The 112,550-nt window shown below is 69.4% G+C and carries 109 protein-coding genes, 3 tRNA genes and 1 pseudogene (2 of these 113 only partly in view); 59 read left to right on the top strand and 54 right to left on the bottom strand.

Features of this window, described 5'->3' with window-relative positions:
- Positions 1-355 carry the 5' portion of a rhomboid family intramembrane serine protease gene (locus tag ACEXQC_RS08450; protein ID WP_374820417.1) on the bottom strand. 527 nt of this gene lie to the left of the window's left edge, so the window shows 355 of its 882 coding nt (coding positions 1-355); its start codon is at positions 353-355; its stop codon lies off the left edge, out of view.
- 45 nt (positions 356-400) lie between these two features.
- Positions 401-940 (bottom strand): peptidylprolyl isomerase, encoded by a 540-nt coding sequence (locus tag ACEXQC_RS08455; RefSeq protein ID WP_374820419.1) that lies wholly within the window; start codon positions 938-940, stop codon positions 401-403.
- 140 nt (positions 941-1,080) lie between these two features.
- Here ACEXQC_RS08455 and ACEXQC_RS08460 point away from each other — a divergent pair, with 140 nt between their 5' ends.
- Entirely contained in the window at positions 1,081-1,632 is a 552-nt protein-coding gene (locus ACEXQC_RS08460; protein WP_374820421.1) for a hypothetical protein, read from the top strand.
- 64 nt (positions 1,633-1,696) lie between these two features.
- On the opposite strand, the gene ACEXQC_RS08465 is transcribed toward ACEXQC_RS08460, so the two are convergent.
- From ACEXQC_RS08465 to dnaA, 10 genes are all read right to left on the bottom strand, one after another.
- A tRNA-Ala gene (locus ACEXQC_RS08465) sits at positions 1,697-1,769 on the bottom strand.
- 27 nt (positions 1,770-1,796) lie between these two features.
- Positions 1,797-1,873 (bottom strand) — tRNA-Ile (locus tag ACEXQC_RS08470).
- 53 nt (positions 1,874-1,926) lie between these two features.
- Positions 1,927-2,334 (bottom strand): DUF3566 domain-containing protein, encoded by a 408-nt coding sequence (locus tag ACEXQC_RS08475; protein WP_259525605.1) that lies wholly within the window; start codon positions 2,332-2,334, stop codon positions 1,927-1,929.
- Entirely contained in the window at positions 2,327-4,846 is a 2,520-nt protein-coding gene (gene gyrA, locus ACEXQC_RS08480) for a DNA gyrase subunit A (protein ID WP_374820424.1), read from the bottom strand. Before gyrA ends, ACEXQC_RS08475 begins: the two co-directional genes overlap by 8 nt.
- A 32-nt stretch (positions 4,847-4,878) precedes the next feature.
- Positions 4,879-6,852: a DNA topoisomerase (ATP-hydrolyzing) subunit B gene (gyrB, locus tag ACEXQC_RS08485; protein ID WP_374820426.1), complete on the bottom strand. Its 1,974-nt coding sequence runs from the start codon at positions 6,850-6,852 to the stop codon at positions 4,879-4,881.
- A gap of 135 nt (positions 6,853-6,987) precedes the next feature.
- Entirely contained in the window at positions 6,988-7,476 is a 489-nt protein-coding gene (locus ACEXQC_RS08490; RefSeq protein ID WP_374820428.1) for a DciA family protein, read from the bottom strand.
- Positions 7,473-8,648, bottom strand: a complete 1,176-nt coding sequence (recF, locus tag ACEXQC_RS08495; protein ID WP_374820430.1) for a DNA replication/repair protein RecF — start codon at positions 8,646-8,648, stop codon at positions 7,473-7,475. Before recF ends, ACEXQC_RS08490 begins: the two co-directional genes overlap by 4 nt.
- Before the next feature lie 12 nt (positions 8,649-8,660).
- Complete coding sequence (gene gnd / locus ACEXQC_RS08500) at positions 8,661-9,548, bottom strand: phosphogluconate dehydrogenase (NAD(+)-dependent, decarboxylating) (RefSeq protein ID WP_374820432.1); 888 nt, start codon at positions 9,546-9,548, stop codon at positions 8,661-8,663.
- Between the two features lie 20 nt (positions 9,549-9,568).
- Positions 9,569-10,714: a DNA polymerase III subunit beta gene (gene dnaN, locus ACEXQC_RS08505; protein ID WP_374820434.1), complete on the bottom strand. Its 1,146-nt coding sequence runs from the start codon at positions 10,712-10,714 to the stop codon at positions 9,569-9,571.
- 366 nt (positions 10,715-11,080) lie between these two features.
- The gene (gene dnaA, locus ACEXQC_RS08510) at positions 11,081-12,667 is read right to left on the bottom strand and encodes a chromosomal replication initiator protein DnaA (protein ID WP_374820436.1); all 1,587 of its coding nucleotides are present in this window, start codon (positions 12,665-12,667) and stop codon (positions 11,081-11,083) included.
- Positions 12,668-12,929: 262 nt separating this feature from the next.
- Here dnaA and rpmH point away from each other — a divergent pair, with 262 nt between their 5' ends.
- The 8 genes from rpmH to ACEXQC_RS08550 all read left to right on the top strand — a co-directional run bounded on the left by rpmH (position 12,930) and on the right by ACEXQC_RS08550 (position 18,179).
- The gene (gene rpmH, locus ACEXQC_RS08515) at positions 12,930-13,067 is read left to right on the top strand and encodes a 50S ribosomal protein L34 (protein WP_055823896.1); all 138 of its coding nucleotides are present in this window, start codon (positions 12,930-12,932) and stop codon (positions 13,065-13,067) included.
- A 16-nt stretch (positions 13,068-13,083) separates the two neighbouring features.
- Positions 13,084-13,428: a ribonuclease P protein component gene (gene rnpA / locus ACEXQC_RS08520; RefSeq protein WP_374820439.1), complete on the top strand. Its 345-nt coding sequence runs from the start codon at positions 13,084-13,086 to the stop codon at positions 13,426-13,428.
- Positions 13,428-13,775 carry a membrane protein insertion efficiency factor YidD gene (yidD, locus tag ACEXQC_RS08525; RefSeq protein WP_374822012.1) on the top strand — a complete coding sequence of 116 codons (348 nt, stop codon included), beginning with the start codon at positions 13,428-13,430 and terminating at the stop codon, positions 13,773-13,775. Before rnpA ends, yidD begins: the two co-directional genes overlap by 1 nt.
- Before the next feature lie 14 nt (positions 13,776-13,789).
- Positions 13,790-14,752: a membrane protein insertase YidC gene (gene yidC, locus ACEXQC_RS08530; protein ID WP_374822014.1), complete on the top strand. Its 963-nt coding sequence runs from the start codon at positions 13,790-13,792 to the stop codon at positions 14,750-14,752.
- A 110-nt stretch (positions 14,753-14,862) separates the two neighbouring features.
- Positions 14,863-15,390, top strand: coding sequence for a Jag family protein (locus ACEXQC_RS08535; RefSeq protein WP_374822017.1), 528 nt, complete (start codon positions 14,863-14,865; stop codon positions 15,388-15,390).
- 122 nt (positions 15,391-15,512) lie between these two features.
- Complete coding sequence (gene rsmG, locus ACEXQC_RS08540) at positions 15,513-16,088, top strand: 16S rRNA (guanine(527)-N(7))-methyltransferase RsmG (protein WP_374822020.1); 576 nt, start codon at positions 15,513-15,515, stop codon at positions 16,086-16,088.
- Positions 16,089-16,186: 98 nt separating this feature from the next.
- On the top strand, positions 16,187-17,137 hold the full coding sequence (locus ACEXQC_RS08545; protein ID WP_374820441.1) for a ParA family protein: 951 nt from the start codon (positions 16,187-16,189) through the stop codon (positions 17,135-17,137).
- Positions 17,127-18,179: a ParB/RepB/Spo0J family partition protein gene (locus ACEXQC_RS08550; RefSeq protein ID WP_374820443.1), complete on the top strand. Its 1,053-nt coding sequence runs from the start codon at positions 17,127-17,129 to the stop codon at positions 18,177-18,179. Before ACEXQC_RS08545 ends, ACEXQC_RS08550 begins: the two co-directional genes overlap by 11 nt.
- Before the next feature lie 113 nt (positions 18,180-18,292).
- Here the strand turns inward: ACEXQC_RS08550 and ACEXQC_RS08555 are convergent, their stop codons facing one another.
- The 6 genes from ACEXQC_RS08555 to ACEXQC_RS08580 form a co-directional block, all read right to left on the bottom strand.
- Positions 18,293-19,279, bottom strand: coding sequence for a D-alanine--D-alanine ligase family protein (locus ACEXQC_RS08555; protein ID WP_374820445.1), 987 nt, complete (start codon positions 19,277-19,279; stop codon positions 18,293-18,295).
- Between the two features lie 11 nt (positions 19,280-19,290).
- The gene (locus ACEXQC_RS08560) at positions 19,291-20,616 is read right to left on the bottom strand and encodes an aminotransferase-like domain-containing protein (protein ID WP_374820447.1); all 1,326 of its coding nucleotides are present in this window, start codon (positions 20,614-20,616) and stop codon (positions 19,291-19,293) included.
- Positions 20,617-20,713: 97 nt separating this feature from the next.
- A complete protein-coding gene (gene trxA / locus ACEXQC_RS08565; RefSeq protein WP_374820449.1) occupies positions 20,714-21,037 on the bottom strand; it encodes a thioredoxin in 324 nt (107 codons plus the stop codon).
- Between the two features lie 46 nt (positions 21,038-21,083).
- On the bottom strand, positions 21,084-22,073 hold the full coding sequence (trxB, locus tag ACEXQC_RS08570; protein ID WP_374820451.1) for a thioredoxin-disulfide reductase: 990 nt from the start codon (positions 22,071-22,073) through the stop codon (positions 21,084-21,086).
- A 120-nt stretch (positions 22,074-22,193) separates the two neighbouring features.
- Positions 22,194-23,834, bottom strand: coding sequence for a murein biosynthesis integral membrane protein MurJ (gene murJ, locus ACEXQC_RS08575; RefSeq protein WP_374820453.1), 1,641 nt, complete (start codon positions 23,832-23,834; stop codon positions 22,194-22,196).
- Positions 23,827-26,139: a DUF6049 family protein gene (locus tag ACEXQC_RS08580; protein WP_374820455.1), complete on the bottom strand. Its 2,313-nt coding sequence runs from the start codon at positions 26,137-26,139 to the stop codon at positions 23,827-23,829. The genes murJ and ACEXQC_RS08580 overlap by 8 nt, the downstream gene beginning before the upstream one ends.
- A 111-nt stretch (positions 26,140-26,250) precedes the next feature.
- On the opposite strand from ACEXQC_RS08580, the gene ACEXQC_RS08585 reads away from it, so the two are divergent.
- Positions 26,251-27,696: a CCA tRNA nucleotidyltransferase gene (locus ACEXQC_RS08585; protein ID WP_374820457.1), complete on the top strand. Its 1,446-nt coding sequence runs from the start codon at positions 26,251-26,253 to the stop codon at positions 27,694-27,696.
- Here ACEXQC_RS08585 and ACEXQC_RS08590 read toward each other — a convergent pair.
- The 3 genes from ACEXQC_RS08590 to ACEXQC_RS08600 all read right to left on the bottom strand — a co-directional run bounded on the left by ACEXQC_RS08590 (position 27,689) and on the right by ACEXQC_RS08600 (position 30,868).
- Positions 27,689-28,768 (bottom strand): inositol-3-phosphate synthase, encoded by a 1,080-nt coding sequence (locus ACEXQC_RS08590; RefSeq protein ID WP_374820459.1) that lies wholly within the window; start codon positions 28,766-28,768, stop codon positions 27,689-27,691. The genes ACEXQC_RS08585 and ACEXQC_RS08590 overlap by 8 nt on opposite strands.
- Positions 28,769-28,846: 78 nt before the next feature.
- A complete protein-coding gene (locus tag ACEXQC_RS08595; RefSeq protein WP_374820460.1) occupies positions 28,847-29,635 on the bottom strand; it encodes a PIG-L family deacetylase in 789 nt (262 codons plus the stop codon).
- Positions 29,636-29,644: 9 nt separating this feature from the next.
- Positions 29,645-30,868 (bottom strand): glycosyltransferase, encoded by a 1,224-nt coding sequence (locus ACEXQC_RS08600; protein WP_374820461.1) that lies wholly within the window; start codon positions 30,866-30,868, stop codon positions 29,645-29,647.
- Positions 30,869-31,051: 183 nt separating this feature from the next.
- Here ACEXQC_RS08600 and rpsF point away from each other — a divergent pair.
- The 6 genes and pseudogenes from rpsF to ACEXQC_RS08630 all read left to right on the top strand — a co-directional run.
- Positions 31,052-31,396, top strand: a pseudogene (gene rpsF / locus ACEXQC_RS08605) (30S ribosomal protein S6); the annotation flags it as partial.
- Positions 31,397-31,543: 147 nt separating this feature from the next.
- Positions 31,544-32,098, top strand: coding sequence for a single-stranded DNA-binding protein (locus ACEXQC_RS08610; protein ID WP_374820463.1), 555 nt, complete (start codon positions 31,544-31,546; stop codon positions 32,096-32,098).
- A 32-nt stretch (positions 32,099-32,130) separates the two neighbouring features.
- Positions 32,131-32,394: a 30S ribosomal protein S18 gene (rpsR, locus tag ACEXQC_RS08615; protein ID WP_022895757.1), complete on the top strand. Its 264-nt coding sequence runs from the start codon at positions 32,131-32,133 to the stop codon at positions 32,392-32,394.
- Positions 32,395-32,405: 11 nt separating this feature from the next.
- The gene (gene rplI / locus ACEXQC_RS08620) at positions 32,406-32,858 is read left to right on the top strand and encodes a 50S ribosomal protein L9 (RefSeq protein WP_374820466.1); all 453 of its coding nucleotides are present in this window, start codon (positions 32,406-32,408) and stop codon (positions 32,856-32,858) included.
- A gap of 358 nt (positions 32,859-33,216) precedes the next feature.
- Positions 33,217-34,656: a replicative DNA helicase gene (dnaB, locus tag ACEXQC_RS08625; RefSeq protein WP_374820468.1), complete on the top strand. Its 1,440-nt coding sequence runs from the start codon at positions 33,217-33,219 to the stop codon at positions 34,654-34,656.
- A 75-nt stretch (positions 34,657-34,731) separates the two neighbouring features.
- Positions 34,732-34,962, top strand: coding sequence for a hypothetical protein (locus ACEXQC_RS08630; protein WP_374820470.1), 231 nt, complete (start codon positions 34,732-34,734; stop codon positions 34,960-34,962).
- A gap of 9 nt (positions 34,963-34,971) precedes the next feature.
- On the opposite strand, the gene ACEXQC_RS08635 is transcribed toward ACEXQC_RS08630, so the two are convergent.
- Positions 34,972-37,266, bottom strand: a complete 2,295-nt coding sequence (locus ACEXQC_RS08635; protein WP_374820472.1) for a cell wall-binding repeat-containing protein — start codon at positions 37,264-37,266, stop codon at positions 34,972-34,974.
- A 50-nt stretch (positions 37,267-37,316) separates the two neighbouring features.
- Positions 37,317-37,871 carry a MarR family winged helix-turn-helix transcriptional regulator gene (locus tag ACEXQC_RS08640; RefSeq protein ID WP_374820474.1) on the bottom strand — a complete coding sequence of 185 codons (555 nt, stop codon included), beginning with the start codon at positions 37,869-37,871 and terminating at the stop codon, positions 37,317-37,319.
- Between the two features lie 88 nt (positions 37,872-37,959).
- On the opposite strand from ACEXQC_RS08640, the gene ACEXQC_RS08645 reads away from it, so the two are divergent.
- Genes ACEXQC_RS08645 through ACEXQC_RS08655 form a run of 3 tightly spaced genes read left to right on the top strand, consistent with a single transcriptional unit; the run spans position 37,960 to position 41,027 of the window.
- Complete coding sequence (locus ACEXQC_RS08645; protein WP_374820476.1) at positions 37,960-40,143, top strand: MMPL family transporter; 2,184 nt, start codon at positions 37,960-37,962, stop codon at positions 40,141-40,143.
- Between the two features lie 39 nt (positions 40,144-40,182).
- The gene (locus tag ACEXQC_RS08650) at positions 40,183-40,779 is read left to right on the top strand and encodes a hypothetical protein (RefSeq protein WP_374820478.1); all 597 of its coding nucleotides are present in this window, start codon (positions 40,183-40,185) and stop codon (positions 40,777-40,779) included.
- Positions 40,776-41,027 (top strand): hypothetical protein, encoded by a 252-nt coding sequence (locus tag ACEXQC_RS08655; protein WP_374820480.1) that lies wholly within the window; start codon positions 40,776-40,778, stop codon positions 41,025-41,027. The genes ACEXQC_RS08650 and ACEXQC_RS08655 overlap by 4 nt, the downstream gene beginning before the upstream one ends.
- An 18-nt stretch (positions 41,028-41,045) precedes the next feature.
- Here the strand turns inward: ACEXQC_RS08655 and purB are convergent, their stop codons facing one another.
- From purB to ACEXQC_RS08670, 3 genes are read right to left on the bottom strand one after another with little or no spacing between them, the layout of a single operon-like run.
- Entirely contained in the window at positions 41,046-42,443 is a 1,398-nt protein-coding gene (gene purB / locus ACEXQC_RS08660) for an adenylosuccinate lyase (protein WP_374820482.1), read from the bottom strand.
- 42 nt (positions 42,444-42,485) lie between these two features.
- Entirely contained in the window at positions 42,486-43,013 is a 528-nt protein-coding gene (locus tag ACEXQC_RS08665; RefSeq protein WP_374820484.1) for a low molecular weight protein-tyrosine-phosphatase, read from the bottom strand.
- Positions 43,014-43,029: 16 nt separating this feature from the next.
- Positions 43,030-43,434 carry a phage holin family protein gene (locus ACEXQC_RS08670; RefSeq protein ID WP_374820486.1) on the bottom strand — a complete coding sequence of 135 codons (405 nt, stop codon included), beginning with the start codon at positions 43,432-43,434 and terminating at the stop codon, positions 43,030-43,032.
- Between the two features lie 80 nt (positions 43,435-43,514).
- On the opposite strand from ACEXQC_RS08670, the gene ACEXQC_RS08675 reads away from it, so the two are divergent.
- The 4 genes from ACEXQC_RS08675 to ACEXQC_RS08690 are packed head-to-tail and all read left to right on the top strand — an operon-like array spanning position 43,515 to position 48,149.
- Positions 43,515-44,588, top strand: a complete 1,074-nt coding sequence (locus ACEXQC_RS08675) for a histidinol-phosphate transaminase (protein ID WP_374820488.1) — start codon at positions 43,515-43,517, stop codon at positions 44,586-44,588.
- Positions 44,585-45,721 carry a thiamine pyrophosphate-dependent enzyme gene (locus tag ACEXQC_RS08680; protein WP_374820489.1) on the top strand — a complete coding sequence of 379 codons (1,137 nt, stop codon included), beginning with the start codon at positions 44,585-44,587 and terminating at the stop codon, positions 45,719-45,721. The genes ACEXQC_RS08675 and ACEXQC_RS08680 overlap by 4 nt, the downstream gene beginning before the upstream one ends.
- The gene (locus ACEXQC_RS08685) at positions 45,718-46,716 is read left to right on the top strand and encodes an alpha-ketoacid dehydrogenase subunit beta (RefSeq protein WP_374820491.1); all 999 of its coding nucleotides are present in this window, start codon (positions 45,718-45,720) and stop codon (positions 46,714-46,716) included. Before ACEXQC_RS08680 ends, ACEXQC_RS08685 begins: the two co-directional genes overlap by 4 nt.
- A gap of 17 nt (positions 46,717-46,733) precedes the next feature.
- Entirely contained in the window at positions 46,734-48,149 is a 1,416-nt protein-coding gene (locus ACEXQC_RS08690; RefSeq protein ID WP_374820493.1) for a dihydrolipoamide acetyltransferase family protein, read from the top strand.
- Between the two features lie 43 nt (positions 48,150-48,192).
- Here the strand turns inward: ACEXQC_RS08690 and ACEXQC_RS08695 are convergent, their stop codons facing one another.
- Positions 48,193-48,843 carry a hypothetical protein gene (locus ACEXQC_RS08695; protein WP_374820495.1) on the bottom strand — a complete coding sequence of 217 codons (651 nt, stop codon included), beginning with the start codon at positions 48,841-48,843 and terminating at the stop codon, positions 48,193-48,195.
- A 76-nt stretch (positions 48,844-48,919) separates the two neighbouring features.
- Between ACEXQC_RS08695 and ACEXQC_RS08700 the strand changes: the two genes are divergently transcribed.
- The 11 genes from ACEXQC_RS08700 to ACEXQC_RS08750 all read left to right on the top strand — a co-directional run bounded on the left by ACEXQC_RS08700 (position 48,920) and on the right by ACEXQC_RS08750 (position 57,275).
- Entirely contained in the window at positions 48,920-49,972 is a 1,053-nt protein-coding gene (locus ACEXQC_RS08700) for a metal ABC transporter substrate-binding protein (protein ID WP_374820497.1), read from the top strand.
- A gap of 4 nt (positions 49,973-49,976) precedes the next feature.
- Positions 49,977-50,723 carry a metal ABC transporter ATP-binding protein gene (locus tag ACEXQC_RS08705; RefSeq protein WP_374820498.1) on the top strand — a complete coding sequence of 249 codons (747 nt, stop codon included), beginning with the start codon at positions 49,977-49,979 and terminating at the stop codon, positions 50,721-50,723.
- Positions 50,724-50,725: 2 nt separating this feature from the next.
- Positions 50,726-51,595, top strand: coding sequence for a metal ABC transporter permease (locus ACEXQC_RS08710; protein WP_374820500.1), 870 nt, complete (start codon positions 50,726-50,728; stop codon positions 51,593-51,595).
- A complete protein-coding gene (locus ACEXQC_RS08715) occupies positions 51,595-52,425 on the top strand; it encodes a metal ABC transporter permease (RefSeq protein ID WP_374820502.1) in 831 nt (276 codons plus the stop codon). Before ACEXQC_RS08710 ends, ACEXQC_RS08715 begins: the two co-directional genes overlap by 1 nt.
- On the top strand, positions 52,422-52,823 hold the full coding sequence (locus ACEXQC_RS08720) for a Fur family transcriptional regulator (protein WP_374820504.1): 402 nt from the start codon (positions 52,422-52,424) through the stop codon (positions 52,821-52,823). Before ACEXQC_RS08715 ends, ACEXQC_RS08720 begins: the two co-directional genes overlap by 4 nt.
- Positions 52,824-52,985: 162 nt before the next feature.
- Positions 52,986-53,222, top strand: coding sequence for a 50S ribosomal protein L28 (rpmB, locus tag ACEXQC_RS08725; RefSeq protein WP_374820506.1), 237 nt, complete (start codon positions 52,986-52,988; stop codon positions 53,220-53,222).
- A complete protein-coding gene (gene rpmG / locus ACEXQC_RS08730; protein ID WP_022897487.1) occupies positions 53,222-53,389 on the top strand; it encodes a 50S ribosomal protein L33 in 168 nt (55 codons plus the stop codon). The genes rpmB and rpmG overlap by 1 nt, the downstream gene beginning before the upstream one ends.
- A 4-nt stretch (positions 53,390-53,393) precedes the next feature.
- A complete protein-coding gene (rpsN, locus tag ACEXQC_RS08735) occupies positions 53,394-53,699 on the top strand; it encodes a 30S ribosomal protein S14 (protein ID WP_022897486.1) in 306 nt (101 codons plus the stop codon).
- Positions 53,700-53,802: 103 nt separating this feature from the next.
- The gene (locus ACEXQC_RS08740) at positions 53,803-54,090 is read left to right on the top strand and encodes an HU family DNA-binding protein (RefSeq protein WP_022897485.1); all 288 of its coding nucleotides are present in this window, start codon (positions 53,803-53,805) and stop codon (positions 54,088-54,090) included.
- A 120-nt stretch (positions 54,091-54,210) separates the two neighbouring features.
- Positions 54,211-56,178, top strand: coding sequence for a bifunctional copper resistance protein CopD/cytochrome c oxidase assembly protein (locus ACEXQC_RS08745; RefSeq protein ID WP_374820510.1), 1,968 nt, complete (start codon positions 54,211-54,213; stop codon positions 56,176-56,178).
- Positions 56,175-57,275 carry a zinc-binding metallopeptidase family protein gene (locus ACEXQC_RS08750; RefSeq protein WP_374820512.1) on the top strand — a complete coding sequence of 367 codons (1,101 nt, stop codon included), beginning with the start codon at positions 56,175-56,177 and terminating at the stop codon, positions 57,273-57,275. The genes ACEXQC_RS08745 and ACEXQC_RS08750 overlap by 4 nt, the downstream gene beginning before the upstream one ends.
- On the opposite strand, the gene ACEXQC_RS08755 is transcribed toward ACEXQC_RS08750, so the two are convergent.
- The gene (locus ACEXQC_RS08755) at positions 57,272-58,312 is read right to left on the bottom strand and encodes a hypothetical protein (RefSeq protein WP_374820514.1); all 1,041 of its coding nucleotides are present in this window, start codon (positions 58,310-58,312) and stop codon (positions 57,272-57,274) included. The two genes, ACEXQC_RS08750 and ACEXQC_RS08755, sit on opposite strands and share 4 nt — an antisense overlap.
- Positions 58,313-58,369: 57 nt before the next feature.
- Here ACEXQC_RS08755 and ACEXQC_RS08760 point away from each other — a divergent pair, with 57 nt between their 5' ends.
- The 3 genes from ACEXQC_RS08760 to ACEXQC_RS08770 all read left to right on the top strand — a co-directional run bounded on the left by ACEXQC_RS08760 (position 58,370) and on the right by ACEXQC_RS08770 (position 64,757).
- Positions 58,370-59,650, top strand: coding sequence for an ATP-dependent DNA helicase (locus ACEXQC_RS08760; RefSeq protein WP_374820516.1), 1,281 nt, complete (start codon positions 58,370-58,372; stop codon positions 59,648-59,650).
- A gap of 68 nt (positions 59,651-59,718) precedes the next feature.
- A complete protein-coding gene (locus ACEXQC_RS08765; protein WP_374820518.1) occupies positions 59,719-62,748 on the top strand; it encodes an MMPL family transporter in 3,030 nt (1,009 codons plus the stop codon).
- Positions 62,745-64,757: a YhgE/Pip family protein gene (locus tag ACEXQC_RS08770; protein ID WP_374820520.1), complete on the top strand. Its 2,013-nt coding sequence runs from the start codon at positions 62,745-62,747 to the stop codon at positions 64,755-64,757. The genes ACEXQC_RS08765 and ACEXQC_RS08770 overlap by 4 nt, the downstream gene beginning before the upstream one ends.
- 32 nt (positions 64,758-64,789) lie before the next feature.
- Here the strand turns inward: ACEXQC_RS08770 and ACEXQC_RS08775 are convergent, their stop codons facing one another.
- The 7 genes from ACEXQC_RS08775 to ACEXQC_RS08805 form a co-directional block, all read right to left on the bottom strand.
- Entirely contained in the window at positions 64,790-65,449 is a 660-nt protein-coding gene (locus ACEXQC_RS08775; protein ID WP_374820522.1) for a biliverdin-producing heme oxygenase, read from the bottom strand.
- A 75-nt stretch (positions 65,450-65,524) separates the two neighbouring features.
- Positions 65,525-65,827 (bottom strand): DUF2470 domain-containing protein, encoded by a 303-nt coding sequence (locus ACEXQC_RS08780; protein WP_374820524.1) that lies wholly within the window; start codon positions 65,825-65,827, stop codon positions 65,525-65,527.
- A gap of 11 nt (positions 65,828-65,838) precedes the next feature.
- Positions 65,839-66,537, bottom strand: a complete 699-nt coding sequence (locus ACEXQC_RS08785) for a dienelactone hydrolase family protein (RefSeq protein WP_374820526.1) — start codon at positions 66,535-66,537, stop codon at positions 65,839-65,841.
- Positions 66,537-67,628, bottom strand: coding sequence for an MBL fold metallo-hydrolase (locus ACEXQC_RS08790; protein WP_374820528.1), 1,092 nt, complete (start codon positions 67,626-67,628; stop codon positions 66,537-66,539). Before ACEXQC_RS08790 ends, ACEXQC_RS08785 begins: the two co-directional genes overlap by 1 nt.
- Positions 67,625-68,584: a nucleoside hydrolase gene (locus tag ACEXQC_RS08795; protein WP_374820529.1), complete on the bottom strand. Its 960-nt coding sequence runs from the start codon at positions 68,582-68,584 to the stop codon at positions 67,625-67,627. Before ACEXQC_RS08795 ends, ACEXQC_RS08790 begins: the two co-directional genes overlap by 4 nt.
- Positions 68,581-68,994 (bottom strand): DoxX family protein, encoded by a 414-nt coding sequence (locus ACEXQC_RS08800; RefSeq protein WP_374820531.1) that lies wholly within the window; start codon positions 68,992-68,994, stop codon positions 68,581-68,583. Before ACEXQC_RS08800 ends, ACEXQC_RS08795 begins: the two co-directional genes overlap by 4 nt.
- Before the next feature lie 18 nt (positions 68,995-69,012).
- Positions 69,013-69,086 (bottom strand) — tRNA-Gly (locus tag ACEXQC_RS08805).
- A 64-nt stretch (positions 69,087-69,150) separates the two neighbouring features.
- On the opposite strand from ACEXQC_RS08805, the gene dcd reads away from it, so the two are divergent.
- A complete protein-coding gene (dcd, locus tag ACEXQC_RS08810) occupies positions 69,151-69,756 on the top strand; it encodes a dCTP deaminase (protein ID WP_374820533.1) in 606 nt (201 codons plus the stop codon).
- A gap of 6 nt (positions 69,757-69,762) precedes the next feature.
- Here dcd and ACEXQC_RS08815 read toward each other — a convergent pair whose 3' ends face one another.
- Both ACEXQC_RS08815 and idi read right to left on the bottom strand, forming a co-directional pair.
- Complete coding sequence (locus tag ACEXQC_RS08815) at positions 69,763-71,196, bottom strand: alanine--tRNA ligase-related protein (RefSeq protein WP_374820535.1); 1,434 nt, start codon at positions 71,194-71,196, stop codon at positions 69,763-69,765.
- A gap of 53 nt (positions 71,197-71,249) precedes the next feature.
- On the bottom strand, positions 71,250-71,792 hold the full coding sequence (idi, locus tag ACEXQC_RS08820) for an isopentenyl-diphosphate Delta-isomerase (protein WP_374820537.1): 543 nt from the start codon (positions 71,790-71,792) through the stop codon (positions 71,250-71,252).
- Positions 71,793-71,838: 46 nt separating this feature from the next.
- Here idi and ACEXQC_RS08825 point away from each other — a divergent pair, with 46 nt between their 5' ends.
- Genes ACEXQC_RS08825 through ACEXQC_RS08850 form a run of 6 tightly spaced genes read left to right on the top strand, consistent with a single transcriptional unit; the run spans position 71,839 to position 77,273 of the window.
- The gene (locus tag ACEXQC_RS08825) at positions 71,839-72,909 is read left to right on the top strand and encodes a polyprenyl synthetase family protein (protein WP_374820539.1); all 1,071 of its coding nucleotides are present in this window, start codon (positions 71,839-71,841) and stop codon (positions 72,907-72,909) included.
- A gap of 10 nt (positions 72,910-72,919) precedes the next feature.
- Entirely contained in the window at positions 72,920-73,867 is a 948-nt protein-coding gene (locus ACEXQC_RS08830; protein WP_374820541.1) for a phytoene/squalene synthase family protein, read from the top strand.
- Positions 73,864-75,714 (top strand): phytoene desaturase family protein, encoded by a 1,851-nt coding sequence (gene crtI, locus ACEXQC_RS08835; protein ID WP_374820543.1) that lies wholly within the window; start codon positions 73,864-73,866, stop codon positions 75,712-75,714. The genes ACEXQC_RS08830 and crtI overlap by 4 nt, the downstream gene beginning before the upstream one ends.
- 4 nt (positions 75,715-75,718) lie before the next feature.
- Positions 75,719-76,042: a lycopene cyclase domain-containing protein gene (locus ACEXQC_RS08840; protein WP_374820545.1), complete on the top strand. Its 324-nt coding sequence runs from the start codon at positions 75,719-75,721 to the stop codon at positions 76,040-76,042.
- Complete coding sequence (locus tag ACEXQC_RS08845; RefSeq protein ID WP_374820546.1) at positions 76,039-76,419, top strand: lycopene cyclase domain-containing protein; 381 nt, start codon at positions 76,039-76,041, stop codon at positions 76,417-76,419. The genes ACEXQC_RS08840 and ACEXQC_RS08845 overlap by 4 nt, the downstream gene beginning before the upstream one ends.
- Positions 76,416-77,273 (top strand): prenyltransferase, encoded by an 858-nt coding sequence (locus ACEXQC_RS08850; RefSeq protein ID WP_374820548.1) that lies wholly within the window; start codon positions 76,416-76,418, stop codon positions 77,271-77,273. The genes ACEXQC_RS08845 and ACEXQC_RS08850 overlap by 4 nt, the downstream gene beginning before the upstream one ends.
- Before the next feature lie 57 nt (positions 77,274-77,330).
- On the opposite strand, the gene ACEXQC_RS08855 is transcribed toward ACEXQC_RS08850, so the two are convergent.
- From ACEXQC_RS08855 to ACEXQC_RS08870, 4 genes are all read right to left on the bottom strand, one after another.
- Positions 77,331-77,780, bottom strand: coding sequence for a hypothetical protein (locus ACEXQC_RS08855; RefSeq protein ID WP_374820550.1), 450 nt, complete (start codon positions 77,778-77,780; stop codon positions 77,331-77,333).
- 136 nt (positions 77,781-77,916) lie between these two features.
- Positions 77,917-79,890, bottom strand: a complete 1,974-nt coding sequence (locus ACEXQC_RS08860; protein WP_374820552.1) for a chaplin family protein — start codon at positions 79,888-79,890, stop codon at positions 77,917-77,919.
- Between the two features lie 122 nt (positions 79,891-80,012).
- Complete coding sequence (locus ACEXQC_RS08865; protein ID WP_374820554.1) at positions 80,013-81,182, bottom strand: hypothetical protein; 1,170 nt, start codon at positions 81,180-81,182, stop codon at positions 80,013-80,015.
- Positions 81,183-81,422: 240 nt separating this feature from the next.
- Positions 81,423-82,397: a sigma-70 family RNA polymerase sigma factor gene (locus ACEXQC_RS08870; RefSeq protein WP_374820556.1), complete on the bottom strand. Its 975-nt coding sequence runs from the start codon at positions 82,395-82,397 to the stop codon at positions 81,423-81,425.
- 250 nt (positions 82,398-82,647) lie between these two features.
- Here ACEXQC_RS08870 and ACEXQC_RS08875 point away from each other — a divergent pair, with 250 nt between their 5' ends.
- From ACEXQC_RS08875 to ACEXQC_RS08885, 3 genes are all read left to right on the top strand, one after another.
- Positions 82,648-83,364, top strand: coding sequence for a hypothetical protein (locus ACEXQC_RS08875; protein WP_374820558.1), 717 nt, complete (start codon positions 82,648-82,650; stop codon positions 83,362-83,364).
- A 90-nt stretch (positions 83,365-83,454) separates the two neighbouring features.
- The gene (locus tag ACEXQC_RS08880) at positions 83,455-84,225 is read left to right on the top strand and encodes a YcnI family copper-binding membrane protein (protein WP_374820560.1); all 771 of its coding nucleotides are present in this window, start codon (positions 83,455-83,457) and stop codon (positions 84,223-84,225) included.
- Positions 84,226-84,230: 5 nt separating this feature from the next.
- On the top strand, positions 84,231-84,893 hold the full coding sequence (locus tag ACEXQC_RS08885; RefSeq protein WP_374820563.1) for a copper resistance CopC family protein: 663 nt from the start codon (positions 84,231-84,233) through the stop codon (positions 84,891-84,893).
- A gap of 77 nt (positions 84,894-84,970) precedes the next feature.
- Here ACEXQC_RS08885 and ACEXQC_RS08890 read toward each other — a convergent pair whose 3' ends face one another.
- Complete coding sequence (locus tag ACEXQC_RS08890; RefSeq protein ID WP_374820566.1) at positions 84,971-86,413, bottom strand: MFS transporter; 1,443 nt, start codon at positions 86,411-86,413, stop codon at positions 84,971-84,973.
- 97 nt (positions 86,414-86,510) lie between these two features.
- Between ACEXQC_RS08890 and ACEXQC_RS08895 the strand changes: the two genes are divergently transcribed.
- The 7 genes from ACEXQC_RS08895 (at position 86,511) to ACEXQC_RS08925 (ending at position 93,374) form a co-directional block, all read left to right on the top strand.
- Positions 86,511-87,644 carry a S1C family serine protease gene (locus ACEXQC_RS08895; RefSeq protein WP_374820569.1) on the top strand — a complete coding sequence of 378 codons (1,134 nt, stop codon included), beginning with the start codon at positions 86,511-86,513 and terminating at the stop codon, positions 87,642-87,644.
- Positions 87,645-87,785: 141 nt separating this feature from the next.
- Positions 87,786-89,657, top strand: a complete 1,872-nt coding sequence (gene dnaK / locus ACEXQC_RS08900) for a molecular chaperone DnaK (protein ID WP_374820571.1) — start codon at positions 87,786-87,788, stop codon at positions 89,655-89,657.
- Positions 89,658-89,660: 3 nt separating this feature from the next.
- Positions 89,661-90,242 (top strand): nucleotide exchange factor GrpE, encoded by a 582-nt coding sequence (locus ACEXQC_RS08905; protein WP_374820574.1) that lies wholly within the window; start codon positions 89,661-89,663, stop codon positions 90,240-90,242.
- Complete coding sequence (locus tag ACEXQC_RS08910) at positions 90,235-91,230, top strand: DnaJ C-terminal domain-containing protein (RefSeq protein ID WP_374820577.1); 996 nt, start codon at positions 90,235-90,237, stop codon at positions 91,228-91,230. The genes ACEXQC_RS08905 and ACEXQC_RS08910 overlap by 8 nt, the downstream gene beginning before the upstream one ends.
- A 4-nt stretch (positions 91,231-91,234) precedes the next feature.
- Positions 91,235-91,660: a heat shock protein transcriptional repressor HspR gene (locus ACEXQC_RS08915; RefSeq protein ID WP_374820580.1), complete on the top strand. Its 426-nt coding sequence runs from the start codon at positions 91,235-91,237 to the stop codon at positions 91,658-91,660.
- A gap of 42 nt (positions 91,661-91,702) precedes the next feature.
- Positions 91,703-92,182, top strand: a complete 480-nt coding sequence (locus ACEXQC_RS08920) for a hypothetical protein (RefSeq protein WP_374820582.1) — start codon at positions 91,703-91,705, stop codon at positions 92,180-92,182.
- 31 nt (positions 92,183-92,213) lie between these two features.
- The gene (locus ACEXQC_RS08925; RefSeq protein WP_374820585.1) at positions 92,214-93,374 is read left to right on the top strand and encodes a class I SAM-dependent methyltransferase; all 1,161 of its coding nucleotides are present in this window, start codon (positions 92,214-92,216) and stop codon (positions 93,372-93,374) included.
- On the opposite strand, the gene mptB is transcribed toward ACEXQC_RS08925, so the two are convergent.
- On the bottom strand, positions 93,346-94,923 hold the full coding sequence (mptB, locus tag ACEXQC_RS08930) for a polyprenol phosphomannose-dependent alpha 1,6 mannosyltransferase MptB (protein ID WP_374820587.1): 1,578 nt from the start codon (positions 94,921-94,923) through the stop codon (positions 93,346-93,348). The two genes, ACEXQC_RS08925 and mptB, sit on opposite strands and share 29 nt — an antisense overlap.
- 125 nt (positions 94,924-95,048) lie before the next feature.
- Between mptB and ACEXQC_RS08935 the strand changes: the two genes are divergently transcribed.
- Together ACEXQC_RS08935 and ACEXQC_RS08940 are read left to right on the top strand one after the other, a co-directional pair.
- The gene (locus tag ACEXQC_RS08935; RefSeq protein ID WP_374820590.1) at positions 95,049-97,202 is read left to right on the top strand and encodes an ATP-dependent Clp protease ATP-binding subunit; all 2,154 of its coding nucleotides are present in this window, start codon (positions 95,049-95,051) and stop codon (positions 97,200-97,202) included.
- 144 nt (positions 97,203-97,346) lie between these two features.
- Complete coding sequence (locus ACEXQC_RS08940) at positions 97,347-99,236, top strand: cell wall-binding repeat-containing protein (RefSeq protein WP_374820593.1); 1,890 nt, start codon at positions 97,347-97,349, stop codon at positions 99,234-99,236.
- Positions 99,237-99,383: 147 nt separating this feature from the next.
- Here ACEXQC_RS08940 and ACEXQC_RS08945 read toward each other — a convergent pair whose 3' ends face one another.
- From ACEXQC_RS08945 to ACEXQC_RS08960, 4 genes are all read right to left on the bottom strand, one after another.
- On the bottom strand, positions 99,384-99,986 hold the full coding sequence (locus ACEXQC_RS08945; RefSeq protein ID WP_374820596.1) for a nitroreductase family protein: 603 nt from the start codon (positions 99,984-99,986) through the stop codon (positions 99,384-99,386).
- 58 nt (positions 99,987-100,044) lie between these two features.
- Positions 100,045-101,421, bottom strand: a complete 1,377-nt coding sequence (locus ACEXQC_RS08950) for a heparan-alpha-glucosaminide N-acetyltransferase domain-containing protein (RefSeq protein WP_374820598.1) — start codon at positions 101,419-101,421, stop codon at positions 100,045-100,047.
- Between the two features lie 74 nt (positions 101,422-101,495).
- Positions 101,496-102,215, bottom strand: coding sequence for a DedA family protein (locus tag ACEXQC_RS08955; protein WP_374820601.1), 720 nt, complete (start codon positions 102,213-102,215; stop codon positions 101,496-101,498).
- 107 nt (positions 102,216-102,322) lie between these two features.
- Entirely contained in the window at positions 102,323-102,646 is a 324-nt protein-coding gene (locus tag ACEXQC_RS08960; protein ID WP_374820604.1) for a metal-sensitive transcriptional regulator, read from the bottom strand.
- A 14-nt stretch (positions 102,647-102,660) separates the two neighbouring features.
- On the opposite strand from ACEXQC_RS08960, the gene ACEXQC_RS08965 reads away from it, so the two are divergent.
- Positions 102,661-103,209, top strand: a complete 549-nt coding sequence (locus ACEXQC_RS08965; protein WP_374820607.1) for a hypothetical protein — start codon at positions 102,661-102,663, stop codon at positions 103,207-103,209.
- Between the two features lie 58 nt (positions 103,210-103,267).
- On the opposite strand, the gene ACEXQC_RS08970 is transcribed toward ACEXQC_RS08965, so the two are convergent.
- The 3 genes from ACEXQC_RS08970 to ACEXQC_RS08980 are packed head-to-tail and all read right to left on the bottom strand — an operon-like array spanning position 103,268 to position 106,383.
- On the bottom strand, positions 103,268-104,326 hold the full coding sequence (locus tag ACEXQC_RS08970) for a threonine aldolase family protein (RefSeq protein WP_374820610.1): 1,059 nt from the start codon (positions 104,324-104,326) through the stop codon (positions 103,268-103,270).
- A gap of 12 nt (positions 104,327-104,338) precedes the next feature.
- The gene (locus tag ACEXQC_RS08975) at positions 104,339-105,490 is read right to left on the bottom strand and encodes an ABC transporter permease (RefSeq protein WP_374820613.1); all 1,152 of its coding nucleotides are present in this window, start codon (positions 105,488-105,490) and stop codon (positions 104,339-104,341) included.
- Positions 105,487-106,383: an ABC transporter ATP-binding protein gene (locus tag ACEXQC_RS08980; RefSeq protein ID WP_374820615.1), complete on the bottom strand. Its 897-nt coding sequence runs from the start codon at positions 106,381-106,383 to the stop codon at positions 105,487-105,489. Before ACEXQC_RS08980 ends, ACEXQC_RS08975 begins: the two co-directional genes overlap by 4 nt.
- A 193-nt stretch (positions 106,384-106,576) precedes the next feature.
- Between ACEXQC_RS08980 and ACEXQC_RS08985 the strand changes: the two genes are divergently transcribed.
- Positions 106,577-106,714: a hypothetical protein gene (locus ACEXQC_RS08985; RefSeq protein ID WP_374820617.1), complete on the top strand. Its 138-nt coding sequence runs from the start codon at positions 106,577-106,579 to the stop codon at positions 106,712-106,714.
- Positions 106,715-106,760: 46 nt separating this feature from the next.
- Here the strand turns inward: ACEXQC_RS08985 and ACEXQC_RS08990 are convergent, their stop codons facing one another.
- The 4 genes from ACEXQC_RS08990 to ACEXQC_RS09005 all read right to left on the bottom strand — a co-directional run bounded on the left by ACEXQC_RS08990 (position 106,761) and on the right by ACEXQC_RS09005 (position 111,400).
- The gene (locus ACEXQC_RS08990) at positions 106,761-107,534 is read right to left on the bottom strand and encodes a response regulator (protein ID WP_374820620.1); all 774 of its coding nucleotides are present in this window, start codon (positions 107,532-107,534) and stop codon (positions 106,761-106,763) included.
- A complete protein-coding gene (locus tag ACEXQC_RS08995; RefSeq protein ID WP_374820623.1) occupies positions 107,531-108,961 on the bottom strand; it encodes a sensor histidine kinase in 1,431 nt (476 codons plus the stop codon). Before ACEXQC_RS08995 ends, ACEXQC_RS08990 begins: the two co-directional genes overlap by 4 nt.
- Before the next feature lie 136 nt (positions 108,962-109,097).
- A complete protein-coding gene (locus ACEXQC_RS09000) occupies positions 109,098-109,919 on the bottom strand; it encodes an SDR family NAD(P)-dependent oxidoreductase (RefSeq protein WP_374820626.1) in 822 nt (273 codons plus the stop codon).
- Positions 109,920-109,945: 26 nt separating this feature from the next.
- Positions 109,946-111,400: a DUF6421 family protein gene (locus ACEXQC_RS09005; RefSeq protein WP_374820629.1), complete on the bottom strand. Its 1,455-nt coding sequence runs from the start codon at positions 111,398-111,400 to the stop codon at positions 109,946-109,948.
- Positions 111,401-111,562: 162 nt separating this feature from the next.
- Here ACEXQC_RS09005 and ACEXQC_RS09010 point away from each other — a divergent pair, with 162 nt between their 5' ends.
- On the top strand, positions 111,563-112,550 hold the start of the coding sequence (locus tag ACEXQC_RS09010; RefSeq protein ID WP_374820631.1) for an acyltransferase family protein. The gene runs 1,103 nt beyond the window's last position; only the first 988 of its 2,091 coding nucleotides appear in the window; the start codon lies at positions 111,563-111,565; its stop codon lies beyond the right edge, outside the window.

Raw genomic sequence — 112,550 nt, forward strand, 5'->3', positions numbered from 1 at the left:
CACCGGGCAGCGGCATCACGTAGAGCGGAGCGAACTGCAGGGCGGAGGTGACCGTGCCGCCGATGACGGGCAGCGACTGCAGCACGAACACCACGAAGCAGAGCGCGATGATCGAGTACGTCACCACGGGCGCCTCGGCACCCGTGAGGTTGCGGAGGAATGCCGGGCGACCGCGCTTGACCTTGGGGGCCTCGCGCCGGTCGCGCGCGGCGCACTCGACGCAATGCACTCCCACGGCCGCCTGCACCGAGCACTCGGGGCACACGGTGCGACCGCACCGCTGGCACAGGATGTAGCTCTGGCGGCCAGGGTGGCGGTAGCAGAAGTTGTCGGAGGATCCCGGCGCAGTCGTCATGGGCGGATCAGCGAGGTGGGTGCGTGATCAGGTGGCGCCGGAGCGTCAGACCGCCTCGATGGTGACGCTCTCGAGCACGACCTCGTCGAGCGGACGGTCGTAGGCGTCGGTGGCGATGCCGGCGAGCTTGTCGACGATGCGCTTGGAGGCGTCGTCGGCCACGGCGCCGAAGATGGTGTGCTTGCCCTGCAGCCACGTGGTGGGGCCGACGGTGATGAAGAACTGCGAACCGTTGGTGCCCTTGCCACCCTGCACGCCGGCGTTGGCCATGGCGAGGATGTAGGGCTCGGTGAAGTCGAGTTCGGGGTTGATCTCGTCGTCGAACTTGAAGCCGGGGCCGCCGGTGCCGTTGCCCAGGGGGTCGCCGCCCTGGATCATGAAGCCGGGGATGATGCGGTGGAAGACGCTGCCGTCGTAGAGGGCCGCGGTGGTGGGCTTGCCGCTCTTCGGGTCGGTCCACTCGAGTTCACCCGTGGCGAGGCCGACGAAGTTCTTGACGGTCTTGGGGGCGTGGTGACCGTAGAGGTTCACCACGATCGGGCCGTGGTTGGTGGTGAGTGTGGCGACATGCGTGTGTACGGGCATGGTCTCGATTCTGTCACACCGCCCATGCCCTTCCAGTGAAGGTCCAGGGTATGTGGAGTGGATGGTCAGTGCCATGAACTACTCCCCCGGGGTGATGCGTGCCAAGATGAAGTCATCCGTGCTCTCGATGGAGGTTTCCTATGAGTCTTTCCCGCAAGCGCCGCAAAGCGCTCAAGCGACTGAGGGGGACGGCAGAAGGCCTGTGGGCTGACCAGCAAGATGTGGTCGACCGCGCCAACGCCATCCTCCGTGAGGCCGCCAAGCAGGCGAGCTTCCTCACCGACGAAGAGGTCAGGCCTCGCGTCAAGTCCGCTGTCGGCTCGGTCGCTCCGACCGTCAGCCGCAAGGTGGCCGAGGTGAAGGTGGCCGGCGAGACCGTCAAGCGCCAGTTCACCACCGACGTGCTGCCCGCTCTGGCCGGCACCATCGGCTCCGCCGCCGCCGTGCTGCAGTCGAAGAACAACCCCGAGCTGCTCAAGCAGGCCGGCAAGAAGGCCGGCAAGGCCGCCAAGGCCCTGCAGAAGCAGGCTCCCCGCTCCACGGGCTCGAAGGTGGGCCTCGCGTTCGTCATCAGCCTCGGTGTGGTGACCGCCGCGGGCGTGGGCTACGCGCTCTGGCAGACCCTCCGCGCCGACGACGAGCTGTGGATCGCCGACGAAGACCCCGAGCCCGAGACCAACCCCGAGAGCTGATCTCGCCGCTCGAACGAAGAAGCCCCGCACCAGTAGGTGCGGGGCTTCTTTCATGTGGATCGGGTGGAGCCTGGGAGAATCGAACTCCCGACATCCTGCTTGCAAAGCAGGCGCTCTACCAACTGAGCTAAGGCCCCGGGAGGTGAACTCCTGGGCAGTAATCGTGGTGGGGTTACAAGGACTTGAACCTTGGACCTCTTCGTTATCAGCGAAGCGCTCTAACCGCCTGAGCTATAACCCCGTTTTTTGACCAGAGTCGAGACTACCGTACGGAAGCCCCGTTCTGCCAATCGGCTACTTGTTGGTGAAGCCGAGCATGATGCCGCCGGTGATCCGCACGGCCAAGTTGTAGAGCGCAGCGCCGATCGCGCCCAGGGCGGTGATGACGATGACGTTGAGCACGCCCACGACCACCGAGAAGCCCATCACCTGCGGGAGCGACGCGAAGTCGAACAGGTCGAAGTTGTTGGCGCCCGCGATGTCCTGCAGCAGCGTGTTGACCGAGTCGAACACACCCGTCTGGTTGAGCACCGACCACACGAGGAAGCTGGCGACCACGGTCACGATGCCGAGGATGATCGCGAGGAGGAAGGAGATCTTCAGCACCGACCAGAAGTCGATGTACACGAGCTTGAGTCGAACCTGCTTCGTGGTGGCGACGCGCGCCGTCTTCTTCGCGAATTTGTCGCCGAGGTTACTCATCCGTCGTTACGTCCTCTCCAGGAGCGGCACTCTCTTCGAGCTCGGCCACCAGGTTGCGTTCGGTGTTCTTCGCCACCGCGATGATGCGATCGTCGTCCGCGAAGCGAGCGAAGACCACGCCCATCGTGTCGCGTCCCTTGGCCGGTACTTCGGCCACGGCAGAGCGTACCACCTTGCCGCTGGCAAGAACCACAAGCACCTCGTCGTCCTCGCCGACGATGAGCGAGCCGATCAGATCGCCCCGCGCATCCTGCAGCTTGGCGACCTTGATGCCGAGTCCGCCACGCCCCTGCACGCGGTATTCCTCCACCGAGGTGCGCTTGGCATAGCCGCCTTCGGTCACCACGAACACGAAGCCCTCGTCCGAGACCACGTTGGCGCCCTGCAGCGCGTCGTCGTCGCGGAACTTCATGCCGATGACACCCGAGGTGGCCCGACCCATGGGTCGGAGCGCCTCGTCGGTGGCCGTGAAGCGGATGGACATGCCCTTCTTGGAGACCAGCAGGAGGTCGCTGTCCTCCTCCACGAGCAGGGCGGAGACGAGCGCGTCGTCGTCGCGCAGGTTGATGGCGATGATGCCGCCGGAGCGGTTCGTGTCGTACTCGGTGAGCGCGGTCTTCTTGAGCAGGCCGTCGCGGGTGGCCAGCACGAGGTACCTGGCCACCTGGTAGTCGCGGATGTCGAGGATCTGCGTGATCTGCTCGTCGGGTGCGAGCGCGAGCAGATTGGCCACGTGCTGGCCCTTCGCGTCGCGACCGGCCTCCTGCAGCTCGTAGGCCTTGGCGCGGTAGACGCGGCCCCTGTCGGTGAAGAACAGCAGCCAGTGGTGCGTGGTGGTCACGAAGAAGTGCTCCACCACGTCGTCGGCACGCAGCTGCGCGCCCTTCACGCCCTTGCCGCCCCTGTGCTGGCTGCGGTAGTTGTCGCTCCGCGTGCGCTTGACGTAGCCGCCGCGCGTGACGGTGACCACCATCTCCTCCTCGGGGATGAGGTCTTCCATGTTCATGTCGCCGTCGAAGCCGAACATGATCTCGGTGCGCCGGTCGTCGCCGAACTTGTCGGCGATCTCGCTGAGCTCCTCGATGATGATCTCGCGCTGACGCGTGGGCGAGGCGAGGATGGCGTTGTACTCGTCGATCTTCAGCTGGAGCTCTTCGGCCTCCTGCTGGATCTTCTGGCGCTCGAGGGCGGCCAGGCGGCGCAGCTGCAGCTCGAGGATGGCGCGGGACTGCAGCTCGTCGATCGAGAGCAGCTCCATGAGGCCGTCGCGGGCCTCCTCCACGGTGGGCGAGCGGCGGATGAGCGCGATGACCTCGTCGAGCGCATCGAGGGCGGCGAGGTAGCCGCGCAGGATGTGCATGCGGGCCTCGGCCTCGCGCAGGCGGAACTGCGTACGCCGCACGATGACGTCGATCTGGTGCGCGACCCACTCGGTGATGAAGCCGTCGAGCGGGAGGGTGCGCGGGATGCCGTCGACGATCGCGAGCATGTTGGCGCCGAAGTTGTCCTGCAGCTGCGTGTGCTTGTAGAGGTTGTTGAGCACGACCTTCGCCACGGCGTCGCGCTTGAGCACGATCACGAGGCGCTGGCCGGTGCGGCCGGACGTCTCGTCGCGGATGTCGGCGATGCCGGCGAGCTTGCCGTCCTTCACGAGGTCGGCGATCTTGATGGCGAGGTTGTCGGGGTTCACCTGGTACGGCAGCTCGGTGACCACGAGGCACGTGCGGCCCTGCAGCTCCTCGACGTTCACGACGGCGCGCATGGTGATGGAGCCGCGGCCGGTGCGGTACGCATCCTGGATGCCCTTGGTGCCGAGCACCTGGGCGCCGGTGGGGAAGTCGGGGCCCTTGATGCGCTCCATGAGCGCCTCGAGGAGCTCTTCGCGGTCCGCATCCGGGTGCTCGAGGAACCAGATGGCTCCGGAGGCGACCTCGCGCAGGTTGTGCGGCGGGATGTTGGTGGCCATGCCCACCGCGATGCCCACCGAGCCGTTGACCAGCAGGTTGGGGAAGCGCGCGGGCAGCACGACGGGCTCGAGGGTGCGGCCGTCGTAGTTGTCCTGGAAGTCGACGGTCTCTTCCTGGATGTCGCGCACCATCTCGAGCGCGAGCGGGGCCATCTTGGTCTCGGTGTACCGGGGGGCTGCGGCGCCGTCGTTGCCGGCGGAACCGAAGTTGCCCTGGCCGAGGGCCAGCGGGTAGCGCAGGCTCCAGGGCTGGATGAGTCGCACGAGCGCGTCGTAGATGGAGGAGTCGCCGTGCGGGTGGAACTGGCCCATGACCTCGCCGACCACGCGGGCCGACTTCGAGAACGCGCGGTCGGGGCGGTAGCCGCCGTCGTACATCGCGTAGATCACGCGGCGGTGCACGGGCTTGAGCCCGTCGCGCACGTCGGGGAGGGCGCGCCCCACGATCACGCTCATGGCGTAGTCGAGGTAGGAGCGCTGCATCTCGAGCTGCAGGTCGACCTGCTCGATGCGGTCGTGCGTGGGGGGAGTCGGTTCGTCTGTCATGGGTCAGGTATCAGTCTCTGTAGGAGCGAGGCTCAGATGTCGAGGAAGCGAACGTCTTTGGCGTTCTTCTGGATGAAGTTGCGGCGCGATTCGACGTCCTCACCCATGAGGGTGGAGAAGATCTCGTCGGCGGCGGCCGCGTCGTCCAGGGTGATCTGGCGCAGGGTCCTCGTGTCGGGGTCCATCGTGGTGTCCCAGAGCTCGCGGTAGTCCATCTCGCCGAGACCCTTGTAGCGCTGGATCCCGTTGTCCTTCGGGATGCGCTTGCCCGCGGCCTGGCCGTCGACGAGCAGCGCGTCGCGCTCGGCGTCGGAGTAGACGTACTCGTGCGGGGAGTTCGACCACTTGAGGCGGTAGAGCGGCGGCATGGCGAGGTACACGTAGCCGAGCTCGATGAGCGGCCGCATGTAGCGGAACACGAGGGTGAGCAGCAGCGTCGTGATGTGCTGGCCGTCGACGTCGGCGTCGGCCATGAGCACGATCTTGTGGTACCTGGCCTTCTCGGGGTTGAAGTCCTCCCCGATGCCGGCGCCGAAGGCCGTGATCATGGCCTGCACCTCGGCGTTGCCGAGAGCGCGGTCGAGCCTGGCCTTCTCCACGTTGAGGATCTTGCCGCGGAGCGGGAGGATCGCCTGGGTCTCGGGGTTCCGGCCCTGGATGGCGGAGCCGCCGGCCGAGTCGCCCTCCACGATGAAGATCTCGCTCCTGGCGGGGTCGCGGCTCGAGCAGTCCTTGAGCTTGCCCGGCATGCCGCCGCCCTCGAGCAGGCCCTTGCGCCTGGTCTGCTCGCGCGCCTTGCGGGCGGCGAGACGGGCCTGGGATGCCTGGATCGCCTTGCGGATGATGTCGCGCGCCTGCGCGGGGTTGCGCTCGAACCAGTCGGTGAGCTCGGTGCCCACGACCCGCTGCACGAACGCCTTCGCCTCGGTGTTGCCGAGCTTGGTCTTCGTCTGACCCTCGAACTGCGGTTCGGCGAGCTTGATCGAGATCACCGCGGTGAGACCCTCGCGCACGTCGTCGCCGGAGAGGTTGTCATCCTTCTCCTTGATGATGCCCTTCTCGCGCGCGTACTTGTTGACGAGAGTGGTGAGTGCGGCGCGGAAGCCCTCTTCGTGGGTGCCGCCCTCGTGCGTGTTGATGGTGTTGGCGTAGGTGTGGACGCTCTCGGTGTAGCCCGTGGTCCACTGCATCGCCACCTCGAGTGCGATCCTGCGCTCGGTGTCCTCCTGCTCGAACGAGATGATCTCGTCGTTCACGAGGTCGGCCTTCTTCGAGCGGTTGAGGTAGGCCACGTAGTCCTTGAGGCCGTTCTCGTAGAGGTAGGTGACCGTGGTCTCCTCCTCTTCTCCCGTGTCGCCGCCGCGCTCGTCGGTGAGCTTGATGGCGAGGCCCTTGTTGAGGAAGGCCATCTGCTGGAACCGGGCGCGGAGGGTCTCGTAGTCGAACTCGACGGTCTCGAAGATCTCCTTGTTCGGCCAGAAGGTGATGCGGGTGCCGCGCTCGGTGGTCGACTCCCCCTTCTCCAGGGGGGCCTGGGGCACACCGATCTTGTAGCTCTGGCGGTAGACGCTGCCCTGGCGGCGCACCTCCACGTCGAGCTCGCTGCTCAGAGCGTTGACGACGGAGGATCCCACACCGTGCAGACCACCCGAGACGGCGTAGCCGCCACCGCCGAACTTGCCGCCGGCGTGCAGGATCGTGAGCACGACCTCGACGGTCGACTTCTTCTCGATGGGGTGGATGTCGACGGGGATGCCTCGACCGTCGTCGGTGACGGTGATCCCTCCGTCGCGGCGCATGACGATCTCGATGTGCGTGGCGTAGCCCGCGAGCGCCTCGTCGACGGAGTTGTCGACGATCTCGTACACAAGGTGGTGCAGTCCTCTGGGGCCCGTCGATCCGATGTACATACCCGGGCGCTTGCGCACCGCTTCGAGACCTTCAAGAACCTGGATCTGGTCCGCGCCGTACTCGTTGTCAGGGTGGACCTTGTCCGATTCAGACATATGAAATGTGCTCCTTGGTGTCGTGCCCACCGGCCTGGCAAGACGACCCTTAATTCTATCAAACCCGGGGGGCGATTCGACGCTCATATGCCCCGCTGTGGACTTTATTTCAGGCCCGTGACCACATTTGCCCTGCTAACCGTAGGTATCGCGAGGACCACGCCCTGGAATCGATCTGGAGCCCCGTTTCCAGGAAGGAGCGTGGGGGGCTTCGAAGCGGATGGACTCGATGCCCGCCTCGGGGAACCGCTGAGCGATCGTCGTCATGATCAGCACTCGCATGTGGCGGAGCTGCGTGGCCCACGCGGTGGAGTCGCACTGCACCGTGAGCACCGAGTCGGTGATGCCCGTCGGGGTCGAGTGCTCTGCGGTCTCGGGGCCCGCGATCTCGGACCAGGCGAGCAGCAGATCCGACTTCGCGAGCGACGAGGTCCAACCCAGCTCGGACTCGAGGTTCGACATGACGTCGCCGAGCCCCTTCGGATCGCGGCCGAGGCCGTACGGCACACTCGCCTCGTCGTCTCCCCTGGCGCGCGACTTCTTCTGCCGCCACCTCGCCGCTCGCGATGACGGGTCGCCGAACGCCGCCTTGAGGCGGAGGTAGACGTCCTGCGATTCGGTCATGAGAGGGTCTCGACGATCGTTCCGGCTTCGATCCGCACGGTGTGGGCGGTGAGCACCTCGGGCACGTCTTCGAGCACGGCGGCCGTGATGAGCACCTGCTGGTAGTCCTTCACCGCATCCGCGAGCCTCCCCCGGCGCCGTTGGTCGAGTTCGGCGAACACGTCGTCGAGGATCACGATCGGGTCGCCTGTCGACGAGTCGGCGCGCAGCAGCTCGGCCGAGGCGAGTTTGAGCGCGAGGGCGAACGACCACGATTCACCGTGGCTCGCGTAGCCCTTGGCCGGCAGGCCGTTGAGACGCAGCAGCAGGTCGTCGCGGTGCGGGCCCACCAGGGTGATGCCCCGGTCGCGCTCGGCGCGGGCGACGCGTTCGAGGGCGGCGCGGAAGGCCTCGGCGAGCTCCGAGCGGCCGATCGCGAGGCGCGGACCGGCCTCCGCGGTGGCATCCGGATCGTCATCGGTCTCGGGATGCGCGGCGAGGATGCTCAGCACCGGATCGAGAGCGGGCTCCTGGTCCGAGCCGGCCACCGTCTGGTAGGCCGAGCGCACGAACGGTTCGAGAGCGGCCACGAGCGCGAGCCGTTCGGCCATGATCTCGGCGCCGAGCTCGACCAGTCGCTCGTTCCACAGCTCGAGGGTCGAGAGCTTCTCGGTCTTGAGACCCGAGGCCCTGGCCGACTTGAGCAGGGCGTTCCGCTGCTTCAGCACCCGCTCGTAGTCGGCGAAGACCCCGAACAGTCGCGGCGACCGGGCACCGAGGAGCGCGTCGAGGAACCGGCGCCTCGTCGACGGCTCTCCGCGCACGAGGGCGAGATCCTCCGGCGCGAACAGCACCGTCGAGACGTAACGAGGCAGCTCGCGGGGCTTCACCGCCGAGCGGTTCACCTGGGCGCGGTTCGCGGCCGAGCGGTTGAGCTGCAGCTCCACGAGCAGCTCGCGGCCCTCGTGCTCGAGCCTCGCCCGCACGATGGCCGCATCCTGGCCCGCCCGGATCAGCGCCTGGTCTGTCGAGACCCGGTGCGATCCGAGCGTGGCGAGGTAGCCGAGCGACTCCACCAGATTGGTCTTGCCCTGTCCGTTCCGCCCCACGAAGAGGTTGGCCCCGGGTTCGAGGGCGACCTCGGCCACCGCGTAGTTGCGGAAGTCGGTGAGGCTGAGGTGACGGACGATCAAGCGGAGAGGAGGTCAGTCCAGCTCTTTGACCGCGTGGCCGCCGAACTGGTTGCGGAGGGCGGCGACGGCCTTCATGGAGGGCGAGTCGTCTTGACGCGAGACGAAGCGGGCGAAGATCGACGCGCTGATGGCGGGCATCGGCACGGCGTTCTCGATGGCCTCCTCGAGGGTCCATCGGCCTTCGCCGGAATCCTCGACGTAGCCCTGGATGTCGTGGAACTCGGGGTCGGCCTCGAGAGCGCGCACGAGCAGCTCGAGCAGCCAGGAGCGCACGACCGTGCCGCGCTGCCAGGCCTTGAACGTGCCGGTGACATCCTTGATGATGTCCTTCTTCGCGTCGAGCAGCTCGTAGCCCTCCGCGTAGGACTGCATGATGCCGTACTCGATGCCGTTGTGCACCATCTTCGCGTAGTGGCCGGCGCCGACCTCGCCCACGTGCACGAAGCCCTCGGCGCGGGGACCCTCTGGACGCAGTGCGTCGAAGACGGGCATGGCGCGCTCCACGTTCTCCGCGGTGCCGCCCACCATGAGGCCGTAGCCGTTCTCGAGGCCCCAGACGCCGCCCGAGACGCCGACGTCCATGAACTGGATGCCCTTGGGGGCGAGCAGCTCGGAGTGCTTGAAGTCCTCGGTGAACTTGGAGTTGCCGCCGTCGATGATGAGGTCGCCCTCGTCGAGCACGGCGGAGAGATCGTGGATGACGCTGTCGGTGATCTCACCCGCCGGCACCATGACCCACACGATGCGGGGAGCGGGAAGCGCCGCCGCGAGGGCTGCGAGATCGGCGACGTCGCTCACGGCGGGGTTGGTGTCGTAGCCCACCACGTCGATCCCGGCCTTCTTCAGGCGGGAGCGCATGTTGTTGCCCATCTTGCCCAGGCCGATGAGTCCGATGTTCATGACGTCTCCTTGAGGTGTTGTCAACGCAGCAGCAGGTTGGGCTGCAGCAGGTACTTGTAGTCGTCCGACCCCGGCTGATCCTTCGACGACTGGCTGGTGATGAGCACCGGACCGGGCTTGTTGGGATTGTCGGTCTTGGTGAACGAGATGCGCACGAACTCCGAGTGCACGGCGCTCAGGCCGTCGAGCAGGAACTGCGGCTTGAGCGACACCACGGTGTCGGTGCCGGTGAGCAGCGCGTCGATCGACTCGGAGGCCTGGGCCTGCTCGGAGCCGATGGCCTCGAGGGTCACTCCGTCGATCGTGAACGTGAAGCGCAGCGCGGCCTCGCGCTCGAGCACGAGGCTCACGCGCTTGGTGGCCTCGATGAGGTCTGCGGTGTTGATGACGGCGTAGTTGTCGACGCTCTCGGGGAACAGGCGCTTCACCGGGGGGAAGTTGCCCTTGATGAGCAGGGTCGTGACGGTCTTCTTGTCGCTCTTGAAGGCGATCAGCTCGCGGTCGTCGGTGTTGGTGATGGCCACCGAGATGGTTCCCGCGTTGCCGAAGGTCTTGCCGACCTCCTGCAGGGTGCGTGCCGGCACGAGGGCGGTGGCGCTCGTGGTGCCGGAGTCGTTCGAGTCCCAGTCGATGTTGCGCACGGCCACGCGGTAGCGGTCGGTGGCCACGAGCGAGATGCTGTTCTCGGTGACCTCGAGCTGCACACCCGTGATGACGGGGGTCACGTCGTCGCGCGAGGCGGCGACCGCGACCTGCGCCACGGCGGCGGCGAACTGGTCCGCCGGCAGCAGACCCGACTCGGCTCCCACCTTCGGGAGGGTCGGGTACTCCTCGACCGGCATGCTCAGGAGGGTGAACCGCGCGGAGCCGCAGCTCACCACGATGCGGCCGTCTTCGGTGCTGAAGCGCACGGGGGCGTTGGGCAGGCGGTTCGCGATGTCGGAGAGCAGCCGGCCGGAGACGAGGATGACACCCGGCTCCTCGATGTCGGCGGCGATCTGCGTCTGCGCCGAGACCTCGTAGTCGAACGACGAGAGGGTGAGACCGTCGTCGGTCGCCTGGATCAGCACACCGCTCAGGATCGGCAGGGTCGTGCGCTGGGGCAGGAGCTTGACGGCGAACGACACCGCTTCGCTGAAGACGTCTCGGTTTACTTGGAACTTCACGAAGTCACCTCTGTCGGCATTGGAGACCATGGGGTCGGTTCATGCTATCGGGTGCGGCGTGCTCGCTCCGATGTGTCATTTTCGACAAGGTTGTCGGATGTCATTCTTAAATGGATTAATTCATTAACGTTCTTAACCGCTGTGGATATGTGGATAAGTCTGTTTAAACCGCGCGGTCTGTGAGAACTACAACCGTGTGACTTGTTGGCGGCGTGTGAATGCTCTGTTGACGGCGACCTCGAGGCGCTGAACGAGAAATGAACCATTCCACACGCGGAGGCGACAGTTCAACATTAAAGAGCCGGTTCTCCACATCGTTTGCACAATCTGTGGATAACCGGCTCCGGAACCGCTCAGGCGTGGGGATCAGGCGCTCTTGTAGCGCTGGTTGTGCTTGATCCGGTTCGAGATCTCGGTGACCTGGTTGTAGATCGAGCGCTTCTCGGTCATGAGCTTGCCGATCTTGTTGTTGGCGTACATCACCGTGGTGTGGTCGCGCCCGCCGAACAGCTGGCCGATCTTCGGCAGCGACAGGCTCGTCATCTCGCGGCACAGGTACATGGCGATCTGGCGGGCCGTGGCGATGGCCTGCGAGCGGCTCGATCCGTAGAGATCGTCGACCGAGAGCTTGAAGTACTCCGCGGTGTGATTGATGATGTCGACCGGCGCGATGATGTTGTCGTCATCGAGGGTGATGAGGTCCTTCAGCACCGTCTGCACGAGCGCCATGTCGACCGGTGTGCGGTTGAGGCTCGCGAACGCGGTGACGCGGATGAGGGTGCCCTCGAGCTCGCGCACGTTGCTCGAGACCTTCGTGGCCATGAACTCGAGGATGTCGTCGGGCACCCGGAGCCGCTCGCTCTGCGCCTTCTTGCGGAGGATGGCGATGCGGGTCTCGAGGTCGGGGGTCTGCACGTCGGTGATGAGGCCCCACTCGAAGCGGGTGCGCATGCGATCCTCGAAGCCCGTGAGGTGCTTCGGCGGCAGGTCGGAGGTGATGACGACCTGCTTGTTGTGGTCGTGCAGCGTGTTGAAGGTGTGGAAGAACGCCTCCTGCGTCTCCGCCTTGCCCTGCAGGAACTGGATGTCGTCGATCAGCAGCAGGTCGATGTCTCGGTAGCGGGAGTGGAAGGCCGCCCCGCGGTTGTTGGCGATCGAGTTGATGAAGTCGTTGGTGAACTCCTCCGAGCTCACGTAGCGCACGCGCACCCCGGGATAGAGGCTCATGGCGTAGTGGCCGATGGCGTGCAGCAGGTGGGTCTTGCCGAGGCCGGAGTCGCCGTAGATGAAGAGGGGGTTGTAGGCCTTCGCCGGCGCCTCGGCCACGGCCACGGCGGCCGCGTGGGCGAAGCGGTTGGAGCCGCCGATCACGAAGTTGTCGAAGCTGTACTTGGGGTTGAGCCGGGTGTCGTTGTTGCGGAGGGGCCCCACGGTCTCCTGAACGGGCGGGGCCACGGACTCGCCGTACTTCAACTCGCCGTACTTGAGCTCGGGGAAGGAGGACTCGACGTAGCCGGCGCCCTGGCCTGCACCCACGCCGACTCCGGCACCCACGACGACGTTCTGTTCTGCTGTGGAGGAGTCACCGAGCGGGGACGAGTCGTACGCATCGACGTCGGGGTTGACCACCACGGAGAAGTTGGTGACGGCGAGACGCGGGTCGAGCGTGGCGAGGGCGGCGAGCAGCGCCGGGCGCACGCGCTGCTCGAGCATGTCGCGCGTGAAGTCGTTGGGGACCTCGAGGTAGAACGAGCCGCCGAGGATACCCTTCGGCACCACGAGGCCGAGGAAGCCTCTCAACTGCGGGGTGATCCGCTCGTCTGCCGCGAGCACCTGGAGAACGACCCGCCAGTTGTCTTCCGTCGAACCGGCGTCCTCTGCCAATGGAACTCCTGTCGAACCTGCATTGCTGTCGGACCGATCGGTCTGACCTCGTAACCGCTGCGCCCCCACCGGCTGTTAGTAACTGTAGGCACCTAAGCTAGTGACTGCCATGGCAGAGGGCAAGTTCGCTGTATTGACGGTGTGCGTGTCGCTCACAGGCATTCTCCACAGTCTGTGGATAATTGATCCTTTGTGCCCGTGGGTTTGACCCCGAGCGCTTCAGGCCGTAGTTTTAATCAGTTGACTTGTGGCGATCTGCCACGCCCCCTACTTGCGACGGCCATCCGCTGCTTCCGGCAGCGGGATCGTCCGTCGAATACCGGAGAAGATCATGAGCAAAAGAACGTTCCAGCCGAACAACCGTCGTCGCGCCAAGGTGCACGGTTTCCGTCTGCGCATGCGCACCCGCGCAGGCCGTTCGATCCTCGCGGCCCGTCGCCGCAAGGGCCGCACCGAGCTCTCCGCGTAGACCTCCACCCCGAGCGGTGCTGGCCAAACGCAATCGCATCACGCACGGCCGTGACTACAGAGGCACGGTCCGCCGCGGTGCGAAGTTCGTGGGCCCCCACACCGTGACCTACATTCGCGCATCCGATGACTCGTCGTCGGATGCGCGTTTCGGGTTCATCGTCACGAAAGCGGTTGGTGTGGCCGTCGTGCGCAATCGCGTGCGCCGGCGACTGAAGGCAGCATCGTTCGCCCTGCTGCCGGGGATCACGCCCGGCGTCGACGTCGTGGTGCGCGTGCTACCCCAAGCTGCATCCCAGCCTTACGGCGTACTCTTCGAAGAACTCTCGCGCTCACTCACCAAAGGATCCGTACTCGCATGATGTCGACGGTGACTGCCGCGACTGCTCCGGTGATGCCCGCGTGGGTGGTGATGGTGCTGCTCGTACCGCGCAACATCGCCGTCGTGCTGCTCCGAGGGTACCGAGCCGTCATCTCTCCTCTCTATGGAGATGTCTGCCGCTACTACCCCTCGTGCTCCTCCTATACATTGCAGGCGATCCAGCAGCGCGGTCTCGTGGCGGGCACCGGGCTCGGCATCTACCGCATCGCGCGCTGCCACCCCTGGGCCAAGGGCGGCGTCGATGACCCGCCCCTCCCCCGCCGTCAGAAGTACCGGCTGACGCCCTTCGGTTTCGTCGTACCCGCAAGCAGCCACGGAAAGGGCTAGCCCCACACATGGAAATCCCCTTCATCGATACGATCCTCTGGCCCATCAAATGGGTCGTGGAGCTGATCCTCGTGGCGTGGCACTGGCTCTTCACCGCCGTCGGACTCGACCCGGCAGCAGGTCTGACCTGGGTGCTGTCGATCGTCGGGCTCGTGATCGTGGTGCGTGCGGCGCTGATCCCCATCTTCGTGCGCCAGATCAAGAGTCAACGCAAGATGCTCGAGGTGGCCCCTCAACTCAAGAAGATCCAGGACAAGTACAAAGGCAAGAAGGATCAGTTCTCCCGCGAGGCGATGTCGCGCGAGACCATGGAGCTGTACCGCAAGACGGGCACCAATCCGCTCGCCTCCTGCCTGCCTCTGCTGCTGCAGATGCCAATCTTCTTCAGCCTCTTCTCGGTGCTCAACAACGCCCAGCGCGGCCTCGCCGGTGTGGGTCCCCTCGATGCGACCCTCGGCAAGCAGTTCGGTGACGCCACGCTCTTCGGTGTCGCTCCCCTGCACGACACCTTCATCGGTGCGTGGAACTCGGGCGGACCGTGGCAGGTCATGCTCATCGCCGGCCTCATGGTCGTGCTCATGACAGCTTCGCAGTTCTACACCCAGCTGCAGATCATGTCGAAGAACCAGTCGCCCGAGGCCAAAGAGAGCCCGATGTACAAGCAGCAGCGCATCCTGCTGTACCTGCTCCCCCTCGTGTTCGTCTTCTCCGGTGTGGCCTTCCCGCTCGGCGTCATGTTCTACTGGCTCACCTCGAACTTCTGGACCATGGGTCAGCAGTTCCTCGTCATCCGCAACATGCCCACTCCCGGCAGCGAGGCAGCGAAGGCCCGTGAGGCCCGCCTCGCCAAGAAGGGCAAGCTCGAGCCCAAGAAGGGTGCTCCGGCGATCGATGAGATCCCCGAGCCGCCGAAGCCGACGCAGCGCCAGCAGCCCGTGAACAAGAACCGGGCGAAGAAGCAAGGGGGAAAGAAATGAGCAACGACGTGACGCAGAGTGATGTGGCGCAGGATGGTTCGGCACAGGCCGGTGTGGTGCAGGGCGGTGTTGTGGACGGCGACGTGATCGTGGTGGACGAGGTCGATGACCTGACCGACGCGACCGACCTCACGGACGGGGCCGACGTCGAGGGTGCGGTCGATGGCGACAGCTCCTCCCCCGCTTCGGGTGTCGACGAGGGCGACGTGGCTGCCGACTACATCGAGGAGCTTCTCGACATCTGCGACCTCGATGGAGACATCGACATCGAGGTGACGGATGGTCGCGCGTACATCTCGGTGAACGCGTCGGGCGACAGCAACCTGCGGGTGCTCTCGCGCCCCGACACGGTGGCCGCTCTGCAGGAGCTCACCCGACTGGCCGTGCAGACGAGCACGGGCGAGTTCTCGCGGCTGATCCTCGACGTGGGTGGAAGCCGTGAGCGGCGCCAGCGCGAGCTCGAGACCCTCGTCGATGCCGCAGTGGCCGAGCTCGACGCCGGGGCTGCTAAGGCGGCCCTGGAGGCCATGTCGTCGTACGAGCGCAAGCTCGTGCACGACATCGTGGCTGAGCGTGGTCTCGTCTCGGAGTCCGAGGGCGAAGGTCGCGATCGCCACACCGTCATCTCCCGCGGGTAGCCTCCGTGGAGCAGCAGACGGAGAACGCGGATGTTTCACGTGAAACATCCGCACCGGCCGAGGAGCACGATGAAGCTCCCGAGGCGGAGCCGGCGGTAGCAGAGACCGTCTTCGGGGACCGCATCGACCTTGCACGTGCCTTCACCGACGATCTCATCCGGCGCGGGGAAGAGCTGGGGCTCATCGGCCCCCTTGAACTCCCCCGCATCTGGAGTCGCCACATCGTGAACTGTGCGGTGGTGGCTCCCCTGCTGCGCCCCGGTCTCGTGGGTGACATCGGCAGCGGCGCGGGATTGCCGGGCATCGTGCTGGGCATCGCCCGCCCCGACGTGACGTTCGTGCTCGTGGAGCCGATGGAGCGCCGTGTCGCGTGGCTCGACGAGCAGGTTGACTTGCTGGGCCTCACGAACGTGTCTGTGGTGCGGGCCCGTGCCGAGGAGTTCAGCCCCGAGCCCAAGCTCGATCAGGTCACCGCACGCGCCGTGAGTGCGTTCGGCAAGCTGATCCCCATGTGTGCGCCTCTCCTCCGCCCCGGCGGCGAGATGGTGCTCATGAAGGGTGCCGGCGCCGCCAAAGAGATCGGCGCCGCGGAGAAGGCCATCCGCAAGTACAAGCTGCAGAACGTCTCTGTCATCGAGCTCGGTGCAGATCTGGGCGTGGATGTCACGCGCGTCATCACCGCGCGCGTACCGTCCTGATCCTGCGGCCCCTCCCCCACGGGTGGGGGCGCTCGTGTCCTCGCTGTCAGTGTTGTTCGGTACGATCGAAGTCGTCCGTTCGGGCTGTGCATCTCCCCATGTTTCACGTGAAACATACCGACAGGATTCCTCGTATGACCAGTGACCCCACCGCCTTCGACGCGTCGACGCCGTTGGCCCGGGAGCTCGCCGACCTCTCGCAGCGCAAGCGAAGGCTCGCCGGGTTGGACTTTCCCCTTCCGTCGGCGCCGCGAGTGCTCACTGTCGCGAACCAGAAGGGCGGCGTGGGCAAGACGACGACCACGGTGAACCTGGCCGCCGCGCTCGCTCGAGAGGGCGCCCGCGTGCTGGTGATCGACCTGGATCCGCAGGGCAACGCGTCGACCGCGCTCGGCATCGACCACCGCGGTGAGACGCCCAGCGTGTACGACGCTCTCATCCGCGACGAGCCGATGGCCGACATCGTGCAGCAGAGCCCTGAATCCGCGAACCTGTACTGCCTCCCCGCCACTATCCACCTGGCCGGTGCGGAGATCGAACTTGTTCCCATGGTGGCTCGCGAGCAGCGCCTGCGCGGCAGCCTCGAGCGGTTCTTCACCGCCATGGACGAGGCGGGCACCCCGTTCCACTATGTTTTCATCGACTGCCCTCCCTCGCTGGGACTGCTCACCATCAACGCTTTCGTGGCCGCACGCGAGGTGCTCATCCCCATCCAGTGCGAGTACTACGCGCTCGAGGGGCTGAGCCAGCTGCTGGCCAACATCCAGCTGATCGAGAAGCACCTCAACCCCGAACTCGCGGTCTCCACGATCCTGCTCACCATGTACGACGGCCGCACACGCTTGGCCTTCCAGGTGGCCGAGGACGTGCGGTCGCACTTTCCGGAGCAGACGTTGCACGCGGTCATCCCCCGGTCTGTCAGAATCTCGGAAGCGCCCAGTTACGGGCAGACCGTCATCAGCTTCGATCCGGGATCCACCGGTTCTGTCTCGTACCTCGAGGCAGCCGCCGAGATAGCACACAGAGGAGCACCCCAGCGTGGCCACTAAGAAGAGAGCCGGACTCGGCCGGGGCATCGGCGCCCTCATCCCCACCGACATTCCGCGTATCGAGGGCTCGCGACCGGTGGACGTGTTCTTCGACGCTCCCCGCGCCGACGGCACCCGGGCCGGCGTCGGCGACAGCCGCGTGCCCGCGGGTGAGGAGGGGCAGCAGCTGCTCGCGGTTCCCGGGGCGCGGCTCGCGCAGCTGGATCCTTACAGTATCGTTCCCAACGCCAAGCAGCCCCGCAGTGTGTTCGATCCGGCCGACCTAGCCGAGCTCGTGCACTCGATCCGCGAGATCGGGGTGCTGCAGCCGATCATCGTGCGGGAACTCCCCCGCGAAGCGGGCGAGGGCGGCGAGGGCGAGGATGCGCCCCAGCGCTACGAGCTCGTCATGGGTGAGCGGCGTCTGCGGGCCACCAAGGAGGCCGGGCTCGACACGATCCCGGCCGTCATCAAGGACACCGCCGACGAGGACATGCTGCGCGATGCGCTGCTCGAGAACCTCCACCGGTCGCAGCTCAACCCGCTCGAAGAGGCCTCGGCCTACCAGCAGCTGCTCGACGACTTCGGCATCACGCAGGACCAGCTCGCCGAGCGGATCGGTCGGTCCCGCCCGCAGATCACCAACACGCTCCGCCTGCTGAGGCTCCCGCCGGCCGTGCAGTCGCGCGTGGCTGCCGGTGTGCTGAGCGCCGGGCACGCGCGCGCGGTGCTGGCCGTGGGCGATGTCGACGCCATGACGAAGCTCGCCGACAAGATCGTGAACGAGGACCTCTCCGTGCGTGCCGCGGAAGCCCTCGCCTCCGAGGCACCGAAGCAGGGCCGCGCGAAGACCACCGCGGGCACGAAGCGCGGGCACCTCGACGAGATCGGGGAGCGGCTGGGCGACCGGCTCAATACCCGAGTGAAGGTGAGCCTCGGCCGTGCGAAGGGCCAGATCGTGATCGACTTCGCGACGATCGAGGACCTGAACCGCATCCTCAGCGAGCTCGGCGAAGAGGGATACGGAACCTCCCGCCCCAGGAGCGGGCCCCGCTTCTCCTGACCCCATGTTTCACGTGAAACATCCCCGGCCTTAGAACGACAGAACCCGCCGTCCCACGAGGGGAGGGCGGGTTCAGTCGTTGGTGGCTGCAGTGCAGCATGCGGCTGCGGCGGTCACTCCCCCGCTGGCGTGGCGCCCGCGATGGCGACCTCACTGAGCTGCTCATACACGGATCCGAGCGAGAGGCCCGCGGCCAGGATCCCCTGAGGCACCGTCGAGGTCTCGGTGAGTCCCGGCAGCACGTTGGCCTCGAGGAACCACGCCGTGCCCGCCGCGTCGATGATGAGGTCGATACGGGAGATGTGCCGCAGCCCGAGGGTCTTGTGGACGGTCAGGGCGGCCGCCTGAGCCGCCGCCGTGGTCGCTTCATCGAGGCGGGCGGGGGCGTAGAAGCTCGTCTCCCCCGCGTTGTACCGAGCCTCGAAGCTGTAGACACCAGAGCGCGGCTCGATCTCCACGGCCGGCAGCGCGAACGGCCCGTCGCCGAGATCGAGGATGCCGATGGAGACCTCGACGCCGCGCACTCGCTGCTCGATGAGCGCGACCTCGCCGTAGGTGTACGCGTCTACCACGGCACGCGGCAGGTCGTCAGCGGCTTCCAGCACACCGACACCGAGCGCGGATCCACCCATCGCCGGCTTGACCACGATCTCGGGGCCGAAGGAGTCGAGCACGAGCGAGAGCACCTGGGTGGCACCGAGCTCACGGAACGTGTCGCGCGGCAGGGTCACCCAGCGCGGTGTGGCGAGCCCGGCGCGCTCCACCATGATCTTGGAGCTCGGCTTCTGCCAGGCCAGTCGGGAGGCCTTCGCCTCGGCGCCGACGTACGGAATAGCGAGCATGTCGAGGAGGGCTCGCAGCGCGCCGTCCTCCCCGCTCGCGCCGTGCAGCGCGGGCCAGATCACGTCGGGTCGGTTCTCAGCGAGGTACGGCAGCAGGGAGGCATCCGGATCGCGGAGAACCACGGTGTGCCCGCGCTCGCTCAGCGCGTCGGCGACACGACGGCCGGAGCGCAGCGAGACGTCGCGCTCATGCGAGATGCCACCCGCCAGCACGACCACCGTGCGAGGGACTGCAGCGGAGGAGGAGGTGTCGGTCATGGTGTCTCGTCTCAGTCGAGGTTGGGCGGCGGGGCCGAGAAGCTGCGGTCGCGCGCGGTCTGCAGGGGGCCGGTGGCGGAGAAAGTCTCGAGCAGGTCGAGCTCGCCGTTGATGACGTTCTGCAGGCGACGGATGCCCACCCGGATCGCCTCGGGCGTGGGGTAGCAGAACGAGAGGCGGATGTTGTTGCGCCCTCCCCCATCGGCGTAGAACGCGGTTCCCGGCGTGTACGCCACGAGCTCCTTCACCGCGCGCGGCAGCATCTGCTTCGAGTCGAGGTACGGCGGCAGCGTGAGCCACACGTAGAAGCCACCGTTCGGGTCCGTCCACGACAGATTCGGCAGATACTCGCCTAAAGCGCTGATCATGGCCTCTTTTCGCTCCCGGTACACCCCGCGGAAACGATCGACCTGAGCGCGCCAGTCGATGGTGTCGAGATACTCGGAGACCACGAGCTGGCTGAAGGACGACGGCGAGAGCACAGCCGCTTCGTTGGCGAGGATGAGCTTCTCGCGGATGGCGTGCGGCGCGAGCGCCCACCCCACACGGAAGCCCGGAGCTAGCGTCTTGGAGAACGTGCCGAGGTAGATGACACCCTCCTGCTCCACCGAGCGCAGCGCGGGGGGCGGGGGTGCGTCGAAGTGCAGCAGACCGTAGGGGTTGTCCTCGAGCACGAGGATCTCGTTGTCGCGCGCGATCTGCAGGATCTCGAGGCGGCGCTCCCAGGAGAGGGTGACGCCGGCCGGGTTCTGGAACGACGGGATCGTGTACAGGAACTTGATGCGACGGCCGGCCGCCTTGAGGCGCGCGATGTTCTCGCGAAGCGACTCCGGGATCATGCCGTGCTCATCCATCGCCACGTGATGGGTCTCGGCCTGGAACGACCGGAAGATCACGATGGCGGTGACGTAGCTCGGGCCCTCGGCCAGCACGACGTCTCCCGGATCGAGGAAGAGCTTGGAGACCAGCTCGAGCGCGTGCTGCGACCCCGTGGTCACCACCACGTCGTCGGCGCTCGCCTTGATGCCCTCCATGGCCATGACGTCGAGGATCTGCTCACGCAGCTTGGGCACGCCCTGGCCGGAGCCGTACTGCAGCGCCACGGATCCCTGATCGCGCATGACCCGGTTCATCGACTCGATCACGAGCTCCTGCGGCAGCGCGGAGACGGCGGGCATGCCACCGGCCAACGAGACCACCTCGGGTCGGGAGGCCACGGCGAAGAGGGCTCGCACCTCGGAGGCCGCGAGGCCGGCGGTGCGCGCTGCGTAGTTGGAATACCACGGGTCGAGATTGTTGCCCGACTGCTGTGGGGGGTTCTGGCTGCTCACTGACATACTTCCCGACGTAGACCGAATTCCCATCGTAGAACATGCGAAAGTGGCCCGCGCCTGAGGCTGCGGGCCACTTCGGTGGAACTGGTGTGGATCGGGATCAGATGAAGGCTGCGAGGTCGGCCTCGAGGGCCGCCTTCGGCTTGGCGCCGATGATCGTCTTGACGACCTCGCCGCCCTTGTAGACCTTCATGGCCGGGATCGAGGTGATCTGGTACTTCATGGCGGTCTGCGGGTTGTCGTCGACGTTGAGCTTGACGATCTCGATCTTGTCACCGTGCTCGGCCGCGATCTGGTCGAGGATGGGGGCGACGGCGCGACACGGGCCGCACCATTCGGCCCAGAAGTCGACGAGGATGGTCTTCTCGGACTTCAGGACGTCGGCATCGAAGCTGGCGTCGGAGACTGCCTTGGCGTTGGACATCGTTCCTTCTTTCGTGGGGTTCTCGGTGGGAAAACGGGGGGGCGGACTACTCGGCCGCGACGAGCGCGTCGACCTCGGCGGCCACGAGCTTGGCGGTGTCGCCATCCTCGACCTGGTCGAGCGCGGCCAGGAAGTGCTCGGCGTCGAGAGCTGCGACCGTTCCGGAGGCCGCGGCCGTGACGGCCTGACGGTACTGGGGGTCGATCACGTCACCGGCGGCGAAGACGCCCTCGACGTTGGTCTTCGACGAGCGGCCCTCGACGGCGATCGTGCCGTCGACCGTGAGGTCGAGCTGACCGTGCACGAGGTGCACCCGGGGGTCGTTGCCGATCGCCACGAAGAGACCCTGCACGGGGAGCTCCGAGGTGGAGCCGTCGACCGTGTTGCGGAGCGACAGACCCTCCACGGCGTTCTCGCCCGTGATGCCGACGACCTCGGAGTTCCAGACGAACTCGATCTTCTCGTTGGCGAACGCGCGCTCCTGCATGATCTTCGAGGCGCGCAGCGTGTCCTTGCGGTGCACGAGGTAGACCTTGTCGGCGAAGCGCGTGAGGAACGTCGCCTCCTCCATGGCCGAGTCGCCGCCGCCGACCACCGCGATGGTCTTGGTCTTGAAGAAGAAGCCGTCGCACGTGGCGCACCACGAGACGCCGCGGCCCGAGAGGCGCTCCTCGTCGGGGAGACCGAGCTTGCGGTACGCGGATCCGGTGGCGAAGATCACCGAGCGGGCCTCGAAGGTGCCGCTGTACCCGGTCTCGACCGACTTCACCTCACTCGTGAGATCGAGCTTCGTGACGTCGTCGAGGATGACCTCGGTGCCGAACTTCTCGGCCTGCTCCTGCAGCTTCATCATGAGTTCGGGGCCCTGGATGCCCTCCGGGAAGCCCGGGAAGTTCTCGACCTCGGTGGTGTTCATGAGCTCGCCGCCCGCTTCGACGCTCGAGGCGAGCAGCAGCGGGGAGAGACCGGCCCTGGCAGCGTAGATGGCCGCCGTGAGGCCCGCGGGGCCTGAGCCGATGATGATGATCTCGCGCATGTGGTGACTCCTGAGGGATGGTGGTGGGTGCACCGGAAGTGCGCTCACTGCCGATACAACACATTCTAACGGCCCGCTATTCCGCGGCACCGGGCCCTCGGCGAGGCGCTCAGCGGGCGCTCAGGAGCGCTTGAGGCGGGCCAGCACGGGCCGCAGCGCATCCCTCACCTCGGGCGAGCGCACGAGCAGCAGCACCCCGAGGTAGACGGCCGTCATGGCCACCCCGATGACCGCCATCGACACGATCGATCCCACGACCGACTCGCTGCTGAACCCGTCGGGCGAGGCGACGCCGAACACGCCGGCCAGCACGAGGCCCACGGCGAACGAGGGGATCGCGGCCACCACGAAGCGCAGCAGGCTGAACATCACCGTGCGGCCGCCGACACCGCCGACACCGCCGAGGCGCCGGCGGATGAGGATGCCTGCCACGAGCGTCTGCAGGATCCCCGCTCCCGAGAGAGCCACAGCCACCGCCACACCCACGAGGTCCTTCGGCACGAGGAAGAGCACGCCGAGCGCGGCCACCGAGAAGATGACGACCTGGAACACCGTGATGAAGAACGGGGTGCGGGTGTCGCTGAGCGCGTAGAACGCCCGCTGGATGAGGAACAGCATGCTGAACGCCGGGAGACCGATGAGGAAGCCGATGAGCACCTGGCCCATCGAGACGCTCTCGCCGAAGGTCTTGGTGAAGAAGCTCGAGATCGGGTAGGCGCAGATGATGAGGCCGATCGCGGCGAGCATCATGAAGGCCGTGATGATGCGCAACGACGACGACAGGTTGGTGCGCACACCCGCGAGATCCTCGGTGCTCGCGTACTCGCTCATGCGCGTGAAGTAGGCCGTGGCCACCGAGACCGCCACGATCGAGTGCGGCAGCATGAACACCAGCCAGCTGTTGGTGAGCACGGCCGTCGAGGCGTCACCGCCCCCCGCGGCGGTGGCCACCACGTTGGTCTCCACGAGGCCGGCGATCTGGGTTGCGGCGAGCATGCCGAAGGTCCAGCCGGCGATGCGGCCGGTGCGGCCGAGCCCCACACCCCGCCAGCGGAAGTCGGGGCGGTAGCGGAGGCCGATCCGTCGCCAGAACGCGAACAGGATGAGTGCCTGCACGGCAACGCCGAGGGTGGCGGTGCCGGCGAGCCAGGCCACCTTGTCCGGCGTCCAGTAGGCGATGGAGTCGACGCCGGCGGCCGTGGGCGCGAAGAGCAGGTTGAACCCGATGAGGCCGAGGATCGCCACGATGTTGTTGAGCACCGGCGCCCACGTGAAGGGGCCGAACGAACGGCGGGCGTTGAGCACCTCGCCGAGCACGGAGTACAGGCCGTAGAAGAAGATCAGCGGCAGGGTCCAGTAGGCGAAGGATGCGGCCAGGTCGAGCACGGATTTGGGCGTCTCACCGGCCAGCCCGGCCACCACCCGCACGAGCACGGGCGCCAGGAGAGTCGCGATGATCGCGGCGCCCGCGAGCACCGTGAGGGCCAGCGTGACGAGCTTGTTGATGTAGCCGCTGCCGCCATCGGCGTGCGAGGACGCCCTCACGATCTGCGGCACGAGCACGGCGTTGAGCATGCCGCCCGCCACGATCACGAAGATGGTGTTCGGCAGCTGGTTGGCGATCGCGAAGGCGTTGCCGCCGAGGCTGAACGCGCCGATCGTCTGCACGAGCACGATCGCCTTGACGAAGCCGAGGATGCGGGAGACCATCGTCCCCGACGCGAGCAGGGCGCTCGCACGGCCGATGCCGCCCTCAGCCACCTGGGGTCGTCTCTGCCTCGGGAGTGCCTGCGACAGGTGTCTCTGCCGCAGGTGTCTCTCGTGCCCGCTTGCGGCGGCGCAGGATGTTGCGCGCCAGTCCGCCGCCGAAGACGAGCACCGCCAGCACGGCGATGAGCACGGTGCCGAGGGTCTCCCACTCGGCGCTCACGTTCACCTGCACGGGCGACGGTGCCGAGACGACGACGCCGGTGGGGCTCAGCAGCTGGATGGTGAGGGTCACCGATCCGTTGGCCACGGCCGTGACGGGCACTTGCGTGCCGCGCCGGGAGGACGCCTCGATGGTGACCTCGGTGCGGGTGGTGTCGACCACGAGCCGACCGTTGGAAGGCGTGACCTGCACCACGACCGTGACGGGGTAGGGCAGCTCGTTGCTGAGCGTGATGGGCAGCGCGGACTGGTTCGAGAGCAGGTTGATGTTGGAGCCCTCGACCACCTGCACCGAGCCGAGAGTGGTCGACGAGGCCTCCACACTCGCGTCGACCGCTACGTTCCACCCGCCGTCGTTGGTGGTCCAGGAGTTCGAGATGAGGGCCAGCAGATCGGCGCGATCGGCACCGGTGAGCTGCTGAGGGTCGGTGAGCAGCGAGGAGAAGGAGTCGATGCTGGTCGAGGAGGCGAGCAGGCGGGCGATGCTCTCGACGCGCTCAGCGGGCTGGGGGGCGTCGACCACGGTGGCGGGGGTGGTGGGCGCGGTGTCGAGCAGCGGCTGCAGCGGGGAGGGGGTGGCCCAGGGCAGGGACTGGAGGGCGTCGAGCGTCTGGTCGAGCTGCGAGAGGTCGAGGTTCGTGCGGTCGAGCACGGCGAGCACGGGACGGGTGGATCCGTCGGCGGCACCGGACTCGGCGCCACCAGTGCCGGCGGAGCTCACCAGGGCGAGCGCGGAGCTGAGCTCGGCGAGCGACTCGGCGCGTGCGGTGTCGGTGGGAGCCGCGAGGGCGCCCTGCAGTGCCGCCGAGACGGAGTGCTCTGCCACGAGTGCCTTCTGGTCCCCCGCGGAGACCACGGCGGGCAGGGAGTCGCCGGCCACCGCATCCGCCTCGGCCGACACGAGCTGGCGGGAGTCGAGGATAGTAGTGGTGAGCCCCGAGGCGCCGAACCAAGCGAGATCCGACGAGATGACGCTCTCCGCCCGGGGCCAGGCCACCGAGGTGGTGGTGTAGTCCCAGTCGAGCAGCTGCTCGAGGGTGGGCACCGTGGGGGTCGTGGGCTCGGGATCGTCGGTGGGGGTGGCGCTCGGCGAGGGGGTGGCCCCCGGGGTCTCGGCACCCGCGGGCTCGTCCGATCCGTCGCCCGTGGTGCCCGCGGTGAAGTCGGCGGCATCGAGGGCGTACTCGAACGAGGTGGGGGTCAGCACGGCGGAGGCCCCGGCCTGGTGCTCGCCGCTGATGTCGGAGTCGCCGAAGGTGAGCGGGATGATCGGGTTCGGCGCATCCGCGAGCCGATCGAGCCACTCGACCGCCGACGCGGGGGCCGAGCTTCCCAGCACGCGGATCGACACGATGATGCGCGGATCGATCGCGATGGTCACGGGTCGCCCGACGAGCGCATCCAGCTCGCGGGTGAGCAGCCCGGAATCGTTGGTGAACGCCTCGAGCGCGGCCGACTGGATCAGCCCCGTGGTGGAGGCCACGGAGGTGAGGGGGGCGATGACCGTGACGCCGGCCACGCCGCTCGAGGCGATCGATCCGTCGTCGACGACGATCGAGGAGCGCGCCTCGGCCACCAGGGCGCCCGCGACCACGAGCTGGGCGTCGAGGCCGTGCACACCGGTCTCTCCGCTCAGCTGGGCGGCCGGCACGGTGAGCTGCACGGAGTGGGCGGCGCCGGGGGCGAGGGTAGGGGTGGTGCCGCTCGCGATGGAGTCGGTGGTGTCTGCGGCATCCGCTTCAGGGTCTGCCGCGGTGCCCCCGTCGTCGGTGCCGAGCCAGCTCGTGAGCTCGGTGCCGTTCGAGAACGCGGTGTCGTCGAGACCGACCTCGAGCGCGCCCTCGGCGAGGGTCGCGGTGCCGCTGTTCGTGACCTCGATGGTCACCACGAGGTCGCCGCCGGCCCCCACGACGCCGTTCGACGCCGGGGCCACGGAGAGGGAGACCGCGGAGGCCTCCTCCGGCACCACGGGCGCGGTGGCCGGCGACACCGTCGAGACCGTCGAGGCCGTCGTCGAGAACGCCGTCGAGGCCGTCGCGGACGCCGCCGTGGGGGTCGCCAGCAGAGCACCGGCGATGAGCGCGGTGGCTGCGATCGCGGGCGCACCTCGAGAGAGTCGTCGCGCAGGTGAGTACATAGTGATGAGCGGGCGGATGCTCGGTGGCGGTGCCGTCCGTACTGCCGATTGTAGGAGAGGTGGCCTGGAAGAAGCGCGAGCCCCTCCGTGGGCCCCGGCTAAAATGAGGCGGTGCAGCCCGTTCAGCAGTCCCTCGATTTCCTGGCCGAGCTCGCCTCCGCCGGCCCCGTGCGGGTGCTCGCCGAGGCCTTCGCCGCCGCCGGGCACGAGCTCGCCCTCGTGGGTGGGCCCGTGCGCGACGCCTTCCTCGGCCGCCCCATCACGGATCTCGATTTCACGACGGATGCGACGCCCGACCAGATCCTCGCCATCGTCACGCCCCTCTCGCAGGCGCAGTGGGATGTGGGGCGCGCGTTCGGCACGATCGCCGCGCGCATCGACGGTGAGACCGTGGAGATCACGACCTACCGGTCCGACAGCTACGACCACACCACGAGGAAGCCCGCCGTGGAGTTCGGCGACACCCTCGAGGGCGACCTGCTGCGCCGCGATTTCACGATCAACGCCATGGCGCTGCGGGTGCCCGAGCTCAAGCTCGTCGACCCGTCAGGGGGCATGGACGACCTCATCGCCGGTGTGCTGCGCACCCCCGGCACGCCCGAGGTGTCGTTCGGAGACGACCCGCTGCGCATGCTGCGCGCCATCCGCTTCACCGCCCAGCTGGGGTTCACGGTGGCGGTCGACGCCGCGATCGCCATCACCGAGATGCGCGACTCGATCTCGATCATCTCGGTCGAGCGCATCAACGACGAGCTGTCGAAGCTGCTCAGAACGGATGCGCCCCGGCGCGGTGTGGAGCTGCTCGTCGAGAGCGGGCTGGCCGAGCTCATCATCCCCGAGATCCCCGCGCTGCAGCTCGAGAGCGACGAGCACCACCATCACAAGGACGTGTACCAGCACAGCCTCACGGTGCTCGAGCAGGCGATCGACCTCGAGAAGTCGCGTGAGACCTCCCCCTCCCCCGACCTCGTGCTGCGGCTCGCGGCCCTGCTGCACGACATCGGTAAGCCCGCCACCAAGCGCAACGAGCCGGGCGGGCAGGTCTCGTTCCACCACCACGACGTCGTGGGCGCCAAGCTCGCCCGCAAGCGGCTGAGGGCGCTGCGCTTCGACAACGACACGATCGCCGCGGTCTCGCGCCTGATCGAACTGCACTTGCGGTTCTTCGGCTACACCGACGGGGCGTGGACCGATTCCGCGGTGCGCCGCTACGTGCGCGACGCGGGAGACCAGCTCGAGCGGCTGCACATCCTCACCAGGGCCGACGTGACCACGCGCAACCGGCGGAAGGCCGACCAGCTCTCCTTCGCCTACGACGACCTTGAGGAGCGCATCGCGACCCTCGCCGCCCAGGAGGAGATGGACTCGGTGCGCCCCGATCTCGACGGCGAGGAGATCATGGCCATCCTGGGCCTCACGCCGGGGCGCGAGGTGGGCCAGGCGCGGGCGTTCCTGCTCGAGCTGCGGCTCGACGAGGGGCCGCTGCCCCGCGAGGTCGCCGAGGAGCGCCTGCGCGCCTGGTGGGCGGCGCGGGACGGATCGGGTCAGGTCAGCTAGCGGGCGTGTTGGCCGCGATGAACTCCTCGAGCGCGGCGCGGGCCACGTCGTCGGGCAGCTGCTTCGACGGCGACTTCATGAAGTAGGCGCTCGCCGACTCCACGGGGCCGCCGAGACCTGCGTCGAGCGCGAGCTTGGCCGCGCGCACCGCATCGATGATGACACCCGCCGAGTTGGGCGAATCCCACACCTCGAGCTTGTACTCGAGGCTCATGGGGGCACCGCCGAAACCGTGACCCTCGAGGCGCACGAACGCGAACTTGCGGTCGTTGAGCCACGGCACGTGGTCGCTCGGGCCGATGTGCACGTCGCCGGCGGGCAGGTCGACGTCGATGTTGGAGGTCACAGCCTGGGTCTTCGAGACCTTCTTGGAGTCGAGGCGACGCCGCTCGAGCATGTTCTTGAAGTCCATGTTGCCGCCCACGTTGAGCTGGTACGTGTGGTCGAGCTTGATGCCGCGGCTCTCGAGCAGGCGGGCGAGCACGCGGTGGGTGATGGTGGCGCCCACCTGGCTCTTGATGTCGTCGCCCACGATCGGCAGGCCGGCCGCTTCGAACTTGGCCGCCCACACGGGGTCGGAGGCGATGAACACGGGGATCGCGTTGACGAAGGCGACCCCGGCATCCAGTGCCGCCTGCGCGTAGTGCTTGGCCGCGTCGTCCGACCCCACGGGGAGGTAGCAGACGAGCACCTCGGCGCCGCTCTCGCGGAGCGCCGCCGCCACGTCGACGGGCTCGGCCGTCGACTCCTCGATCATGTCGACGTAGTACTCGCCGAGACCGTCGAGGGTGGGGCCGCGCTGCACGGTCACGCCCGTGGGCGCGACGTCGGCGAACTTGAGAGTGTTGTTCTCGCTCGCCCAGATGGCGTCGGCCAGATCGGCACCGACCTTCTCGGCGTCGACGTCGAACGCGGCCACGAACTCGATGTCGCGCACGTGGAACGGGCCGAAGCGGGCGTGCATGAGCCCGGGGATGGCCTCGTCCTCCGCGGCGTCGGCGTAGTACGTGACGCCCTGGATCAGTGAGTTCGCGCAGTTGCCGACTCCGGCGATGGCGACCTTGATGCTCATGCGGTGCAGCTCTCTTCGTTTGTATACAGAACTGAACGATCTTATCCGGGTGCGCTCGGGTGCAAGCCGTGAGGCTGCTCAGGCGAGGCGGCGGAACCGTTCGAGGGTCGGGATGGGGTGGGTCTGGCCGCCGCTGAGGGTGAAGGCGGTGGGCTCGATCGTGAGCTGGCTGCGGTGGGCGGCCATGGCCGCGGTCTTGGCCGCGAGCAGCTCGGGGGTGAGGCGGATCGTGAACTCCTCGACCTGGCCGCCGCCGGCGCCTCCGCCCTCCGGAAGCACGCGCGGCTCGACGATCGCGAAGAACGGCAGCCCTGTGAGGCGCGCGACCTCGCGGGCCGCGTCGTGAATGCGCACGTGATCCGGATGACCGTAGCCGCCTCGGGCGTCGTAGCTCACGAGGGCGCTGGCGAGCAGGTGACCGTGCTCGTCGCGCACGGCGGTGTGCAGGTCGGCCACCACGTCGGCCAGGGGCGCCGTGCTGAGTGCATCCGGTGCCGCATCGGCCGCCGGCTCCGCGAATCCGTCGTCGCCCCACTGCATGCCGGAATCGGAATACAGACGATCCGCCGCGCCGGGTGCCCTGGCGGGAGAGGTGCCGAGGAAGACGTGGTGCGGTCCCCCGAGCGCCTCGAGGGCGTTCTCGAGCTCGATCATCCGGTGCGGGGCGAGCTCAGCCGTGCCCTCGAGCGGCGCGAGATCTCCCGCGACGACCTCGCCGCGTTCGCCCCTGGTGCCCGTGATGATCGTCACCGACGCACCGCGGGCCACGAGGGCCGCGATGGCTCCCCCGGTGGAGATGGACTCGTCATCCGGATGCGCGTGCACGAAGAAGGGGGCGTCGCCGAAGGCGTCGAGGGGGCCGGTCACCCCCGAACCCTACTCGGATGCGTGCTGGGAGCGGACCGAGCGCTCGTAGAGATCGAGGTGGCGTTCGGCCGTGGCCCTCCAGGAGTGCGAGCGCGCGTGATCCACCGCCGTGGCACCTAGGGTGCGGAGTCGCGCGGGGTCGGCGAGCAGCGCCGCGATGGCTTGAGCCCAGCGGTGAGGGTCCCGATCCGGGAGCAGCACGCCGCTCACGCCGTCGGCCACCGACTCGGCGAGCCCGGCCGCCGCGGAGGCCACCACGGGCGTGCCGCTGGCCGCCGCCTCGAGGGCCACGAGTCCGAACGTCTCGGAGTGCGACGGCACGAGCAGGAGCGCCGCCCCGCGCAGCAGCTCGGCCGTGCGTGCACGCGACATCGCGGACAGGAACTCCACGCGGTCGGCGAGGCCGTGCCGCAGGGCGAGATCGCGGAGGGCCGCGGCGTAGCCGTCGTGGCCGGGGCTCGTGCCCCCGGCGATCACGAGCCGCAGCCCCGGCAGTGCGGAGACGGCCTCGATCGCGAGCTCGACGCCCTTGAGGGGCTGGATGCGCGCGAGCACGAGCACGTAAGGGGGAGCATCCGCCTGGCCTTGGTCTCCGTCTCCGTCTTCACCGGCGCCTTCCGCCGGATGGAAGAGGTGGGTGTCCACACCAGGCGGGACGACCACCACGCGAGACTCCTCCTCCCCGGTGAGGCCGGCGGCCGCGATGACCGCTAGGCGCTCCGCCTCCGTGGCGGTGACCGTGTGCGCCGAAGCCCGCACGAGCATCCGCTCGCCGTCGAGCCGCAACGGCGGCTCGGGAGCGTCGCCCGGGGCCAGCCGCTCGTTCTTGAGTGCGGCGACCGTGTGCAGGCTCAGCACGTGGGGTGCGTTCCAGTCCGTCGCCGCGGGGAGACCGGCGAGGCCCGAGAGCCAGTAGTGGGAGTGCACCACGTCGAAGGGGGGCAGGCGCTCGAGCTCGCGCGCGAAGGCCGGCGCGAGGGAGGGCAGTTCCCCCTTTGGCACGGATGCGCGGGGCCCCGCCCGCAGAGCGCGCACCGGCACACCGCCCGGCGTGCGCGCATCCGTCGACGCCCCCTCCCCCGCATCCCGCGTGAGGAGCTCGACCTCGGCACCCGCCTCGGCCAGGGCCTCGGCGAGCCCCACGAGGTAGACGTTCATGCCACCGGCGTCCCCTGCACCCGGCCGCGCGAGCGGCGAGGTGTGCAGCGAGACGAGGGCGATGCGGAGGCTCACACTCCCACCCTCACACATCTCCTCTTCGCCGGAGGCCCTCGTCTGGTAGGCTTCGAAGGTTGTCCTGTGTCCAGTGGAATTCTCCACGCGGCCGCGGGACCGATGCATAACCCTCCTGTCACAGAGAGTCTGTGGCCGTTCTAGTCCGAAGGAGGTGGGTTTGTGACGCATCAGTACGAACTCATGGTCATCCTCGATCCAGAGATCGACGAGCGCACCGTGGCCCCTAGCCTCGACAAGTTCCTCAACGTCATCCGCAACGATGGCGGCACCGTGGACAACGTCGACATCTGGGGCCGTCGTCGCCTCGCCTACGAGATCAACAAGAAGACCGAAGGCATCTACGCCGTGGTGAAGCTCACCTCGAACGCCGACGCCACCAAGGAGCTCGACCGTCAGCTGAAGCTGTCGGAGGCCGTCATGCGCACCAAGGTGCTACGTGCCGAAGAAGCGATCGCCCAGGTCGCCGCCGCCACGAAGCTCGCCGAGGAGAAGGCCGCCCGCAAGGCCGCCAACACCAAGGCCGCCCCCGCAGCGAGCTCCGCTCCTGCAGGTGCTGCGAGCTCCGCCGCTCCCGCTGCTGCCGTCAAGGCCGCCGCGTCGAAGCCCGCCGCGAAGGCCGAGACCACCGAGTCGAAGCCCGCTGCCAAGGCCGAGGCGAGCGAGTAGTCCGTCATGGCCGGCGAAACCGTCATCACCGTGGTGGGCAACCTCACCGCCGATCCTGAGCTGCGCTACACGCAGAACGGGCTCGCGGTCGCGAACTTCACGATCGCCTCGACGCCCCGCACCTTCGACCGCGCGTCGAACGACTGGAAGGACGGCGAAGCGCTGTTCCTCCGGGCGTCGGTGTGGCGCGAGTTCGCGGAGCACGTGGCCGGTTCGCTGACCAAGGGCATGCGGGTCGTCGCGACCGGTCGCCTCCGTCAGCGCTCCTACGAGACGAAAGAGGGCGAGAAGCGCACCTCGATCGAGCTCGAGGTCGATGAGATCGGCCCCTCGCTCCGCTACTCGACCGCTCAGGTCACCCGTGCCACCAGTGGTGGCGCCGGTGGCGGTGGCGGATCGTTCGGCGGCGGCGGCAACGGCGGTGCCGTCAACGGCGGCAACCGCGGTGGTCAGTCCTCCGATGAGCCGTGGGCAGCCTCTGCTCCCTCCTCCGCGGGTGCGAACGGTGGTGGCGACGTCTGGAACACTCCGGGCAGCTACTCCGACGACACCCCCTTCTGATACTTCTCTTCTTCTAGAACAGGAATCCAACCATGGCTGGAAAGTCAAGCGGCGACCGCCGCAAGCCGCTCCGCGGCGCAAAGGGCGCGAAGAACGCCGCTCCCGCGAAGTCCATCCGCGTCGGGGTCATCGACTACAAAGACGTCGCGACCCTCCGCAAGTTCATCTCGGAGCGTGGAAAGATCCGCGCCCGCCGTATCACGGGAGTCTCCGTCCAGGAGCAGCGCCTCATCGCCCGTGCCGTCAAGAACGCCCGCGAAATGGCACTTCTGCCCTACGCCGGCTCTGGCCGTTAAGGAGCAGCACAATGTCGAAACTCATCCTCACCCACGAGGTGACCGGTCTCGGAACCCCCGGCGATGTCGTCGAGGTCAAGAACGGCTTCGCCCGCAACTACCTCATCCCCAAGGGCTTCGCCGTGGCGTGGAGCCGCGGTGGCGAGAAGCAGGTCGAATCGATCAAGGCAGCACGCACCGCGCGTGAGCTCGCCACGGTCGAAGAGGCCCAGCACCTCAAGCAGACCCTCGAGAACGCCGTCGTCAAGCTCGCCATCAAGGCGGGCGAGGGCGGTCGCCTGTTCGGCTCCGTGAAGACCGCGGACATCGCCAACGCGGTGTCTGCGGCCGGCATCGGATCGCTCGACAAGCGCAAGATCGAGATCCCGGTGGCCATCAAGGTCGTCGGCAACCACGAGGCCACCGTGCGACTGCGCGATGACCTCTCAGCGACGATCTCGCTTCAGGTGGTCGCAGCAAAGTAGGGCTCTTCGTCGAGGGGTGTCAAGTGCTTTCTGCACTCGGCACCCCTTTTCGATGCCCGATTCTCCCCAGATCTATACACAGGTCTGGCGTGGATCCACAACACTCAAGTGGGGGTCGAAGGATGTCTCCACTCACAGAGTGTGGAATGTTCTTGTGGCTGGTCAGGGGCTCTTTTCAGGCTTATCCCCAGAAGTTATCCACACTCTAGTGCACAGCTTTCGCACAAGGCCCCCGGCGTTTCGCGCAACTGTTCCACAACGTTATCCACAGGGCCGTTTGTGCGGTGTCGGTGGCGAGTGGTCGGATGGGCTCGCAGCGGATCCTGCGCCTTCGCGGCGCAGCAGATGAGGAGTAGACGTGTCGATTGCCCACCTTGGTCTCGCTGGTGACGGACCGAGCGATCGCGGCGGCGAATGGGGGCCGAGCGATCGTGGGGGCGACCGTGGCGGAGATCGCGGTGGCGAGCGTCAGCCGCGTGCAGGTGAGCGCACTCCCCCGCACGACCTGCTGGCCGAGCAGAGCGCCCTGGGCGGCATGCTGCTGAGCAAAGACGCCGTGGCCGACGTGGTGGAGGTCATGCGCTCGATCGACTTCTACATCCCCAAGCACGAGGTCATCTTCGAGGCCATCCTCAACCTCTACTCGCACGGTGAGCCCACCGACGTGATCGCGGTCACCGACGAGCTCACCAAGTCGGGCGAGCTGTCACGTGCCGGCGGGGCCGAGTACCTGCACACGCTCACCTCGCTCGTGCCCACGGCGGCGAACGCCGGGTACTACGCGCAGATCGTGGCCGAGAAGGCCGTGCTGCGGCGACTCGTGGAGGCCGGAACGCGCATCGTGCAGATGGGCTACGCGAGCGAGGGCGAGGTCACCGATCTCGTCAACAACGCGCAGGCCGAGATCTACTCGGTCAACGGCGGCGTCGAGGTCGAGGACTACGTGCCGCTCAACATCGCCGTCACGGCCGCGATCGACGAGATCGAGGCGGCAGCGGGCAAAGACGGCTCGCTCACGGGTGTGCCCACGGGGTTCGCGGATCTCGACAACCTCACGAACGGATTCCACCCCGGGCAGATGATCATCGTGGCCGCGCGACCGGCCCTCGGTAAGTCGACGCTCGCGCTCGACTTCTGCCGGGCAGCCTCGATCAAGAACGACATGCCGTCGATCTTCTTCTCGCTCGAGATGGGGCGCTCGGAGATCGCCATGAGACTGCTCTCGGCCGAGGCCTCGGTGCCCCTGCAGAGCATGCGCAAGGGCCGCATCGAGGGCCGGGACTGGACGACGCTGGCGTCGACCCGAGGCCGCATCAACGACGCCCCGTTCTACATCGACGACAGCCCCAACATGACGCTCGTCGAGATCCGCTCCAAGTGCCGGCGGCTCAAGCAGAAGGTGGGCCTCAAGCTCGTGGTCATCGACTACCTGCAGCTCATGACCTCGGGCAAGAAGGTCGAGAGCCGCCAGCAGGAGGTCTCGGAGTTCTCGCGTGCGCTCAAGCTCATGGCGAAGGAGCTGCAGGTGCCTGTCATCGCCCTCTCGCAGCTCAACCGTGGCCCCGAGCAGCGGTCGGACAAGAAGCCCGCCATCAGCGACCTCCGCGAGTCGGGTTCGCTCGAGCAGGACGCCGACATGGTCATCCTCCTCCACCGCGAGGGCGCCTACGAGAAAGACAACCCGCGGGCGGGCGAGGCCGACTTCATCGTGGCCAAGCACCGCAACGGCCCCACCGCCACCATCACCGTAGGCTTCCACGGGCACTTCTCCCGCTTCGCCGACATGCCCCCGGCCTAGCATCCCGCCCCTGCCTGACCGGATCCCCGCCGACCTCAGCGGGGCCGCCATCGGTGGGGAGCGTAGCGTGGGGTCATGCCTGTCACCGGGATCGACCCCACCGCGCGGCTGCTCTTCTGGCTCAGGGTGCCGTACGTGCTCGATGCGGTGCTGCTCGTGGTCGGCGTCGGCTACCTCGTGGCGGGCGACGGCGCCGGCTGGTGGGTGCTCCTCTTCGCCTTCCTCCGAGCCGTCATCGGCACCATCGCCCTCTTCTGGATCGCCCCCCGAGCCATAGCCCGCCGCTCCCCCACCGACCTCCCCTGAGGCCGAAACTCACGGGCACACCGTGAGGTCGTCGATCGGGACGGCGAGGGTGGCTGTTCCGCCCAGGATGACGACTTTGGTGGCTCCCGTCGATCCGATGTCGAGGAGGACGGGGCGCGGGATGCAGGAGGACTGCACCACGTAGAGCGGCGCGCCAGCGAGGCCGGCAGCCACGCCGCCCGACAGAGCGTCGGGGAAGGTGTTGCCACTGGCGAGGTACACGACGTCACGGTCGTTGAGGATGGCCGGGTCCGTCGGGGCACGCGGCGGGGCGTATTTCGGCGTATCGGGGAAGGTCAGGGCATCGCGATTGATGGCGACGGAGGCTTCGTACCTCGTGGCTCCGCCCAGGCGGACGGTCGTGATGCCTGCGTCGGCGAGCTGCTGCAGGATCCCGTCCGAGACGGAGGCCGGGCCGCCGGCCACCTTGACGGTGGTGACACCTCGATCCTTGAAGAACTGCACGGACTCCGCAGGCACCGACGACGCTGCGCCGTTGACGAGCATCACCGATGAGCCCGCCGCGCTCGCGACAGGGGTGGCCGACAGGGCATCGGGGAAGGTGCTTCCAGCGGCGATGTACTGAGTGGTGGATCTCGCCGTCGAGGCGACGAGGGCTCGGGAGACCTCGTAGCGGTCGGCGCCGCCGACGCGCTCGACAGCGAGCCCGGGCAGTGCGAGAGCGCTCAACTGAGCTTGAACGGCGGGTGAGACCGAGGCGGGGCCGCCCACGATGACGATCCGCGAGGGCTTCAGCCGAAGCAGCTCGTCCTTCACGATGGAGGGCAGCGCACTGCCGCTCGTCAGCAGCAGCGGCGCCTTCTTCTGAACGGCCACGGATCCCGCACTCAGCGCATCCGTGAACTTCTCCCCACTCGCCAGATACACGACCGGGTTCGCCGCCGGGAACGCAGCCTTCGACGCGTTCACCGCCACCTCGTAGCGGTCGGCGCCGGCCACCCGGTCTGTGGCCGGTCGAGCGCGCACGTCAATCGGCTGGGAGTAGTAGGTGCGGGCATCAGTCGCGTTGTAGTAGCGGTTCTCGGCAATGACCTCGATCACTGTTGATTGCACTGCACTGGGCGTCCCCAGCAACACCTCGTCGACGGACTTCATGCCGACTGGCGTTGACAAGCTTCTCAGCCTCACGGTACCGCTGCCTCGGCTCGCATCGTTGAGCACGACCGGCCCGAGTGGTTCACCCACGTACGAGCGGATCGCCGGGGCCGTCGATCCGCTCGGCACGTTCTCGAAACCGGGGGCCTCGTAGTCGCGAGCGACCCGCACCACCTCGCCGGTGCTCGCTGTCGTGTACCAGATCGCACCATCCGGCCCTACGGTGAGGTCACTCGGGTCCGCGACGTCCGGCAGATCGACCGAGCTCGGGATGCCGGGCACGAGACTCCGCACGGTGATGCGCTTGTTGCGCTGCTGGGTGAACCACAGCTCCCCTGGCTGCGGCACCACGACGTCGGTGATGAGGGGGAAGTCGTAGGACCACATGATGCCGGTCGACGAGCCGTCGAGGTTGAGCTTGATGATGTCGCTGCGGGACGACACCACATAGACTCCACCATCGCCTGCCGTCATCGCGCCGGGGGCGCTGATGCTGATGGTGCGCTCGTAGACACCGGTCTGCGAGAAGACGACGATGAGCCGGGCAGCGGAGTCGCTCACCCAGATCTTGCCGCCGATGGCCTCCACGCTGGTGGGAAAGGTAACTCCGTGCCCGATCTCGAGCAGGCCCGAGTATCCCGCCGGGTTGACCGGAGAACGCATGGCTTCGAGCTTGTAGTAGGCCCCCGGCTTGATGAACCAAGCCGTCCCATCCTCCGCCACCGTCACAGCCTTCGGTGCGGCATCGGTGGGTGCGGTCCAGTGCTCGACCCGCCCCTCTGCGGTGATGAGACCGTATTGGTTGTCGGCTTCGGCCACCCACCAGATCGTGCCGTCGGGGCTTGCCGCTAGGTCGGTGGGGTGGGCGCCCGAGGGGATGGGACGCGTGGTTGTGCCGTCGGTGGACATGCGGGTGATGCCGCCCTTGGACTCGGCGATCCAGAGGGCGCCGTCGGCGCCGGTGACGATGCCCGTGGGTTGGCTCGCTCGGTCGGGGAGGGGGAAGCGGGTTTGCTGGCCCGGGGTGAACTCTTCGGCCGAAGCCGAAGCCGAAGCCGAAGCCGCGTCGGCGGTGGGTGATGCCACTGCGCCGATTGCGACGAGGGTGGCCGCCATGGCCACCACCACGAGACGCCGGAACGAGCGGACGACAGAAGGCTGCGGGGATACGAACGAAGACACACTCATAGACGGACACTGCCGGACGGGCGGCGGTGGGTGTTAGGAGTAGTTGGTACTCAGGCTTCGGGGAGGGGGGCCGCTACTGCGGAGGTGTAGAGGGTGATCACGCGGTCGAGGAAGGCGGCGATGGTGGCTCGGTCGGCGGGCGGGAGGTCGTCGACGAGGCCGGCGACTCCCGCGATGACGGGCATGAGCTCGTCGATGGCGCGTTCGACCGAGGTGCGGGAGGGGACGACCACGATCTTGCGGCGGTCGGAGGTGTGGCGGTGCCGCTCCACGTGACCGAGCGCCACCAGCCGATCGACCACGAGAGTGGAAGCCGCCGTGGTGACACCGAGACGCGCCGCGAGGTCGCTGGGGGTGAGCGGGCCCTCCTGGATGAGGTGCTCCATGGCCGTGAGGTCGGTCTGGTTCACCGACAGCACAGAGCCGAGCCGGCGCTCGAACGCCCGGGAGAGGTGATTGATCTGGCGCAGCGCATCCCCGATGGGGTTCACCTCGATCGGCTGCTGCGTGCTGAGCTCCTCCCGCGACCAGGGGGTGCCGGCGTCGCCGAGCCCAGCAAGCGCGGTGGGCGCTGCCATCACCTCCGAGTTGCGGTCGTCAACCATGACTGTCATGCTAATCCCATACGTAGCTAAGTTGCTTAGCTATATGTCGAGATACACAGCCTAGACATCCAGCCGATCCGGAGGACCCATGCGCGCCATCGCCCGTTTCGTGAGCGGACGGGGCACCGCGTGGGTCGCCCTCGCCCTGGCCGTCGTGGCCACCGCGCTCCTGTTCGCCCTCCTCCCCCAGGGCGAGAGCGACGCCTTCCCCCCGAGCGGACTGCCCGACTCGAGCGAGGCCAAGCAGGTCACCGACCTTCTCGAGGAGTTCCCGGATGCCGACACGACGGCCGCCATCCTCGTCTACAGCCGGGGCGACGGCGGTGGCGAGCTCACCGAGGAGGACAGGACGGCCATCGCCGCGAGCGCCGCCACCCTCGCCGAGCGCAGCATCGCCCCGCAGGCCGTGCAGCCCCAGTTCAGCGACGACGGCACCGCCGCCCTGCTCGCCGTGCCCCTCGACGGCGCCGAGTACGGCACAGATTCCACGGGCGGCATCGAGCAGGCGGCCACCACCCTCCGCGACGACGCGAACGCCGGCCTCCCCGACGGTCTCGACGCCCTCATCACGGGCCCCATCGGCTTCCAGGCCGACATCACCAACGCGTTCGCCGGCGCCGACTTCCGCCTGCTGCTCGTCACCGTGATCGTGGTGGCGATCCTCCTCATCGTGACCTACCGCAGCCCCGTCCTCTGGATCGTGCCGCTCGCCGTGGTCGGTCTCGCCGACGGGCTCGCCCGCGTGGTGGTCACGAGCCTCGCGGAGCCCCTCGGCATCACCGTCGACGCCTCCATCGGAGGCATCCTGAGCGTGCTCGTGTTCGGTGCGGGAACCAACTACGCCCTGCTGCTCGTGGCCCGCTACCGCGAGGAGCTCACACGCGAGGAGAACCGCCACCGCGCCATGCTCACGGCCGTCACGAGCGCGGGCCCCGCCATCGCGGCGAGCGGCGGCACTGTGGCGCTCAGCCTGCTCACCCTCCTCTTCGCCGAACTCGCGGGCAACCGGGCGCTCGGCGTGGCCTGTGCGGTCGGCGTCGTCATCGCCATCCTCTTCGCGCTGCTCGTGCTGCCGGCCGCCCTCGTCGTGTGCGGTCGAGGCCTCTTCTGGCCGTTCGTGCCCCGCGTGCACCCGGCCGAGAGCCACCACGCCACCCAGAAGCCCACCTTCTGGACCCGCCTCGGCGAGGGCGTGCGCCGCCGCCCCGCGATCGTGGCCATCGTGGCCACCCTCGGCATCGGCGTGCTCGCCCTCGGCCTCACGGGCTACCAGGTGGGCCTCTCGCAGACAGACCAGCTCATCGGTGACCCCGAGTCGGTGCAGGCCCAGCGGATCGTGGACGACTCGTTCTCAGCGGGCCTCACCGGCCAGACCATCATCCTCACACCGGATGCTGTGGTCGCCGACGCCACGAGCATCGCCGAGGGTGTGGACGGCGTCGAGTCGGTGCGACCAGGCGAGAGCGCCAACGGCCTCACGCGCCTCGACGCGACGCTCGCTGCCGAGCCCGAGAGCGAGCAGGCGTTCGCCACCATCGAGCAGCTGCGCGCCGACTACGCGGCAGCAGGCGACGGCACAGAGCTGGCACAGACCCTCGTGGGCGGCGCCGACGCCACGGCCCTCGACACCACCACGGCCGCGGAGGCCGATCAGGGCCTCGTCATCCCCCTCATCCTCGCCATCGTCTTCGTCATCCTCGCCCTGCTCCTCCGCAGCCTCGTGGCGCCCGTGCTGCTCATCGCGAGCGTGCTCGCCACCTTCTTCGCGAGCCTCGGCGCCTCGAACGTGATCTTCCAGAACCTCATGGGGTTCCCCGCGTTCGACTCCAACGTCATCCTGTTCGCCTTCCTCTTCCTCGTGGCGCTGGGCGTGGACTACAACATCTTCCTCACCACGAGAGCCCGCGAGGAGACCGTGAAGCACGGCACGAGGGCGGGCATGGTGCGCGCCTTGAGCTCCACGGGCGGCGTCATCACGAGCGCGGGCATCCTCTTGGCGGCGGTCTTCGCGGTGCTCGGTGTGCTGCCCGTGGTGGCGCTCACCCAGATCGGCGTGATCGTGTGCATCGGCGTGCTGCTCGACACCCTCGTGGTGCGCACCGTGCTCGTGCCCGCACTCGTGTTCCTCACGGGCGACGCCTTCTGGTGGCCGTCCCGCCCGGCGAAGAACGCGATCGACGGCGAGGCGACGGATGGCGCAGCGGACTCACCGGATCAGGCACCGGATGGCGGCGCGGGCGCACACGCGAGGCACTCAGCCGCGGCTCGGTAAACTGGTGGCACGCGTGCCAGCAGAATCGAGGATCCCGGAGTGACCGACTCCCCCAGCACCCTCCCGCGGTCGCCCTACTGGGGCGTTCCGGTGGCCAGGGCGATCCCGTTCATCGTGACCGCGCTCGTGCTCACCTTCTCGCCGAACCACTCCGCCCAGGTGGGCCTCATCGCCTACGGCATCCTCGCCGTGATCTCCGGCGCGCTCGTCGCCGTGCTCTCGTGGCGCACGCTCGCGGAGCGGTCCCTTCGCGTGACCTTCCTCATCCAGGGCATCTCCGGCGTCGTCTTCGGCGCGCTCGCTCTGGCCCTCAACGGGGGCGGTCTCGGGTTCCTGCTGTTCTGCGCCACCATGAACTCGGCCATCGGCGGGTTCCTCGAGCTCTACACGGGTCTCCGCCACTCCAAGAACCCGGCCTCGCGCGACTGGGCCATCACCGGCGCCCTCACCGTGATCTTCTCGCTCGTGCTGATCTTCTTCCCCACCGACCCGGTCTTCGTGGTGGGCATGCTCGGCGCCTTCAGTGCGATCGTCGGCCTGCTCCTGGTCATCGGTGGTCTCTCCCTGCGCTGGGGCGTCCAGGCTCCCGCATCCGCTCCCCGAACCGCGAAGATCCGAACCGAGAAGACACCGTGACCCAACCCTCGAGGCGAGATCGGCTCAAGCCGGTCGAACTGCTCGTCCTGTCCGCCATCCTGTCGCTCTTCGTGGGCCTGACGGTGCTCCTGACCACCCGCGACCCGATCCTCGCGGCCATCTTCTTCGGCGTCGCGTTCATCGTGGTGCTCGTGGTGATGGCGATGTTCTCGCTCACCATCAAGCCCAACGAGCGCGAGCAGCACGAGATCGACGACGAGGACGGCGACCACCCCAAGGGCCACTAGGGCCCCACACCCGGCCCGTCAGTCGGCGGGCGTCGGGAGGATGTGGTCGACGAGCTCGGAGGCGAGGCCCGTGTAGCCGGCCGGCGTGAGCGCCACGAGCCGCGCCTTCGCGTCGGCGCCGATGTCGAGGCCCTGCACGAACTCCACGAGCTCGGCCTGGCCGATGCGACGGCCGCGGGTGAGCTCCTTGAGCAGGGCGTACGGATCCGCGATCGACGAGCGCCCCGCGGTGACCTCGGCGCGCACCACGGTCTGGATCGCCTCGCCGAGCACCTCCCAGTTGCCGTCGAGATCCGCGGCCAGCGCCACCCGGTTGAGCGCGATCTGGCCGAGCCCGCCCTTGATGTTGTCGAGCGCCAGCAGCGAGTGGCCGAGGGCGACACCGATGTTGCGCTGCGCCGAGCTGTCGGTGAGGTCGCGCTGCAGGCGCGAGGTCACGAGCGTGGCGGCGAGCGAGTCGAGCAGCGCGCTTGAGAGCTCGAGGTTGGCCTCGGCATTCTCGAACCGGATGGGGTTGACCTTGTGCGGCATCGTCGACGAGCCCGTGGCACCCGCCACCGGGATCTGGGTGAAGTACCCGATGGAGATGTAGGTCCACACGTCGGTGCACAGGTTGTGCAGGATGCGGTTGGCGTGGCTGATGCGGTTGTAGAGCTCCGCCTGCCAGTCGTGAGACTCGATCTGCGTGGTGAGCGGGTTCCAGACGAGGCCGAGCGAGGTCACGAAGCCGCGCGAGATGGCCTGCCAGTCGGCACCGGGCTCGGCCACGAGGGCGGCCGCGAAGGTGCCGGTGGCACCCGAGAACTTGCCGAGGTACTCGGTGGCCTCGATCTGCGCCTTCACGCGCTCGAGGCGGTGCACGGTGACCGCGAGCTCCTTGCCCATGGTGGTGGGCGTCGCGGGCTGGCCGTGGGTGTGGGCGAGCATGGGCTCGTCGCGGTACTCCACGGCCTGGCGGCGGAGCTCCTCGATGACCGCGGTGAACGCCGGCAGCCACACGTCGGTGACGGCCGAGCGGATGGTGAGCGCGTAGGAGAGGTTGTTGATGTCCTCGCTCGTGCAGCCGAAGTGGGTGAGCTCGGCGATGGCCCCGAGGCCGAGGTCGGTGAGCTTGCGCCGCACGTAGTACTCCACGGCCTTCACGTCGTGCCGCGTCGTGGCCTCGAGTTCGGCGATCTGGTCGATGTCGTTCTGCCCGAACTCCTGCACGACCGAGCGCAGGCGGCGCGAGATCTCGGGGTCGAGCGGCGACGAGCCGAACATCGAGTGGTCGGTGAGGTAGAGCAGCCAGTCGATCTCCACGTGCACACGCGCCCGGTTGAGGCCAGCTTCGGAGAGGAAGTCACCGAGGGCCGAGACGGCGGGGCGGTAGCGGCCGTCGAGCGGGCTGAGCGGCTGAGGGGGCAGGGGAGGCATGAGCAGGAGGGGCTTTCGCTAGGGGGAGGGGAGAAATGCGGGTCAGCGGGCGGGCGAGTGGCGGAAGGCCGGCTCGAGCTGGCGGAACAGGGCGGCGCAGGCGTGCTCGATCTCGGCGAGCACGGCGTCGAACATGGCGGCGTCGGAGTAGTAGGGATCGCGCACGTCGGAACGGCCGGCGGCCTCGGGGTCGAAGCCGAGCAGCAGGCGCACCTTCTGCCTGTCCTCCTCGGTGCGGGCCCAGGAGCGCAGCACCCGCTCGTGGCTGCGGTCGAGCGCGATCACGAGGTCGAGCGTGTCGAACCAGCTGGCGTCGAACTGGCGCGCGCGATGGCTGCTGCCGTCGTAGCCGCGCGCCTCGAGGGCCTCGACGGTGCGCGGATCCGCGTGCTCGCCCACGTGCCACTCGCCCGTGCCGGCGCTCGTCACCACCACGCGGGAGGAGAGGCCAGCCTTCTCGACCAGATCGCGCAGAACGATCTCGGCCATCGGTGAGCGGCAGATGTTGCCGGTGCAGACCATGCTGATGCGGAACGCCTCATCGAGGGGTTCGTCGAGGTCGCGGGGCATCTGCCCATTGTGGCACTCAGCGGCGTCGGCTGTCTCCTGCCAGCGGGCGCAGGATGGCGCCGATGATGGCCGAGAGGATGGCCAGCACGAGGGCACCGAGCACGGTCCACCAGAAGCCCTCGACGGTGAGGCCGAAGCCGAACCAGCCGGTGACCACCGAGACCAGCCAGAGCAGGAGCGCGTTCACGAAGAGCGAGATGAGGCCGAGCGTGAGGATGTAGAGGGGGAAGGCCACGACGCGGATGATCGAGCCGATGATGCCGTTGACGAGACCGAAGACGAAGGCCACGAAGAGGTAGGTGAGCACGGTCTCGAGGGTGCCGCCCTCGCCGAACGAGTCGATCTTGACCCCGGCGACGATGAGCGTGGTGAGCCACAGTGCGATCGCGTTGGCGACCAGGGAGACGAGGAATCTGCGCATGTGCACCACTATCCCAGAACGGATGGGCCGGTGGACATATATTCCGGAGGCGCTTTGACAGGCCGAACTAGGATGAAGCAATGACCACAGGCCCTGTGAAGCTGCGCCCCGAGATCCTGGCGCTGCCCGCCTACCGGCAGGGGCTCGCGGCCCCCAGCGGCTTCAAGCTCTCGTCGAACGAGAATCCGTTCGATCCGCTGCCCGGCGTGCTCGACGCCGTCGACGTGGCGAGTCGTCAGCTGCACCGCTATCCCAACGCGGCCGCACCCGAGATCACGGCCCGACTGGCCGCCGAGTGGGGCGTGGAGCCGGACGAGGTGATCGTGGCTGCGGGATCCGTGGCGCTGCTCATGCAGTTCACGATGGCGGCTGCGGGCCACGGCGACGAGGTCGTCTACTCCTGGCGATCCTTCGAGGTCTACCCGTGGATGACGGTGCTCCCCGGCGCCACCAAGGTGCCGGTGCCCAACACCGCCGACCACCGCCACGACCTCGACGCCATGGCGAACGCTGTGACCGACCGCACCCGCCTCGTGCTCGTCTGCAGCCCCAACAACCCCACCTCCGCCGCCGTCACGAAGGCCGAGTTCGAGGCGTTCATGGCGAAGGTGCCCGGCGACGTGCTCGTCATCCTCGATGAGGCCTACGCCGAGTTCGTGACCGATCCCGCCGCCGTCAACGGCCGGGCGCTCGTGCGCCGGTACCCCAACCTCGTGATCCTGCGCACCTTCTCGAAGGCCTACGGGCTCGCGGGCCTGCGCATCGGCTACGGCATCGGCTCCGCCGCCGTGCTCGCCGCCGCCCGCACCACGATCGTGCCCCTCAGCCTCACCGACCACGCCCAGGTCGCCGCCCTCGCCTCGCTCGACCGCGCCGACGAGCTGCGCGCCAGGGTGGCCGACATCGCCGCCCGCCGCGACGCCGTGTACGAGGCGCTGCTCGAGCAGGGCTGGTCCACCATCCCGCGCCCGCACGGCAACTTCGTGTGGTTCCCCACGGGTGAGCGCACCGAGGAGGCGCTCGAGATCTTCCGCCGCCACGGCATCGTGGCGCGCGCCTACCTGCCGGACGGCATCCGCCTCACCATCGGCGAAGCCGAATCGGTCGAGAACGTGCTGGCCGCCTCTGAAGAGATTGCGAGGGTCATCGGTTGACCGACTCCCCCACTGTGCACACCCCCACCGTGCAGTTCCTCACCCCGGAGGGCGAGTTCGCCCCCAGCGAGGGTGCCGAGGAGTACGCCTCGTACCTCGATCGCCTCGGCGAGACCGAGCTGCGCCGCTTCTACCGCGACATGGCGGTGGTGCGCCGCTTCGACCACGAGGGCACCAACCTGCAGCGCCAGGGCCAGATGGCGCTCTGGGTGCCGAGCCACGGCCAGGAGGGCGCCCAGGTGGGCTCCGCCTACGCGGCCAAGGCGCAGGACCACATCTTCCCCTCCTACCGCGAGCACGCGGTGGGGCTCGTGCGCGGCATCGACGTGCTCTCGATCGTGGAGATGCTGCGCGGCAACACGCACGGCGGCTGGGATCCGACCGATCCCTCGAACGGCAACTTCCACGGCTACTGCCTCGTGATCGGATCGCACTCCCTGCACGCCACCGGTTACGCGATGGGCATGCAGCGCGACGGCGTGGTCGGAACGGGCGACGAGACCGTCGACGCGGCCGTGCTCGCCTACTTCGGAGACGGCGCCACCTCGCAGGGCGACGTGAGCGAGGCCTTCGTGTTCTCGGCCTCCAACCAGTCGCCCAACGTCTTCTTCCTGCAGAACAACCACTGGGCCATCTCGGTGCCCGTGACCGTGCAGTCGCGCACCCCGCTCTACCTGCGCTCGCGCGGCTTCGGCATCCCGAGTGTGCAGATCGACGGCAACGACGTGCTCGCGAGCTACGCGGTGACCGCCAAGCACCTCGACGAGGCGCGCGCCGGCCACGGACCGCAGTTCATCGAGGCCCTCACCTACCGGGTGGGCGCCCACACCTCGTCCGACGACCCCTCGAAGTACCAGGACGACGCGCAGTACGCCCTGTGGGTGTCGCGCGATCCGATCATCCGCTTCGAGAAGTACCTGCGCTCGCTCGGCGAGGGCGACGCGTTCTTCGCCGAGGTGGCCGCCGAGGCGGAGGACTTCGCCGCCGACATCCGCCACCGCACCCTCGCCCTCACACCGCCCGACGCCTCGCTCATCTTCGACAACGTCTACTCGGAGCCGCATCCGGTGATCGCGGAGCAGAAGCAGTGGCTCGAGCGCTACGAGGCCTCGTTCGAGAAGGAGCAGTCATGAGCCAGGGCACCGAGACCGCCGTGGAGGAGCTGCCGCTCGCCAAGGCGCTGAACGCAGGACTCCGCAAGGCGCTCGCCGACGACCCCAAGGTGCTGCTCATGGGCGAGGACATCGGCCCGCTGGGCGGCGTCTTCCGTGTGACCGAGGGGCTGCAGGCCGAGTTCGGCAAGGATCGGGTGGTCGACACCCCGCTCGCCGAATCGGGCATCATCGGCACCGCCATCGGCCTCGCCCTGCGCGGCTACCGACCGGTGTGCGAGATCCAGTTCGACGGCTTCATCTGGCCGGGCTTCGACCAGATCACCTCGCAGCTCGCCAAGCTCACCAACCGCGGCGGCGGGGCGTTCTCGCTGCCCGTGGTCATCCGGGTGCCCTACGGCGGCCACATCGGCGCCGTGGAGCACCACCAGGAGAGCCCTGAGGCGTACTTCGCGCACACCCCGGGCCTCCGCTCGGTGAGCCCCTCGACGCCGAACGACGCCTACTGGATGATCCAGGAGGCGATCCGCTCGAACGACCCGGTGATCTTCTTCGAGCCGAAGAGCCGCTACTGGCCCAAGGGCCCCGTGGACTTCTCGGCCAGTGCGGCTCCCCTGCACGCGAGCCGCGTGGTGCGCACGGGCACCGACGTGACCCTCATCGGCCACGGCGCCATGGTGAGCGTGCTGCTGCAGGCCGCCGAGATCGCCCAGAGTGAGGGTGTGAGCGTGGAGGTCGTGGACCTGCGCTCGATCAGCCCGATCGACTACGGACCGATCCTCGACTCGGTCACGAAGACCGGCCGGCTCGTGGTGGCCCAGGAGGCCTCCGGCTTCGTGAGCGTGGGATCCGAGATCGCCGCCACCGTGGCCGAACGCGCCTTCTACAGCCTGCAGGCGCCCGTGCTGCGCGTCTCCGGCTTCGACACCCCTTTCCCGCCCGCCAAGCTCGAGACGCTCTTCCTGCCCGACGCCGACCGCGTCATGGAAGCCGTCGACCGGGCCATGGCCTACTAGGCCGCGAGGAGAATCGCATGAGCTCACAGTTCCACCTCCCGGATGTCGGCGAGGGACTCACCGAGGCGGAGATCGTCTCGTGGAAGGTCGCCCCCGGCGACACGATCGCCATCAACCAGGTGATCGTCGAGATCGAGACCGCCAAGTCGCTCGTGGAGCTGCCGTCTCCGTTCGCGGGCACCGTGGAGGGCCTGCTCGTGGAGGAGGGCACCACGGTCGACGTGGGCACCCCGATCATCTCGGTGGCCGCCACCGAAGGTGAGGAGGCCCCGCCGCCTGTTGCCGAGGTCGCCGCTTCCCCGGCCGCTGCTGCCCCCGCCCCCGCCACCGAGCTGCGGGCCACCGAGTCGCTCGCCGCGACCGCTCAGAGCACGGCCGCCGCCGAGACGCCCGCGCCGGCTCCGGCCGAGGCCTCCTCGGGCGCCGTGCTCGTGGGCTACGGCATCAAGGGGCACGTCTCGAGCCGCCGCACCGGCCGGTCGCGTCGCCCCGCCATCCCGGCGATCGGCGAATCCGCGGGGTCCACGGCGCCGACCGCGCGCCCGGCCCGCATCAACCAGCCGATCCCCGGCATCCCGGTCATCGCGAAGCCGCCCATCCGCAAGCTGGCCAAGGATCTCGACGTCGACCTCAACGAAGTGACGCCCACGGGCCTCATCGGCGACATCACGCGCGACGACGTCATCCGGCACGCCGAGCAGGCCAAGGTGTTCCACAACATCGAGACCCCGCAGTGGGCGCCGGTGCGCGAGGAGCGGATCCCCGTCAAGGGCATGCGCAAGCACATCGCGAAGGCCATGGTGGCGAGCGCCTTCACGGCCCCGCACGTCTCGGTGTTCGTCGACGTGGATGCCACGCGCACCATGGAGTACGTCAAGCGCCTCAAGACCTCCCCCGACTTCACGGGAGTGAAGGTCTCGCCCCTGCTGATCATGGCGAAGGCCATCATCTGGGCGGTGCGCCGCAACCCGATGGTCAACTCGGCGTTCACCGAGAAGGAGATCATCGTGCGCAACTACGTCAACCTCGGGATCGCCGCGGCGACGCCCCGCGGGCTGATCGTGCCGAACATCAAGGACGCTCACGACATGTCGATGCTCAAGCTCGCCGAGTCGCTCGAGCAGCTCACGCTCACCGCTCGCGAGGGTCGCACCTCGGCCGCCGACATGGCCGACGGCACCATCACCATCTCGAACATCGGTGTCTTCGGCATGGACACGGGCACCCCGATCCTCAACCCCGGCGAGGTCGCGATCATCGCGCTCGGCACCATCAAGCAGAAGCCCTGGGTGGTGGACGGCGAGGTGCGGGTGCGCTACGTCACCACCATCGGCGGCAGCTTCGACCACCGCGTGGTGGACGGCGACGTGGTGAGCCGGTTCGTGGCCGACGTGGCGTCGATCATCGAGGAGCCCGCACTGCTGCTCGACTGATCGCGACTGGACTGAGTGCGACCGGGCTGGGCGGTGGGCTCTGTCAGCCGGCCGCGGGTGTCGGCGGCAGCGAGAGGTCGACGCGGCGGAGCTCCACGAGCCGCAGCCCGTTCTGGTCCCAGTAGCAGGTCTGCAGCAGCAGGTCGGCGGTGAGGCCCGCGGTGGCCGCGGCCGGGTCGTCGCCCGCGTGGGCATCCCTGCTGCCGGTGACCTGGTAGTCGCCGTCGAGCTCGGTGCCCCGGATCGACACGAGGTCGCCGTCTTCGAGCTCGAGCACGACCTCGCCCTCGCAGTAGGTGTGGGCGCCCACGATCGGGGCCACGGCGCCGATGTCCATGCGCACCCACTGGCACTCGTCGAGCTCGGCCTGGTGCCCGCGGGCTGTGACCGCGATGGATTCGTGCAGCTGCGGCCGCGGTTCCACCACCGTCTCGGTGGTGACCTCGGGAGCGGGACTCGGCGGAGGCACCGGCACCGGGGACTCCCCCGCGGTCGCCCCGGCAGCGGAACCCGCCGCGGGAGCCCCGGCCAGCGACACACCGGAGGCCGACGCGGCCGACGTGGGCACGGGGCGGGTGGCGATGCCCCAGGTGGCCCCCGCCACGACGGCGACGGCGACGAGCACGAGGGCGATGCGGCCCGGGAGGACCGCTCGGCGTCGTGCACGGTGGTACTCGGCGAAATCCGGATGCACGGCTGCATCGTAGTCAGCCGCCGTGTCCATCCGGGGTCCATTTGGTATTGAAAATGATTATCAATACACTCAAGGGGTGAAGAAGACACTCCTCCTCCCCGTGCTCCTGTCGGCCTCCGCTCTCGCGCTCGCGGGATGCGCCTCCTCGGGAGGGGCCGCCGCCGGTGACGACGGCGCTCCCGAGCAGCTCTCGGTGGTGGCGACGACCACCCAGGTGGCCGACTTCACCCGCCAGGTGGCGGGTGATGCGGCCTCGGTGACGCAGCTCATCCAGCCCAACCAGAGCGCTCACACCTACGACCCGTCGGCAGCCGACCTCGCCGCTCTCGGTTCGGCCGACGTGCTCGTGATCAACGGCGCGGGGCTCGAGGAGTGGCTCGACGACGCCATCACCGCCTCGGGCTTCTCGGGCACCACGATCGACGCCTCCACGGGCATCGAGCTGTCGGACGAGGCTGCCGGCGACGAGCACGCCGAGGACGATCACGCCGAGGACGAGCACGCCGACGAGCCCGCGGGCGAAGAGCACGCGGAGGACGAGCACGCCCACGAGGGCGGCAACCCGCACATCTGGACCGACCCGAAGCGCGCCCAGCAGATGGTCCAGAACATCGAGACCGGTCTCGTGGAGGCCGATGCCGCCGCCTCCACCGACTTCGAGACCAACGCCACCGCCTACGAGGCGAAGCTCGGTGAGCTCGACGACTGGATCCGCAGCAACGTCGACCAGGTGCCCGCCGCCGACCGCCTGCTGGTCTCGAACCACGACGCCTTCACCTACTTCGTGGACGCCTACGGCATCACCTACGTCGGATCCGTGATCCCGAGCTTCGACGACAACGCCGAACCGAGCGCGGCCGAGATCGACGAGCTCGTGGCCAAGATCAAGGAGACAGGTGTGAAAGCCGTGTTCTCCGAGGCCTCCATCTCGCCGAAGGCCGCCGACACCATCGCCGCCGAGGCGGGGGTCACGGTCTACTCGGGCGACGAGGCGCTCTACGGCGACTCGCTCGGGCCGGAGGGCAGCGACGGAGCCACCTACCTCACCTCGCAGATCCACAACGCCACCGTGATCGTCGAATCCTGGGGCGCCACCCCCAGCGCGGTGCCCGCCGACCTGGAAGACTGACCGGATGACAGAACGCGCCGCCGCAGCGACCCCGCCCGCGTCCGCCCCCGCTCTGCGGGTGGCGGGCGCGGCGTTCGCGTACGGCGCGCAGACGGTGCTCGAGGGCATCTCGATCGAGGTGGCCCCCGGCGAGGCCGTGGCGCTCATCGGCCCCAACGGTGCGGGCAAGTCCACGCTCCTGAAGGGCATCCTCGGCCTCGTGCCGCTCGTGGCGGGCTCCATCGAGGTGGCAGGGCAGCGCCCCGGCCAGCGCTCCGCCGAGGCGATCGGCTACATGCCGCAGCACGACGACCTCGATCCGCAGTTCCCCGTGACCCTCGAGCAGGTCGTCATGATGGGTCGCTACCGGTCGCTCGGCTGGTTCCGGCTGCCGCGTGCCGCCGACCGCGCCGCCGTGGCGCGCGCCATCGCCTCCGTGGGGCTCACCGACCGGGCCAAGCGCCGGTTCGGCGACCTCTCCGGCGGTCAGCAGCAGCGCGGCATCCTCGCCCGATCGATCGTCTCCCGGCCCGGCCTCCTGCTGCTCGACGAGCCCTTCAACGGTCTCGACCAGACCAACCGCACGGCCCTCGTGGCCACCCTCGCCGAGCTCAAGCGCGAGGGAGTGGCGGTGCTCGTCTCCACCCACGACGTCGACCTCGCCCGCCAGGTCTGCGACCGCGTGCTGCTGCTCGACGGGCGCCAGGTGGCCTACGGCGAGCGGGAGGACGTGCTCTCGCTCTACACGCCCACCCCGCCCCGGACCTGCTGACGGTGGACCCCGCCGCCTTCCTCCTCGACCCCTTCGCCCTGCCCTTCATGGCGAAGGCGCTCGGCGTGCTGCTCGCGCTCGCCGTGGTGGCCGGCGTCATCGGCGTGCTCGTGAACCTCAGGGCGCTCGAGTTCGTGAGCGACGGCCTCGTGCACGCCGTGTTCCCCGGGCTCGTGATCGGTTTCGTGGTGGCGGGGCGCGAGGGCCTCTACGTCGGGGCCGTGATCGCGGCGGTCGTGGCCGCGATCGTGCTCACGCTCGTGAGCAGGCGGGCGGGATCCTCGGATGCGCCGACCGCGATCGTGCTCACCGGCATGTTCTCGATCGGCATCATCGTGGTCTCCACCCAGAGCGACTACGTGGGCCAGCTCGACCAGCTGCTGTTCGGCCGACTGCTCACGGTGACGGATGCCGACCTCGTGCAGACCGTCGTGGTCTGCGCGATCGCCCTCGTGCTCGTGCTCGTGACCTTCAGGGGCCAGCTGTTCAGGGCCTTCGACGTCGACGGCGCCGCGGCGGCGGGCTACCGCGTGCTCGCGCTCGACCTCACGCTCAACGTGGCCATCGCGCTCGTGGTGGTGGCCGCCTCGAACGCGGTGGGCAACCTGCTCGTGCTCGCGGTGCTCATCGTCCCGGGGGCGGTCGGTCGCCTCATCGCGGGGCGGATCGGGCTCATCGTGGCGCTCGCCGCCGCCTTCGCCGCCCTCTCGGGGTGGATCGGGCTCTCGGTGGCCTTCGCCCTCTCGGTGGGTGCGGGAATCCCGGCCCCGAGCGGCGCCACGGTCGTGCTCGTGGTGGTGGCGGGCTACCTCGTGGTGCTCGTCGCCCGGGTGCTCGTGGATGCCACGCGCCGGATGCGGGCGGTGAGCTGATGGGGTACTACGAGCGCGCCCTCCTCATCGCGATCCTGCTCGGCGTGGTCTGCGGCCTCGTGGGCACCGTGGTGGTGCTGCGCCGCCGGGCCTTCTTCACCCAGGCGCTCACGCACGCCACCTTCCCCGGAGCGGTGCTGGCGGCGGCGCTCGGTGTGAACGTCATGATCGGGGCCTTCGCCTCGAGCGTGCTGCTCATCGCGGCGATGACCCTCCTGGGCCGGGTCGCCCGGCAGGGCGCCCAGGTGGCCTCGGGGGTCGTGCTCACCACGGGATTCGCGCTGGGGGTGTTCCTGCAGGCCTTCTTCCCGCAGCTGCCCATCCACGTCGACAGCTACCTCATCGGCTCGATCCTCAACGCCACCGACAGCGACCTCGCGGCCACGGCCGTGGTGCTCGGCGTCTCGCTCCTGGCGCTGCTCCTCACGGGCAAGGAGATCCTCTTCTCCACGCTCGATCCGCTCGGCTTCCGGGCCGCGGGGTACCGGGAGTGGGTGATCGAGGCCATCACGCTCACCCTCGTGGTGATCACGGTCGTGACGGCCATGCCCGCCGTCGGAGCCATCCTCGCCCTCGCGCTCATCGCCGCCCCCGCGGCCGCCGCGCGCCTGCTCGCCCGCTCCACGACGCAGATCTTCGTGCTGGCCCCCGTGATCGGCGCGCTCTCGGGAGTCATCGGGGTCGTCGCCTCCCGCGGTCTCGGCATCGCCGCCGGCGCCGCCATTTCGCTCACGGCGGCGCTCTTCTTCGTGCTCGCCCTGGGGGTCTCACGGCTGCGCACGTTACGGTGGAAGGGCAGGACGATGACGGAAGAGGCGGCGCGGACGTGAAGCGGAACACCTGGCAGCGGGAGGCCGTGCGCTCGGCCCTCGGCACGCAGATGGGCTTCGTGAGCGCGCAGGGGCTGCACTCCTCGCTCAAGAACTCGGGCTCCCACATCGGCCTCGCCACGGTCTACCGCGCTCTCGCCGATCTGGCGCAGGAGGGCGAGGCGGATTCGCTGCAGTCGCCGGAGGGCGAGTCGCTCTACCGCGCGTGCTCGCTCGAGCACCACCACCACCTGATCTGCCGCAGCTGCGGCCTCACGGTCGAGATCGAGGCCGACGAGGTGGAGGAGTGGGCCCGCCGCACCGCCCAGCTGCACGGCTTCAGCCGCCCCGAGCACGTGGTCGACATCTTCGGGTTCTGCTCGGCCTGCGTGGCCCCGCCCGCCGGCGACGCGCACTGAAGCGACGTGCACTGAGCCGAGTTGCCGTGAGGCCCCTGGTCGTCTAGGGTTGTCAGGTTGGGTGGAATCCTCCGCCCATTGTGCGCGCGCCGACTTGGCGGGCGTGCCGACAAGTCATCTTGGGTGAAGCACTCGCTTCACGGTAACCAAATGGAGGAAACAATGGCAGCAGTGTGCCAGGTGACTGGAGCCGTTCCCGGCTTCGGTCACAACATCTCGCACTCGCACCGGCGCACCAAGCGCCGCTTCGACCCCAACGTGCAGAAGAAGACGTACTACGTGCCGTCGCTCCGCCGTAACGTGACCCTGACGCTCAGCGCCAAGGGCATCAAGGTCATCGACGTCCGCGGCATCGAGTCCGTCGTCAAGGACATCCAGTCTCGGGGGATCAAGCTCTAATGGCCAAGCAGCAGGACGTCCGTCCCATCATCAAGCTCCGTTCGACGGCAGGCACCGGTTACACCTACGTGACCAAGAAGAACCGTCGCAACGACCCCGACCGTCTCGTGCTCAAGAAGTACGACCCCGTCATCCGCAAGCACGTCGACTTCCGAGAGGAGCGGTAACCACATGGCCAAGAAGAGCAAGATCGCCCGCAACGAGCAGCGCAAGGTGATCGTGGACCGCTACGCGGCCAAGCGCCTCGAGCTGAAGAAGGCTCTCGTGAGCCCCACGTCGACCGACGAGGAGCGCGAAGCCGCTCGCCTCGGTCTGCAGAAGCTCCCCCGCAACGCGTCGCCGATCCGTGTTCGCAGCCGCGACGCCGTCGACGGCCGCCCCCGCGGTGTCCTCACCAAGTTCGGTATCAGCCGTGTGCGCTTCCGCGACATGGCTCACCGGGGCGAATTGCCGGGCATTACGAAGTCCAGCTGGTAAATTACCCCCGGTCGAACAGACCAACCGAACTGGCCCGCGAGGCCGGGTCCGTTCCTAGTAAACAGCTACATCTGTAGCGAAGAGGTCCGAGGAGGACACCTTAATGGCTGACAAGTCACTCAACAAGACCGAGCTCGTCGCAGCCGTCGCAGCCGCTTCCGGCCAGACGCAGGCTTCCGTCAACGAGGTGCTCGACGCTCTCTTCTCGACGCTGGCCGACTCGGTCGCCTCCGGCACCAAGGTCACCATCCCGGGCTGGCTCGCCGTCGAGCGCACCTCGCGTGCCGCTCGCACCGGCCGCAACCCGCAGACGGGCGCCACCATCGAGATCCCCGCCGGTCACTCGGTCAAGATCTCGGCCGGCTCCAAGCTGAAGGCTGCCGCCAAGTAGTCAGTAGTCCTCACCGGCCCTTCGGGTCGGCACACCTCGAAGGCGTCGACCACGGTCGGCGCCTTCGTCGTTTCCGCGCACAGAGACAGAACGCCCAGATGCGCCGCGTACAGTAGTCAGGTGCTGAGAGTCGTGCGTGTCGCAGGCCCGGCCACGCTCGTCGTGGTCGCGTTCGCCGCACTCCTCGTGGGGCTCGCGATCGGCGGCGGGGCCGCTCCCCAGCTGCTCGAGGATCCGGGATCCGTGGTGCGCTACGGCCTGCCCATGGCCAAGCTGCTCGTGAACATCTCGGCGGCCGGCATGATCGGCGCCCTCGGCCTCGCGCTGTTCGCCATCCCGCCCGCGAGCCCGTCGTTCTCGCGTGCGCTCGACGTGGGAGCCGGATCCGCCGCGCTCTTCACCGTGGCCTCCGCCCTCACGGGCTTCTTCAGCTACCTGAGCGTGACCGCGCGGGCGCTGAGCTTCGACGACGCGTTCAGCCAGGGCCTCGGCCAGTTCCTCACCCAGATCGAGCTCGGGCAGGCCTGGCTCGCCACCACGCTCATCGGCGCGGTCATCACGGTGCTGTGCTTCGCCGTGCGCAACCTCACCGCGCTGCTCTTCGTAGGGGCCCTCGCCGTGGTGGCGCTCATCCCCATGGCCCAGCAGGGCCACGCCGCCGGCACCGACGGGCACGACGCGGCCGTGGCGGCCCTCGGCCTGCACCTCGTCTTCGCCGCCGCCTGGCTCGGCGGTCTGCTCGTGATCGCGCTGCTGAGCCGCGGCCTCGACACCCCTCGCCTCGTCGCGGTGGTGAGCCGCTACTCCTCGGTCGCGCTCGTGTGCTTCGTGGTGGTCGCCGCCTCGGGCTACGTGAGCGCCGAGCTGCGGATCGGCTCGCTCGACCGGCTGCTCACCCCCTACGGCCTGCTCGTCCTCGTGAAGGTCGGCTCGCTCATCGCGCTCGGCCTCATCGGCGCCGTGCACCGCCGCTTCGTGATCCGCAAGCTCGAGGGCACGGGCCGCCGCCGTCACCTCTGGTGGCTTGTGGTGGCCGAACTGGGCTTCATGGGCATCGCCACGGGCTTCGGCGCGGCCCTCGCCCGCACGGCCACCCCCATTCCCGAGACGGTGCCGCCCGAGCAGACGGCCGCGCAGATCCTCACGGGCGAGCCCCTTCCCCCCGAGCTCTCGGCCTCGACCTTCCTCGCCCAATGGAACTTCGACCTCATCTGGATCCTCGTCTGCGCCTTCGGGATCGTGTTCTACCTGGCCGGCGTCATCCGCTTGCACCGCAGGGGCGACCGCTGGCCGTGGTACCGCTCGGTGCTCTGGATCGCCGGACTGCTGCTGCTCTTCTACGTGACCAACGGCGGGCTCAACGTCTACGAGAAGTACCTCTTCAGCGTGCACATGTTCGGGCACATGACGCTGAGCATGGCCATCCCCGTGCTGCTCGTGCTCTCGGGCCCCGTGACACTCGCCCTGCGCGCCATCAAGAAGCGCGACGACGGCACCCGCGGGTTCCGGGAGTGGATCCTCCTCGGTGTGCACTCCAAGTTCGCCTCGGTGGTGGCCAATCCCATCGTGGCGGGTGTGCTCTTCGCCACGAGCCTCGTGGCGTTCTACTACACGCCGCTCTTCCGCTGGTCGATGGAGAACCACATCGGGCACGAGTGGATGATCGTGCACTTCCTCATCGTGGGCTACCTCTTCGTGCAGGCGCTCATCGGCATCGACCCGGTGCCGTACAAGCTGCCCTACCCCTTCAAGCTCGTGCTGCTGCTCGCCACGATGGCGTTCCACGCGTTCTTCGGGCTCGCGCTCATCGAGGGCAACGGACTGCTGCTGGCCGACTGGTACGGCGCCACGGGTCGCGACTGGGGGCAGAGCGCGCTCGACGACCAGCGCACGGGCGGCGGCATCGCCTGGAGCATCGGCGAGGTGCCGACGTTCATCATCGCGCTCATCGTGGCGGTGCAGTGGTCTCGCAACGACAAGAAGGAGACCAGGCGGCTCGACCGCAAGGCCGACCGCACGAACGACGCCGAGCTCGGCGAGTACAACGCCATGCTCGAGAAGCTGTCGCAGAACGGCGGCCGGAGGTGAGCGGCGACCAACCCGCTGCGGATCGGCCCGGTGTCGATCCGCACTGCCCGGTCTGCGGCTCGCTCGTGTTCCCCGAGACGCTCAGGTGTCCGAGCTGCTCGACCGACCTCGCCTTCGATCCGGCCTCCGGCTCGTTCGTGGCGCTCGACGCCGCCGCCGGTCACCACCCGTGCGTCAATCGCGACTCGCGCTGCTCGTGGCTGGCCGACGGCGACCAGCCGGGAACCCCGTGCCTGAGCTGCCGACTCACCCGCCGGCGGCCCGCCGACGACGACGCGGCGGCGCTGCGGAGGCTCGCGAAGGTCGCCGCCGACAAACGCCGACTGCTCGTGCAGCTCATCGATCTCGGGCTGCCGATCGAGCCGCACTACGTGAAGAAGGGCGGCCTCGCCTTCGACCTCGTGTCGAGCGTAGGCGGTCCCCCCGTCACCATCGGGCACTCGCGCGGCGTCATCACGATCGATCTCGCCGAGTCGCTCGACGTGCACCGCGAGACCCTGCGTGTGCGGTTCGGCGAGCCGTACCGCACCATGCTCGGGCACTTCCGGCACGAGATCGGCCACTACTACCAGAGGATGCTGCTCGACGAACCGGGGGCGGCCCCCGGCACGGGCGAGCTCTGGGAGGAGTGCAGGAGGCTCTTCGGAGACGAGCGCGCGAGCTACCGTGCCGCACGCGAGAGGCACTACCGCGAGGGCGCCCCCGAGGGGCGGATCGCGCACTACATCTCGGACTACGCCACGATGCACCCGTGGGAGGACTTCGCCGAGACCTTCGCGCACTACCTGCACATCACGGGCACCCTCTCCACGGCCGCGTACTCCGGCGTGGTGCTGCAGGCCGAGCGGATCGCGGGTTTCGAGCACGGTGACGTGGTGCCGAGGGCGTCGTACTCGGGCGCCGACTTCGACGAGGTGCTCGCCGACTGGCGCTGGCTCTCGCTCATGTTCAACCGGGTGAACCGGTCGATGGGGCTCCGGGATCTGTATCCGTTCGGCATCGTGCCTCCCGTGGCGGAGAAGCTCGCCTTCGTGCACCGCCTCGTGGTCGGTCGGGCGCGCCAGGCCGCCGGCGAAGCGCTGCGAGACGACCGCTAGCCGCGGCTCCCGAAGACCACTGCGCCCTCGGCGTCGATCGTGAGCGAGAAGGTGGAGTCGAAGGGCACCACCTGGTCGAGGGTCGTGACCGTGCCGTCGAAGAGCGAGCGGATGTCGACCCGCACGCGGGCGGACCCGGTGGAGTTCGGCACGATCCAGCTCTCCTGCCCGGCCAGGATGGTCAGCACCGGGTAGCTCTCGATCGACCACGACGGCTCGGAGGCGATGCGGTCGTTCACATCGAGCCCGAACGGGCAGCCGGGCGGGTAGAGCAGCGGCTGGTCGGCGCAGTCGTCGAGGAACTGGTCGACGGTCTTCTGCACGGTCTCGAGGAAGAGGGTCGTGGGCTGCACGTCGACGATGGCGCTGACGCTCGACGAGGGCGTGGTGGCGGTGAGCCGCGTGGGCACGGCGCCGAGGTAGGTCGACCGGTGCGAGAGCATCGTGAGGCTCGGCACGAGCACCTCGAACTCGCCGCTCGCGCGGAAGTCGCCCGGCGCACCGATCTCGACCTGCGCGGTGCCCGCCGTGATGTCGGCGGCGTGCGACACCGTGATGCCGGCATGGGCGGTGGGCGACCGCGAGAACTCCCACTGGGGGAAGAACAGCCAGCTCGTGCCGGTCTGCACCACGTCGAACTCGGTCTGACCGGGCACGGCGACGGCGGTGTCGCCGGATCCGGCACCGAGGTCGTAGGAGTAGACGATGCGGTGGCGCCCGGGCAGGATCTCGGTGTCGCTCACCTCGTCGATGGCGTCGAGCCGGCTGAGCGCATCCGCATCCACGAGCGAGGCCTCACCCGTTCCCGGGGCGTCGTCGGTGCCGAGATCCACGCCCGGCGTGGCCAGAGCCGCATCCACGTCGTGGTCGGAGAGCGCCTCGAGGTACATGCGCACGAAGGCGGAGGCGCTGTAGACCTCTCGATTGAGGATGCCGATGGCGGCGAAGAGGGCGGCGACCGTGAGCAGCAGCAGCCCTGTGTAGATCACGATCGACCGGTGCAGCGCGGTGCGCGTCTCCACATCGGCCGGATCCATGTGCACAGTTTAGGCGGGGCCCGGATTCCCGCCCTGGCAGAGCGGTAGATTGGTCGGATGGCACGCCCCACCCTCTCGGCCGAACAGCAGCGGGTGTTCGACCTCGTGGAGGGCACCCGCAACCACGTGTTCGTCACCGGGCGCGCCGGTACGGGCAAGTCCACGCTGCTCAACCACCTCTCGTGGAACACCGAGAAGCAGCTCGTCATCTCGGCCCCCACGGGGGTCGCTGCGCTCAATGTGGGCGGGCAGACCATCCATTCGCTCTTCCGGCTGCCCATCGGGGTCATCGCCGATCACGACATCGAGCAGAACCGCGAGGTCAAGAAGCTCCTCAACACGATCGACACGCTCGTGATCGACGAGGTCTCCATGGTCAACGCCGACCTCATGGATGCGATCGACCGCTCGCTGCGTCAGGCGAGGCAGCGCCCGCTCGAGGCCTTCGGCGGGGTGCAGGTGGTGCTGTTCGGCGATCCGTACCAGCTGGCGCCCGTGCCGGGTGACAGCGACGAGCGCGCCTACTTCACCGACCACTACCGCTCGATGTGGTTCTTCGACGCGAAAGTGTGGGAGGAGGCTCCGCTCGAGATCGTGGAGCTCACCGAGATCCACCGCCAGCACGACGACGAGTTCAAGTTCATGCTCAACGCCGTGCGCTTCGGCATGGTCACCAAGGAGATCGCCGACGTGCTCAACAGCACGGGGGCCCGCACACCCGCGCCCGACACGGCCATCACGCTCGCCACCCGCAACGACTCGGTGAACAGGATCAACCAGGCCGCGCTCGGCAAGCTCCCCGGTCGCGTGCTGTCGGCGAAGGCCGAGATCAGCGGCGATTTCGGCGGCCGCGCGTATCCGGCCGACGAGAAGCTCGAGCTCAAGGTGGGCGCGCAGGTGATGTTCCTGCGCAACGACGCCGAGGGGCGCTGGGTCAACGGCACCGTGGGCACGGTCACCAAGATCTCGTCGACCGTGTGGGTGGAGGTCGGAGGCGACGTGCACGAGGTCGATCCGGTGGCCTGGGAGAAGCACCGCTACTCCTACTCCCCCGAGTCGAAGCAGCTCACCAAGGAGGTCATCGGCGAGTTCACGCAGTTCCCGCTGCGCCTCGCCTGGGCCGTCACCATCCACAAGTCGCAAGGTCAGACCTACGACGAGGCGGTGGTCGATCTCGGGGCTCGCGTGTTCAGCCCTGGCCAGACGTACGTGGCGCTCTCCCGCCTCACGTCGCTCTCGGGCCTCTACCTCACCCGCCCGCTCCGCCCCTCCGACATCATCGTCGACCCCGCCGTGCAGTCCTTCATGAGCCGCCGCCCCGCCCCCGAGACCCCCTGAACGGGGGCGTTCACCGGGCCGCTGGGTGACTCCCGCGGGCGCTAGCCTTCGGAGTGGAGGGGACACTCATGGCTACGCTGCTGTATCGGATCGGTCTGTTCGCTGCTCGACGGAGCATCGCGGTGATCGTCGGATGGATCGTCATCCTCGGTCTCGCGATCACGGGGGCCGGCGCTCTCGGCGGCACGATGTCGTCGTCGTTCACCATTCCCGGCACCGAGGCGCAGTCGGCGATCGACATGCTCGACCAGCGGTTCCCCGCCGCCTCGGGCGGCTCGGCGAAAGTCATCTACGTGGCGCCCTCCGGCCAGACCATCGACGGCTTCGAGACCCAGATCGCGAGCTCGGTCGACGCCCTCACGAAGCTCGATCACGTCTCGTTCGTCACGAGCCCCTTCGCCGCCGACGCGACCGCCCAGATCAACGCCGACCGCACGATGGCCTACGCGAACGTGCAGTACGACGTGGCCACCACCGAGCTCACCACCGCGCAGAACGAGGCGGTCGTGGCGGCGGGCGACATCGCGCAGGGCGGCGGGCTCACCGTGGCCTTCTCCGGCGTGACCGACCCGCCGGAATCCGGTGTGGACTACACCGAGGCCGTCGGCCTCGTCGTGGCGTTCATCGTGCTCATCATCACGTTCGGCTCGCTGCTGGCCGCCGGCATGCCGCTCGTGACCTCGATCATCGGCGTGGCCGTCACGTCCACCGCCATCACGATCGTCTCGGGCTTCGTGAGCATCTCGTCGACCGCTCCCCTGCTCGCGACCATGCTGGGGCTCGCCGTGGGCATCGACTACGCGCTCTTCATCGTGGCCAGGCACCGCACGCACCTCATCGAGGGAATGGAGCCGAAGGAGTCCGCTGCCACCGCCGTGGCCACGGCCGGCAGCGCCGTGGTGTTCGCGGGCCTCACCGTCATCATCGCGCTGCTCGGTCTCTCGGTGGTGCAGATCCCGTTCCTCACGGTCATGGGCCTCGGCGCGGCCCTCTCCGTGGTGATCGCCGTGCTCGTGGCGCTCACGCTGCTGCCCGCCATCCTGGGCCTCTTCGGGCGGAGGCTCATCCCGAAGCCCACCTCCCGGTCCGCCAGGCGGGAGCTCGCCTCGGCCGACCCCACCTCGACGCGCCGCACCCTCGGCGCCCGCTGGGTGGCGCTCGCCACCGCCAAGCCGATCATCACGGTGATCGTGGTGGTCATCGGGCTCGTGACGGTGGCGCTGCCCGCGCTCTCCGGATCGCTCAGGCTCACCCTCCCCGACGCGGGCTACAACCCCGAGGGCACGATGTCGCGCGAGGGCTACGACCTGCTCAAGACGGGCTTCGGCGAGGGCTTCAACGGCCCCCTCCTCGTGACGGCCGACATCTCCCAGGTCACCGACATCGTGCCGGCGCTCGACGCCCTGCACGACCAGTTCACGGGGCTCGACGACGTGGCCTCCGTGAGCCAGGCCGGCCCCAACCCCACGCTCGACATGGCGATCGTCTCGATCATCCCCTCGAGCGCGCCCGACAGCGTGCAGACCGAGGCGCTCGTGCACACGATCCGTGACATGGCCCCCGCCTTCGAGGAGGCCAACGGGTTCACCTACCAGGTGACGGGGCAGACCGCGCTCGGCATCGACGTCTCCGCCCAGCTCGGCTCGGCGCTGCTGCCCTACGGAGTGGTGGTGGTGGGGCTCTGCGTCATCCTGCTCACGATCGTGTTCCGCTCGCTCGCCGTGCCGATCTCGGCCACCATCGGCTACCTGCTCTCGGTGGGGGCGTCGTTCGGCATCGTCACCGCGGTCTTCGAGTGGGGATGGCTGTCGGACGTCTTCGGGGTCGCCAAGGTGGGGCCGGTGATCAGCTTCTTCCCGATCCTGCTCATGGCGGTGCTCTTCGGCCTCGCGATGGACTACCAGGTGTTCCTGGTGTCGAGGATGCGCGAGGAGTTCGTGAAGACCGGCGACGCGCACTACTCGGTGAAGCACGGCTTCATCGGGGCGGCGCGCGTGGTGACGGCCGCGGCGTGCATCATGTTCGCGGTGTTCGCCTCGTTCGTGCCCGGCGGCAACGCCGTGCTGCAGCCGATCGCGCTCGGGCTCGCGGCCGGTGTGTTCATCGACGCGTTCCTCGTGCGCATGACCTTCATCCCCGCGCTCATGATGCTGCTCGGGCGGACGGGCTGGGCCATCCCGAAGGCGCTCGAGCGGGTGCTGCCGAACGTGGACCTCGAGGGCGAGGGTGTGCGGGAGATGCTCGACGCGGTGGCCTGGCGGCCGCTGCAGGACGAGGAGCCGTTCGCGGTGGCCGCCGAGCACGCGATCGTGGAGTCGGCCGCCGCCGGCGGGCTCGTGGCGCCGTTCTCGGTGCGCGCCGAGACCGGTTCGCTCGTGCTCGTGACCGGCGCCACCGGCACCCATCCCGAGGCCGTGGCCGCCGCCGTCACGGGCCGGCAGCGGCTGCTGCAGGGTCACCTGCGCGTGCTCGACCAGCCGCTGCCCGTGCACGCGGCCGTGCTGCGCCGCCACAGCATCCTCGTCTCCCGGCCCACGGAGGACGACCTGCTCTCGGACCGACTGCCGCTCGCGAAGCTGCCGGCCGGCGCCCTCAGCGTGCAGGAGCGGCTGCAGCGCGAACTCGGTGAGGAGCTCAGCGAGCTGTGGGGTGCGGAGCTCGCCGCGGAGTGGATGAGGCAGCTGGCCGTGGCCACCGCCACCGCGAGCGCCGGATCGCGTCGCGGTGCCGGGTCGGGTCGCGGTGCCGGGTCGGGACGCGGCACAGGTGTGCGACTCATCGCGATCGACGCCACGGGCATCCCCACCGCCCACCTGCAGCACGCCCTCGCCATCGTCGACGCCGCGCTGCCGCTCGAGACCACCCTCGTGGTGGCGCACCACGGAGCGCGACTCGTGGCGGGATCCCGGCCGGTGCGGGTGATCGAGCTCGCCGCCGTGGTGCCCGAGCCGCCCACTCCCCCCTCGCCCCCGGGGCAGCTGCCACCGGCCGCCATCGCCTCGCCCGACAGCCCGCCCGATGGCCCGCCAGATGGCCCGTCCGACAGTCCTCCCGACAGCCCGTCCGATCCGAACCCCCGAGAGGAGGTGACCGCATGAGCAGCCTCCGCTCCCTCGTGCGTCGCGGTGACGACGGCGGCCTCTCGCCACTGGCCAGGCGCGTAGCCGTGGTGCTCGCCGTCGTGACCCCGCTGCTCATCGCCGGAGTCGCCGTGACGGCGCTCCAGACCGATACCGCCAGCGCCGCCAGCGGCGCCGACGCCTCCACTCCCCTGCTGCCGGCGGCCGTGGTGAACCAGGACGTGCTCGTGTACGTCGGCTCCGACGGCACCGTCAGCACCACCGATCCCGGTGGCGGCACACCCGTGGCGGCAGGCAAGCTCCTCGTGAGCGAACTCACCAAGGGCACTTCGGGCGAGGGCTTCGACTGGTCGGTCACCGACTCCGGAACGGCCTCGGAGGGCCTCGGCTCGGGGCAGTTCTCGGCCGTCGTGACCATCCCCACGAACTTCTCGGCCGCCTACGCCTCCACCGCCACCACCGAGCCCGTGCAGGCGCAGCTGCAGGTGCAGACCAACGGGGCCACGAGCTACGTCACCGAGATGCTCGCGGCCGCGCTCTCCTCCGACCTGCAATCCGCCCTCTCCGAGCAGTCCACCAAGCAGTACGTCACCGGCACGCTCGGCGCGTTCACCGAGCTCGACACGCAGCTCGGCAAGGCCGCCACGGGCGCAGGAGAACTGACGAACGGGGCGACCCAGCTCGCCGGCTACTCCGGAGACCTCGCCACGGCCATCGCCGGTGCGGCCAAGGGCTCCACCGATCTCGACACCGCCGTGCAGGGCCTCGCCGTGGGCATGAACGCCATCGCGGTCGGCACGACGGATCTGCCCGTCTACGCCGACAAGCTCGCCCAGGGCACCGCCATCGTGAACGAGGGCGTCACGATCGTGCGCGGCCAGTTCCAGGACCGCGCCGCCGAGAGCCAGAGCATCACCGACCAGCAGTCGGCCCTCGCGCTCTCGCTCGGCGCACTCTACGACAGCATGGATCCGGCCGATCCGGATCGCGACGCCGTGGGTGCGGCGGCCGCAGCGGCCGGCGCGATCGCCGTGGAGCAGGGCGGCCTCACCGTGCTGCTCGACCTCGACTACCTCGGAGTCGACACGGTGCTCTCGCCCGGTGCCTCGCTCGTGAGCCAGGGGGCTGCGGAGTTCGCCGCGGATCTGCCCCTGCTCACCACCACCCTCACCGAGGTCGCCAAAGGCACCGGCGAGATCGCGGTGGGCACGGGCGAGCTGGCGAAGGGCCTCGGCGAGATCTCCACGGGAGCGACCGGCATCGCCACTGGATCGACCGAGCTCGCGACCAACCTGGGCCTTCTCTCCTCCGGTCTCGGCGAGCTGGCGACCAACGTGCCGAGCTACACCGATGCGCAGCAGCAGACCATCTCGACCGTCGTGTCCGCTCCCGTCGTGACGGAACAGACCGACATCGACGCGCTCCCCTCCCCCACCGCGGCCATCGCGGCGGTCGCCGTTCCGCTCGCGCTCTGGATCGGGGCGTTCGCGATCTACCTGCTGCTCGCGCCGTTCAGTCGGCGGGCGCTCGCCTCCACCGCATCGACCTTCCGGGTGGTGATCGGGGCGCTCGTGCCTGCCGCCGTGCTCGCGCTCGTGCAGGGCGCCGTGGTGGCCGTCGTGCTCTTCGCCGTGGGGGCCGCTCCCACGCAGGTGGCCGGCGGCATCCTGTTCTCGCTCATCATGTCGCTCGCGTTCGTGATGCTGCACCAGGGACTCGTGGCGCTGTTCGGCCAGGCGGGCAGGCTCATCTCGCTCGCCCTCGTGGTGGTGCAGATCGCGGCGGCCGCGGTGATCGTGCCGGGAGGACTGAGCTCGCCGCTCTACACGGGCCTCGCCTCGGTGCTGCCGCTGACGCATGCCGTCAAGGGCATGCAGGCCCTCATCGGGGGCGGATCACCGGGTGTCGCGGCGCAGGAGGCGCTCGTGCTGCTCGTGTTCGCGGCCGTGGGGCTCGTCTTCACCCTCATCGCCGTGAGCAGGGCCCGATCCCGGAGCACCGTGGCACCGCGGGCTGTGCTGGCCTAGCGAGATGCCCGCCTGATCAGGCGATCGCCTGGTCAGGCGAGCTGGGCGGCTGACGCCTTCGCATCGGCGAGGTCGAGGAAGAGCTCGGTGTTGAAGCGGTACGCCACGAGCACCTCGTCGATCACGCGGTCGCGCTCCGCGTCGTCCCAGCCCACGGCGTCGAGCTGGGTGCGGTAGGTCTCCTTGAACTCCTTGGGCTTCGCGATGTCGCCGAAGAGGTAGAAGCCCACGCCGTTGGTCTCGAAGCCGAACTGGCGCTGCATGAGGGTGCGGATGATCTGCCCGCCCGAGAGGTCGCCGAGGTAGCGCGTGTAGTGGTGGGCGATGAAGCCGCCGTTCCAGGTGGCCGCGACCTCCTCGATGCGCCGTACATAGCGCGCGGTGGTGGGGAGCGGTGTGATCCGCTCGCGCCAGTCGTCGCCGATGAGGAACCGCAGGTCTTCCCGGATTGCCGGGAGGCGCGTGAGCTTGGGCGAGATGAACGACGCGGCCACCGGGTCGTTCTTCATGCGGTCCGCGGCGGCCTCGAGGGCCTCGTAGATGAAGAAGTGCTGGGCCACGAGCGAGATGTAGTCGTCGCGCGTGCCCTTGCCGCTCATGAGGTCGGTCATGAAGCCAGCACCCTCGGAGTCGCTGTGACCCGTCCAGGTGCGCTCGCGGAGAGCCTGCGAGAAGGGGATTACGGCAGCCATACGATCTTTCCCAGACGGTCGAAGTTAGTGTGCCCTAACTTTAGCGACAGACGGCGCCAGGAGCCTAGGAATTTCTCACGAGTGCGCTCGGGGTTCGATCCCGAGCACGGCGCACGCGTCGTCGTAGAGCGCCACGATCTCGCGCCGCACCTCGGCGCGCTCGGTGATGGGCCCGGCGGGCCAGGCGACGGATGCTCGGGTCGCGTCGCCGCCGATCGACACGTCCCACACTCCCCCGTCGCCGTCGAGATCCACCATGGTGGCCGCCTCGGCGGAGGGATCCACGAAGGCTCGTGCGATGAGCAGGTTGTCGTCCGGGTGGTCGCCGTTCATGTGGCGGAGGATGGCGTCGACGATGTCGGGGGAGAAGGTGGTCACAGCCCCACACGCTAGTCGAGCAGCTGCGCCTGCAGGAAATACGTGGAGCGGGCGAACGAGAGCGCGGCGGCGTTCTTGTCGAGCAGGGGCAGTACGGTGGCGTTGGCGAACCCCTCGGAGGTGCCGGCGTAGCGGTGCTGCGTCACGGGTGTGCCGTGCTCCTTGAGGCGGCCCAGCAGCCTGTCGGCGTCGAGCCCGGCGAGCCAGCGCGGGTCGTCCGGTCGGTGCACGAGCACGGGGCACGGGATGATGCCGGCCTCCTCGTCGGTGAGGGCCGCGTAGTAGGCGACCACGGCATCCACCGCGCCCTGCTGGGCGAGGCGCAGTGCGAGGTGGCCGCCGAGACCGAGGCCGATCACGCCGGCCCTGGGCGCGGCAGGGGGGCCGTCGGCCGCGGGGGAGAGCGCGGCGAGCGGCTCGGGGTCGGTGCCCGCGCGGCCGAGGTCGAGGGCCGTCTCGAGGGCCGCGAGGGCGAAGCCCTCGTCGAGGCCGTCGGCGAGCTCGGTCGCTCCCTCGGGATCGATGGTCGCCACGCCGTCGAACAGGTCGGGCACCTGCACGAAGAACCCCTGATCAGCGAGGGCTCTCGCATACGCCTCGAGGTAGGGCAGGCGCCCGTAGGCGTCGTGCACGATCACCACGACCGGCCGACCGGCCTTGCCGAACTCGAGCGGCCAACCGGGGGAGGGGATCTCGACGAACTCGGGCATCAGCGCGCCTCCATCGACAAGTGGGCCACGTGCATCGCGGTCTGTCGGAGCGCCGAGAGCAGGAAGAACCCCTCGAGGCCCGCGAATCCGGCGGTCCAGTGGATGCGCTCGGCGATCTGCCAGGTCGTGGCGCCCGGCGACTCGGCGAGCACGGCGGCGACCTCGTGCGAGCGACGCACGTGGTGCCTGCGGGTGGTGTCGATGCGGTCGGCGAGGCCCGTGAAACGGTGGCCGTGGCCCGGGAGCACCTCGTAGCCGGGGTCGTCGGGGGTCTCGACCCGCGCGAACGGCTCGAGGGCGTCGAGCGAGCGCAGGTAGTCGCCGATCGCATCCGGGGTGGGGCCGCCGAGGCCGATGCCGGGGAACAGGGTGGGCAGCAGGTGGTCGCCCGTGAAGAGCAGCCGCTCGCGCTCGTCGACGAGGGCGATGTGGCCGGGCGTGTGCCCGGGGGTGGGGAGCACGCGCACGGTGCGGCCGGGGATGGCGAGGTGCTCGTCGTCGTCGAGCAGCACGTCGGCGAGCACGGGCCGGAGGGGCGCCGGGGCGGGGGAGGTGGGCGTGGTCGTAGCCGATGCTGAAGCCGTGGCCGTTGCCCCCGCCGCCACCTCGAGGGCCCCGCGCTCCCGCTCGGGCACCCCCCACTCCACGAGCTTCGCCCGGGTGGTCTCGGCCCTCGAGGGCCCCGCCTCCGCCAGCCGCAGCGCGGCCTCCTGATCGGCGCGGTGCAGGGCGAGGGGCACCGAGTGCTCGCGCTGCAGGTGCTCGGCGAGGGCGAGGTGGTCGTGGTGAAGGTGGGTCACGATCGTGGAGGCCAGATCGTGCTCCGAGCGCCCGAGGCTCTGCAGCACGGCGCTCAGGCGGGCGCGGTTGGCCCCCTCGGCGTCGTCGATGCCCGGGTCGACGAGGTGCAGCCCGTGCTGGTCGTCCTCGATGAGGTAGCTCAGGGTGAAGCGGGGCGGATGCGCGGCGCCGGTGGGCTGCGCGAGCACCCACACACCCTCGCGCACGAGAGCGGGCCCGAGGTCGGCACCCGTGCCGCCGCCGGTCTCCGCCTCGAGCTCGGCGCCGCTCACCGCCTGCAGCGGATTCACGGCAGCCGCGCGATCGTCTCGACGAAGAGGCGCGCGACGCGCGCAGCATCCACCTCGAGGGCGACATCGATCGGATGCGCCACGGGGCCGGAGGCATGCACGGCGTGCACGGTGTCCTCGCCCTGCCTCTCGCGGCGATCCACGACCGTCTGCCCGCGGCTCTGCCCCGCGAGCTCCACCCGCACCGGCAGGTGCTCGATGCGCAGCGCCCCCGGGTCCACGAGGGCGCAGACCGCCCCGGCGTCGCCGATGTGCCCGCCGTAGGAGGCGGTGACGGGGTCGTCGGCCATCGGGAAGTGGAGGAGCGCACCGGCGAGCCGTCCCGACGCGGTGGAGCTGTCGCGCAGCGCATCCGCGGCCGCTTCGTCGACGGTCACCCGGTTGAAGACGTCGAGGCCGTACATGAGGGTGGGCACGCCGGAGCCGAGGGTGATGGCCGCGGCCTCCGGGTCGTGCCACACGTTGAACTCCGCCACGGCGGTGGCGTTGCCGCCCGAGGCCGATCCGCCCATGAACACGATGCGCGCGAGGCGCTCGGCGACCTCGGGGTGCTGGCGCAGCAGCAGCGCGATGTTGGTCTGGGGTGCGAGGGCCACGATCGTGACCGGTTCGGCGCTGCCGAGGATGAGGTCGCGCAGCAGATCGACGGCGTGACGCGGATCGAGGCGCCTCGTGCTCGCGGGCAGGCGCAGGTCGCCCAGCCCGTCGGTGCCGTGCACGTGCGAGTGGCGCACGGGTTCGATGAGGGGCCTCGTGGCCCCCGCGGCGACGGGGATCTGCGGGGCGCCGGCCGCATCCAGCATCCGGAAGGTGTTGGCGACCACGTTCTCGAGAGACGTATTCCCCGCGACGCATGTGACGCCGAGCAGCTCGATGTCGGGGTGCGCGACGGCGAAGAGGAGCGCGAGCGCGTCGTCGACCCCGGTGTCGACGTCGAGCACCACGCTGTGCGTCATCGGGGGGAGCGTGTCGACCAGAGAGCCCAGGCCACGAGCAGGGGCTGGAAGAAGAGGCGGCCGAAGCGCTTGCCGTCGGTGTCGAGGCCGAAGGCGCTGCGCCGGTTGACCCACTGCGAGAGGTTGCCGGGGAAGATCGCGGTGAAGAACACCGCAGCGATCGTGCCCACGGCCTTCTTGTGCTTCGGGAGCACGAGGAACGAGAGGCCGAGGGCGATCTCGGCGATGCCCGAACCCACGACCACCTGATCCTCGCCCTTCGGAGCGAGCTCCTTGGCGAAGTCGGGAACCTGCGCCTTGAAGTCGTCGCGGGCGAAGGTGAGGTGGCTGACCCCCGCGAACACGAGGGCGAGGCCGAGGCCGACGCGGCCTAGGGTGCGGGCGACGGAGCGCTTCTTCGGAGGTGTCATGAGGCCATCCTGGCCCAGTGGAGCGGATGACGGGAATCGAACCCGCGCTATCAGCTTGGGAAGCTGAAGTTCTACCATTGAACTACATCCGCGTGGCCCCGCCCTGGCGAGGTCCTGAGCCATCATACCGGGTGGGCTCGCCGCTACACTGACTGCGTGCTCCTCTCCGACCGCGACATCCGCTCCCAGATCCGCGAGAACCGCGTCAGCCTCGAGCCGTTCGACGAGGCCATGGTGCAGCCCTCCTCCGTCGATGTCCGCCTCGATCGCTACTTCCGGCTGTTCGACAACCACAAGTACCCCTTCATCGATCCGGCCGAGGATCAGCCCGAGCTCACGAGGCTCATCGAGGCCAAGCCCGACGAGCCGTTCATCCTGCACCCCGGCGAGTTCGTGCTGGGCGCCACCTACGAGCGAGTGGGCCTGCCGGACGACATCGCGGCGCGACTCGAGGGCAAGAGCTCGCTCGGCCGGCTCGGCCTGCTCACCCACTCCACGGCGGGCTTCATCGATCCCGGATTCACGGGGCACGTGACCCTCGAGCTCTCGAACGTGGCGACGCTGCCCATCAAGCTGTGGCCGGGCATGAAGATCGGCCAGCTGTGCTTCTTCCAGCTCTCGAGCCCTACCGAGAGGCCCTACGGCTCGAGCGAGTACCTCTCGCGCTACCAGGGGCAGCGCGGGCCCACGGCGTCGCGCTCGCACCTCAACTTCCACCGCACCGACGTCTCGACCACCGCCGAGGGCGCCCCCGGCGAGTAAGGCGGGTCAAGCCTTCGAGCCGCCTCCCGGGAGACCCGCCGCTCCGAGGCGGGTGGCTCCGCGGGAGCGTGCGCGCTGCTCCTCGAGGGCCTCGGCGAACGCGGCCTCCCAGTCGGCCGCCACCTCGATGCCGAGACGGTGCGCCTCCTCCACCGAGAGCTCCTTGGGGAACCCGTGGGTGTCCGAGAGCCGGAACACGTCGGTGCCCGTGAGCACCAGCCCCTGGTACTCGGCCAGCGCGAGCAACCCGCCCTCGAGCGTGCGCCGGAACGAGTTCTCCTCCTTCACGAGCACCGCCACGACCTCCTCGCGCGAGGCGGCCACCTCGGGGTAGTCGTCGGCGTAGAGGTCGGCGATCACCGGCACGATCTCGGCGAAGAAGTTCTCGGTGACCCCGAGCGAGAGGGCGAGCCGGATGGCGCGGCGCAGCAGTCGCCGCATCACATAGCCCTGCTCCTTGTTCGAGGGGCGCACGCCGTCGACGGCGAGGAAGGTCGCGCCGCGCAGGTGGTCGGCGACGATGCGCATCGAGGCGGTCTCGTCGTCGTAGGAGCGCCCGGTGAGCTCCTCGAGCTTCGCGATGATCGGCCACAGCAGCGAGATGCGGAACACGTCATCCGAGCCGATCGAGGCCGCGGCGATGCGCTCGAGCCCCCCGCCGAAGTCCACGTTGCGCGCCGCGAGCTCCTCGAAGCTCCCGTCGGCGAGGCGCCGGTACTGCATGAAGACCTGGTTGCCGATCTCCATGAACTGCCCGCCGTCGCTCGCGGGATGGGCGAGACCGTAGGAGGGATCCTGGTGGGCGGCCCCGAAGTCGTAGAACACCTCGCTGTCGGGCCCGCACGGATCGCCGATGGGCGTGGCCTCGAGCGAGCCGCCGCGCGACCACCAGTTCTCGCCGCCGTCGTAGAAGAAGATGCGCTCACCCGGCTTCACCCCGCGGGCGTCGCCATCCGCTTGCGACCCGATCTCGGCGATGCCGTTCGAGACGCCGCACTCGCCGAAGACGGCCGCCCAGATGGAGGCCGCCTCGTCGTCGCGCGGGATGCCGTTGGCCGGGTCGCCGATGAAGCACGTCACGTAGATGTTCTGTGGATCCAGGCCCACGATGTCGACGAGGAAGGTGCAGAACTGGCGGATCTGCTCCTCTTTGAAGTAGTCGCCGAGCGACCAGTTGCCGAGCATCTCGAAGAAGGTGGTGTGGCGGTTGTCGCCCACGTCGTCGATGTCCTGGGCGCGCACGCACGGCTGGCTGTCGGTGAGCCGCTTGCCCGCAGGATGCTCGGCGCCCAGCAGGTAGGGGAGCAGCGACTGCATGCCGCTGCCGTTGAAGAGCGTGCTCGTGTCGCCGCGCGGCACGAGCGGCGCCCGCTCGATCACGGCGTGCCCGTTTTCCTCGAGGAAGGCCAGGTAGCGGTTGCGGATGTCGTGGGCGTCCATGGCATCAGCATGGCAGAACGGAGGCTGCCGGCAGAGGCCCCCGATCGGGTCTCCTACAGGGCGAGCTGGGGCAGCTTCGAGGCGAGCTGGGGCAGCTGCAGGGCGAGCCACGGGCTGTACGCCCAGGGGGTGAGGCCGACGGCCTGCGTGAGGCTCGACGCATCCGCCCAGCGCCACTCGGCCACCTCGTCCGGGTTCGCCGCGATGGGCCCCGCGGCGCGTGCCGTGTACACAGGGCAGATCTCGTTCTCCACGATGCCGGAGGCGTCGACGGCGAGGTAGCGGAAGTCGGGGAGGGCGAGCGAGAGCTCCGCGAGCTCGAGGCCGAGCTCGTCGCGGGCGCGGCGGAACACGGCCTCGACGGGATCCTCGCCCGGGCCGGGGTGCCCGCAGAACGAGTTGGTCCAGACGCCCGGCCAGGTGCGCTTGCCCAGTGCTCGACGGGTCACGAGGATGCGCCCTTCCTCGTCGAAGACGTGGCAGGAGAAGGCGAGGTGCAGGGGAGTGTCGTGGTCGTGCACCGAGATCTTGTCGGCGACGCCGATGGCCGTCCCGTCGTCGGCGAGGAGGATTACCTGTTCGTTCGTGCCGCTCATTTCACTATTGTCCTTTATTACTTGGCAACCATGTAACCTGGGGCAGGTGGACACGCACGATCTGGTCGCGGTGTCGGAACGCCGACAACAGCACGTCGAACGGGTTCTGGCGGCATTCTTCAGCGACTCCCACCGCCGCGCCGCAGCCCTGGGCTCGCCATACGCCTCGCTGTGGCAGACACTCGAGCGCAACGCCTCGGGGGGCAAGCGCTTCCGGCCGCTCATGGTCATGGCCGCCTACGAGGCCCTCGGCGGCACCGACGTCGATGCCGCCGCGCACGTGGGCGCCGCCTTCGAGCTGCTGCACACCGCGCTCATCGTGCACGACGACGTGATCGACCGCGACTTCGTGCGTCGTGGCGGCCCCAACGTCTCCGGCAGCTACCGCGACATCGCCACCACGGCGGGCATCCCCCTGCCCACGGCCGAGCACCGCGGCATGTCGGTGGCCGTCATCGCGGGCGACCTCGCGCTGTTCAACTCCTACCGCCTCATCGACAGGTCGGGCGTCGACGGCCTGCTGCGCACCCGCCTGCACGACATCCTCGACGAGGCCATGTTCGTCTCTGCCGCCGGTGAGCTCTACGACGTCGACTTCTCCATCCGCCCCGAGCCGCCGAGTGTCGACGAGGTCGTCGAGATGGAGGCCCTCAAGACCGCCGGCTACACCTTCGAGGGTCCACTGGCCGCCGGTGCCGTGCTCGCCGGCGCCCCCGAGGAGGCCGTCGACGCGCTCGCCGTGTTCGGCCGCAACATCGGCATCGCCTACCAGATCGTCGACGACCTGCTCGGGGTCTTCGGCGACGAGGATGCCACGGGCAAGACCACGCTCGGTGACCTCCGCGAGGGCAAGCGCACCGTGCTGCTCGCCCACGCCGTCGGCCAGCCGCAGTGGGCGGAGGTGGAGTCGCTCTTCGGTCGCGCCGACCTCACGCCCGAGCAGGGTGACCGCATCCGCGTGGTGCTCGAGGAGATCGGATCGCGGCGCTTCGCCGAGGCGCTCGCGAGGGATTTCGCCAACCGCGCCTGGGAGGCGCTCACGGGCGACGCGCTGCCCGAGGCCGTGCGCCAGGAGTTCCGGCCCATCGTGGCCTCGGTGCTCGGACGAGTGCGATGAGGCGCGCAGCATGAGCTCAGGTCTGAGTGCGCGCCGCCCCCGGCTCTCCCGCCGCTGGCCGGCCGACGCCTCGCTCTACGACCGCGTCGCCATGGAGACCTCCTCGGTGGTCATCCGCCGCTACTCCACCTCGTTCGGCCTCGCCTCCCGTCTGCTCGCGCAGCCGGTGCGCCAGCACGTCGAGAACATCTACGGGCTCGTGCGCCTCGCCGACGAGGTGGTCGACGGCGTCGCCGCCTCGGCCGACCTCGACGCCGAGCGCATCGCCGGCTGCCTCGACGCCCTCGAGCAGGAGACGGCCGCCGCCCTCTCGTGCGGGTACAGCACCAACCTCGTGGCGCACGCCTTCTGCCTCACCGCGCGCGAGGTGGGCATCCAGGACGACATCATCGCGCCCTTCTTCCGCAGCATGCGCGCCGATCTCTCGGCCACGAGGCACACCCAGGAGTCGTTCGACGACTACGTCTACGGATCCGCCGAGGTCGTGGGGCTCATGTGCCTGCAGGCCTTCCTGCACGGCGAGCGGGTGAGCGACGCGAAGCGCGCGGTGCTCGTCGACGGGGCGCGGCACCTGGGCGCCGCCTTCCAGAAGATCAACTTCCTGCGCGACCTGGCCGCCGACTTCGGCACCCTCGGGCGCAGCTACTTCCCCGGCATCGACGTGACGACCTTCACCGAGGCGGAGAAGTCGCGCATCGTGGCCGATATCGAGAACGACCTGCGCATCGCGAGGGCGAGCCTCCCCGGCCTGCCGGCCACGAGCCGCCGGGCCGTGGCTCTCGCCCAGGGACTGTTCGAAGAGCTCACAGAGCGACTGCGGGAGACCCCCGCGGCCGTACTCGCCGAGACCCGCATCCGGGTCCCGAACCCGGTCAAGGCGAGAATAGCTGCAGGGGCGGCCCTCGGCCGGCTCCCCCGGCGGCGACCGGATCCGCGCGAAGGAGACACGACCGAGTGACCGCAGAGCACACGAACGACGAGACCCCCCTCATCGAGCAGGGCGCGGCACCGGGCACCGCCATCGTGATCGGCGGCGGCATCAGCGGCCTGGCCACGGCCGCCCTCCTCGCTCGCGAGGGCTACACGGTCACTCTCCTCGAGAAGAACGACGCCGTCGGCGGTCGTGCGGGCAGCTGGGAGAAGGACGGCTTCCGCTTCGACACCGGCCCCTCGTGGTACCTCATGCCCGAGGTCTTCGACCACTTCTTCAAGCTCATGGGCACGAGCGCCGAGGCCGAGCTCGACCTCGTGAAGCTCGACCCCGGCTACCGCGTGTACTCCGAGGGGGAGTTCGCCCCCATCGACATCGCGGCGAACCGCGACGACAACCTCGACCTGTTCGAGTCGATCGAGCCGGGATCCGGCGTGCGCATGGCGGGCTACCTCGACTCGGCCGCCGAGACCTACGACCTCGCCAAGGAGTACTTCCTCTACTCCACCTTCGAGAAGATCACGCCGCTCATGGCGCCGCCCGTGCTCAAGCGGCTGCCGCGCCTCGTGCGGCTGCTCACCGAGCCGCTCGCGCGCTTCGCCGGCCGCACGGTCAAGGATCCGAGGCTCGTGCAGGTGCTCGGCTACCCGGCCGTGTTCCTCGGCACCTCGCCGTATTCCGCTCCGAGCATGTACCACCTCATGAGCCACCTCGACATGACCGACGGCGTGCTCTACCCGAAGGGCGGCTTCACCTCCGTGATCGCCGCCATCGAGCGGATCGCCGTCGCCGAGGGGGTCACGATCGTGACGGGCGCCTCCGTCACGCGCATCGTGACCGAGATCGAGGGAGCCACGGTCAAGGCGCCGGGGCCCGTCGACGTCTACGACTACGAGACCACCGAGTTCGACACCAACGTGATCGACCGCGACGAGCTCGCACGGGTTCTCGCCGGCGAGATGTCGAGCGCCGCCGAGCCCGAACCCGTGGCCGACGTGCCCGCGGGCAAGCCCAAGGCCGGGGGAGTGCACTACACCGACACCGATGGGCGTGCGCACTCGGTGGAGGGCTCCGTGGTGGTCTCGACGGCCGACCTGTGGCACACCGAGACCGCCCTGCTCCTGCCCGAGCTGCAGACCTACCCCGAGAGCTACTGGGAGAAGCGCATCGCGGGGCCGAGCGCGCTGCTCATCCTGCTCGGCGTCGAGGGCGAGCTGCCCGAGCTCGAGCACCACACGCTCTTCTTCGCCAAAGACTGGCGCACCAACTTCGGCGAGATCTTCGGCCGCGGATCGGGGCCCGCCGAGACGCGCGGCACCGCCGTGCCCGATCCCGCATCGCTCTACGTGTGCCGGCCGAGCGCGACCGACGACGACGTGGCGCCGGAGGGGCACGAGAACCTCTTCGTGCTCGTGCCGCTGCCCGCCGATCCGTCACTCGGAGCCGGTGGGGTCGACCGCGGGGGAGACGCTCGCATCGAGGAGCTCGCCGACACCGTGATCGAGCAGATCGCCGAGTGGGCGGGCATCCCGGATCTGGCATCGCGCGTGGTGGTGCGGCGCACCATCGGCCCCGCCGACTTCGTCTCCGACCTCAACTCGTGGCAGGGCACCGCGCTCGGGCCGGCGCACACGCTGCGGCAGAGCGCCATGTTCCGGGCGCGCAACCGCAGCGCCAAGGTCGACGGCCTCTACTACGCGGGCGGATCCACGACTCCGGGCATCGGACTGCCCATGTGCCTCATCAGCGCCGAGCTCGTGATCAAGCGCCTGCGCGGAGACACGAGCACCACGGCGCTGCCGGAGCCCCTCTCGCCTCGGCCGGTCGCGCCCTCGCCCCGTGCGCCCGAGCCGCTCGCGCCGGCGGCCGACTGATCGCATGGGCATCCTCTACCTGCTCGCCCTGCTGGTCTCGCTCACCGGCATGGTGGTGCTCGACCGGCGGTTCGGGCTGTTCTTCTTCCACCGGCCGGTGCGGGCGGCCGTCGTGCTCGTCACGGGAGTGCTGTTCTTCGTGGTGTGGGATCTGTTCGGCATCGGGCTCGGCATCTTCTTCCGTGGCGAGACGTCGTTCATGACGGGGGTGCAGGTGGCGCCCGAGCTGCCGGCGGAGGAGATCTTCTTCCTCACGCTGCTGTGCTACCTCACCATGAACGTGTTCCGGGGGGCGCAGCTGGCGCTCTCGCGTCGGAGCGCGGCATGAGCTACTGGGGTCTCAACGCGATCTTCCTCGCGGTCGTCGCCGTCGTGGCGGTCGCGGCCGTGCTCGTGGCGCGCCGATCGGTGGGCGGCGCATCCGCTCGTCGTCGGCTGGCGGGGGCAGTGGGGGTCACGCTGGCCGTGCTGCTCGCGATGACCGCCGTGTTCGACAACATCATGATCGGGGTGGGGCTCGTGGGGTACGAGCCGTCGCTCATCTCGGGGGCGTTCGTGGGGATCGCGCCGCTCGAGGACTTCGCGTACGCGCTCGCCGTGGCGGTGCTGCTGCCGTCACTGTGGGTGCTGCTGGGGGCTCGGGAGGCCGGGAGCGACGCCGCGGGGGTCGCCGGGGCCTCCCGGAACTCCGAGGAGCTCCGATGATCCGCACGCTGCTGCTCTCGTCGCGCCCGCTGTCGTGGGTGAACACGGCGTTCCCGTTCGCCGCCGGCTACCTCATGACCACGCGCGAGGTCGACCTCGTGTTCGTGCTCGGCACCCTCTACTTCCTCGTGCCCTACAACCTCGCGATGTACGGCATCAACGACGTGTTCGACTACGAGTCCGACCTGCGGAACCCTCGCAAGGGCGGTGTGGAGGGGGCGGTGCTCGACCGCTCGTTCCACCGCATCACCTTGTGGGCCGTGGTGATCACGAACGTGCCGTTCCTGGTGTTCCTCGTGGCGGTGGGGTCGCCGCTGTCGTGGCTCGTGCTCGCCGTCTCGGTGTTCGCGGTCATCGCCTACAGCGCGCCGCGGCTGCGCTTCAAGGAGCGGCCGTTCCTCGACTCCCTCACCTCGAGCACGCACTTCGTGAGCCCCGCCGTCTACGGGCTCGTGCTCGCCGGGGCCGTCTTCACGCCGGGGCTGTGGGCTGTGCTCGGGGCGTTCTTCCTGTGGGGGATCGCGAGCCACGCCTTCGGGGCCGTGCAGGACATCGTGGCCGATCGCGAGGGCGGCATCGCCTCGATCGCCACGGTCATCGGGGGCAAGGCCACCGTGCGGTTCGCGCTCGCCGCCTACCTGCTCGCGGGGGTGCTGCTGCTGTTCGCGCCGTGGCCGGGGTCGCTCGCCGCCGTGCTGGCGCTGCCGTACGCGGTGAGCGTGCTGCCGTACATCTCGGTGAGCGACGAGGATGCCGAGCGGGCGAACGTGGGGTGGAAGCGGTTCCTGTGGCTCAACTTCATCGCGGGGTTCGGGGTCACGATGCTGCTGATCTGGACGTGGCTGCAGGGGTAGAGCCTGCGGTGCCTCCTGCGCCCGTCGGTGGGGCGGCCGACGATCCGCTGCTCGACGTCAGAGCTTGCGGGGGCCGCTGAGGTACGGGGGATCGTCCGGGGTATCCGTGTCGCCGTCCGTGCCCGGGGTGAAGGTGAGGAACTCGTACTCGAAGTCCTCGAACTCCACCGGGCCGGCATCCGCACCGGCGGTCGGGATCATGGGCACGTGGGCTGAGCCACCGCGGCGGCTGAGGAAGTCGAGCTGCTCGCGCAGGCGCTGCGCGTCGGCGCTGAAGTCGGGTTCCTCGGTCTGCTTCTTGGCCGTGTGGGGCACGGCGATCATGTCGTTGCCGATGCCGATCACGAGTTCGGCCATGCAGGCGTTGCGGCCGTGCTTGTCGCAGATCGGGATCTCGGTTGCCTGAGCGAGACCGCGGTTGGCGAGCGCGGCGGTGAGCGCGATGACCGCCGAGGCCACATCGTCGGAGGTGACGATGGATGCTCCCGCGTAGGTGATCCGCTTCATCCTTCCAGCATCCCCCGATGTGGGGGACTCGCCACCACTGCACACGAAACGCTCGAACTGCGCGGCGGTGGCGTGCGGGCAGGGTGATGCGGGGCGCACCGTGCGGTGCGCCCCGCGGGGTGGTGCTGGTGGTGGGCTACTGGTGCACGGAGCCTCGACGGCTGATCAGCAGGGTGCCGACTCCCGCGAGGAGCAGGAGGAGGAGCCCGCCGAGGAGCGGGAACGGGTTGCCGCCGGTGAGGGCGAGCGATCCGTCGGAGCTGCCGGTGACGGGGGTGGAGCTGCCGCCGGAGGGCACCGAGGCGCCGGGGGTGGCGGTGGAGTCACCGGGCGTCACCGGGGTGACGGGGGTCACCGGGGTGCCGGGGACCGTGGGGTCGACCGGGTTCGTCGGGACCGTGGGGTCCGTCGGGTCGGTCGGGTCCGTGGGGTCGGTGGGATCGGTCGGGTCCGTGGGGTCCGTAGGATCCGTGGGATCGGTCGGGTCCGTCGGATCGGTGGGATCGGTGGGGTCCGTGGGATCGGTCGGGTCGGTGGGATCGGTGGGGTCCGTCGGGCCGGTGGGGTCCGTCGGGTCGACCGTGCTGTCGGTGGTGGTGCAGTCGCCGATCAGGCAGACCGTGTTGCCGCCCACGATCACGGGGAGGGTGATGATCGGCACGATCTGGTTGCCGCCGCCGATGCTGCCCTCGCCGTCGGTCACGTGGCCGTCGGTGCCGCCGCCGGCACCCGGGGTGGTGACCACGCTGGAGCCGTCGGACTCGGCGTCGCCGACCCCCGCGATGCCATTCCCGCCCACGATGACGGGAAGCGTGACGATCGGGGAGACCTGGTTGCCGCCCGCGATGCTCTCTTCGCCGTCGGTCACAGCCCCGCCGGTGGACCCGCCGGTGCCGGTGCCGGTGCCGGGGGTGCCGGTGCCGGGGGTGGCGAGGTCGGTGGTGACGTCGGAGTCGTCGGTGGTGGCGTCGCCGATGCCCGCGATGCCGTTGCCGCCGACGATGACGGGGAGGGTGACGATCGGGCTGATCTGGTTGCCGCCAGCGACACTGTCTTCGCCGTCGGTCACGGCGCCGCCGGTGGATCCGTCGGTGCCGGTGCCGGGGGTGCCGGCGCCGGGGGTGCCGAGGTCGGTGGTGACGTCGGAGTCGCCGGTGGTGGCGTCGCCGATGCCCGCGATGCCGTTGCCGCCCACGATGACGGGGAGGGTGATGATCGGGGCGATCTGGTTGCCGCCTGCGATGCTCTCCTCGCCGTCGGTCACAGCGCCGCCGGTGGATCCGCTGGTGCCGGTGCCGGTGCCGGTGCCGGGGGTGGCGAGGTCGGTGGTGACGTCGGAGTCGTCGGTGGTGGCGTCGCCGATGCCGGTGATGGCGTTGCCGCCGATGACCACCGGGAGGGTGATGTCGATGGGCAGCTGGTTGCCGCCTGCGATGCTCTCCTCGCCGTCGGTCACGGGGCCGCCGGTGGATCCGTCGGTGCCGGTGCCCGCATCCGTGCCGGGGGTGCCGGGTGTGCCGGCGCCGTCGGTGGAGGTGGAGGTGGAGGTGGTGGAGTCGGTGGAGGTGGCGTCGCCGATGAGGGAGATGCCGTTGCCGCCGATGGTGATCGGGGCGGTGATGTCGATGGGCAGCTGGTTGCCGCCTGCGATGCTCTCCTCGCCGTCGGTCACGGGGCCGTCGGTGGATCCGTCGGTGCCGGTGCCCGCATCCGTGCCGGGGGCCGGGGCCTCGGTGGTGGCGTCGGTGGAGGTGGCGTCGCCGATCACGGAGACGGCGTTGCCGCCTACGGTGACGGGGGCCTCGATGTCGAGGATGGCCTGGTTGCCTCCGAGGAGCGAATCCGCTCCGTCGGTCGAGACCTCCACGGGCGCCGGCTCAGGGGCCGGTGCGCTCTCGACGGTGGATCCCGAGCTCGAGGAGTCGCCGATGACGGCGATCCCGTTGCCCGAGACGTCGATCGGGAGATCGATGCTGACGATGGCCTGGTTGCCGGATGCCACGCCCTCGGAGCCGTCTGTCTCGGCTGCGTTCGCGACTCCCGCGCCGACGGCGCACAGGCCACCGGTGATGAGGACTGTGAGCAGCCCTCGTGAGACGTACTTGTTCATGATGATGTTCTCCGTAACTGGTGAGTGATGATGCGCCCACGCCTCGGAAGGAGGGTGATGACGCGAGGGTCCGTCTCCCCGCCGCACCGACCTCAGAGGATCGGGGCAGGGTGGGACCTCACTCAGTCAGGAGAGGTGTCGGTGTCGTGGACGGGCGACGACGGGAGGTCGTCGTCGCCGGCGAGACCTGCGAGCACGACGCTCACGGTGAGCCCGAGCCCGGCACGCGAGACGTCGGTGCCCAGGGTCGAACCCGCTCCGGCACCCGCGGAACCGCCGGAGCCGGACGAGGAAGAAGGAAGAGGCACAGGAGCGCCGCCAGGCGCACCGGGACTGAACGGCGACCCGCTGCCCGAGGGGCCGACCGGCGCGCTGCCGGAGCCCGATGCCACGGCCGTGGACGGCGCCGTCGCGACTGCGCCGAAGCCGGCACCATCGGCTGAAGCGGCGGATCCCGCGAGCCCGGAGAATCCGAAGAGGGGGAGGCCGGATGCGACCGCGCCAGCGAGGCCGGGCACGGCCGGGCCGAAGGTGCCGGCGCCGTCGGACGAGTCGTCGACGACACCGGGGAAGAAGATCGAGTCCGTACCGTCGACCCCGCCGCCGACGACCCCGTCAGGGCTGCTCGGCAGGTCGACACCAGGGGTGCCGGGAAGCCCGGGGAAGCCCGGAATCCCGGGGATCGCGCCGCCTCCGGCCGATCCGCCGATCACGGGCTCGACCACCTGATCGACCGCGGGAAGCACAGCGCCCGTCGTTCCCCCGATGACCCCTTCGACGGTCTCGACGACGGGGGTCGTGACCGCGCCCACCGGGGCGCTCCCCACGACCTCGGGCACCACGGGAAGGGCTTCGACGACCTCGTCGACGGTCCCGGCGACCGGTGTCAAGACGCTCGTCACTGGGGCCGCATCCACGACCTCCTGCACCGCACCGGTGACCTCGGGCACGACGGCGGCCACCTCGGCCACCGGGGCTGCGACCGGCTCCGGCAGCGCGTCGACGACAGGCGCGACCACGGGCTCGACCACGGGAGCCACGACGTTCTCGGTGACCCCCGAGACCAGGTCGTCCACGACCCCGCCGACGGATCCGAGAGCCGGATCGACCGACGAGAGGGACGACCCGACACCGCCGACCACTTCGCCGAGCAGCGGATCGCCCTCGGCGGCCGAGGCGGAGGAGCCTCCGAAGACCGCGGCGGCGACGAGCAGGCCGGTGGTGACGCCGACCGCGCCCAGTCCGATCCGGACGAGGCGCCGCGAGCGGCTCAGCGGCTGTTCGGTTGTCATCGAAGCGTCTGCAGCGTCCACGGTCGTCACCTCCTCCATCGGATGGTTACGACCAATCGCACTCCTCTACAGCTGTCACGTCAAGGGATCCGCGCCCTTAAAACCGGCTCTGATCAGGCGTACCGGTAGTTTCTAGGTAGTCGACTCGGTAGTGGCCGCACGCAGAAGAGGAGCCGCCCCGAAGGGCGACTCCTCTATAAGGCATCTCACGGGCGCAGAAAGCGCCCCGCGAGAAGTGGATCAGGCGATGAGGTAGTCGTGCAGCGACTCGTCGCGCAGCATGCTCAGCGCACGGCGCTGGATCTGCCGGGCACGCTCACGCGAGACGCCGAGCACATCGCCGATCTGGTCGAACGACATGGGGTCCTCACCGTCGAGCCCGAAGCGCATGCACACCACGCGAGCCTCGCGAGGCGGCAGGGTGGCGAGAGCCACCGCCAGGTCGTGGTGCTGCAGCGAGGCGGCGGCGGCGTCGAACGGCTGCGCCTGCGTGGTGTCCTCGATGAGGTCACCGAGCTCGGCGTCGTCGTCGCCCACGGGGGTGTGGATCGAGACCGTGTCGCGACCGTGACGGATGAGCTCCTGCACCTTCTGCGGCGGCAGGTCGACGGCGGCGGCGACCTCGTCGATCGTGGCCTCGCGGCCGAGCTCGATCATGAGCCGGCGCTGCATGCGCGTGATGGAGGAGATCTTCTCCGAGGTGTGCACGGGGATGCGGATGATGCGACCGCTGTCGGCCAGCGCGCGGTTGATGGACTGCTTGATCCACCACGAGCCGTAGGTCGAGAACTTGAAGCCGGCCTGGTAGTCGAACTTCTCGACCGCACGCACGAGGCCGATGTTGCCCTCCTGGATGAGGTCGAGGAACGGCAGACCGCGCTCGAGGTAGCGCTTGGCGATCGAGACGACGAGACGCAGGTTGGCCTGGATGAGCTGGCGCTTGGCGGCCTGGCCGTCGCGGGCGAGCCACTGCAGCTCGCGCTTGAGCGAGGCATCCATGACGGGGTTCTCGGAGAGCTTGCAGTCGGCGAGCACACCGACCTCGATGCGCCGGCCGAGGTCGACCTCGTCTTCGGCGGTGAGGAGGGCCGTGCGGCCGATCTGGCGGAGGTAGTCCTTCACGGGGTCTTCGGAAGCGCCCCGGATGTCGCTGAGACGTGCCTCGGGCTCGGCCTCATCGAGTGCGGGTGCTGTCGTGGCTGCTGCGCGTGACATGTTGTCTCCGTATCCATTTCGGCTACTGCACTGGGCGATTTCCCGGTCGTATCGGCAGGTTATCCGCGGGGACCGCGGGCCCCCTAATGCGAGATGGGGGCTTGACAAACGGTTCCCAGTTCGTCATGTATCTAGTTCGTCTAACATCTTGTCAGCCATGTTCAACCCTGCGCAAGCACTTTTTCGGAGCGACCCACCGATCCGGATTGCCTACACTGGAGGCGCACGAACGAGAGAAGACGGCGGGCGCATGAACGACAGGATCACGCGGGTCACCCGCGGCCTCGTCGCCGCAGCGGTCGCCACGTTCGTGGCCGCCTTCTCCCATGTGGTGGCCGGGGGAGGCGCTCCCGGAGCAGCGGGCTCCGCCCTCGCCGTGGCATTCGCCGTGCTCGTGTGCGTGGCCCTCGCGGGCCGTCGGCTGCGGGACCTCTCGCTCACGCTCTCGGTGGTGCTCAGCCAGTTCGTCTTCCACCTGCTCTTCGGAGTGGGTGGGGGCGGGGCAGCGGTCTCGCACGCAGGCGCCGAGGTCGCTGGCCATGCGGGGCACGGAGCGGATGCGGCTCAGCTCGCCGCCCTGCTGCCCGAGGCGACGAGCGGCATGGCCCACAGCGAGTCACCCTGGATGTGGTTCTCGCACGCCGTGGCCGCCGTGGTGACGATCGTGGCGCTCCGACGCGGCGAGCTGACCCTGAGGCGACTGGGCGACCTGGGCCGCGTGCACCTCGCCGCCGTCCCCCGCGCCACCGCCATCTTCTCGGTCTTCGCCGCCTACCTCCGTGCGGCTCGGATCGCGCTCGGCCTCGACCCGACCGTCGGGGTCCTTCCCCGGCCGGGGCGTGCCAGGAGCGCCGATCCGGCCTCCGCCGTCGCCGATCTGCTGCGCGACCTCGTGGTGCTCACCGGCGGTCTCCGCCACCGCGGTCCTCCGCGCGCGGGCTCCGCGCTGCTCGCCCCCTCCGTCTGACCGGACCGTTCCGATCGGGCGCCGAGCGCGCGCCCGCATCACCCGCATGCCGACCGGCGTGCGGAGGAACAGATCTCGAAGGACACCATCATGACCACCCGTTCCCGCGCGCGCCTGGCCACCCTCGGCGCCGCATCCGCTCTGCTCACCGCTGCCGCCGTGGTGCTCGCCGCACCGCTCGCCGCGAGCGCCCACGTGCGCGTCGATCCGTCGACCGCCACCCCGGGCAGTTACACGACCCTCACCTTCAAGGTGCCCAACGAATCGGCGACCGCGAGCACCAATCGTGTGAGCGTCGATCTCCCGACCGACACGCCCTTCTCGAGCGTGAGCTACCAGCCGGTGCCCGGATGGACCGCCGAGGTGATCGAGGGAGCCCTGCCCGAGCCGGTCACGGTGGGGGAGGCCACGCTCACAGAGGCCCCGCTCTCGGTGGTGTGGACCGCCGACGACGGCATCGGCATCGAGGACGGCCAGTTCCAGGAGTTCCCGATCTCGGTCGGGCCGGTGCCCGACACGCATGAGGTGGTGCTGCCCGCGCACCAGAGCTACACCGACGGCACCGTCGTGGACTGGGTGGACGAGCCGCTCGCCTCCGGTGAGGAGCCCGAGCACCCGGCACCCGTGCTCGCGATCGATCAGGACGCCGCCGACGAGGGCCACGGGGCCCACGGGGCCGCTGCCGGCGACGCTTCGGTGACGGCGGGCGACGCGGATGCGAGCTCCGCCTCGGCTTCGGGTTCTGCATCCGGATCCGGCGATCTCTCCATGGGTCTGGGCATCGGCGGCTTCGGTCTGGGTGCGGTCGCCCTCGTGGTGGCCGTGGTGGCGCTGCTGCGCCGCCCGGGAGCCAAGGCATGAGGCGGGTGCGCAGACGATCCGCGACCGCCCTGGCGGCCACCGTGGCGGTGGGGCTGCTGCTCGCCGGAGTCGCCGGTGTGGGCGTGGGAGCCGTCGGGGGTGCGAGCAGTGCCTCCGCCCACGACTACCTCGTGTCGACGAACCCGGCCGCCGACGCCACGGTCACCGAGGCGCTCACGGAGGTGGCGCTCGACTTCAACGAGCCGCCGCTCACCGACTTCGCCTCGGCGATCGCCATCGAGGTGCGGGACGCCTCGGGTGCCGACGTCGTGACCACTCCGGTCTCGATCGTCGACAGCACCCTCACGGTGTCGGTGGCGCCGACCACGCAGGGCGCCTACACGGTGCTGTGGCAGACGGTCTCCTCGGATGGGCACCCGGTCTCGGGGGAGTACGCCTTCACGTACAGCGGGCCGGTGGCCCAGCCCACGGCTGAGCCCACAGCAACGCCTCCGGCCTCGTCCTCGGAGCCACCCACAGCGGCGCCGACGCCCTCGGCCTCGCCGGGCGGGGAGGCGAGCGGCGACGCCGATCCCACCTCCTCCGAGGGCGGATCGAATGGTTCGGGCGCTCTCGTCTGGGTCGGCATCGGCGGCGCGCTCGCCGTGCTCGCGATCGCCGGCGTCATCGTGGCCGTGGTGCTCACCAGGCGGCGCACCACACCCTGACCCGGGTCACCTGACCCTGGGCGATCCATCACGAGCGCCGTCGCTCCCACTCACGTCGGGGCGGCGGCGCTCAGCCGTCACTCGGAACCGGGCTTGCCCGCATCCGCACCGGGCGTGCCCTCATCCGCACCGGGCGTGCCCTCATCGGAACCGGGCTTGCCCTCATCCACCGTGCCGCGCACCGGGATGAGCAGGAGCAGACCCACGAGCAGCACGAGCACGATGCCGAGGATGCCCCAGTACTGCACGTTGACGCCGGGCCCGAAGACGGCGGCGCCGATGCCGATGAACAGCGTGAACATGGCGGGGGAGAGGAACGTGGCGGCCTTGCCCGTGGTGGCGTAGAGGCCGAAGATCTCGCCGTCACGGCCCTCGGGGATGCGACGGGCCAGGAACGAGCGGCTCGCCGACTGCGCGGGGCCCACGAAGGCGCACAGCGCGAGACCGAAGATCCAGAACACCGTCTGCCCGCCGTCGTGCAGGAAGAAGACCGCGGTGCCGCAGATCACGAGACCCACGAGCGAGGTCACGATCACGGGCTTGGCGCCGAAGCGGTCGTCGAGCAGGCCCACGAGCACCGTGGAGGCCCCGGCCACCACGTTCGCCGCGATGGCGAACACGATGACCTGGCCCGGCGAGAAGCCGAACGATCCGGCCGCCAGCACGCCGCCGAACGTGAAGACGCCGGTGAGGCCGTCGCGGAAGACCGCGCTGGCCACGAGGAAGTAGACGGTCTGCCTGCTCTCGCGGAACAGCGTGCGGATGTCGCGGAACAGGATGCGGTACGACTCCACGAAGCTCACGCGCTTCGCCGCCGCCACGCTCCCCGTGGAGCGCGGCGACTCGTACTCCGGCACCGCGAGCAGCACCGGGAGGGCGAAGAGCCCGAACCAGATGGCCGAGACGAGCACGGTGACGCGGATGGGGTAGCCGTCGGTGTCCGGCACGCCGAACAGTGCGCTCCCGCCGATGGGCTCGATGAACCCGAAGTAGACGAACAGCAGCAGCACGATGCCGCCCACGTAGCCCATTCCCCAGCCGAAACCGGAGACCTTGCCGACCGTGCTGCGGGTGGAGACCTGCCGGATCATGGCGTTGTAGTTGACGCTCGCGAACTCGAAGAACACGGTGCCGGCGGCGAGCAGCAGCAGGCCGAGCCAGAGGAACGACGGATCCGGCGCCACGAAGAACATGAGCGCTGAGAGCGCCACCACGATGTAGGTGTTGATGCCGAGCCACAGCTTGCGGCGACCCCGCCTGTCCGAGCGCTGGCCCGTGACCGGGGCGAGCAGCGCCACGAGCACACCCGCGATGGTCATGGCGACGCCGAGCTGCGCCGAGACGACGGTCTCGCCGCCGAACGAGTCGCTCGTGAGGTAGACCGTGAAGACGAACGTGGTGATGACGGCGTTGAAGGAGGCCGAGCCCCAGTCCCAGAGACCCCAGGCCAGCACGTGCCGCCGCTGCGGTTTCGGCCCGGCGGGAGCGGTGGCGGAGGGTGCGAGGGTGCCGTCGGTCATGCAGTCACAGTAGTGCGGGGTGGTGAACATCCGGAGTCATAGGGGCTCCATAGCGGGGTCGAAGCGCACTCCCGGATGCGGGGGCTGGGATGGGTTCATGACCGAGAACACCTTGCGCCGCCGCACCGGCCTCATCGCGTGCCTCTCCGCCTTCGGCCTCGCGAGCGCGCTCGCCGTCGGCACCGCCGTCTACGCCGACAACCAGGCCGACGCCACCACCGCGTCGTCGTCTGCGTCCTCCTCCGCCAGCATCTCCGCTTCGCGGCCGATGCCCCCCAACCCCTACCGATTCGACACCCGATCGGGTTCGAGCACCCAGACGGATGCGGTGGCCGCCTCCGCAGAGCAGACCGCGGGTGTCGTGACGATCGTCTCCGACCTCTCCTACCAGGGCGCAGCCTCGGCGGGCACGGGCATCGTGCTCACGAGCGATGGCCTCATCCTCACCAACAACCACGTGGTGGAGGGGTCGACGAGCATCGAAGTCACCGACGAGCTCACCGGCACCGAGTACACGGCGACCGTGGTGGGCACCGACTCCACGCACGACATCGCCGTGCTGCAGCTCGAGGGCGCGAGCGGCCTCGAGACCGCCAACCTCGCAGACACGGGAGCTTCCGCCGGCGACGCCGTGACCGCCGTGGGCAACGCGGAGGGAACCGGTGACCTCGTGGCCGCCTCGGGCACCGTCACGGCCCTCGAGCAGTCCATCACCACGCAGAGCGAGACCGGCATCGAGGGCGAGACTCTCGAGGGCCTCATCCAGATCGACGCCGACATCGTCTCGGGCGACTCGGGCGGGCCGCTGCTCAACGCCGAGGGCGAGGTGGTGGGGATCAACACCGCCGCATCCTCCGGCAGCGCCGACATCACGGGCTTCGCCATCCCCATCGACGACGCTCTCGACATCGTGACCCAGATCGAGGCGGGCGCCGACACCTCGACCATCGAGATCGGCTACCCCGGGTTCCTCGGTGTGGGCATCGGATCGGGCACCACGGGCGGGGCCGTCGTGGCCGGCGTCTACGAGAACACCCCCGCCGCCGAAGCGGGCCTCGCGGCCGGCGACACCATCACCGCCGTCGACGGCACTCCCGTGGCGACCGCCGCGGAGCTCTCGGCGAACCTGGGAGCGCGCGAGCCCGGAGAGACCGTGACGCTCGAGTGGACGACGGCCGCCGGAACGGCCCAATCCGCCACCGTCACGCTGATCGCGGGCCCTGCCGCCTGACAGAGTTGAGTCGAGTTAGCTCAACTTCAGCTGGGAGAACTTGACGCGGCCGAGTGGACGTGGGAAAGTTGACATCACAAGGCTCAGGTCTTGACAAGCTTCCCGATTACTCAGCATCACAACTCAAAGGAGACAGCCACTATGGCTCGTGCAGTAGGCATCGACCTCGGAACCACCAACTCGGTGGTGGCCGTACTCGAAGGTGGAGAACCCACCGTCATCGCGAACGCGGAAGGCTTCCGCACCACCCCCTCGGTGGTCGCCTTCACCAAGGACGGCGAGGTGCTCGTCGGTGAGACGGCCAAGCGCCAGGCCGTCACCAACGTCGATCGCACCATCTCCAGCGTCAAGCGCCACGTCGGCACCGACTGGAAGGCCGACGTCGAAGACAAGAAGTACACGCCTCAGGAGATCTCGGCGCGCATCCTCGCCAAGCTCAAGCGCGACGCGGAGTCGTACCTCGGCGACACGGTGACGGATGCCGTCATCACGGTCCCCGCGTACTTCAACGACTCGGAGCGCCAGGCCACCAAGGAGGCCGGCGAGATCGCGGGCCTCAACGTGCTGCGCATCATCAACGAGCCCACCGCTGCGGCGCTCGCCTACGGCCTCGACAAGGGCAAGGAGGACGAGCTCATCCTCGTCTTCGACCTCGGTGGCGGCACGTTCGACGTCTCGCTGCTCGAAGTGGGCAAGGACGACGACTTCTCCACCATCCAGGTGCGCTCCACCTCGGGCGACAACCGCCTCGGTGGAGACGACTGGGACCAGCGTGTGGTCGAGTACCTCATCAAGCAGTTCAAGGACACCACGGGCGTCGACGTCTCGAAGGACAAGATCGCCCTCCAGCGCCTCAAGGAGGCCGCTGAGCAGGCCAAGAAGGAGCTCTCCTCCGGCATGTCGGCCAGCATCACGCTGCCCTACCTCTCGCTCACCGAGAACGGCCCCGCCAACCTCGACGTGACGCTCAGCCGCGCCAAGTTCGAGGAGCTCACGAGCGACCTGCTCGCCCGCACCGAGAAGCCCTTCAAGGACGTCATCGCCGAGGCGGGTGTCTCGGTCAACGACATCGCGCACGTCGTGCTCGTGGGTGGATCGACCCGTATGCCGGCCGTCGTGGAGCTCGTCAAGAAGCTCACGGGTGGCAAGGACCCGAACAAGGGCGTCAACCCGGATGAGGTCGTCGCCGTGGGCGCCGCCCTTCAGGCCGGCGTGCTGCGCGGAGAGCGCAAGGACGTTCTGCTCATCGACGTCACCCCCCTGTCTCTCGGCATCGAGACCAAGGGCGGCATCATGACCAAGCTCATCGAGCGCAACACGGCCATCCCCACCAAGCGCAGCGAGACCTTCACGACGGCAGACGACAACCAGCCGTCCGTCGCCATCCAGGTCTTCCAGGGCGAGCGCGAGTTCACCCGCGACAACAAGAACCTCGGCACCTTCGAGCTCACCGGAATCGCCCCGGCACCTCGTGGCATCCCGCAGGTCGAGGTCACCTTCGACATCGACGCCAACGGCATCGTGCACGTCTCCGCCAAGGACAAGGGCACCGGCAAGGAGCAGTCGATGACCATCACCGGCGGCTCGTCGCTGGCCAAGGAGGACATCGACCGCATGGTGCGCGAGGCCGAGGAGCACGCCGCCGAGGACAAGTCGCGCCGCGAGGCCGCCGAGGTGCGCAACCAGGCCGAGACGCTCGCGTACTCGACCGACAAGCTCATCAAGGAGAACGACGACAAGCTGCCCGAGGATGTGAAGACCGAGGTGCAGGCCGACGTCGACGCTCTGAAGACCGCGCTCGCGGGTGAGGACGAGGCGGCCGTGAAGACCGCCTTCGACAAGCTCAACGAGAGCCAGCAGAAGCTCGGCCAGGCCATCTACGCCTCGGCCCAGGCCGATGCAGCCGCTCCCGCAGGCGAGGGTGAGGCCACCGAGTCCACTCCGTCGAAGGAGGAGGACGACGTGGTCGACGCCGAGGTCGTCGAAGACGAAGACGAGCCGAAGGACAAGTAACCCATGACTGACGACAAAGAGACCGGTCGTCAGCCTGATGACGAGTCGGGCGCCTCTTCTGAAGAGACGCCCGATTCGGGGTTCATCCAGGCTGAAGGACCAGACGTGGAGACGTCGCTGACCGACGCCGACCTCTCGTTCCTCTCGGGGCAGAGCTCGGCCGACGAGCTGGCCGCCGAGCGGCTGGCCGACCTGCAGCGGGTGACCGCGGAGTACGCCAACTACCGCAAGCGCACCGAGGCGAACCGCGAGATCGAGAAGGAGCGCGCGGTCGGCGAGGTCGTGAAGGTGCTGCTGCCCGTGCTCGACGACCTCGACCGTGCCGCCAAGCACGGCGACCTCGAGGAGGGCGGCCCGTTCACGGCCATCGCCACGAAGCTGCGCTCCGGCGTGGAGCGCGTGGGGCTCATCCCCTTCGGTGCCGCGGGTGACGAGTTCGACCCGCAGATCCACGAGGCGATCTTCCAGCAGCCCTCTGACGAGGTGACCGCTCCGGTGATCGCCGATGTCGTGGAATCCGGGTACCACCTCGGCAGCACCCTGCTCCGCGCCGCGAAAGTCGTGGTGGCGGTGCCGAATGGCTAGCCAGGACTGGTTCGACAAGGACTTCTACAAGGTGCTCGGGGTCTCGAAGGAGATCTCGGATGCCGACCTCAAGAAGGCGTACCGCAAGCTCGCCCGTCAGTACCACCCCGACTCCAACCAGGGTGACGTGAAGGCGGAGGCGAAGTTCAAGGAGATCAGCGAGGCCTACTCGGTGCTCTCCGACGCTGAGCAGCGCAAGGAGTACGACCAGATCCGCGCCATGGGCTCCGGCGCTCGCTTCACGGCGGGCGGCGGGGGCCAGGGTGGCGGCTTCGAAGACGTCTTCGGCGGCATGTTCGGTGGCGGGGCCGGCGGCGGTCGCTCGCAGGGCTACAGCTACCAGGAGGCGCCGGCCGGCTTCGACGACATCCTGGGCGGCATGTTCGGCGGCTCCCGTGGTGGTCGTGCGGGCTTCGGGGGCGGCTTCGGCGGCCCCACGCGCGGTCGCGATGTGACCGCGCGCACCACCATCGACTTCATCACCGCGGTGAAGGGCGACACCATCAAGCTGCAGACGGCGGATGGCAAGCCGATCACGGTGAAGATCCCAGCGGGCGTGGCCGACCAGCAGAAGATCAAGCTGCGCGGCAAGGGCGAGCCCTCGCCCGACGGGGGAGAGACGGGCGACATCGTGCTCACGGTGTCGGTGCGCAAGCATCCGGTGTTCGAGCGCGATGGGCTCAACCTCAGGGTCAACGTGCCCGTCACGTTCGTGGAGGCCACCCTCGGTGCCACCATCGAGGTGCCCACCCTCGGTGGCAGCCCCGTGAAGCTCAAGGTGGCTCCCGGCACCCCCTCCGGTCGCGTGCTGCGCGTCAAGGGGCGCGGTGTCGAGACCGCCAAGGGCAAGGGCGACCTGCTCGCGGTGGTGCAGGTGGCGGTCCCCGCTCACCTGTCGGCGGCGCAGCGCGAGGCCCTCGAGGCGTTCCACTCCGTGGAGCCCGCCGAGAACCCGCGCACCGAGATGCTCGCCAAGGCGCGCGAGTAGCACCATGAACGACGTCGACGAGAACTCGCCGCTGTTCGCCATCGCGGTGGCGGCGGAGCTGGCGGGCATGCATCCGCAGACCCTCCGGCAGTACGACAAGCTCGGCCTCGTGCGGCCCACCCGCACGGCCGGCAAGTCGCGCCGGTACTCGATGCGCGACGTCGTGCAGCTGCGGGAGGTGGCGCGATTGTCCTCCGAGGGGGTCTCCCTCGAGGGCATCGCCCGCATCCTGCAGCTCGAGAACCAGGTGGCGCACCTCTCGTCGCGCGTGCGCGAGCTCGAGGGCGCCCTCGCCGACGAGCTGCTCAACCGGCCCGGCCGGCGGGTCTTCGCGGCGGGCGTGGAGGGCGAGGTCATCTCGCTCAAGCACGGCACCCGCACCCAGCGCCGCACCGAGCTCGTGGTCTGGAAGCCCCTCACCGACCGCTGACCGCTTGTTGCCGATCGGGTGTCGACTGACCTACCCTCGATCATGAGCTTAAGTCAGGAGCGCGCGCTCCGTCAGCCGTCGTGGCAGTCCGCCATCGGCGCCGGGGTGGTGCAGGGGCTCTGCCTCTCGATGGTCGGGGTCGCTCTCGGGTGGGTTCTGACGCGGGATGACGTGGCGTCGTCGGGCGATCTGCTCATCGCCGGGTCCGTCGCGCTCGTCGCCGTGGTCGGGGCGTGGTGCTGCGGGTACGGAGTGCTTCTCGCACGCGGAGTGCCGCGGCCCGCGCTCATCGCGTGGTGCACTCTGGGGGGCACGGCGCTCGCGGGTGGTCTGGCGGCGGTGGTGATCGGTTCCATCGCGTTCGCGGTGGGGCTGCTCTCGGCGCTGGTCACGTTCTCGGGCGAGTTCATCGTGCCGATCGTGGTGGTCTCGGTGGTGCTCAGCGCCGCGTGCACGATCCTGATCGGTGTCGGGGTCTCGATCATCGTCGTGCGCGCCCTCGGTCACGACGAGGTGATCTGAGCGGGGGTGGCGCAGCGCGTACGGTGGAGGGGTGACCGACTTCTCCTTCGAGGCCCTGCGCCGGCATCCCGATGTCGAGGCCGACAACCTCTTCGCCTCCGACGCGAGCGACCGGCTGCTGCTCGACACCGCTGCCGAGGCCCTCGAGGCCACCGTCGACGAGCCCGGCCGGGTGGTGGTGATCGGCGACCACTACGGAGCCCTCACCCTCGGCGCCGCCGCCGTGCTGGGGCTGCACGGGATCCGCGTGCACCAGGATCCGCTCGCGGGCGAGCTCGCTCTCGCCGCGAACGCCCGCCGGGTGGCCGGCGTCGACCTCACCGGGCGGTTCCGCAGCCTGCCGCTCGGCCCCGAGCTCGTGGCCGACGCCTCGGTGGTGCTGCTGCAGCTGCCGCGCAGCCTCGCCGAGCTCGACGAGATCGCCCGGCTCGTGGCCGCGCACGCGCGCCCCGACGTGGTGGTCTTCGCGGGTGGACGCGTGAAGCACATGACGACCGCGATGAACGAGGTGCTCGAGCAGTCCTTCCACACGGTCTCGGCGGGGCTCGCTCGCCAGAAGTCGCGCGTTCTCACCGCCTCAGGCACTCGTGCTGACGTGGCGCCGGCCGCAGAGCGGCGGGAGTTCCACGACGGCGCTGGACTGTGGGTGGCCGCGGTGGGCGGTGCCTTCGCGGGCACGAAGATCGACATCGGCACGCGCCTGCTGCTCGAGCGGCTCGACGCGGTGGCACCCCAGGCGCGCACCGTGATCGACCTCGGCTGCGGCACCGGAGTGCTCGCCGCCGCTCTCGCCCTGCGGCGCCCCTCGCTGCGGGTGATCGCGACCGATCAGTCCGCGGCGGCCGTGCTCTCGGCGGAGGCCACGATGCAGGCCAACGGGATCGGCCGCGACGCGGCGAGACCGGGCGGCCCCGTGGAGGTCGTGCGCGACGACGCCCTCTCCGGCTTCGCCGCCGGCTCGGCCGACGCGGTGCTGCTGAACCCGCCGTTCCACGTGGGCTCGACCGTGCACGCCGGCATCGCGCTCAAGCTCTTCGAGGCAGCGGGCCGGGTGCTCGTGCCGGGGGGCGAGCTGTGGACCGTGTACAACTCGCACCTCTCCTACCGGGCGGCGCTCCAGCGTGCGATCGGTCCCACCAGGCAGGTGGACCGGAACGCCAAGTTCACACTGATGGTCTCGACGCGGCGCTGACGGCCCTGGCCTGAGCGAGCGCCCGGGCGCGGGAGCGCACGCCCGACGGCAGCACGAGCCGGCCGTAGGCGCCCTCCGCCGTGAGCAGCAGCGCGGTGATGCCCGCGAGCGAGGCCCCGATGACGGCCGTGGGGATGAGCCTGGATCCGTCGAGCTGCGAGACCAGGTCGAGCGGTTCCGCGAGCCCGATGATCATGAAGAAGGCCGTGCTGTAGACGGCGACCCGCAAGCGCTTCACCCCGTCGATGCCCGCGAACGCGAGGAAGACGAGCAGCCACAGGGCGTACCAGGGGTGGATGACGGGGGAGACCAGGGTGATCGCCGCGAAGCAGCCGAGGAGGAGCAGCAGTGGATCCGCATCCCGGCGACGGATGAGCAGGAACGCGGCGACCGCGCATCCGCCCGCCAGCAGGGCGACCTTCACGACGGTCTGCACGATCTCGCCGTCGATGCCCACCCCGTTGGCCATGCCGCCGAGGGCGATGCCCACGATGTTGGCGGGTGCGTACCAGGAGGAGATCGTGGCGGGTGTCGCCAGGGCGGCCACCCAGCCCACCCCCACACCCAGCGCGAAGCCGAGCACGGCGATGCCGCCGAGCGCGATGCCCGTGACCGCGGCCCAGCGCCGCACCACGGCGCCCCACGCGGGTCGGACGCCGGGGCCTGCGGCGGTGATGGCCCAGATGAGACCCACGATGGGCAGCGCCACGATGGCGATGGGCTTCACACCGATGGCGAGGCCGATGAGCACGGCGCCCAGTACGGGACGGCGGTCGAGGGCGTAGAAGATGCCGGCCGCGATGAGGCCGAGCATGAGGGAGTCGTTGTGGCCCGCCACCACGAAGTTCATGAGCGCGAGCGGGCTCGCCGCCACGAGCCAGAGCACCACGGAGGCGTCGCGGCCGCGGAGGTGGGCGATGCGCCAGGCGAAGTAGGCGAGCATGGCGAGGCCTGCCACCGCGACGAGACGGAACGCGAAGACGCCCAGCTCGTGCGGGAACCCCTCGGTGACCGTGGCCACCACACGCTCGATCCAGACGAAGACCGGACCGTACGGCGTCGCGGTGTCGGCCCAGAGGGGATCGACGCCGATGCCGAACCAGCCGGGCACGCTCGAGACGCCGTTCTCGTAGGGGTTGAAGCCCGCAGCCACGAGGCGGCCCTGGGCGAGGTAGGCGAACATGTCGCGGCTGAAGAGGGGGAGCGAGAAGAGGAGGGGGAGGCTCCAGGTGGCGGCGGAGACGGCGATCGTGCGCACGGAGGCGGATCCGGAGGCGTCGGCGGCCGGGTCGCCGCTCACGCGCCGCCGCTGCGACAGCAGGTCGAGGCCGAGCGCGAGCCAGGCGGTGAACAGCAGCACGGCGCCGCCGGCCACGAGGAGCCCGCACGCGAGCACGGCCCCGCGCGAGTGCCGTACGGCCTCGAGCACGCCGATGTCGTGGAGGCCGGAGAGGGGCGCGATCCATCCGACGCCGTAGGAGCCCAGGGTCATGGCGATCGCCCCCGCGAGGCCGATGAGCAGGCGGATGCGCGGAGAGAGCGAGGGCACGGTCCAGGAATACCACCCCGCGCTGAACGCAAGACGAACAGTGGCTGGACGGACGCCGCTCTGCTAAACTTGAGTCACATCAACTCAAGTTTTACACCCACGAGGTAGAGAGAAGAATCCCGAGAATGGCAACCAACCAGGGAACCCCGAGCGGCGACGAGCAGAAGAGCGCGCTCGAGCAGTACGGCGTCAACCTGACGGAGATCGCGGCGAGCGGCAAGCTCGACCCGGTCATCGGCCGCGACGCCGAGATCCGCCGTGTGAGCCAGGTGCTCACGAGGCGCACCAAGAACAACCCCGTGCTCATCGGCGAGCCCGGAGTGGGCAAGACCGCCGTGGTGGAGGGGCTCGCGCAGCGCATCGTGGCGGGCGACGTGGCCGACTCGCTCAAGGGCAAGCAGCTCGTCTCGCTCGACCTCGCGGCCCTCGTGGCCGGGGCCAAGTACCGCGGCGAGTTCGAGGAGCGGCTGAAGGCCGTGCTCAAGGAGATCAACGACGCCGACGGCCAGGTCATCACGTTCATCGACGAGCTGCACACCCTCATGGGTGCGGGCGGCGGCGAGGGCTCGGTGGCGGCCTCCAACATGCTGAAGCCCATGCTCGCGCGTGGCGAGCTGCGCCTCATCGGCGCCACGACGCTCGACGAGTACCGCGATTTCGTGGAGAAGGATGCGGCCATGGAGCGGCGCTTCCAGCAGGTGTTCGTGGGGGAGCCGTCGGTGGAGGACACCATCGCCATCCTGCGCGGGCTCAAGGAGCGCTACGAGGCGCACCACAAGGTGTCGATCGCCGACTCGGCGCTCGTGGCCGCCGCCGCGCTCTCGAACCGCTACATCCCCGGCCGGCAGCTGCCCGACAAGGCCATCGACCTGATCGACGAGGCGGCCTCCCGGCTGCGCATGGAGATCGACTCGGCTCCCGTGGAGATCGACGAGCTGCGCCGCTCGGTCGACAGGCTGAAGCTCGAGGAGCTGGCGCTCAAGAAGGAGAAGGACGACGCCTCGAAGGAGCGCCTCGCCGCGCTCCGCGAGATGCTCGCCTCGCGCACGGCTGTGCTCGCCGAGCTGCAGGAGCGGTGGGAACGCGAGCGCGCCGCCCTCAACCGCGTGGGTGAGCTCAAGGAGAAGCTCGACAACGCGCGCATGCGCGCCGAGCGGGCCCAGCGCGAGGGCCAGCTGGAGAAGGCCTCGCGGCTGCTCTACGGCGAGATCCCGCTGCTCGAGCGCTCGCTCGCGGAGGCCGAGGCCGCCGAGGTGGCGTCCGAAGGGGTCGAGCGCATGGTCAACGATCAGGTGGGGTCCGACGACATCGCGGCCGTGATCGCCGCGTGGACCGGCATCCCCGTCGACCGTCTCACCCAGGGTGAGACCGAGAAGCTGCTGCACCTCGAGGCCGAGCTGGGGCGCCGCCTCATCGGCCAGAAGGTGGCCGTGAAGGCGGTGGCGGATGCGGTGCGCCGATCCCGCGCGGGCATCTCCGAGGCGGATCGGCCCACCGGTTCGTTCCTCTTCCTCGGCCCCACGGGTGTCGGCAAGACCGAGCTCGCCAAGGCGCTCGCCGAGTTCCTGTTCGACGACGAGAAGGCGCTCATCCGCATCGACATGTCGGAGTACGGCGAGAAGCACTCGGTGGCACGGCTGCTCGGTGCGCCTCCCGGATACGTGGGCTACGAGGCCGGCGGTCAGCTCACCGAGGCCGTGCGCAGACGGCCGTACTCGGTGGTGCTGCTCGACGAGGTCGAGAAGGCGCACCCCGAGGTGTTCGACGTGCTGCTGCAGGTGCTCGACGACGGGCGGCTCACGGATGGGCAGGGGCGCACGGTCGACTTCCGCAACACGCTGCTCGTGCTCACCTCGAACCTGGGGTCGCAGTTCCTCGTCGATCCGTCGCTGTCACCGGCCGATCGGGAGACACTCGTGCAGGCCGCCGTGCGGCAGGCCTTCAAGCCCGAGTTCGTGAATCGGCTCGACGACATCGTGGTGTTCCAGGCGCTCACCGAGTCGGATCTGGCGCAGATCGTGTCGCTCTACGTGGATCGGCTGTCCCTCCGACTCGCGTCGCGCCGGCTGTCGCTGGCGGTGACTCCGGATGCGCGGGCCTGGCTCGCCGAGCGCGGTTACGACCCCATCTACGGGGCCCGGCCGCTGCGGCGGCTCATGCAGAAGCAGATCGACGACAGGCTCGCCATGGTGCTGCTCTCGGGCGAGGTGCGCGACGGCGACTCCGTGCGCGTCGACGTCGCCCCGTCGGGCGACGCCCTCACGGTAGCCGCCGAGTAGCGCCTGGCGCCTGCTTGCCTGAGTAGAAATTGCTCGGGGCTCATTGGGGCGTTCGTCGCACAGGGTTGAGGGGCCGGCCGCACGGGGTCGGCCCCTTCTTCTCGAGAGGCCCCTCGCATGCGCCCGAATCCTGCATCACGCTCTTTGGCTGCGATCGCGGCCGTTCTCGTCTGCGCGGTGGTTGTCGGTGGTGGTGGAGTGGCCGCACACGCCTCCGCCCGCACCGAGGCACTCGCGCCTGTCGACGCGGGGTCGCGTGTGGTGGAGTTCGTCTTGCCGAACCCGAACGGCCTGCCGAGCGACGTGGAGGCCGGTGCCGACGGCAGCGTCTGGGTCGCCTCCTTCGCCGACAAGACGGTGGTGCACTTGGCGCTCGACGGCTCAGTGCTGGCAGTCGCCCAGCTCACGGGCGGCCCCACCGACCTCACCTCGGATGGCGCGGGCGGGGTCTGGGTCACCGAGTTCGCCTCGAACGCCATCGCCCACGTGGCGGCGGATGCAGCGGTGACCGAGTACAAGCTCCCCACAGCCAACTCATTCCCTGCGCGCATCTACGACTCCGGTGACCACGTCTTCTTCACCGCCTCCAGCACCCAGAAGCTCGGTCGCCTGACGGAGTCCACCGGAGCGATCGAGGAGTTCCCCATTCCGGGTGCGCAGTCGCCCTGGGAGATCACGGGAGTCGGCGACCAGATCTGGGTGAGCGACACCAACGCAGACCTCACTTGGAGTTTCGACCGCGGCGGAGCGATCATCGAGGCCATGCCCGAACTCGGCGGTTTCGAGAACCTTGATCTCAAGGCGGTGTCCGGATGGGTGTCCGGGTACGGGGCAACCGACGGACAGATCGTCAGCCTGAGTAAATCACCCGGAGAGCCCGCCTGGAGTCGCAATTTCTTCGACGGAGCTACGGACTTGAACGGACTCAAGCAGAACGGTTCATCTGTCTGGTGGGTCGATTCGGGCGAGAACTCCGTCTCCTTCAGAGGACCGGGAACTTTCACTGCCCCCACTCCCGACGGCGGCCTGAATGGCCTGACGGTCAGCGGTGGCCGGTGGGTGTGGACGGTGGGCAAGAAGTCCGGAAAGGTCCTTCGCATGGACGCAATCGCGGCGGCTCCAGTCACCCGTCATGGAGGCGCCGACCGGTACGAGATGGCTGCCGACTTAGCTCGCGATCAGTTCGGAGGGACGAGGCATACGGTATTCATCGTGAGCGGGCAGACATTCGCCGACGCGCTCAGTGCGGGGCCGATTGCGGCGGATCTCGGCGCTCCGATCCTCCTGACGCAGCGGGACGCACTGCCGGATTCCTCTGCGCGAGAGATCGCCAGGATGGCCCCGGAACGGGTGATCGTCGTCGGGGGACCCGCCTCGGTCTCTGCGTCAGTGCTCTCTTCGGTGGCGAGCATGGCGCGAGACGCCGAAATCCGCCGGATCGACGGTCCCGACCGCTTCGCGGTGTCGCGAGCGCTCGTCACCAGCGACCTCGCGCCGGACGGGACGACTCTCTACATAGCGGACGGCGCCAAATTCGCTGATGCGTTGTCGAGCGGTCCAGCAGCGGCGTCAGTCGAAGCCCCACTCCTTCTTGTGAGGGGGTCTGAGGCGAAGCTGTCGGCCGAGGAGATGATGATTGTCGCCAAGTACGCGGGAACGGATTCGGCCGTCAAGATCGCAGGAGGTGAGTTGTCTGTCTCTGCATCCATAGCCAGTCAGCTGAGTGGCGCCGTGACGACCCTCTCGCGTTTCGGGGGAGCGGACCGTTACGAGGTGTCTCAGGCGATCAACCGCGATGCGTTCCGTGGTCACGAGGTGGGCGCCTTGACGTTCCTCGCGAGCGGTGCTTCGTTCCCGGACGCACTGGCCGGCGGGCCCGCCGCGGCGAACCGTGGAGGATTGCTTCACCTCGTGCGGAGCGACTGCGTGCCGGGAGTAACCTTGGACGCGCTGGCGGGGGCGTACGAGGTGCATCTTCTCGGAGGGCCGGCGAGTCTTGCGCCGACGGTGGAGTCGCTGACCGCCTGCCGCTAGGTGAAGGCACGCACCCGCTCGAAAGCGCAAACGCGGCCGCATCCGACCTCTGCGAGGGGGCGAGGGCCGCCGCGTTGCGGTTTCGAACCGACGGGGCGCGCTGGTGAGGGTGTCAGTGGGTGGCCGGGGGCGGGTGTTCTGGGCGGGTCAGGGGGTGGGGAGGAGGAGGGTGTCGAGGGGGAGGCGGGTTCGGGGGGAGGTCTCGCGGGTGCGGAGGGTGTCGTCGGGGAGGGCTTCTGGGGTGTCGAGGGTGCCTAGGGCTGCCACCGTGACCGGGGTCAGGCGCTCGGGGAGGGCGAAGGCCGCCGCGAGGGCTGCGGCGTCGAAGCCGCCCATCTGGTGCACGTGCAGGCCGTCGTGGTGGGCCTGGATGGAGAAGTAGGCCATCGCCTGACCGAGGTCGTACTCGGCCCAGCGGCGCTCGGCCCCGTCGTCACCCACGGTCTCGGCGACCGCCACGATGAGGGCGGAGGCACTCTGCGCCCACACCTGGTTGAAGCGCAGGAGGTTCTGCACCACGGTGTCGAACTCCGGGGTTCCGCGACGGGCCACGATGAAGCGCGCCGGCTGCGTGTTGGCGGCCGAGGGCGCCCAGCGGGCCGCCTCGAGCGCTGCGGTGAGGCGATGCTCGTCGATCGGCTCGGTGGCCACGAAGGAGCGGGGGCTCCAGCGCTCGGCGATCGTTGAATTGATCGGGGTGCTCGTCTCGGCGGTGCGAGGGGTGCGGGCGGGGGTGTCGGTGATGGTCATGAGTGTCTCCTGATCAGGGTCTCCTGCACGCCATCGGGCAGCGGTTGCGGTAAGCGGACTACGGTCCGGATGAAGGAACGGTCGGCCGCTGCGCTTTATTCCGCAGGGGGCGCGCGAAGAGGCGGCCGACCCAGGTGACGAAGGTCTCGAGCGGCCCGCGGCGGCCGAGGAACGCCAGGAACGAGCCGATCAGCAGCGCGAGCAGCACGTTGGCGACCCAGAAGCCGAGGCTCGAGAGGAACCAGGGTGTGTCGAGAACGACGTACTCCTGCCAGGTGAGCTCGCCGTACGGCTTGCCGAGCATCACGAGCGTGACGGTGCCCACGAGCAGCACGTGCGCCGAGTACACGGTGAGCGGCGCCGACCCCGCCCCCAGCACGGGTGTGAGGATGCGCCGGGCGAGCGACCCGAGAACGGTGCCCAGGAGCACGAGCAGGCCGATCACGGTGACCGAGGATCCGATGGTCACGAGCAGGTCGAAGGTCGTGCCGGTGTGGGCGGCGGCGGTCACGAGCATCCACGCCGAGCCGGGCAGGGGGCGACCGTCGCCCGGCTCGGAGAGCAGCGCGAGCGCCTGCTCCTCCGAGACGCCGAGCTCGCTGGCGAGTCCCCGAACTCCGCCGAGCGGCCCCTGCGCCAGAGCGGCGAGCGCGATCCCACCCAGCCACACCGCCACGCCGATCCCGACGAGCCTCACGCAGAGCGCCCGAAGCGCGCCCACCCCGGACCCGGTAGGGCCACCGACCGACGGCGCGACCCCGGCCCGCGCCCCGGTGTCGGATCCGGATCCAGTCCCGACGGAGATTCCATCCGGCCCCGCAGAGCCGCGCGCGGCCAGGAGGGAGCGGGCTATCGCCATGCCCGCGAGGCCGTAGGCGATCCAGAGGAAGACCGGGTAGGTGCCCGTCAGGAGGAGGCCGCGCAGCACGGGCAGCGGATCCGCCAGCGACAGCCAGTTCGGGTTCGACGCCTCCCGCTCGCTCAGCTCGAACGCCGAGCCCAGCAGGTAGGTCACGAGAGGTGCGAGCACGGCCACCACGGCCGCCACCGCCACGAGCACCCACCGCGGCCAGGTGATCGCGAGGGAGAGCACCCAGAACAGCACCCCGTAGTAGGCGAGGATGACGAAGATCGGGATGTCGAGCAGCGTGAGCGTGAGCGCGATGGCCACGAGCGCGAGGCCCCGGCCGAGCAGCATGAGGCGGGCGGCGCCCGGTCGCCCCTCGCGGATCGGTGCGCGCGTGGCGAGCACCGCCCCCACCCCCGCGAGCACCGCGAAGAGAGCCGAGGCGCGCCCCTGGAACTGCTCCGACATGGGCACGTGCACACCCTCGACCGAGTCGATCCAGAGCCAGGTGTGGGTGGCCATCATGCCCGCGATGGCCACGAAGCGCGCGAGGTCGAGCCCGAGGATGCGATCGTGTGCCCGGGTCATGGCGCCCCTTCCCCTCGCTGAGCGGGCTGGGCCGGACTGGATCGGACTGGAGCCCGAGCCCGGCGCATCCTGGTTCAGACGATACCGTCGGTGTCGCCCGCGCGGTGCTTGCGCACACGCTTGATAACGAACCAGGCGACGGCCGCGACCACGCCCACGATCACGATCCACTGCAGGATGTCGGCGTACTGCTCCACCACGTGCCACTGCTCACCGAGCCAGAACCCGGCGAGGATGAAGATGGTGTTCCAGATGAGGCTGCCCGCGGTGGTGAGGAGCGCGAACTTCCACACCGCCATGCGCTCGATGCCGGCCGGGATGGAGATGAGACTGCGGAAGATGGGCAGCATCCGCCCGAAGAAGACGGCCTTCGTGCCGTGCTTCTGGAACCACGCCTCGGTCTTCTCCACATCCGACACGTCGACGAGGGGGAGCTTCTTAACGATCCAGGTGATGCGGTCGATGCCGAGCCAGCGGCCGAGGCCGTAGAGCACGAGGGCGCCCACGAGCGAACCGAGGGTCGTGAAGAAGATGGCCGCCCCCAGATCGAGGTCGCCACGGCTCGCGGCGAACCCGGCGAGCGGCAGGATGACCTCGCTCGGGATGGGCGGGAAGAGGTTCTCGACGGCCACGGCGAGACCGGCGCCCGGGGCGCCGAGGGTCTCCATGAGGCCGACCACCCAGTCGCCGATGGGGCCGAGGCTCGCGTCGGCGCTACCGGATTCCGTGGCGGCGAGGGCACCGGTGGGGGTGAGGGAGAGGGCGGATGATGGGTCGGCAGGGGCCAGGCTCATGCCCTCAACCTAGTGCGAGAGGCCTGAAGCGGCCCTGGGAGGCCGGGGTCGGGAGCTCGTCGGAGGCCAGACGGCCGGATGACCAGGATGCCGGGAAGGTCAGCACGTCACGAGCGCACGAGCCGCGCGATGGCCGCCGACGCCTCCTTGAGCTTGGCGTCGGCCACCTCCCCGCCCTCGGCCACGGCCTCGACCACGCAGTGGCTGAGGTGCTCGTCGAGCAGCCCGAGCGCCACCGACTCGAGCGCACTCGTGACGGCCGAGATCTGGGTGAGGATGTCGATGCAGTACTTCTCCTCCTCCACCATGTTCTGCAGGCCCCGCGCCTGGCCCTCGATGCGCTTGAGGCGTTTGAGGTACGCATCCTTGTTGGAGATGTAGCCGTGGTGGGCGTGGTCCGCGTGGCCTGCGGTCTCATCGTGGTCGCTCATGCTTCGATTCTCTCGTGTCCGACTCCGCCGAGGTCCGCCCTGCCACCGATTCGCGGCAGCGCGTCACCGCCGTGCTCGTGATCGGCATGAGCGTGGTGGTGTGGTGGCCGGCGTTCACCATCGGGGCGTGGGGCGATCTCTTCTTCGATCAGGTGCTCGGGGTGTGGGCCGCGGCCACGGCGGCGCTCCTCGTGGTGCTGCTCGAGCCCGGCGGTCGCCACAAGGTGCGGCGGGCGCTCGCGCTCATCACGCCCAGCCTCTGGGTGGTGCTCATGTTCGTGGTGCAGGACCTGAACGACGGCCTCGTGCTGCTCGTGGCCCTCGTGGGCGCGGCGGTCGCTCTGCTCGCCCTGCCGACGGCGATGTGGGTGCTCGCGCGCATGGTGTGGCCCGACTTCGGCGAGACCACGTGGCGCATGAGGTTCGTGGTGCTGGGCGCGGTGGGGTTTATCGCCGTGGTGTCGCTGCTGCTGGGGGCGAACCACTCGCGGTTCCTCACCTGCGAGGAGTTCGCCATCAGCGGCAACTCCGAGCCGCCCGGCTGCACCCCCGAATCCCTGTAAGTAAGGAAATGCGTGGGACCGACGGCCTATACGGGGTCGGTCTCACGCATTTCTGTACTTACCGGGCGGCGAGCTCGCTGCGGAGGGCCGCGGCGAAGGAGTCGATGTCGCCGGGAGTGGTGTCGAACGCGCACATCCAGCGCACCTCGCCCGTGGCGGGGTTCCAGTCGTAGAAGCGGAACGATTCGCGCAAGCGGTCGGCCACGCCGGGCGGCAGGATCGCGAAGACCGCGTTCGACTGCGTGGGCTGCGTGAGCGTGATGCCGGGCAGCCCCTCCACCGCGCTCCGCAACCGGGCCGCCATCGCGTTGGCGTGCGACGCCGAGCGCTGCCACAGGTCGCCCTCGTAGAGCGCGATGAGCTGCGCCGAGACGAACCGCATCTTGGAGGAGAGCTGCATGTCGAGCTTGCGCAGGAACGGGATGCCCGTGACGGCCGCGGGGTTGAGCACCACGACGGCCTCGCCGAAGAGCAGGCCGTTCTTGGTGCCGCCGAGCGAGACCACATCGACCCCCGCATCCGTGGTGAAGGCGCGGAGCGGCTCGCCGAGCGAGGCGGCCGCGTTCGAGATGCGCGATCCGTCGAGGTGCACGGTCATGCCGCGCGCGTGGGCGTGCTCCGTGATGGCGCGGATCTCGTCGACCGAGTACGCGGTGCCGAGCTCGGTGGTCTGCGTGATCGAGACCGCGAGCGGCTGCGCCCGGTGCTCGTCGCCCCAGCCCCACGCCTCCACATCGATGAGGTCGGGTGTGAGCTTGCCGTCGGTGGTGGGTACGGTGAGGAGCTTGAGGCCCGCCACGCGCTCGGGGGCGGCGTTCTCGTCGGTGTGGATGTGCGCGGTGCTCGCACACACCACGGCACCCCAGCGCGGCAGCATCGACTGCAGGCCCACCACGTTGGCACCCGTGCCGTTGAAGACAGGGAAGGCCTCGGCCCGATCCCCGAAGTGGCCCTTGAGCACGTGCTGCAGGCGGGCGGTGTAGACGTCTTCGCCGTACGAGACCTGGTGACCGCCGTTCGCCTGGGCGATGGCCTCGATCACCTCGGGGTGCGCGCCGGCGTAGTTGTCGGAGGCGAAGCCGCGGGTGGAGGGGTCGTGGAGAGGTGCGTCGATCACCTCTCAAGTCTCTCAGCCCTTGAGGGCGTCGCGCAGCTTGACCCTGGCGCCGAGGCGCAGCAGGGAGTTCGAGTAGATGCGCGATCCGATGCCGATGATCACGAGCGTGGTGGCGACCAGCACGACGAGCGCGAGCAGGGGCTCCCACCAGGCCGCGTCGCCGAGGAAGAGCCGCAGCGGCATGCCGATGGGCGCCGAGAACGGCACGTACGACATGATCGCCATCACGGTCTCGTTCGAGTTGAAGAAGATCACCAGGATGTACGGGATCATGACGAGAGTCGTGACGGGAGAGGTGACCGAGGCCACCTCCTCCTGCCGCGAGACGAGCGCCGCCGTGGCCGCGTAGAGGGCCGCGATGAGCACGAAGCCGAAGATGAAGAACACGATGAACCAGGCGATGGCCGGGCCCAGCATGCCGAGCAGCGCCGACTGGCCGGTGATCGAGAGGCCGAGCACTGACATCGCCGAGATGAGCGCGATCTGCCCGAACGCCAGGATGCTGTTGCCCACCACCTTGCCCGCCATGAGCTCGCGGGCCGAGATGGTGGAGAGCAGGATCTCGACCACGCGGGTCTGCTTCTCCTCCACCACGCTCTGCGCGATGGTGGAGCCGAAGGTGACCGCCGACATGAAGAACACGATCCCGAAGGCGATGCCGATGAGGTAGCTGAGGAATCCGTTGCCGTTCTCGCCCGGCTCGAGCAGCTGCACCGGGGGAGCGACGCTCAGCAGGGAGACGATGGTGGAGGGGGTCTCGTCGAGGGCGACGATCTCGTAGCCGAGGTCGGTGCCGGCGTCGGTGCCGGTCTCCGTGTCCGTGCCGGTGCCGGCGGGGAGGATCGCTGCCTCCACGGTGCCGTCGCGCACGAGAGCCTCAGCCTCCTCGGCCGACGCCACCTCGGTGACCTCGAGACCCTGCACGCCCTCGACCACCGAGGTGGTCTCCGCCACCGCCGCGACCTTCGGTGCGGAGGCCGTCGTGCTGAGCACCCCGCCCACGATGATCGAGGCGAGGATCGCGAGCAGGAGGATGGCCGTCGAGATGAGGAACGACTTGCTGCGGAGCCTCATCGTGAGCTCGCGCTGGGCCACGAGCCAGGTGCCCTTGACCGCGCTCGGGCGAGCGGGGCGGGGGCGGCGGATGCTGGTGTGGGCGCTCATGCGACGACCTCCTTGAAGATCTGGGCGAGGGTGGGGTGCAGCGGCGTGAAGCGGGCGACGGATCCGGCGGCGACGGCCCTGGCCAGCACCGCTTGCGCCGCGGCGAGGCCCTCGGGGCCGCGAGCGACCTCGAACAGCGCGTAGTTGCCGTCGAGCTCCACGACCCGCACACCAGCGGCCTCGCGCACCCAGCCGGCATCGCTCTCGAGCTCGATCTCGAAGCGCGGTTCGGAGTGCTCGGAGCGCACGCTCTCGCGCGATCCCGAGGCACGGATGGTGCCACCGGCGATCACCACGAGGTCGTCGCAGAGGCGCTCGACGATGTCGAGCTGGTGGGAGGAGAAGAGCACGGGCGCTCCACCGGCGGCGTGTTCGGCGAGCACGGCCTGCACCACCTCGACGGCCATCGGATCGAGCCCCGAGAAGGGTTCGTCGAGCACGAGCACGTCGGGGTCGTGCACGATGGCCGCCGCGATCTGGGCGCGCTGCTGGTTGCCGAGCGAGAGGCTCTCGACCGTCTCGTTCGCGCGCTCGCCGAGGCCGAGGCGCTCGAGCAGATCGGCGGTGCTCTTCGCGGCGGCGGCCGGCGACATGCCGTGCAGTCGGCCGAGGTAGACGATCTGCTCGGCGACCTTCATCTTGGGGTAGAGGCCGCGCTCCTCGGGCATGTAGCCGAAGAGGGCCCGGTCGGCGGGGGTGAGCCGCGTGCCGTCGAGGGTCACGGATCCGGAGTCGCTCGAGAGCACACCGAGGATGATGCGCATCGTCGTGGTCTTGCCCGCGCCGTTGCCGCCCACGAAGCCCGTCATGCGGCCGGCCCCCACGGAGAAGGTGACTCCGTCGAGCACCTTGCGCGCGCCGAAGCTGCGGGAGATGTCGTTCACGTCGAGCATGGGCGCCCCTTCCAGTGCGGTGCTTCCACGCTAGGGCGGGGGAGGGGGCCGGGCATCCGCCGAGAGGGGGGACGGTCTCCACCGCTCGGGGGAGACTCGGGGCTGGTAATCCGCCCGGGTGGTGGTCGGGGGTGCGCCCAGGGCGTACTCTTCGGATACCGAGCCATCGAGGCTTGCTCTGGAGGAGACCACCATGGCTGAGAAATCCGCACGCAAGGCCGTCGCGAAGCCGGCCGCCCGTTCCCTCAAGGAGAAGCGCGCCGACAAGAAGACCAAGTCGGACCGTCAGGACCACTCGGCCGATTCCGTCACGAACGTCAAGAAGAAGTAGCCTCCTTCTCGCTCTTCTCTGCTCCAGCCGGGCCGGCCCTCGTGGGTCAGCCCCGGCCGGGCACCGCGATCCCGTTCTCGTAGGCGAAGACGACCGCCTGGATGCGGTCGCGCAGCCCGAGCTTCTGCAGGATCTTCGACACGTGCGTCTTGACCGTGGCCTCGCCGAGGTACAGCTCGTGTGCGATCTCGCTGTTCGAGCGGCCTGCGGCGAGCAGGCCGAGCACCTCGCGTTCGCGGTCGGTGAGGTCGGCGAGCGCGGCCGGCTCGGCGGGGTGCTCGGGCCTGCTCGACGGCGCAGGATCCGCAGGCGGTGACGTGCCCGCATCCGGAGCCTTCGCCGCATCCGGGGCCACGGCCCTGTGCGTGAAGCTCTCGATCACCCGGCGCGTGACGTCGGGCGAGAGCAGCGCGTCGCCGCGCGCGATGACCTGCACGGCGCTCACGAGATCCTCCGGCGAGGAGTTCTTGAGCACGAAACCGCTCGCACCGGCCTCGAGGGCCTCGAAGAGGTAGTCGTCGCGATTGAACGTGGTGAGGATGAGGATGCCCGCGGGCGTTCCGCTCGCGATGAGCTGCCGTGTGGCCGCGAGGCCGTCGAGGTCGGGCATCTGCACGTCCATGCAGACCACGTCGGGTTGCAGGGCGGTGACGATGTCGATCGCCTCCCGGCCGGTGCGGGCCTCGCCCACCACCTCGATGCCGTCCTCGGACTCGAGGATGATCTTGAGGCCCACGCGCACCAGGTCCTGGTCGTCGGCGAGCACCACCCGGATGCGCTCCGGGCCGTTCTCGTGCTCGGCGAAGTGGTCGTGGCTCATGATGCCGTTCCTCTCGTGCTGATGCCGGCGAGCGGCAGGCGGGCTCGCACGCGGTAGCCGCCGCGGGGCTTGGGGCCGATCTCGATCTCGCCGCCCACCGCGGCCACGCGCTCGCGCATGCCGATCTGGCCGAGGCCGGCGCCGGGGATCGGTGATGCGGATGCGGTCCTTGATGCCGATGCCGATGCCGGTGCCGGTGCCGATGCGGATGCGGATGCGGATGCGGATCCGGTTCCGTTTCCGGATGAGGATCCTGTCGTGGGCGTCGCGACGGCAGCACCTGCGCCGGTGTCGCCGATCTCGATCTCGACCGTGTCGTGGAGGTAGCGCAGGCGCACATCGGCGGTGGCGCGCGGGCCGCCGTGCTTGCGCACGTTGGTGAGCGACTCCTGCGCGATCCGGTAGAGGCTGAGTCCGACACCGGGCGGCACCGCTTGGGGCTCGCCGACGGTCGAGAAGGTGACCGGGAGGCCCGTGGCCCTCGCCTCGGCCACGAGCTCGTCGAGCTGGGCCACGCCGCGGGTGGAGGCCGAGCGGCTCGCCTCGTCGGTCTCGGGCACGGGTTCTCCGGGCCGGCGGAGTGCCCCGAGCATGCGGTGCAGCTCATCGACCGCCTCGCGCGCATTGCCCTCGATGAGAGTGAGCGACTCGATGGCCCTGGGGTCGGCGTCGCTCTTGGCGAGCACACGCCGGGCGGCACCCGCCTGCAGGCCCATCACCGAGACGTGGTGCGCCACGACGTCGTGCAGCTCCCTGGCGATGCGCACGCGTTCGAGCTCGACCGCCTGGCGGCTGCTCACCTCGCGCTCCCGCTCGAGCTCGAGGGTGCGCCGCTCGAGCGCCTCGCGCTGGCGGGCCGAGGCGTAGGCGGCGTTGCCGAAGACGTAGGCGGCGCCGAAGTAGAGCAGGTTGGTGACGAGCTGGATCGCGCCGAGGGCGGTGAACTGCGAGAGCCAGCCCTCCTCCGACGAGCCGGGGATGTTCTCCGGGTTGAGGGCCTGCACGAGGTACAGCCCGATCAGCCACATCACCATGCCCACCGTGATGAGGATGCGGACGACGCGCGCGAGCAGGCGGTTGGTGCTCCACGCGCCCACCGAGTACACGGCGAGGAAGAGGCAGATGTTGGCGAAGAGCATCTCCCACACGGCGAGGTTCTGGCCGATCACGAAGGTGGCCGTCACCACGAGCGCCACCAGCACGGGGTAGCGATGGCGGAAGGCGAGCGGGCCGGCGATGAGGACCGCCCAGATGGCGGCGCCCCACCAGGGGGCGTGCGGCTGATCGATGGCTCCCGCGTAGAGGAACCAGCTGAGCCAGGCCGCCACCGCGAGCGCGCCGGCCACGATGGCGTCGCGGCGGTAGCCGGCGGGGCCGGGGCGCGGCCGGATCCAGTCGTCGATCCCGTCGTCGGTGGGGGTGCTCATGACCCCACGCTACCCACCGCCCCCTCCGCCGCCATCCGCCGAGCGGATGACCGCCCCTTTATGGATGCAGGCCACCCGGGCGGGCGGGCGGGTCTGCCGGCGGCGGACCGACAGGGTGGGAGCGGGCGCACGTCGCCTAGGGGGTGAGGGGGCGGCGGGCGCCGTTGAGGGTGGGGGCGGGCTCGTCCCAGAGGGCGACCACGGCGGCGGCGAGGTCGGCGACGTCGGTGAAGCCGGGGAACGACCTCTCGGGGCTCGCTGCGCGCTGGCGGTCGTCGACGAGCGCCTTGACGGCGAAGACGACTGCGGCGGCCCGGAGCTCCGGCGCCTGATCGGCGGCGAAGCCCTCGGCCACAGAGCGCATCCACGACTCCGAGGCGGCCTTCGCGGCGGTGTAGTCGGCGCCGGAGGCCGTGGGCGCGTCGACCGAGACCGACGAGACGAACGCCGCCCGCCCACTGCCGGACGCCACGAGCGCGGGGTAGAACGCACGCACGGTGGCCCGCAGCGTGCGGAACGACCGCTCCATGGCGGCCCATCCCTCGTCCGTCTGCCCCATGATGCCCTTGCCGCCCACCCATCCCCCAACAAGGTGCACGAGCCCATCGACCCCCACCCCGCCGAGGGTGGTTGCGAGGGCGGTGACGGCGGCGGTGTCGGTGAGGTCGCAGGGCTCGGTGCGGATGCCGGGCACCCGCGCGGCGAGGGCGGCGAGGCGTGCCGGGTCGGAGCCCACGGCCACGACCTCCGCCCCTGCCGCCACGAGCGCGGCGCACACGGCAACGCCTGACTCGCTCGTGGCCCCCGCCACCACCACGCGCCGCCCCCGCACGCCGCCATCCACTCCGGTCCCGCCGGACGCGGCGACGGGTGAGGTGGATGCACCCGCGTCGCCACCGCGGCCGGCGCTGGGGGTGGCGTCGGGGGAGGGGGTGGGGGGTGCGTCGTTCTCGGTCATGGTGCGACCCTAGCCACCGGGGCGGGTCAGCGCGAGGTGCCCGTGATGCCCTCGGTGGAGGTGATCACGGCGCGCATCTTCTTGTCGAGGGCCTCGTAGAACATCGAGAGGGGGAACTCGTCGTCGAGCACGGCATCGGTGAGCCCCCTGGGCGGCCCGTCGAGCGGCAGCGCCTGCGGCCCCCGCGCCCACACCGACGCCGGGTTGGGCGTGACCGTCGAGGTGATGAGCTCGTAGGCCGCCAGCCAGTGCGCCGTCTTGGGCCGGTCGATCGAGCGCCAGTACAGCTCGTCGATGGCGTCGCCGAGCGCCGTCACCGCATCCGCCACCTCGGGCCAGTCGATCGTGAGCCTCGTGTCTGTCCAGTGCAGCACCCCGCGCTGGTGCAGCCACGCGAACAGCAGCTGGCCGCCGAGCCCGTCGTAGTTGCGCACGCGCGATCCGGTGATCGCGAAGCGGAAGATGCGGTCGAACAGCACCGCGTACTGCACGAGCTCGGCGTGCTCGAGCAGCTGCGCGTCGCCCTCCGACAGCGCCGCCGCCCCCACCGAGTCCGCACCGTCTGAGCCTGCAGCAGCCCGCAGCCTCCGCTCGATCCGCACCGCCTCGCGGAACGCCGTGAGATCGCACCGCAGCTCCTCGAGCGAGTAGAGGAAGAACGGCATGCGCTGCTTGATCATGAACGGATCGAACGGCAGGTCGCCGCGCATGTGGGTGCGGTCGTGGATGAGATCCCACATCACGAAGGTGCGCTCGGCGAGCTCCTGATCCTCCAGCAGCCGCTGAGCGACGGGCGGCAGCTCGAGCCGGGTGACCGAGGCGGCCTCCCGCACCACACGGCGGAACCGTGCGGCCTCGCGATCCGCGAAGATCGCCCCCCACGTGTACGCGGGGATCGACGACGTGGCCACCGACTCGGGGAACAGCACGGCGGAGTTGGTGTCGTACCCGGCGGTGAAGTCGAGGAAGCGGATGGGCACGAACAGCGCGTTCGAGTAGTCGCCCGCCTCGAGCTCGCCGATGAAGGCGGGCCAGACGACCTCCACGAGCACGGCCTCGACGTGCCGGTCGGTGCTGCCGTTCTGCGTGTACATGGGGAACACGACGAGGTGGCGGATGCCGTCGACCCGGTCGAGCTCGGGCCGGAACGCCACGAGCGAGGCCAGGAAGTCGGGGATGCCGAAGCCCTCCTCGACCCACCGGGCGAAGTCGGCGCGCACCTCGGCGAGGTACTCCGCATCGCGCGGGAAGGCGGGCGCGAGCGCCGACACCGCGGCCACGATGCGCGAGACGAGCTCGCCGGCGAGGGCGTGGTCGACGGGGTCGGGGATCGACCCGTCCTTCACCTGCAGCGGCTGCAGATCGGCCACGGCGGCCTTGAGCGAGAGCCAGGCGGCCGAGTCGGCCACCGTGGAGGCGTCTTCGACGACCTCGGGTTCTCCGATGATGGGCTGTGGGAAGCGAGCGGGGTGTGCGGACATGGTGGAACCTCCAATCGGTCGTCGTCTCGAGCCTAGGAGCAACGCATCCGCGCTTTCTTGATGCCGGTTGGATTATCGTGCGCAGACGGGCCCTCGCGGCGCGGATAATCGCCGGGAGGTGCCTGCCGGGGCCTCCCGCCCGCCCCGGGTAGCATGGACGCGATGAAGAAGACGACGGGCGCGCCCGAAGCCCCGAGCCACTTCCTCCCGCACATCCAGGGCCTCCGCGCCATCGCCGTGCTGCTCGTGGTGGTCTACCACTTCTGGCCCGGTCGCCTCACGGGCGGCTACATCGGCGTCGACGTCTTCTTCGTGATCTCGGGCTTCCTCATCACCCAGCAGCTCGCGCGCCAGCTCGAGCGCACCGGCCGCATCGCGCTGCCCGGCTTCTACGCCAAGCGGGCCCGCCGCCTCCTTCCCGCAGCCCTCGTGGTGCTGCTCTTCGCGAGCCTCGCCACCGTCTTCGTGATGCCCCTCTCGAGTCTCACCGAGAACGTGCGCGAGATCCTCGCCTCCACCTTCTATGTGGAGAACTGGGTTCTCGCGTTCAACTCTGTGGACTACCTGGCCGCCGCCAACGAGGCGAGCCTCGTGCAGCACTACTGGTCGCTCTCGCTCGAGGAGCAGTTCTACCTGTTCTGGCCCGTGCTGCTGCTCGGCGCCTCGGTCTTCGCCGTCAAGGTGCTCAAGCGGCGCAGGTGGGTGGGCCTCATCGCCGTGCTCGCCGTGGTGGGCATCGTCTCGTTCGTGCTCTCGGTCGTGATGACCGCCACCGACCCGGCCGCCGCCTACTTCGTGACCTACACCCGGGTGTGGGAGTTCGCGGTGGGCGGTGCGCTCGCCCTGCTGCCGAGGCTCAGGCCCACGCGCGCCTGGCTCTCGAACGTGCTCGGCTACGGCGGCATCGTCGTGATCCTCGCCTGCGGCTACCTCTTCGACAAGAGCACCCCGTTCCCGGGCTACATGGCAGCGATCCCGGTGCTCGCGACCGCCGCGGTGATCGTGAGCCACCACCGGGCGAAGCCGTGGGATGCGGGGCGCGTGCTCAGCATCCGCCCGGTGAGCTTCATCGGCGACATCTCCTACTCCCTCTACCTCTGGCACTGGCCGCTCATCGTGATCGCGCCCTACATCCCGGGCTGGGGCCTCA

This window comes from Herbiconiux liukaitaii (assembly GCF_041927495.1).
Classification (GTDB): domain Bacteria; phylum Actinomycetota; class Actinomycetes; order Actinomycetales; family Microbacteriaceae; genus Herbiconiux; species Herbiconiux liukaitaii.

Bases quoted from the DNA above. Each gene is read 5' to 3' on its own strand.
- ACEXQC_RS08760 (WP_374820516.1), top strand. From the start codon at position 58,370: ATGGCACGCCCCACCCTCTCGGCCGAACAGCAGCGGGTGTTCGACCTC.
- ACEXQC_RS08775 (WP_374820522.1), bottom strand. From the start codon at position 65,449: ATGGCTGCCGTAATCCCCTTCTCGCAGGCTCTCCGCGAGCGCACCTGG.
- ACEXQC_RS08950 (WP_374820598.1), bottom strand. From the start codon at position 101,421: ATGACCCGGGCACACGATCGCATCCTCGGGCTCGACCTCGCGCGCTTC.
- ACEXQC_RS08830 (WP_374820541.1), top strand. From the start codon at position 72,920: ATGAGCTCAGGTCTGAGTGCGCGCCGCCCCCGGCTCTCCCGCCGCTGG.
- ACEXQC_RS08590 (WP_374820459.1), bottom strand. From the start codon at position 28,768: ATGAGCATCAAGGTCGCCATCGCCGGAGTCGGCAACTGCGCGAACTCA.
- ACEXQC_RS08815 (WP_374820535.1), bottom strand. From the start codon at position 71,196: ATGGACGCCCACGACATCCGCAACCGCTACCTGGCCTTCCTCGAGGAA.
- ACEXQC_RS08880 (WP_374820560.1), top strand. From the start codon at position 83,455: ATGACCACCCGTTCCCGCGCGCGCCTGGCCACCCTCGGCGCCGCATCC.
- ACEXQC_RS08665 (WP_374820484.1), bottom strand. From the start codon at position 43,013: ATGCCCCGCGACCTCGACGAACCCCTCGATGAGGCGTTCCGCATCAGC.
- ACEXQC_RS08685 (WP_374820491.1), top strand. From the start codon at position 45,718: ATGAGCCAGGGCACCGAGACCGCCGTGGAGGAGCTGCCGCTCGCCAAG.
- dnaK (WP_374820571.1), top strand. From the start codon at position 87,786: ATGGCTCGTGCAGTAGGCATCGACCTCGGAACCACCAACTCGGTGGTG.
- ACEXQC_RS08630 (WP_374820470.1), top strand. From the start codon at position 34,732: ATGCCTGTCACCGGGATCGACCCCACCGCGCGGCTGCTCTTCTGGCTC.
- rpmB (WP_374820506.1), top strand. From the start codon at position 52,986: ATGGCAGCAGTGTGCCAGGTGACTGGAGCCGTTCCCGGCTTCGGTCAC.
- ACEXQC_RS08490 (WP_374820428.1), bottom strand. From the start codon at position 7,476: ATGACCGAATCGCAGGACGTCTACCTCCGCCTCAAGGCGGCGTTCGGC.
- ACEXQC_RS08455 (WP_374820419.1), bottom strand. From the start codon at position 940: ATGCCCGTACACACGCATGTCGCCACACTCACCACCAACCACGGCCCG.
- ACEXQC_RS08845 (WP_374820546.1), top strand. From the start codon at position 76,039: ATGAGCTACTGGGGTCTCAACGCGATCTTCCTCGCGGTCGTCGCCGTC.
- ACEXQC_RS08765 (WP_374820518.1), top strand. From the start codon at position 59,719: ATGGCTACGCTGCTGTATCGGATCGGTCTGTTCGCTGCTCGACGGAGC.
- gyrB (WP_374820426.1), bottom strand. From the start codon at position 6,852: ATGTCTGAATCGGACAAGGTCCACCCTGACAACGAGTACGGCGCGGAC.
- ACEXQC_RS08895 (WP_374820569.1), top strand. From the start codon at position 86,511: ATGACCGAGAACACCTTGCGCCGCCGCACCGGCCTCATCGCGTGCCTC.
- rpmH (WP_055823896.1), top strand. From the start codon at position 12,930: ATGAGCAAAAGAACGTTCCAGCCGAACAACCGTCGTCGCGCCAAGGTG.
- ACEXQC_RS08785 (WP_374820526.1), bottom strand. From the start codon at position 66,537: ATGCCCGAGTTCGTCGAGATCCCCTCCCCCGGTTGGCCGCTCGAGTTC.
- purB (WP_374820482.1), bottom strand. From the start codon at position 42,443: ATGCCTCCCCTGCCCCCTCAGCCGCTCAGCCCGCTCGACGGCCGCTAC.
- ACEXQC_RS08460 (WP_374820421.1), top strand. From the start codon at position 1,081: ATGAGTCTTTCCCGCAAGCGCCGCAAAGCGCTCAAGCGACTGAGGGGG.
- ACEXQC_RS08975 (WP_374820613.1), bottom strand. From the start codon at position 105,490: ATGAGCGCCCACACCAGCATCCGCCGCCCCCGCCCCGCTCGCCCGAGC.
- rpmG (WP_022897487.1), top strand. From the start codon at position 53,222: ATGGCCAAGCAGCAGGACGTCCGTCCCATCATCAAGCTCCGTTCGACG.
- ACEXQC_RS08690 (WP_374820493.1), top strand. From the start codon at position 46,734: ATGAGCTCACAGTTCCACCTCCCGGATGTCGGCGAGGGACTCACCGAG.
- ACEXQC_RS08985 (WP_374820617.1), top strand. From the start codon at position 106,577: ATGGCTGAGAAATCCGCACGCAAGGCCGTCGCGAAGCCGGCCGCCCGT.
- ACEXQC_RS08645 (WP_374820476.1), top strand. From the start codon at position 37,960: ATGCGCGCCATCGCCCGTTTCGTGAGCGGACGGGGCACCGCGTGGGTC.
- ACEXQC_RS08555 (WP_374820445.1), bottom strand. From the start codon at position 19,279: ATGACCGACACCTCCTCCTCCGCTGCAGTCCCTCGCACGGTGGTCGTG.
- ACEXQC_RS08910 (WP_374820577.1), top strand. From the start codon at position 90,235: ATGGCTAGCCAGGACTGGTTCGACAAGGACTTCTACAAGGTGCTCGGG.
- ACEXQC_RS08640 (WP_374820474.1), bottom strand. From the start codon at position 37,871: ATGGTTGACGACCGCAACTCGGAGGTGATGGCAGCGCCCACCGCGCTT.
- rplI (WP_374820466.1), top strand. From the start codon at position 32,406: ATGTCGAAACTCATCCTCACCCACGAGGTGACCGGTCTCGGAACCCCC.
- ACEXQC_RS08545 (WP_374820441.1), top strand. From the start codon at position 16,187: ATGTTTCACGTGAAACATACCGACAGGATTCCTCGTATGACCAGTGAC.
- ACEXQC_RS08715 (WP_374820502.1), top strand. From the start codon at position 51,595: ATGGGGTACTACGAGCGCGCCCTCCTCATCGCGATCCTGCTCGGCGTG.
- ACEXQC_RS08740 (WP_022897485.1), top strand. From the start codon at position 53,803: ATGGCTGACAAGTCACTCAACAAGACCGAGCTCGTCGCAGCCGTCGCA.
- ACEXQC_RS08610 (WP_374820463.1), top strand. From the start codon at position 31,544: ATGGCCGGCGAAACCGTCATCACCGTGGTGGGCAACCTCACCGCCGAT.
- ACEXQC_RS08840 (WP_374820545.1), top strand. From the start codon at position 75,719: ATGGGCATCCTCTACCTGCTCGCCCTGCTGGTCTCGCTCACCGGCATG.
- ACEXQC_RS08560 (WP_374820447.1), bottom strand. From the start codon at position 20,616: ATGTCAGTGAGCAGCCAGAACCCCCCACAGCAGTCGGGCAACAATCTC.
- ACEXQC_RS08915 (WP_374820580.1), top strand. From the start codon at position 91,235: ATGAACGACGTCGACGAGAACTCGCCGCTGTTCGCCATCGCGGTGGCG.
- ACEXQC_RS08935 (WP_374820590.1), top strand. From the start codon at position 95,049: ATGGCAACCAACCAGGGAACCCCGAGCGGCGACGAGCAGAAGAGCGCG.
- ACEXQC_RS08850 (WP_374820548.1), top strand. From the start codon at position 76,416: ATGATCCGCACGCTGCTGCTCTCGTCGCGCCCGCTGTCGTGGGTGAAC.
- rpsR (WP_022895757.1), top strand. From the start codon at position 32,131: ATGGCTGGAAAGTCAAGCGGCGACCGCCGCAAGCCGCTCCGCGGCGCA.
- ACEXQC_RS08960 (WP_374820604.1), bottom strand. From the start codon at position 102,646: ATGAGCGACCACGATGAGACCGCAGGCCACGCGGACCACGCCCACCAC.
- ACEXQC_RS08990 (WP_374820620.1), bottom strand. From the start codon at position 107,534: ATGAGCCACGACCACTTCGCCGAGCACGAGAACGGCCCGGAGCGCATC.
- ACEXQC_RS08770 (WP_374820520.1), top strand. From the start codon at position 62,745: ATGAGCAGCCTCCGCTCCCTCGTGCGTCGCGGTGACGACGGCGGCCTC.
- ACEXQC_RS08945 (WP_374820596.1), bottom strand. From the start codon at position 99,986: ATGACCATCACCGACACCCCCGCCCGCACCCCTCGCACCGCCGAGACG.
- ACEXQC_RS08980 (WP_374820615.1), bottom strand. From the start codon at position 106,383: ATGCTCGACGTGAACGACATCTCCCGCAGCTTCGGCGCGCGCAAGGTG.
- ACEXQC_RS08580 (WP_374820455.1), bottom strand. From the start codon at position 26,139: ATGTACTCACCTGCGCGACGACTCTCTCGAGGTGCGCCCGCGATCGCA.
- ACEXQC_RS08635 (WP_374820472.1), bottom strand. From the start codon at position 37,266: ATGAGTGTGTCTTCGTTCGTATCCCCGCAGCCTTCTGTCGTCCGCTCG.
- trxB (WP_374820451.1), bottom strand. From the start codon at position 22,073: ATGCGCGAGATCATCATCATCGGCTCAGGCCCCGCGGGCCTCACGGCG.
- idi (WP_374820537.1), bottom strand. From the start codon at position 71,792: ATGAGCGGCACGAACGAACAGGTAATCCTCCTCGCCGACGACGGGACG.
- rpsN (WP_022897486.1), top strand. From the start codon at position 53,394: ATGGCCAAGAAGAGCAAGATCGCCCGCAACGAGCAGCGCAAGGTGATC.
- ACEXQC_RS08800 (WP_374820531.1), bottom strand. From the start codon at position 68,994: ATGACACCTCCGAAGAAGCGCTCCGTCGCCCGCACCCTAGGCCGCGTC.
- ACEXQC_RS08860 (WP_374820552.1), bottom strand. From the start codon at position 79,890: ATGAACAAGTACGTCTCACGAGGGCTGCTCACAGTCCTCATCACCGGT.
- ACEXQC_RS08865 (WP_374820554.1), bottom strand. From the start codon at position 81,182: ATGACAACCGAACAGCCGCTGAGCCGCTCGCGGCGCCTCGTCCGGATC.
- ACEXQC_RS08670 (WP_374820486.1), bottom strand. From the start codon at position 43,434: ATGCGCAGATTCCTCGTCTCCCTGGTCGCCAACGCGATCGCACTGTGG.
- ACEXQC_RS08890 (WP_374820566.1), bottom strand. From the start codon at position 86,413: ATGACCGACGGCACCCTCGCACCCTCCGCCACCGCTCCCGCCGGGCCG.
- trxA (WP_374820449.1), bottom strand. From the start codon at position 21,037: ATGTCCAACGCCAAGGCAGTCTCCGACGCCAGCTTCGATGCCGACGTC.
- ACEXQC_RS08995 (WP_374820623.1), bottom strand. From the start codon at position 108,961: ATGAGCACCCCCACCGACGACGGGATCGACGACTGGATCCGGCCGCGC.
- ACEXQC_RS08475 (WP_259525605.1), bottom strand. From the start codon at position 2,334: ATGAGTAACCTCGGCGACAAATTCGCGAAGAAGACGGCGCGCGTCGCC.
- ACEXQC_RS08705 (WP_374820498.1), top strand. From the start codon at position 49,977: ATGACAGAACGCGCCGCCGCAGCGACCCCGCCCGCGTCCGCCCCCGCT.
- ACEXQC_RS09000 (WP_374820626.1), bottom strand. From the start codon at position 109,919: ATGACCGAGAACGACGCACCCCCCACCCCCTCCCCCGACGCCACCCCC.
- ACEXQC_RS08795 (WP_374820529.1), bottom strand. From the start codon at position 68,584: ATGACGCACAGCGTGGTGCTCGACGTCGACACCGGGGTCGACGACGCG.
- ACEXQC_RS08870 (WP_374820556.1), bottom strand. From the start codon at position 82,397: ATGTCACGCGCAGCAGCCACGACAGCACCCGCACTCGATGAGGCCGAG.
- ACEXQC_RS08875 (WP_374820558.1), top strand. From the start codon at position 82,648: ATGAACGACAGGATCACGCGGGTCACCCGCGGCCTCGTCGCCGCAGCG.
- gyrA (WP_374820424.1), bottom strand. From the start codon at position 4,846: ATGACAGACGAACCGACTCCCCCCACGCACGACCGCATCGAGCAGGTC.
- ACEXQC_RS08920 (WP_374820582.1), top strand. From the start codon at position 91,703: ATGAGCTTAAGTCAGGAGCGCGCGCTCCGTCAGCCGTCGTGGCAGTCC.
- yidD (WP_374822012.1), top strand. From the start codon at position 13,428: ATGTCGACGGTGACTGCCGCGACTGCTCCGGTGATGCCCGCGTGGGTG.
- ACEXQC_RS09005 (WP_374820629.1), bottom strand. From the start codon at position 111,400: ATGTCCGCACACCCCGCTCGCTTCCCACAGCCCATCATCGGAGAACCC.
- gnd (WP_374820432.1), bottom strand. From the start codon at position 9,548: ATGAACATCGGACTCATCGGCCTGGGCAAGATGGGCAACAACATGCGC.
- ACEXQC_RS08755 (WP_374820514.1), bottom strand. From the start codon at position 58,312: ATGGATCCGGCCGATGTGGAGACGCGCACCGCGCTGCACCGGTCGATC.
- ACEXQC_RS08955 (WP_374820601.1), bottom strand. From the start codon at position 102,215: ATGAGCCTGGCCCCTGCCGACCCATCATCCGCCCTCTCCCTCACCCCC.
- ACEXQC_RS08675 (WP_374820488.1), top strand. From the start codon at position 43,515: ATGACCACAGGCCCTGTGAAGCTGCGCCCCGAGATCCTGGCGCTGCCC.
- ACEXQC_RS08905 (WP_374820574.1), top strand. From the start codon at position 89,661: ATGACTGACGACAAAGAGACCGGTCGTCAGCCTGATGACGAGTCGGGC.
- ACEXQC_RS08855 (WP_374820550.1), bottom strand. From the start codon at position 77,780: ATGAAGCGGATCACCTACGCGGGAGCATCCATCGTCACCTCCGACGAT.